The organism is Novosphingobium sp. (assembly GCF_965228995.1).
GTDB lineage: Bacteria > Pseudomonadota > Alphaproteobacteria > Sphingomonadales > Sphingomonadaceae > Novosphingobium.
The window spans coordinates 57,672-171,263 of the sequence record NZ_OZ245852.1 but is presented as its reverse complement, the minus strand read 5'-3'; the positions used below and the strand labels follow the sequence as shown (position 1 = coordinate 171,263).

Annotated in this window: 99 protein-coding genes, 1 tRNA gene and 1 riboswitch (2 of these 101 running past the window's edge); of the genes, 55 read left to right on the top strand and 45 right to left on the bottom strand. The window is 65.8% G+C overall.

Annotation, left to right across the window (positions count from 1 at the left end; all coding sequences use genetic code 11):
• The 3 genes from petA to lgt form a co-directional block, all read right to left on the bottom strand.
• Positions 1 to 397, bottom strand: the 5' portion of a protein-coding gene (gene petA / locus ACO056_RS00760) for a ubiquinol-cytochrome c reductase iron-sulfur subunit (protein WP_421850360.1). Its footprint begins 167 nt before the window's first position; only the first 397 of its 564 coding nucleotides appear in the window; its start codon is at positions 395 to 397; its stop codon lies beyond the left edge, outside the window.
• A 299-nt stretch (positions 398 to 696) separates the two neighbouring features.
• On the bottom strand, positions 697 to 1,791 hold the full coding sequence (locus tag ACO056_RS00755; protein WP_421850357.1) for a class I SAM-dependent methyltransferase: 1,095 nt from the start codon (positions 1,789 to 1,791) through the stop codon (positions 697 to 699).
• Between the two features lie 23 nt (positions 1,792 to 1,814).
• Entirely contained in the window at positions 1,815 to 2,732 is a 918-nt protein-coding gene (gene lgt, locus ACO056_RS00750; RefSeq protein WP_421850354.1) for a prolipoprotein diacylglyceryl transferase, read from the bottom strand.
• A 215-nt stretch (positions 2,733 to 2,947) separates the two neighbouring features.
• Here lgt and ACO056_RS00745 point away from each other — a divergent pair, with 215 nt between their 5' ends.
• From ACO056_RS00745 to ACO056_RS00735, 3 genes are read left to right on the top strand one after another with little or no spacing between them, the layout of a single operon-like run.
• Entirely contained in the window at positions 2,948 to 4,663 is a 1,716-nt protein-coding gene (locus tag ACO056_RS00745) for a class I adenylate-forming enzyme family protein (RefSeq protein WP_421850351.1), read from the top strand.
• Between the two features lie 16 nt (positions 4,664 to 4,679).
• A complete protein-coding gene (locus ACO056_RS00740) occupies positions 4,680 to 7,427 on the top strand; it encodes a [protein-PII] uridylyltransferase (RefSeq protein WP_421850348.1) in 2,748 nt (915 codons plus the stop codon).
• Positions 7,424 to 7,984 carry a YqgE/AlgH family protein gene (locus tag ACO056_RS00735; protein ID WP_421850346.1) on the top strand — a complete coding sequence of 187 codons (561 nt, stop codon included), beginning with the start codon at positions 7,424 to 7,426 and terminating at the stop codon, positions 7,982 to 7,984. Before ACO056_RS00740 ends, ACO056_RS00735 begins: the two co-directional genes overlap by 4 nt.
• Positions 7,985 to 8,057: 73 nt before the next feature.
• Here the strand turns inward: ACO056_RS00735 and gltX are convergent, their stop codons facing one another.
• The 3 genes from gltX to ACO056_RS00720 form a co-directional block, all read right to left on the bottom strand.
• Positions 8,058 to 9,383, bottom strand: coding sequence for a glutamate--tRNA ligase (gene gltX / locus ACO056_RS00730; RefSeq protein WP_421850343.1), 1,326 nt, complete (start codon positions 9,381 to 9,383; stop codon positions 8,058 to 8,060).
• A 52-nt stretch (positions 9,384 to 9,435) separates the two neighbouring features.
• Positions 9,436 to 9,858 (bottom strand): hypothetical protein, encoded by a 423-nt coding sequence (locus ACO056_RS00725; RefSeq protein ID WP_421850340.1) that lies wholly within the window; start codon positions 9,856 to 9,858, stop codon positions 9,436 to 9,438.
• A gap of 82 nt (positions 9,859 to 9,940) precedes the next feature.
• Positions 9,941 to 11,608: an NAD+ synthase gene (locus tag ACO056_RS00720; protein WP_421850337.1), complete on the bottom strand. Its 1,668-nt coding sequence runs from the start codon at positions 11,606 to 11,608 to the stop codon at positions 9,941 to 9,943.
• 139 nt (positions 11,609 to 11,747) lie between these two features.
• Between ACO056_RS00720 and ACO056_RS00715 the strand changes: the two genes are divergently transcribed.
• Positions 11,748 to 12,683: a ribose-phosphate pyrophosphokinase gene (locus tag ACO056_RS00715; protein ID WP_421850334.1), complete on the top strand. Its 936-nt coding sequence runs from the start codon at positions 11,748 to 11,750 to the stop codon at positions 12,681 to 12,683.
• A 54-nt stretch (positions 12,684 to 12,737) separates the two neighbouring features.
• Here the strand turns inward: ACO056_RS00715 and ACO056_RS00710 are convergent, their stop codons facing one another.
• On the bottom strand, positions 12,738 to 13,631 hold the full coding sequence (locus ACO056_RS00710) for a haloalkane dehalogenase (RefSeq protein ID WP_421850331.1): 894 nt from the start codon (positions 13,629 to 13,631) through the stop codon (positions 12,738 to 12,740).
• Positions 13,632 to 13,747: 116 nt separating this feature from the next.
• Here ACO056_RS00710 and ACO056_RS00705 point away from each other — a divergent pair, with 116 nt between their 5' ends.
• Both ACO056_RS00705 and ACO056_RS00700 read left to right on the top strand, forming a co-directional pair.
• A complete protein-coding gene (locus tag ACO056_RS00705) occupies positions 13,748 to 14,902 on the top strand; it encodes a JmjC domain-containing protein (protein WP_421850329.1) in 1,155 nt (384 codons plus the stop codon).
• Positions 14,902 to 15,456: a pseudouridine synthase gene (locus ACO056_RS00700; RefSeq protein WP_421850325.1), complete on the top strand. Its 555-nt coding sequence runs from the start codon at positions 14,902 to 14,904 to the stop codon at positions 15,454 to 15,456. Before ACO056_RS00705 ends, ACO056_RS00700 begins: the two co-directional genes overlap by 1 nt.
• Here the strand turns inward: ACO056_RS00700 and ACO056_RS00695 are convergent.
• Positions 15,440 to 16,384 (bottom strand): helix-turn-helix domain-containing protein, encoded by a 945-nt coding sequence (locus tag ACO056_RS00695; RefSeq protein WP_421850322.1) that lies wholly within the window; start codon positions 16,382 to 16,384, stop codon positions 15,440 to 15,442. The genes ACO056_RS00700 and ACO056_RS00695 overlap by 17 nt on opposite strands.
• A 200-nt stretch (positions 16,385 to 16,584) precedes the next feature.
• Here ACO056_RS00695 and ACO056_RS00690 point away from each other — a divergent pair, with 200 nt between their 5' ends.
• Positions 16,585 to 17,376, top strand: a complete 792-nt coding sequence (locus ACO056_RS00690; protein ID WP_421850319.1) for an inositol monophosphatase family protein — start codon at positions 16,585 to 16,587, stop codon at positions 17,374 to 17,376.
• Positions 17,377 to 17,380: 4 nt separating this feature from the next.
• Positions 17,381 to 17,827, top strand: a complete 447-nt coding sequence (locus tag ACO056_RS00685) for a gamma-glutamylcyclotransferase family protein (RefSeq protein WP_421850316.1) — start codon at positions 17,381 to 17,383, stop codon at positions 17,825 to 17,827.
• A gap of 103 nt (positions 17,828 to 17,930) precedes the next feature.
• Here the strand turns inward: ACO056_RS00685 and bfr are convergent, their stop codons facing one another.
• Both bfr and ACO056_RS00675 read right to left on the bottom strand, forming a co-directional pair.
• The gene (gene bfr, locus ACO056_RS00680; RefSeq protein ID WP_421850313.1) at positions 17,931 to 18,410 is read right to left on the bottom strand and encodes a bacterioferritin; all 480 of its coding nucleotides are present in this window, start codon (positions 18,408 to 18,410) and stop codon (positions 17,931 to 17,933) included.
• 59 nt (positions 18,411 to 18,469) lie between these two features.
• Positions 18,470 to 18,646, bottom strand: coding sequence for a (2Fe-2S)-binding protein (locus ACO056_RS00675; RefSeq protein WP_421850309.1), 177 nt, complete (start codon positions 18,644 to 18,646; stop codon positions 18,470 to 18,472).
• 127 nt (positions 18,647 to 18,773) lie between these two features.
• A riboswitch (SAM-I-IV-variant riboswitch) is annotated at positions 18,774 to 18,888 on the top strand.
• A gap of 43 nt (positions 18,889 to 18,931) precedes the next feature.
• Here ACO056_RS00675 and ACO056_RS00670 point away from each other — a divergent pair.
• The 16 genes from ACO056_RS00670 (at position 18,932) to ACO056_RS00595 (ending at position 36,841) form a co-directional block, all read left to right on the top strand.
• Entirely contained in the window at positions 18,932 to 19,837 is a 906-nt protein-coding gene (locus tag ACO056_RS00670) for a homoserine O-succinyltransferase (RefSeq protein WP_421850307.1), read from the top strand.
• Between the two features lie 153 nt (positions 19,838 to 19,990).
• Positions 19,991 to 20,194: a 50S ribosomal protein L35 gene (rpmI, locus tag ACO056_RS00665; protein ID WP_054122496.1), complete on the top strand. Its 204-nt coding sequence runs from the start codon at positions 19,991 to 19,993 to the stop codon at positions 20,192 to 20,194.
• Between the two features lie 13 nt (positions 20,195 to 20,207).
• Complete coding sequence (gene rplT / locus ACO056_RS00660) at positions 20,208 to 20,567, top strand: 50S ribosomal protein L20 (RefSeq protein ID WP_421839723.1); 360 nt, start codon at positions 20,208 to 20,210, stop codon at positions 20,565 to 20,567.
• A 237-nt stretch (positions 20,568 to 20,804) separates the two neighbouring features.
• Positions 20,805 to 21,635, top strand: a complete 831-nt coding sequence (locus ACO056_RS00655; RefSeq protein ID WP_421850305.1) for a helix-turn-helix domain-containing protein — start codon at positions 20,805 to 20,807, stop codon at positions 21,633 to 21,635.
• A 48-nt stretch (positions 21,636 to 21,683) separates the two neighbouring features.
• Positions 21,684 to 22,772 (top strand): phenylalanine--tRNA ligase subunit alpha, encoded by a 1,089-nt coding sequence (pheS, locus tag ACO056_RS00650; protein ID WP_421850303.1) that lies wholly within the window; start codon positions 21,684 to 21,686, stop codon positions 22,770 to 22,772.
• The gene (gene pheT / locus ACO056_RS00645; protein WP_421850300.1) at positions 22,769 to 25,162 is read left to right on the top strand and encodes a phenylalanine--tRNA ligase subunit beta; all 2,394 of its coding nucleotides are present in this window, start codon (positions 22,769 to 22,771) and stop codon (positions 25,160 to 25,162) included. Before pheS ends, pheT begins: the two co-directional genes overlap by 4 nt.
• Positions 25,163 to 25,185: 23 nt before the next feature.
• Positions 25,186 to 26,067, top strand: coding sequence for an aldose 1-epimerase family protein (locus ACO056_RS00640; protein ID WP_421850298.1), 882 nt, complete (start codon positions 25,186 to 25,188; stop codon positions 26,065 to 26,067).
• A 9-nt stretch (positions 26,068 to 26,076) separates the two neighbouring features.
• Positions 26,077 to 27,606: a peptide chain release factor 3 gene (locus ACO056_RS00635; RefSeq protein ID WP_421850295.1), complete on the top strand. Its 1,530-nt coding sequence runs from the start codon at positions 26,077 to 26,079 to the stop codon at positions 27,604 to 27,606.
• Positions 27,607 to 27,841: 235 nt separating this feature from the next.
• A complete protein-coding gene (locus tag ACO056_RS00630; RefSeq protein WP_421850292.1) occupies positions 27,842 to 28,690 on the top strand; it encodes an NAD-dependent epimerase/dehydratase family protein in 849 nt (282 codons plus the stop codon).
• 63 nt (positions 28,691 to 28,753) lie between these two features.
• On the top strand, positions 28,754 to 29,623 hold the full coding sequence (locus ACO056_RS00625; RefSeq protein ID WP_421850289.1) for an alpha/beta fold hydrolase: 870 nt from the start codon (positions 28,754 to 28,756) through the stop codon (positions 29,621 to 29,623).
• Positions 29,623 to 30,180, top strand: coding sequence for a pyridoxamine 5'-phosphate oxidase family protein (locus tag ACO056_RS00620; protein ID WP_421850287.1), 558 nt, complete (start codon positions 29,623 to 29,625; stop codon positions 30,178 to 30,180). The genes ACO056_RS00625 and ACO056_RS00620 overlap by 1 nt, the downstream gene beginning before the upstream one ends.
• 215 nt (positions 30,181 to 30,395) lie before the next feature.
• Entirely contained in the window at positions 30,396 to 30,734 is a 339-nt protein-coding gene (locus ACO056_RS00615) for a P-II family nitrogen regulator (protein ID WP_072384441.1), read from the top strand.
• Positions 30,735 to 30,805: 71 nt separating this feature from the next.
• Entirely contained in the window at positions 30,806 to 32,221 is a 1,416-nt protein-coding gene (locus ACO056_RS00610; RefSeq protein ID WP_421850284.1) for an ammonium transporter, read from the top strand.
• Positions 32,222 to 32,490: 269 nt separating this feature from the next.
• Positions 32,491 to 34,701, top strand: a complete 2,211-nt coding sequence (locus tag ACO056_RS00605) for a putative bifunctional diguanylate cyclase/phosphodiesterase (protein ID WP_421850281.1) — start codon at positions 32,491 to 32,493, stop codon at positions 34,699 to 34,701.
• Between the two features lie 62 nt (positions 34,702 to 34,763).
• Entirely contained in the window at positions 34,764 to 35,924 is a 1,161-nt protein-coding gene (gene hisC, locus ACO056_RS00600) for a histidinol-phosphate transaminase (protein WP_421850278.1), read from the top strand.
• Positions 35,921 to 36,841, top strand: a complete 921-nt coding sequence (locus ACO056_RS00595) for a prephenate/arogenate dehydrogenase family protein (protein ID WP_421850275.1) — start codon at positions 35,921 to 35,923, stop codon at positions 36,839 to 36,841. The genes hisC and ACO056_RS00595 overlap by 4 nt, the downstream gene beginning before the upstream one ends.
• Before the next feature lie 1,166 nt (positions 36,842 to 38,007).
• On the opposite strand, the gene ACO056_RS00590 is transcribed toward ACO056_RS00595, so the two are convergent.
• Genes ACO056_RS00590 through ftsE form a run of 5 tightly spaced genes read right to left on the bottom strand, consistent with a single transcriptional unit; the run spans position 38,008 to position 42,255 of the window.
• Positions 38,008 to 39,294, bottom strand: coding sequence for an NRAMP family divalent metal transporter (locus ACO056_RS00590; protein WP_421850272.1), 1,287 nt, complete (start codon positions 39,292 to 39,294; stop codon positions 38,008 to 38,010).
• Complete coding sequence (locus ACO056_RS00585) at positions 39,291 to 40,004, bottom strand: lysophospholipid acyltransferase family protein (RefSeq protein WP_421850268.1); 714 nt, start codon at positions 40,002 to 40,004, stop codon at positions 39,291 to 39,293. The genes ACO056_RS00590 and ACO056_RS00585 overlap by 4 nt, the downstream gene beginning before the upstream one ends.
• A gap of 8 nt (positions 40,005 to 40,012) precedes the next feature.
• Positions 40,013 to 40,570: a YdcF family protein gene (locus ACO056_RS00580; RefSeq protein WP_421850265.1), complete on the bottom strand. Its 558-nt coding sequence runs from the start codon at positions 40,568 to 40,570 to the stop codon at positions 40,013 to 40,015.
• 1 nt (position 40,571) lies between these two features.
• Positions 40,572 to 41,498 carry a cell division protein FtsX gene (locus tag ACO056_RS00575; protein WP_421850262.1) on the bottom strand — a complete coding sequence of 309 codons (927 nt, stop codon included), beginning with the start codon at positions 41,496 to 41,498 and terminating at the stop codon, positions 40,572 to 40,574.
• 10 nt (positions 41,499 to 41,508) lie between these two features.
• On the bottom strand, positions 41,509 to 42,255 hold the full coding sequence (ftsE, locus tag ACO056_RS00570) for a cell division ATP-binding protein FtsE (RefSeq protein ID WP_421850259.1): 747 nt from the start codon (positions 42,253 to 42,255) through the stop codon (positions 41,509 to 41,511).
• Between the two features lie 158 nt (positions 42,256 to 42,413).
• On the opposite strand from ftsE, the gene ACO056_RS00565 reads away from it, so the two are divergent.
• Positions 42,414 to 43,205 (top strand): MJ0042-type zinc finger domain-containing protein, encoded by a 792-nt coding sequence (locus ACO056_RS00565; RefSeq protein WP_421850255.1) that lies wholly within the window; start codon positions 42,414 to 42,416, stop codon positions 43,203 to 43,205.
• Between the two features lie 103 nt (positions 43,206 to 43,308).
• Positions 43,309 to 43,395 (top strand) — tRNA-Leu (locus tag ACO056_RS00560).
• Positions 43,396 to 43,558: 163 nt separating this feature from the next.
• Here the strand turns inward: ACO056_RS00560 and ACO056_RS00555 are convergent.
• The 4 genes from ACO056_RS00555 to ACO056_RS00540 form a co-directional block, all read right to left on the bottom strand.
• Positions 43,559 to 46,414, bottom strand: coding sequence for a CHAT domain-containing protein (locus tag ACO056_RS00555; RefSeq protein ID WP_421850253.1), 2,856 nt, complete (start codon positions 46,412 to 46,414; stop codon positions 43,559 to 43,561).
• 120 nt (positions 46,415 to 46,534) lie between these two features.
• On the bottom strand, positions 46,535 to 47,041 hold the full coding sequence (locus tag ACO056_RS00550) for a hypothetical protein (protein ID WP_421850250.1): 507 nt from the start codon (positions 47,039 to 47,041) through the stop codon (positions 46,535 to 46,537).
• Entirely contained in the window at positions 47,038 to 48,375 is a 1,338-nt protein-coding gene (locus ACO056_RS00545; RefSeq protein WP_421850247.1) for a sensor histidine kinase, read from the bottom strand. The genes ACO056_RS00550 and ACO056_RS00545 overlap by 4 nt, the downstream gene beginning before the upstream one ends.
• Positions 48,372 to 49,088 (bottom strand): response regulator transcription factor, encoded by a 717-nt coding sequence (locus ACO056_RS00540; protein ID WP_421850243.1) that lies wholly within the window; start codon positions 49,086 to 49,088, stop codon positions 48,372 to 48,374. The genes ACO056_RS00545 and ACO056_RS00540 overlap by 4 nt, the downstream gene beginning before the upstream one ends.
• A 210-nt stretch (positions 49,089 to 49,298) precedes the next feature.
• On the opposite strand from ACO056_RS00540, the gene ACO056_RS00535 reads away from it, so the two are divergent.
• The 6 genes from ACO056_RS00535 (at position 49,299) to ACO056_RS00510 (ending at position 63,547) form a co-directional block, all read left to right on the top strand.
• Positions 49,299 to 50,624 carry a surface lipoprotein assembly modifier gene (locus tag ACO056_RS00535; protein WP_421850240.1) on the top strand — a complete coding sequence of 442 codons (1,326 nt, stop codon included), beginning with the start codon at positions 49,299 to 49,301 and terminating at the stop codon, positions 50,622 to 50,624.
• Between the two features lie 49 nt (positions 50,625 to 50,673).
• The gene (locus ACO056_RS00530; protein ID WP_421850237.1) at positions 50,674 to 54,075 is read left to right on the top strand and encodes a hypothetical protein; all 3,402 of its coding nucleotides are present in this window, start codon (positions 50,674 to 50,676) and stop codon (positions 54,073 to 54,075) included.
• A gap of 34 nt (positions 54,076 to 54,109) precedes the next feature.
• Complete coding sequence (locus ACO056_RS00525; protein ID WP_421850234.1) at positions 54,110 to 54,868, top strand: DUF6065 family protein; 759 nt, start codon at positions 54,110 to 54,112, stop codon at positions 54,866 to 54,868.
• A 581-nt stretch (positions 54,869 to 55,449) separates the two neighbouring features.
• Entirely contained in the window at positions 55,450 to 57,699 is a 2,250-nt protein-coding gene (locus tag ACO056_RS00520; protein WP_421850232.1) for a CHAT domain-containing protein, read from the top strand.
• Between the two features lie 2 nt (positions 57,700 to 57,701).
• Positions 57,702 to 61,655 carry a filamentous hemagglutinin N-terminal domain-containing protein gene (locus tag ACO056_RS00515; protein ID WP_421850229.1) on the top strand — a complete coding sequence of 1,318 codons (3,954 nt, stop codon included), beginning with the start codon at positions 57,702 to 57,704 and terminating at the stop codon, positions 61,653 to 61,655.
• A complete protein-coding gene (locus ACO056_RS00510; RefSeq protein WP_421850226.1) occupies positions 61,649 to 63,547 on the top strand; it encodes a ShlB/FhaC/HecB family hemolysin secretion/activation protein in 1,899 nt (632 codons plus the stop codon). Before ACO056_RS00515 ends, ACO056_RS00510 begins: the two co-directional genes overlap by 7 nt.
• A 62-nt stretch (positions 63,548 to 63,609) precedes the next feature.
• On the opposite strand, the gene ACO056_RS00505 is transcribed toward ACO056_RS00510, so the two are convergent.
• On the bottom strand, positions 63,610 to 65,379 hold the full coding sequence (locus ACO056_RS00505) for a chloride channel protein (RefSeq protein WP_421850223.1): 1,770 nt from the start codon (positions 65,377 to 65,379) through the stop codon (positions 63,610 to 63,612).
• 75 nt (positions 65,380 to 65,454) lie between these two features.
• On the opposite strand from ACO056_RS00505, the gene ACO056_RS00500 reads away from it, so the two are divergent.
• The gene (locus ACO056_RS00500) at positions 65,455 to 65,868 is read left to right on the top strand and encodes a MarR family winged helix-turn-helix transcriptional regulator (RefSeq protein ID WP_421850220.1); all 414 of its coding nucleotides are present in this window, start codon (positions 65,455 to 65,457) and stop codon (positions 65,866 to 65,868) included.
• A gap of 15 nt (positions 65,869 to 65,883) precedes the next feature.
• On the opposite strand, the gene ACO056_RS00495 is transcribed toward ACO056_RS00500, so the two are convergent.
• The 4 genes from ACO056_RS00495 to ACO056_RS00480 are packed head-to-tail and all read right to left on the bottom strand — an operon-like array spanning position 65,884 to position 70,509.
• Complete coding sequence (locus ACO056_RS00495) at positions 65,884 to 67,335, bottom strand: efflux transporter outer membrane subunit (protein WP_421850217.1); 1,452 nt, start codon at positions 67,333 to 67,335, stop codon at positions 65,884 to 65,886.
• Positions 67,329 to 68,228, bottom strand: coding sequence for an efflux RND transporter periplasmic adaptor subunit (locus tag ACO056_RS00490; protein WP_421850214.1), 900 nt, complete (start codon positions 68,226 to 68,228; stop codon positions 67,329 to 67,331). The genes ACO056_RS00495 and ACO056_RS00490 overlap by 7 nt, the downstream gene beginning before the upstream one ends.
• Before the next feature lie 2 nt (positions 68,229 to 68,230).
• On the bottom strand, positions 68,231 to 68,455 hold the full coding sequence (locus ACO056_RS00485) for a DUF1656 domain-containing protein (protein WP_421850210.1): 225 nt from the start codon (positions 68,453 to 68,455) through the stop codon (positions 68,231 to 68,233).
• Positions 68,452 to 70,509, bottom strand: a complete 2,058-nt coding sequence (locus ACO056_RS00480) for an FUSC family protein (protein ID WP_421850207.1) — start codon at positions 70,507 to 70,509, stop codon at positions 68,452 to 68,454. The genes ACO056_RS00485 and ACO056_RS00480 overlap by 4 nt, the downstream gene beginning before the upstream one ends.
• A gap of 309 nt (positions 70,510 to 70,818) precedes the next feature.
• Between ACO056_RS00480 and ACO056_RS00475 the strand changes: the two genes are divergently transcribed.
• Positions 70,819 to 71,667, top strand: a complete 849-nt coding sequence (locus ACO056_RS00475; RefSeq protein WP_421850204.1) for a LysR family transcriptional regulator — start codon at positions 70,819 to 70,821, stop codon at positions 71,665 to 71,667.
• Between the two features lie 390 nt (positions 71,668 to 72,057).
• Positions 72,058 to 73,068 (top strand): acetamidase/formamidase family protein, encoded by a 1,011-nt coding sequence (locus ACO056_RS00470; protein WP_421850202.1) that lies wholly within the window; start codon positions 72,058 to 72,060, stop codon positions 73,066 to 73,068.
• Here ACO056_RS00470 and ACO056_RS00465 read toward each other — a convergent pair.
• The gene (locus tag ACO056_RS00465) at positions 73,055 to 74,488 is read right to left on the bottom strand and encodes an amidase family protein (RefSeq protein ID WP_421850199.1); all 1,434 of its coding nucleotides are present in this window, start codon (positions 74,486 to 74,488) and stop codon (positions 73,055 to 73,057) included. The two genes, ACO056_RS00470 and ACO056_RS00465, sit on opposite strands and share 14 nt — an antisense overlap.
• A gap of 136 nt (positions 74,489 to 74,624) precedes the next feature.
• Between ACO056_RS00465 and ACO056_RS00460 the strand changes: the two genes are divergently transcribed.
• A complete protein-coding gene (locus ACO056_RS00460; RefSeq protein ID WP_421850195.1) occupies positions 74,625 to 75,653 on the top strand; it encodes an alpha/beta fold hydrolase in 1,029 nt (342 codons plus the stop codon).
• Here the strand turns inward: ACO056_RS00460 and ACO056_RS00455 are convergent.
• On the bottom strand, positions 75,648 to 76,070 hold the full coding sequence (locus ACO056_RS00455; protein ID WP_421850193.1) for a DUF4260 domain-containing protein: 423 nt from the start codon (positions 76,068 to 76,070) through the stop codon (positions 75,648 to 75,650). The genes ACO056_RS00460 and ACO056_RS00455 overlap by 6 nt on opposite strands.
• A gap of 97 nt (positions 76,071 to 76,167) precedes the next feature.
• On the opposite strand from ACO056_RS00455, the gene ACO056_RS00450 reads away from it, so the two are divergent.
• A complete protein-coding gene (locus tag ACO056_RS00450) occupies positions 76,168 to 77,058 on the top strand; it encodes a LysR family transcriptional regulator (RefSeq protein WP_421850190.1) in 891 nt (296 codons plus the stop codon).
• 23 nt (positions 77,059 to 77,081) lie between these two features.
• Here the strand turns inward: ACO056_RS00450 and ACO056_RS00445 are convergent, their stop codons facing one another.
• From ACO056_RS00445 to ACO056_RS00415, 7 genes are all read right to left on the bottom strand, one after another.
• On the bottom strand, positions 77,082 to 78,131 hold the full coding sequence (locus tag ACO056_RS00445) for a glycoside hydrolase family 76 protein (protein WP_421850188.1): 1,050 nt from the start codon (positions 78,129 to 78,131) through the stop codon (positions 77,082 to 77,084).
• A 21-nt stretch (positions 78,132 to 78,152) separates the two neighbouring features.
• On the bottom strand, positions 78,153 to 79,505 hold the full coding sequence (gene eat, locus ACO056_RS00440; RefSeq protein WP_421850185.1) for an ethanolamine permease: 1,353 nt from the start codon (positions 79,503 to 79,505) through the stop codon (positions 78,153 to 78,155).
• Positions 79,502 to 80,254, bottom strand: a complete 753-nt coding sequence (gene eutC, locus ACO056_RS00435; protein WP_421855608.1) for an ethanolamine ammonia-lyase subunit EutC — start codon at positions 80,252 to 80,254, stop codon at positions 79,502 to 79,504. The genes eat and eutC overlap by 4 nt, the downstream gene beginning before the upstream one ends.
• Before the next feature lie 5 nt (positions 80,255 to 80,259).
• The gene (locus tag ACO056_RS00430) at positions 80,260 to 81,651 is read right to left on the bottom strand and encodes an ethanolamine ammonia-lyase subunit EutB (protein WP_421850182.1); all 1,392 of its coding nucleotides are present in this window, start codon (positions 81,649 to 81,651) and stop codon (positions 80,260 to 80,262) included.
• Positions 81,652 to 81,727: 76 nt separating this feature from the next.
• Complete coding sequence (locus ACO056_RS00425; protein ID WP_421850179.1) at positions 81,728 to 82,411, bottom strand: energy transducer TonB; 684 nt, start codon at positions 82,409 to 82,411, stop codon at positions 81,728 to 81,730.
• 197 nt (positions 82,412 to 82,608) lie between these two features.
• On the bottom strand, positions 82,609 to 84,228 hold the full coding sequence (locus ACO056_RS00420; protein WP_421850176.1) for an FAD-dependent oxidoreductase: 1,620 nt from the start codon (positions 84,226 to 84,228) through the stop codon (positions 82,609 to 82,611).
• Positions 84,229 to 84,487: 259 nt separating this feature from the next.
• The gene (locus tag ACO056_RS00415; protein ID WP_421850172.1) at positions 84,488 to 85,048 is read right to left on the bottom strand and encodes a carboxymuconolactone decarboxylase family protein; all 561 of its coding nucleotides are present in this window, start codon (positions 85,046 to 85,048) and stop codon (positions 84,488 to 84,490) included.
• Positions 85,049 to 85,171: 123 nt separating this feature from the next.
• Between ACO056_RS00415 and ACO056_RS00410 the strand changes: the two genes are divergently transcribed.
• Complete coding sequence (locus ACO056_RS00410; protein WP_421850169.1) at positions 85,172 to 86,107, top strand: LysR family transcriptional regulator; 936 nt, start codon at positions 85,172 to 85,174, stop codon at positions 86,105 to 86,107.
• Positions 86,097 to 86,702: a uracil-DNA glycosylase family protein gene (locus ACO056_RS00405; protein WP_421850167.1), complete on the top strand. Its 606-nt coding sequence runs from the start codon at positions 86,097 to 86,099 to the stop codon at positions 86,700 to 86,702. Before ACO056_RS00410 ends, ACO056_RS00405 begins: the two co-directional genes overlap by 11 nt.
• Here the strand turns inward: ACO056_RS00405 and ACO056_RS00400 are convergent.
• The 4 genes from ACO056_RS00400 to ACO056_RS00385 form a co-directional block, all read right to left on the bottom strand.
• Positions 86,699 to 87,439 carry a putative DNA-binding domain-containing protein gene (locus ACO056_RS00400; protein WP_421850163.1) on the bottom strand — a complete coding sequence of 247 codons (741 nt, stop codon included), beginning with the start codon at positions 87,437 to 87,439 and terminating at the stop codon, positions 86,699 to 86,701. The genes ACO056_RS00405 and ACO056_RS00400 overlap by 4 nt on opposite strands.
• Complete coding sequence (locus ACO056_RS00395) at positions 87,436 to 88,269, bottom strand: DUF692 domain-containing protein (protein WP_421850160.1); 834 nt, start codon at positions 88,267 to 88,269, stop codon at positions 87,436 to 87,438. The genes ACO056_RS00400 and ACO056_RS00395 overlap by 4 nt, the downstream gene beginning before the upstream one ends.
• Before the next feature lie 153 nt (positions 88,270 to 88,422).
• A complete protein-coding gene (locus tag ACO056_RS00390; protein ID WP_421850157.1) occupies positions 88,423 to 88,692 on the bottom strand; it encodes a hypothetical protein in 270 nt (89 codons plus the stop codon).
• Between the two features lie 105 nt (positions 88,693 to 88,797).
• Positions 88,798 to 89,925, bottom strand: a complete 1,128-nt coding sequence (locus ACO056_RS00385) for an aminotransferase class I/II-fold pyridoxal phosphate-dependent enzyme (RefSeq protein ID WP_421850154.1) — start codon at positions 89,923 to 89,925, stop codon at positions 88,798 to 88,800.
• A gap of 245 nt (positions 89,926 to 90,170) precedes the next feature.
• On the opposite strand from ACO056_RS00385, the gene ACO056_RS00380 reads away from it, so the two are divergent.
• The 3 genes from ACO056_RS00380 to ACO056_RS00370 all read left to right on the top strand — a co-directional run bounded on the left by ACO056_RS00380 (position 90,171) and on the right by ACO056_RS00370 (position 91,788).
• Positions 90,171 to 90,443, top strand: coding sequence for a DUF2282 domain-containing protein (locus tag ACO056_RS00380; protein ID WP_421850151.1), 273 nt, complete (start codon positions 90,171 to 90,173; stop codon positions 90,441 to 90,443).
• 59 nt (positions 90,444 to 90,502) lie between these two features.
• A complete protein-coding gene (locus tag ACO056_RS00375; RefSeq protein ID WP_421850148.1) occupies positions 90,503 to 90,943 on the top strand; it encodes a DoxX family protein in 441 nt (146 codons plus the stop codon).
• Positions 90,944 to 91,119: 176 nt separating this feature from the next.
• Positions 91,120 to 91,788: an NrsF family protein gene (locus ACO056_RS00370; RefSeq protein ID WP_421850145.1), complete on the top strand. Its 669-nt coding sequence runs from the start codon at positions 91,120 to 91,122 to the stop codon at positions 91,786 to 91,788.
• Positions 91,789 to 91,791: 3 nt separating this feature from the next.
• Here the strand turns inward: ACO056_RS00370 and ACO056_RS00365 are convergent, their stop codons facing one another.
• Positions 91,792 to 92,460 (bottom strand): peroxiredoxin-like family protein, encoded by a 669-nt coding sequence (locus ACO056_RS00365; protein WP_421850142.1) that lies wholly within the window; start codon positions 92,458 to 92,460, stop codon positions 91,792 to 91,794.
• Between the two features lie 69 nt (positions 92,461 to 92,529).
• Positions 92,530 to 93,432 (bottom strand): LysR family transcriptional regulator, encoded by a 903-nt coding sequence (locus tag ACO056_RS00360; protein ID WP_421850139.1) that lies wholly within the window; start codon positions 93,430 to 93,432, stop codon positions 92,530 to 92,532.
• Between the two features lie 226 nt (positions 93,433 to 93,658).
• Here ACO056_RS00360 and ACO056_RS00355 point away from each other — a divergent pair, with 226 nt between their 5' ends.
• The 3 genes from ACO056_RS00355 to ACO056_RS00345 all read left to right on the top strand — a co-directional run bounded on the left by ACO056_RS00355 (position 93,659) and on the right by ACO056_RS00345 (position 96,694).
• The gene (locus tag ACO056_RS00355; protein ID WP_421850136.1) at positions 93,659 to 94,555 is read left to right on the top strand and encodes a LysR substrate-binding domain-containing protein; all 897 of its coding nucleotides are present in this window, start codon (positions 93,659 to 93,661) and stop codon (positions 94,553 to 94,555) included.
• Between the two features lie 62 nt (positions 94,556 to 94,617).
• A complete protein-coding gene (locus tag ACO056_RS00350) occupies positions 94,618 to 95,985 on the top strand; it encodes an NAD(P)/FAD-dependent oxidoreductase (RefSeq protein WP_421850133.1) in 1,368 nt (455 codons plus the stop codon).
• A gap of 112 nt (positions 95,986 to 96,097) precedes the next feature.
• Complete coding sequence (locus tag ACO056_RS00345; protein ID WP_421850130.1) at positions 96,098 to 96,694, top strand: sigma-70 family RNA polymerase sigma factor; 597 nt, start codon at positions 96,098 to 96,100, stop codon at positions 96,692 to 96,694.
• Between the two features lie 84 nt (positions 96,695 to 96,778).
• Here ACO056_RS00345 and ACO056_RS00340 read toward each other — a convergent pair whose 3' ends face one another.
• Positions 96,779 to 97,126 (bottom strand): energy transducer TonB family protein, encoded by a 348-nt coding sequence (locus tag ACO056_RS00340; protein WP_421850128.1) that lies wholly within the window; start codon positions 97,124 to 97,126, stop codon positions 96,779 to 96,781.
• Positions 97,127 to 97,374: 248 nt separating this feature from the next.
• Between ACO056_RS00340 and ACO056_RS00335 the strand changes: the two genes are divergently transcribed.
• Positions 97,375 to 98,049, top strand: a complete 675-nt coding sequence (locus ACO056_RS00335) for a peptidylprolyl isomerase (RefSeq protein ID WP_421850125.1) — start codon at positions 97,375 to 97,377, stop codon at positions 98,047 to 98,049.
• Between the two features lie 6 nt (positions 98,050 to 98,055).
• Here the strand turns inward: ACO056_RS00335 and ACO056_RS00330 are convergent, their stop codons facing one another.
• The 5 genes from ACO056_RS00330 to bioB form a co-directional block, all read right to left on the bottom strand.
• Positions 98,056 to 99,807 carry a hypothetical protein gene (locus ACO056_RS00330; RefSeq protein ID WP_421850122.1) on the bottom strand — a complete coding sequence of 584 codons (1,752 nt, stop codon included), beginning with the start codon at positions 99,805 to 99,807 and terminating at the stop codon, positions 98,056 to 98,058.
• 134 nt (positions 99,808 to 99,941) lie between these two features.
• On the bottom strand, positions 99,942 to 101,195 hold the full coding sequence (locus ACO056_RS00325; RefSeq protein ID WP_421850119.1) for an adenosylmethionine--8-amino-7-oxononanoate transaminase: 1,254 nt from the start codon (positions 101,193 to 101,195) through the stop codon (positions 99,942 to 99,944).
• Positions 101,192 to 101,812 carry a dethiobiotin synthase gene (gene bioD, locus ACO056_RS00320; RefSeq protein WP_421850116.1) on the bottom strand — a complete coding sequence of 207 codons (621 nt, stop codon included), beginning with the start codon at positions 101,810 to 101,812 and terminating at the stop codon, positions 101,192 to 101,194. Before bioD ends, ACO056_RS00325 begins: the two co-directional genes overlap by 4 nt.
• Positions 101,809 to 102,945, bottom strand: coding sequence for an 8-amino-7-oxononanoate synthase (locus ACO056_RS00315; protein ID WP_421850113.1), 1,137 nt, complete (start codon positions 102,943 to 102,945; stop codon positions 101,809 to 101,811). The genes bioD and ACO056_RS00315 overlap by 4 nt, the downstream gene beginning before the upstream one ends.
• A gap of 10 nt (positions 102,946 to 102,955) precedes the next feature.
• Positions 102,956 to 104,047, bottom strand: coding sequence for a biotin synthase BioB (gene bioB, locus ACO056_RS00310; protein WP_421850110.1), 1,092 nt, complete (start codon positions 104,045 to 104,047; stop codon positions 102,956 to 102,958).
• 279 nt (positions 104,048 to 104,326) lie between these two features.
• Between bioB and ACO056_RS00305 the strand changes: the two genes are divergently transcribed.
• From ACO056_RS00305 to fdhD, 9 genes are all read left to right on the top strand, one after another.
• On the top strand, positions 104,327 to 105,610 hold the full coding sequence (locus ACO056_RS00305) for a nucleotide sugar dehydrogenase (protein WP_421855605.1): 1,284 nt from the start codon (positions 104,327 to 104,329) through the stop codon (positions 105,608 to 105,610).
• A gap of 108 nt (positions 105,611 to 105,718) precedes the next feature.
• The gene (locus ACO056_RS00300; RefSeq protein WP_421850107.1) at positions 105,719 to 106,750 is read left to right on the top strand and encodes an NAD-dependent epimerase; all 1,032 of its coding nucleotides are present in this window, start codon (positions 105,719 to 105,721) and stop codon (positions 106,748 to 106,750) included.
• A gap of 52 nt (positions 106,751 to 106,802) precedes the next feature.
• Positions 106,803 to 107,708, top strand: a complete 906-nt coding sequence (locus ACO056_RS00295; RefSeq protein WP_421850104.1) for a LysR family transcriptional regulator — start codon at positions 106,803 to 106,805, stop codon at positions 107,706 to 107,708.
• 70 nt (positions 107,709 to 107,778) lie between these two features.
• Entirely contained in the window at positions 107,779 to 108,201 is a 423-nt protein-coding gene (locus ACO056_RS00290; protein ID WP_421850101.1) for an NAD(P)H-dependent oxidoreductase subunit E, read from the top strand.
• A complete protein-coding gene (locus ACO056_RS00285; RefSeq protein WP_421850099.1) occupies positions 108,198 to 109,739 on the top strand; it encodes an NADH-ubiquinone oxidoreductase-F iron-sulfur binding region domain-containing protein in 1,542 nt (513 codons plus the stop codon). Before ACO056_RS00290 ends, ACO056_RS00285 begins: the two co-directional genes overlap by 4 nt.
• A gap of 130 nt (positions 109,740 to 109,869) precedes the next feature.
• Positions 109,870 to 110,388 (top strand): molybdenum cofactor guanylyltransferase, encoded by a 519-nt coding sequence (locus ACO056_RS00280; RefSeq protein ID WP_421850096.1) that lies wholly within the window; start codon positions 109,870 to 109,872, stop codon positions 110,386 to 110,388.
• Positions 110,378 to 113,251: a formate dehydrogenase subunit alpha gene (gene fdhF, locus ACO056_RS00275; protein WP_421850093.1), complete on the top strand. Its 2,874-nt coding sequence runs from the start codon at positions 110,378 to 110,380 to the stop codon at positions 113,249 to 113,251. Before ACO056_RS00280 ends, fdhF begins: the two co-directional genes overlap by 11 nt.
• Positions 113,248 to 113,472, top strand: a complete 225-nt coding sequence (locus ACO056_RS00270; protein ID WP_421850090.1) for a formate dehydrogenase subunit delta — start codon at positions 113,248 to 113,250, stop codon at positions 113,470 to 113,472. Before fdhF ends, ACO056_RS00270 begins: the two co-directional genes overlap by 4 nt.
• Positions 113,462 to 113,592, top strand: the beginning of a protein-coding gene (gene fdhD / locus ACO056_RS00265; protein WP_421850087.1) for a formate dehydrogenase accessory sulfurtransferase FdhD. The gene runs 667 nt beyond the window's last position; 131 of the gene's 798 nt are visible here — the first part of the coding sequence; it begins with the start codon at positions 113,462 to 113,464; its stop codon lies off the right edge, out of view. The genes ACO056_RS00270 and fdhD overlap by 11 nt, the downstream gene beginning before the upstream one ends.

Below are 113,592 nucleotides of genomic sequence, written 5' to 3'. Positions count from 1 at the left end.
GCGGCACGCAGCCGAGGTGGGTGCAGACGCCCATGGTGATCAGCCAGTTGGTCTTGCCGGCGATGGTACGCTGCTCGAGCGTCTGCGGATCGCGCAGGGTCGTCACATCGACCTTGTCGGCCGCGGCGATTTCCTCGGGCGTCAGATTACGGATGAAGACCGGCTGCTTGCGCCACACTGCCTTGATCGCCTGGCCCGGCGTGATTGCCGAGATGTCGATTTCGGTCGAGCTCTCGGCCAGCACGTCGGCCGAGGGCGCCATTTGCGAAATCAACGGATAGAGCGCGGCGAGTCCGCCAACGCCTGCGAAGCTTACCGCGGCGATATTGATGAAATCACGCCGCCGTACGCCTTCGCCAGTCATGGTCGCTTCAGCGATGCTTGCTTGTTCAGCCATTGCCATTCCCTGCCTGCGCTGTCGCCGCCACAGATCGGGCGCGATAGCGTGTCCTAAAATGTCTCACACCGATCTGGCGGGAAAGTGCCCAAAGGGACGCTAACCATACCACACCGCACCAGCCTCGCTTCCACGCGAGAGTCCGGCCCCCTTGGGCGCGCCTGATAGACGCAAAGCCGCCAGTTTGCCAACAAGCATTTTGTCGTGGGCGCAAGGCGGCTAATCGCATTTTTAACAGAGACTTGAATGATTATTGCAAGTCAATCGCAAGACCGCTCTTGCTGTGGTGTGACGGAGTCTCATCCGGCCACGACCGGGCTGACTCGATCAAGGCCTGCACCATTGGGCCATCCCGGCGCGGCAAGGCCCATCACCTTGAACAATGTACCCATTTCCGCAGGCGCGATCAGGCGCACCGCCGCGGCCTCGATTGCCGCGGCCGCATGGGGCGTTGTCCGCGCAAGGCTGGCGGCCCGTGCGCCGATCCCCAGCGCCGTCAGCCACGCGCCTTGTCCGCTCGTCCCGAGCCAGCGTGCGCCTGCCTGCTCGGCCACCTCGGCCAAGGTGGCAAAATCGACGTGGGCCGTGAGGTCGGCCTCCCCCGGATCGGCAAACGGGTCCACCTTCCGGTGTGCGCGGACCGCTTGCAAGGTGCTGCCAAGCTGCGGCTGGGCATAGCCATAATCGATGAACAGCGCCGCCCCGCCTTGTGCGGCCAGCCGCCCGGCAACTTCCTGCACCACCGTCGCAGCGGCAGGCGATGCCTCGACAATCGCGCCCTCGCCTGCATCGGCAAAGCTTGGCGGCACTGCCGCATCCATCGGCCGGGTGCCTACAACCGGGATGAACGCGCCCGCCGTGCCCAGCCCCACCATGCGTTCGCGCCAGCCGCCTCCGGTTCGCACCAGTTGCCGCACCGGCAGCGCATCGAGGAACTCGTTGGCGACAATCAGCAAGGGCCGGTCGAGCGGCAGACTCGCCAGATCATGATGCCAGACGGCCTGCGGGTGCAAGGCGCGCTGCAAGGTCATCAGCGCGGGGCTGGTCTCGACGAGATGGACTTCGGGAACGAGGCCTGCCTTGCCAGCAGCCCGCAGGGCGTCGCGCGCCAGTGTCCCGCGCCCGGGCCCCAGTTCCACGTAGCACACGCCCTCGGGGCTTCCTGCCCGCTGCCAGATATCCGCCAGCCATAAACCGATCAGTTCGCCGAACATCTGGCTGATCTCGGGGGCAGTGACGAAATCGCCCGCCGCGCCCAGCGGATCGCGCGAGGCATAATAGCGGGCGTTGGCCTCTGCCATGTAGTGGGCGATCGAGATCGGCCCGGTCGCAGCGATCAGCCGCGCGAAGATCGCCGCCAGTCCGCCCGGCACCTTGCGCTCAACGTTCGCCATGACCGCCGATCATTTCGCCAGGGTCAGGATACCACGGTCTGTCCCGCCGGCTGCGCGGTAGGCTGGATCGTGACAGCCAGCGGCGGCCGCACCAGCGCGCGGACCGCGAAGCCGAGGCCGATCGCCATCATCGGCAGGGTCAGCCACTGGCCCATCGAAAGCCCGGTGCGCATCGCGAAATCGAGCAGCTGGGCATCGGGTTCGCGGTAGAATTCCACCGTGAAGCGGGCGAAGGCATAGCCCAGCGTGAACAGCCCCACGAGCATACCGGGGCGCCAGCGCGCGCGGGTTCGCCAGAACAGGACGAACAGGATGAGGCCCAGCACCAGACCTTCGAGCAGCGCCTCGTAAAGCTGGCTCGGATGGCGCGGCAGCGGGCCGGCACCGGGGAAGATCATCACCCAGGGCACCTTCGAATCGGTCACCCGGCCCCACAGCTCGCCATTCACGAAATTGGCGCAGCGCCCGAAAAACAGGCCCGGCGGCACGCAGACGGCGATGTAGTCGCAGGTCCGCACGAAGTTCAGCCCGCCGCGCCACGAAACCCACGCAATCGCCAGCACCGTGCCGACAAGCCCGCCATGGAAGCTCATGCCGCCCTCCCACAGCCGGACCAGCCGTGTGGGATCGGTCAGCAGTTCGGGGGCATAGAAGATCGCATAGCCCAGCCGCCCGCCAAGAATGATCCCGAGCGTGGCGTAGAAAAACAGGTCGTCCGCATGGCGCTGCGCGAGCGGCGCCCCCGGCTGCCGAATCATCCGGCCAAGCTGGAAGTAGCCCAGCATGATCCCCGCCAGATAGGCGAGGCTGTACCATTTGATCGCGAAGAACCCGAGGTCGATCGCGATGGGCGAGAGGCCAAGGCTCTCCCAGTGCAGCGGCTGGTGACCCGCGCCGATAAGGGCTGGGGCTGCAGCTGCGGCGGCCGATAGTGACAGCAAGGGCCAAGCTCCCTAGAGTTTTGGTAACAACGAGGTTTTGTGAGCGAACGGTTTTGTTTTGTGCCGCGGGTAGCGCGGCCTTGCGCGGCCTTCTGGCACAGGGCAAACCCGGGAAGCAAACCGAATAACCGGCCGAATGACAGAATAGCCCCCAAAGCGGCGTGCCATTGCAAGGGCATTGCCGGAATTGGGCGGAGAGGAGCGATTGCACACCCATGTTGACCCAGCTTGATCGGGACCTTGCCCAAGTGATGGACGGGCTGACCGCCCCCGGCGGCATGCTCGCAACCACGCCGTTCCAGGCATTCGGCCGTGAATTGCCGATGATCGCGGCGGCTCCGCCCACGCTGGGCGCCTATTTCACCCAGTTCTGCACGTTCCACGGCGCGCGCGAATTCATCGTCGATGGCGATGTGCGGCTCACCTTCGCTCAGACGCTGGAAGCCGCGCGCATCGCTGCAGGCGGCCTCGTCGCGAGTCACGGCCTGCAGAAGGGCGACCGTGTCGGCATCGCTGCGCGCAATTCGGCCAACTGGATCGTCGCCTACATGGCCGTACTCATGGCGGGCGGCTGCGCGGTGCTGATCAACGGCTGGTGGCAGGGCGAGGAAATGGCCCACGGCATCGACATGGTCGGCTGCCGCATGATCATCGCCGATCGCCAGCGCGCAGAGCGCCTGACCGGCATCACCCACGGCGCGGAGATCATCCCGCTGCTCCACGATTGCCTTCCGTCCGAAGGCCTCGCCGCGCTTACCGCAAACGGCGGCGATGCGAGCACGCCGCTGCACGAAGTCGGCCCGGATGATATTGCCACCATCCTGTTCACGTCTGGCTCCACCGGCGTGTCCAAGGGCGCCTATTCCAACCACCGCGGCGTGGTGCAGGGGACCTACAGCTATCTCGCGCAGAGCGTCATGGTGCTCGGCCTGATGACCGCGCGCGGCGAAGCGCCCCCGGCAGATTCGCAGCCGATCGCGCTCGTCAACGTGCCGCTGTTCCACGTCACCGGCGAAGTGCCGCTGATGCTCCAGTCCTTCGCGCTTGGCCGCAAGCTGGTGCTTATGCCCAAGTGGGATGCCGTCACCGCTATGCAGCTGATCGAGCGCGAGAAGGTCACCTACTTCGTCGGCGTGCCGCTGATGAGCTACGAGATCGCGACGCATCCGGATCACGACAAGTACGATCTCTCCACGTGCGTCACTTTTGCCGCCGGCGGCGCGCCGCGCCCGGTCGAGCATGTCGACCGCATCCGCAAGGCGCTGCCCCACGCCTTCCCGATCCTCGGCTATGGCCTCACCGAAACCAACGGTGTCGGCTGCGGCAACTTCAACGAAAACTACATCGCCAAGCCCGGCAGCACCGGCGCGGCCTCGCGTCCGCTGGTCGATCTTGCGATCCTCGACGATGCCGGAAACCCGCTGCCGCAAGGCGAACTCGGCGAAGTCTCGATCCGCAGCGTCGCCAACTTCCTCGGCTACTGGGACAACCCTGAGGCAACCGCCGCCGCGATCATGCCGGATGGCTATTTCCGTACCGGCGATCTCGGCTATCTCGATACCGAGGGGTATCTCTTCATCGTCGATCGCAAGAAGGAAATCATCATCCGCGGCGGTGAGAATATCGCCTGCATCGAGGTCGAAAACGCGATCTACGCGCACCCCGGCGTCGCCGAAGCGAGCGTGTTCGGCCTGCCGGACGAACTCTACGGCGAAGTCCCGGTCGCGGTCTATCTCGCCAAGGAAGGCTGCACCGTAAGCGAGAAAGACCTGCGCGCTTTCCTCGCCGCGCACATCGCTGCCTTCAAGATTCCCGTCCGCTTCTGGGAGGAGCACGAAGCGCTGCCGCGGCTCGGCACCGAAAAGGTGGACAAACGCACGCTCAAGCAGCGTTACGGGGCGCAATGGCAAGAGACGCGCAAGGTCGGATAGGGTAGAGTAGAGGGGTATGATCACCCCCCGGATTCCCAACCAGCGCGCCATCATCGATCGCCGCGCGCTTGCTGATGCCATCGCCGAGCGCGTCGCTGCGCAGGGTGACAAGGCTCGGCCCGCCATCGTCGAGCTTCTGCGCGAGGCGCTGGTCGCCGGACGTGAGGAGATCGCCCGGCGCCTGCGCGAGAAACCCTCGCACGGCACCGAATGCGCGCAGGGGCAGGCCTTCCTGATCGACCAGCTGGTCCGCGTGATCCACGATCATGTCGTGGGCAATGTCTACCGCGCCAGCAATCGCTCCACCGGCGAACGCATCGCGCTCGTCGCCGTTGGCGGTTACGGGCGCGGAGAGATGGCGCCGCATTCCGACGTCGATATCGCGTTCCTCACCCCCACCAAGCCCACTGCCTGGTGCGAGCAGGTGATCGAGGCGATGCTCTATTTCTTGTGGGATCTCGGGCTCAAGGTCGGCCAGTCCAGCCGCTCGCTTGACGAGATGGTGCGCATGGCCCGCAGCGATCTCACGATCCGCACCGCGCTGCTCGAAGGCCGCTATGTGTGGGGTGACCGCGCTCTCTACGAGGAAGGCTCGCGCCGCTTCTGGGCGGACGTCGTCACCGGCACCGAGCGCCAGTTCGTTGCCGAGAAGCTGGCCGAGCGCAACGAGCGGCACAAGAAGCTTGGCGATAGCCGTTATGTCGTCGAACCGAATGTCAAGGAAGGCAAGGGCGGTCTGCGCGATCTGCACACGCTCTACTGGATCGGCAAATACATCCACAAAGTCCGCGATCCCAGCGAGCTGGTCGGCGTCGGCCTGCTGACGGCAGCGGAATACCGCGCGTTCCGCCGCGCCGAGAACTTCTTCTGGTCGGTGCGCTGCCACCTCCATGCCGTCACCGGCCGCGCCGAGGACCGGCTGACCTTCGATCTTCAGCGCGAAGTGGCGCTGCGCATGAACTTCGCCGACCGCCCGGGCAAAAGCGCGGTCGAACGCTTCATGCAGTATTTCTTCCTGCAGGCGACGCAGGTGGGTTCGCTCACCGGCATGTTCCTCGCCCAGCTCGATGAACAGTTTGCCAAGACCCGCGTCGGCTTTTTTGCCGCGCTGCGCGGCCGCCGCAAACGCAAGATCGGGGCCTTCCCGATCCAGGCCGACAAGCTGGGTGCCGATGGCGATGATTTCTTCCGGGCCGATCCCGTCCGACTGATCGAGATATTCCTCGTCGCGGATCGCGAAGGCCTCGAGATTCATCCCGAAGCGATGCGCCTTGCCCGGCGCGACGCCGGCCTGATCGATGCCGCCGTGCGCCGCGATCCGCGCGCCAACACGATGTTCATGGAACTGCTTACCAGCCGCCACGATCCCGAAACGGCGCTGCGCTGGATGAGCGAGGCCGGGATCTTCGGCCGCTTCGTGCCCGATTTCGGCCGCGTCGTCGCGCAGATGCAGTTCGACATGTACCACCACTACACGGTCGATGAGCACACCATCCGCGCCATCGGCCTGCTCTCTCGCATCGAAAAGGGCGAGGAGACCCAGCAGCACCCGCTGGCGACCGAGGTCATTGCCAAGGTCGCCTCGCGCCGTGTGCTCTATGTCGCCACCTTGCTCCACGATATCGCCAAGGGGCGGCGCGGCGATCACTCGATCCTCGGTGCCGAGATCGCAATGAAGCTCTGCCCGCGCCTCGGCATGTCGCCAGCGGAGACGGAACTTGTCGCCTGGCTGGTGCGTTGGCACCTCCTGATGAGTGCCACTGCCTTCAAGCGCGATCTTGCCGATTACAAGACCATCGCCGATTTTGCCGGGCGCGTGCAGAGCCAGGAGCGGCTGCGGCTGCTGCTGATCCTCACTATCGTCGATATTCGCGCGGTCGGCCCCGGCATCTGGAATTCGTGGAAGCGCCAGCTCCTTGGCGATCTCTTCACCTCGGCCGAGGAAGTGCTCCGCCTCGGCCACAAGCAGTATGGCCGGGCCGAGCGCATCGCCGCCAAGAAGAAGGCCGTGGCCGAACTCCTCAAGGAACGCGATGCCCTGATCGGCACGGTCGGCCGCCAGCTCGGCGATGCCTACTGGATCGCCGAGCCCGAAGACATCATCGCGCTCAATCTCCCGCAGATGGACCTCTCGCTCGACGAGCCCTTGACGGTCGAGGCCCATTGGTACGCCGCGCGGGGCGCCACCCTCGTCACCGTGCTTGCCGCAGACCATCCGGGCCTGTTCTACCGCATCGCCGGCGGCATTCACCTGGCCGGCGGCAACATCATCGATGCGCGCATCCACACTGCGCGCAACGGCCTCGCGGTCGACAATTTCCTCGTGCAGGATCCCCTCTGCCGTCCGCTCAACGAGCCTGCGCAGATCGCCCGGCTCAAGACCGCGATTGCGGATGCCCTTGCCAACCGGGTCAAGCTCCTGCCTCAGCTCGCCGCCCGCCCTTCGGCTCGTCCTCGGGCCGAGGCGTTCGAGGTCGAACCGATCGTCATCTTCGACAACAAGGCCTCCAACCGCTTCACCGTGATCGAGGTCGGTGCGCGCGACCGTCCGGCGCTGCTCAGCCAGCTGGCGCGGGCACTTTTCGAAGCCCGGCTGGTCGTTCACTCCGCCCACATCGCAACTTACGGTGAGCGCGCGGTCGATACCTTCTACGTCACCGACCTGCTTGGCGAAAAGGTCGAGGCTGACAGCCGCATGCGCGCCATCGAAAAGCGCCTCATCGAAGCGGCGGAGGACCGGCGCGTCAAAGCTGCAGCGGCATGACCAAGGCGGAATACCTCGCCGGCCGCATCCTTCTTGCCATGCCTGGCATGGGGGATAAGCGGTTTGAGCGCGCGGTGATCGCGATGTGCGTCCACGATGAGCACGGCGCGCTCGGCATCGGCATCGGCAGCGTGCGCGAGGGTGTGACATTGCACAGCCTCCTCACCGACATCGGCATCGATCCGGGCGTCGCACCCGATGGCCCGGTGCTCAACGGCGGCCCCGTTGAAACCTCGCGCGGATTCGTGCTTCACAGCAATGATTGGGGCGGCAGCGGCTCGGTGGAGGTGCAGCCGCTCTGCGCGCTGTCCGCCTCGATGGACGTGCTGCGCGCGATTGCCGAGGGGCGCGGCCCGTCCCGTTGGCTGGTCGCGCTCGGCTATGCGGGTTGGGGCGCGGGGCAGCTCGAAGGCGAGATGCGCCAGCACGGCTGGTATGCCGCGCAAGGCCGCAGCGAGATCCTGTTCGAAACCCCGGTCAACGCCCGCTGGCCTGCCACCTGGCGCGCCGAAGGCATCGATCCCTCGCACCTCGTCAGCCAGACCGGCCGCGCCTAGAGGTCCTCCCCATTTTTGCGCAGCACAAATGGGGAGGTGGCAGCGCGAAGCGCTGACGGAGGGGGTAGATCGCTTAACCCAGCCGCCGCAATGCCTCATCCCGCCCGATCAGCGGCAGCAGCGCCTTCATGTCCGGCCCATGGTCCATGCCCGTCAGCGCCTGCCGCAGCGGCAGGAACAGCGCCTTGCCATTGCGTCCGGTCGCTTCCTTGAGTGCGCCCGTCAGCGCCCCCCAAGGGTCTTCAGCCCAATCGAGCGCCGCCGCAACACCTGCCGCCTGATCCAGAAACGGCCGCGTCTCGGCATCGAACGCCTGCGCCGCAATCGGCCCCGTCACCACACTCCACCAGTCCGCCGCCTCAGCCACAGCGCTCAGATTGGGCCGGATCGCTTCCCACGCTGCCTCGTCCACTCCGGCAGGCAGTCGGTCTGCCACGCGCGCAAAAGGCAGCCGGTGGATCACCGCCGCATTCACCCGCGCCAGTTCCGCATCATCGAACCGCGCCGGTGCGCGCCCGAACCGCGCCAGATCAAAGCTCTCCGCGAGCGCCCCGGCATCGAGCGCCGGATCGACCGGATCGCTCGTCCCCAGCCGCGCCAGCAGCGCGATCAGCGCTTCGGGCTCGATCCCGGCCTCGCGCATTTCAGACACGCCCAGCGATCCCAGCCGCTTGGAAAGCTTGCCCTCCGCACCCGTCAGCAGGGCCTCATGGGCAAAGCGCGGCACCGGCGCATCCAGCGCGGTGAACATCTGCACCTGGGTCGCCGTGTTGGAAACGTGGTCCTCGCCGCGCAGCACGTCGGTGACGCCCATCTCGATGTCGTCGATCACCGAAGGCAGCATGTAGAGCCACGAACCATCCGCCCGGCGCACCACCGGGTCAGACATCTGGCGCGGATCGAAATGCTGCGGTCCGCGGATGCCGTCCATCCATTCGATCGGCGCCTCGTGATCGAGCAGAAAGCGCCAGTGCGGCTGTTCGCCCGCCGCAGCCTTGGCGGCGTGATCGGCTTCGCTCAGCTTCAGTGCGCCGCGGTCATAGATCGGCGGAAGCCCGCGCCCCAGCAGCACCTTGCGCTTGAGCTCCAGTTCCTGCGACGTCTCGTAGCAGCGATAGAGCCGCCCTGCTGCGACCAGCTTATCGAAGGCCGCCTGATAGATCGCAAACCGCCCCGATTGCCGCTCCTCGCGCTCCGGATGCAGCCCCAGCCACGTTAGATCGGCCCGGATGGCTTCGACATATTCCTCACGGCTGCGCGCCTGATCGGTGTCGTCTATCCGCAGCAGGAACCGCCCGCCGCTCTTCTTCGCCAGCAGCCAGTTGTGCAGCGCCGTGCGGATATTGCCGACGTGGAGCGTGCCCGTGGGGGAAGGCGCAAAGCGGGTGATAACGGTCATGCGCCTGCCTATAGCGGCGTGCCTCGCCCGGGCAAGTTCATCCTGGGCTAACTCAGCCCATCAGCACGACGGCATGGGTGCAGGCCTCCCACAAGCGCTCATGCGCGGCGGCAGGCACAAAACCATCGATCGCGTGCCCGAATTCGGCGCGGCTGCGCTGCTGTCCTGCTTCGACCATGCATGCCAGCGTTGCTTCGTCTGGGGAAAGGCGCTGGCAGCACGCCCGCCCCACCCCGAAGGGCTCCGGCCAGTGCCGGGTAACCGCGCGGACCAGTTCGTGCACCGCAAACGCGGCCTCGCAGTGCCGCAGCCGCAAGGCGAGGACAGGCAGAGGATCAAGGCCATCTCGCGCGGCGCGTGCACAAAGCCGGATCGCGAGGATGACCTCCTGCGCAAGCTCCGATCTATCGCCAAGCGCCGGAGTCCGGGCGAGCCGGGCGATCGTTGCGGCAAGGTTTCCGGCAGGCACGGTCATAAGGCTGATCCCGACTAATTGCGAACGATTCGCAGATTAGCCGGTCTCCATGCATAATCAATGAGAATCGTTCGCAATAAGATCAGCCCGTGCGGAACCCATGCGTGATCGGATAACGCCGGTCCCGCCCGAAGTTGCGCATGCCCAGCTTGACCCCCGGCGGCGCCTGGCGGCGCTTGTATTCCGCCACATTCAGCAGCCGCTCGATACGCGAAACGGTCGCATGATCGAACCCTTCGGCGACGAGTTGGTCGACGCTCTTCTCGTGCTCCACCAGCCCGAGCAGGATGCCGTCGAGCACGGCATAATCGGGCAGCGAATCCGAATCCTTCTGGTCCGGCCGCAGTTCGGCGCTGGGCGGCTTGGTGATGATCCGCTCCGGCATCACCATGCCCTCCGGCCCCAGCCCGATCTTCGGCCGCGCGCTGTTGCGCCACCGCGAGATTGCGAAGACGGTCGTCTTGTAGGCATCCTTCAGCGGGTTGTAGCCGCCGTTCATGTCGCCATAGATCGTGGCGTAGCCGACGCTCATCTCGCTCTTGTTGCCGGTGGTCACCAGCATCGGGCCGAATTTGTTCGAAAGCGCCATCAGCGTGGTGCCGCGGATGCGAGACTGGAGGTTTTCCTCGGTAAGATCGGGCGAGCGTCCCTCGAACACCGGCGTCAGCATGTCCGCGAAGGCATCGACCGCCGGTACAATCGGGATCGTATCGAGCCGCACGCCCAGCATCTTCGCGCAGCCTTCCGCGTCCTCAAGGCTTTCGGCGCTGGTGTAGGCGCTCGGCATCATCACGCACCACACGCGCTCTGGCCCCAGCGCATCGACCGCAATCGCCGCGCAGATCGCCGAATCGATTCCGCCCGATAGCCCCAGCACCACGCCGGGAAAGCGGTTCGTGTTCACATAATCGCGCAGCGCCAGCACCATTGCGCAGTAGATGTCCTCGGGGTGCTCGGCGAGTTCGCAGATCACGCCCGGCTGGCAGCGCCAGCGGTGTCCTGCTCCCGAGGGCACCTTCTGCCATACGGTATCGACGATGGCCTCTTCCCAGTCCGGCATCTGCACCCACAGCGCGCCTTCGGGGCCGACGACGAAACTCGCACCGTCGAACACCACTTCGTCCTGCCCGCCAACGCGGTTGAGATAGGCGAGCGGAATGCCGGTATCGATTGCGCGGCGCTTGGCGACACCGTCGATGCGCAATTCGTCCTTGTCGATCTCGTAGGGGCTGCCGTTGATGCAGAGGAAAATGTCCGCGCCCTGCTGCGCAAGGTGCCGGCACACATCGGGCTGCCAGATATCCTCGCAGATCGGCAGGCCCAGCATCATGCCCTTGAACGGCACCGGCTCGGGCAGTGGACCCGGCAGGAAATAGCGCTTTTCGTCGAACGTGCCGTAGTTGGGCAGCTCCACCTTGAAGCGCACCGCCGCCACTTTGCCCTGATCGAGCAGCGCCACACCATTGTGCAGCGCGCCGTCGCGCACGAAGACCGAGCCGACCAGCATTGCCGGTCCGCCGTCCGCCGTTGCCGCCGCCAGCGCTTCCAGCGCAATGGCCGCCCGCTCGATCAGCGCGGGCTTCAGGATCAGGTCTTCCGGCGGATAGCCGATCAGCTGCATCTCGGGATAAACGATGAGATCGCTCCCCTCGGCCCGTTCCCTGACAGCGAGCATCGCCGCCGCATTGGCCACGAGATCGCCGACCTTCTGGTTGAGCTGGGCAAGCGTGATGATGAGTGTGTCGACCATGACACCGACCCTAGGCGGCATTGCCGGGCGAGTTCAAGAATAACCCTTGGTGCAAAACCGCAGGAGCGAACGTTGCAATGCTGTCATCTTGGGCTAAGGGCCAACCCATCAACCAGTGTTGAGGGACTCGGGGAAGCCCATGAAGATCATGTCCGGCAACGGCAATCTGCCACTGGCCCGCGCCATTGCCGCCTATCTCGAACTGCCGCTGACCGAAGCCTCGGTCCGCCGTTTCGCCGACGAGGAAGTCTTCGTCGAGATTCACGAGAACGTGCGCGGCGAAGATGTGTTCATCGTCCAGTCGACCGGTTATCCGGCGAACGACAACCTGATGGAACTGCTGATCTGCATCGATGCGCTGCGCCGCGCCTCGGCCAAGCGGATCACTGCGGTCATCCCCTATTTCGGCTACGCCCGGCAGGACCGCAAGCCCGGCCCGCGCACGCCGATTTCGGCCAAGCTCGTCGCAAACCTGATCACCACGGCCGGTGCCGACCGCGTTCTGGCGGTCGATCTCCACGCCGGTCAGATTCAGGGCTTCTTCGATATCCCGACCGACAACCTCTTCGCCGCGCCCGTCATGGCCGCCGATATCCAGACGCGCTACGGCGGGCAGGATCTCATGGTCGTCTCGCCCGACGTCGGCGGCGTGGTGCGCGCCCGCGCGCTTGCCAAGCGGCTCGACAACGCCCCGCTCGCGATCGTCGACAAACGGCGTGACCGACCGGGCCAGAGCGAGGTGATGAACATCATCGGCGATGTCTCGGGCCGCATGTGCATCCTGATCGACGATATCATCGATTCGGGCGGCACGCTGTGCAACGCGGCGCAGGCGCTGCTCGATGGCGGCGCCTCGGGCGTTGCCGCCTATATCAGCCACGGCGTGCTTTCGGGCGGCGCGGTGGCGCGGGTCAACAACTCGGCGCTCAAGGAACTCGTGATCACCGACACGATCCTGCCGACCGAGGCGACTCAGGCCTCCGATCGTATCCGCGTGCTTACCATTGCGCCCTTGATCGGCGAGGCCGTTCGGCGCATTGCGGACGAAAGTTCGGTTTCCAGCCTGTTCGATTGATCTTCAAGAGGTTCCGGCCCTCTCCCTGACGGGGGAGGGGGTCGGGGCACTGGATCAAAGCCCGAAGGCCTGCAGCGCAGCCTTGGCGATCACATCGCCGCGCTCCTGCACGAAATGCCCGCCATCGGCGATTTCCAGCGGCGGCGGGCAGCCGTGAATTGTGGCGCGCACGTTTGCCATGATATCCGGCCCAAGCACCGGGTCCATCATCCCCACCGCCATGAACGTCGGCCCTCTCCATTCGTCCTGCCACCACGCAGCGGCGCGTTTGGCTTCGGCAACGCCTTCCATGTCCGGGCTGGTCATCACCAGTTCGGGAAACCGCCGCACACCAGCCTTGTAGGTCGCATCAGGGTAGGGCGCGCCATAAGCGGCGGCCTCCGCGTCGCTCAGGCCCACTTGTGCGCGTTTGAACAGGCCGGGAATATCGAGATCGGGCTGGCTGCGGTTGAAGGCGCGCCATGCATCAAAGCCCGGCCCGGCCGAGCGCCCGGTCGGGATCGCGGTGTTCATCACCAGCAGCCGCTCGAACCGCTCCGGCATTGCGGGCGGAATGGTCAGCCCAAGAATGCCGCCCCAATCCTGGCAGACCAGCGTGATGTGCCGCAGGTCCAACTCCTCGATGAACGCCATCAGCATGCCGCGGTGGAAGTGGAAGGTATAGACCGCGTCGTCCACCGGCTTGTCCGATCGGCCAAAGCCGAGGAGATCGGGCGCGACCACGCGGTAGCCGGCTTCGGCGAACACCGGGATCATCTTGCGGTAGAGGTACGACCAGCTCGGCTGGCCGTGCAGGCACAGGAATGTCGTCGCCGCATCTCGGGGCCCCTCGTCCACGTAGTGCACCCGCAAGCCCGTATATCCGGGCAGAGTGTCGACATAGTGGGGCGTGAAAGCATAGCCGGGCAGATCGGCAAAACGGCTGTCATCGGTGCGCCGGGCTTGCATCGCCTCTCCTCTCATCTGTTCCGTCGGTCGATTGGACCAAGCCTACCTTGCCCCATGGCCCGTTGACCAGACGCCATATTTTGACAGGCGCTGCGCGCAGGCCCATTCCCGGCTCCATGCAATTTGCCGATTTCGACTCCGCCGCTTTCCTGCAGGATACCTGGCAAAAACGTCCGCTGCTGATCCGCAATCCGTGGGCAGCCTGGGCCAATCCGCTTGAGCCTGATGAGCTCGCCGGCCTCGCCTGCGAGGAGGCCGGTATCGAATCGCGCCTCATCACACGGCGGCCCGAAGGCTTCGTGCTGGAAAGCGGCCCGTTCCCCGAAGCGCGCTTTGCCCAGCCGGAATCCGCGCCGTGGACTTTGCTTGTGCAGGCCGTCGATCACCACGTGCCAGAAGTCGCCGCCCTGATCGCGCCGTTCCGCTTTGTGCCCGATTGGCGGATCGACGATGTCATGGTCAGCTACGCCACTGCTGGCGGCGGCGTGGGCCCGCATTTCGATCAGTATGATGTGTTTCTCGTGCAGGGGCTCGGCAAGCGTCGCTGGCGCGTCGGGCCGCGCTGCGATGCAGGCACCGAACTCCTGCCACACGAAGACTTGCAACTCCTCCGCGATTTCGAGGCCACGGGAGACTGGGTGCTCGAGCCTGGCGACATTCTCTACGTGCCGCCCGGTTTCGCGCATGATGGCGTGGCAGTTGGCGATGATTGCATGACCTACTCGATCGGTTTCCGCGCGCCCTCGCGCGCCGATCTCGTCGAAGGCTGGACCGCGCATCTGGCCGCTGCGATGGCCGAGGACGATCGCTATTCCGACCCAGACCTCCCGATTCAGCCCAATCCCGGCGAGATCACGCCCGAGGCGCTGGCCCGCCTTCGCGCCCTCGTTGTGGATGCCGTCGCCGATGGCGCAGCCTTCGCCCGCTGGTTCGGCGCCTTTAACAGCCTGCCAAAATATGCCGACGCCGATTGGCGGCCCGAAACGCCGATAGGTCTCGACGCGGTGCAGGCCTGCCTTGCTGACGGCCGTGAAATCAGCCGGAATCCGGCCAGCCGCTTCGCCTTCATCCGGCAGGGTGAGCGCGCTGTTTGCCTGTTCGTCGATGGACAAAGCTTTGATTGCACGGGTGATGCGGCAGCGCTTGCCGAACAGATCTGTGCGGGCGGCACTCTGAGCGTTGAACCTCGGCTGGCAGGTTCCGTTCCGGTCGCATCGCTGCTGGCGGCACTGGTCGATCTGGGCAGCCTTGCTTTCGAGGAAGCCGAGTGATGGCGTTGCTGCTCTTCAACAAGCCGTTCGGCGTAATCTGCCAATTCAGCGAGGAGCCCAACGGACCGCCCCGGCCCACGCTCGCTGCCTATGTTAACCGGCCGGGCGTTTATCCAGCAGGCCGCCTCGATCATGATAGCGAGGGGTTGCTACTATTGACCGATGATGGCCGCCTCCAGTCGCGCATCACCGATCCGCGCTTCAAGATGCCCAAGACCTATCTGGTGCAAGTCGAAGGCGAGCCTGACGAAACTGCGCTCGAACCGCTCCGTCGCGGCGTGCAACTCAAGGATGGGCCAACCCTTCCGGCCGAGGTGCGCCGGATCGATCCCCCCGCACTCTGGCCGCGCGATCCGCCGGTGCGCTTCCGCAAGAGCGTGCCTGATTGCTGGCTGGAGCTTACAATCCGCGAAGGCCGCAACCGTCAGGTGCGCCGCATGACTGCAGCCGCCGGATTTCCCACCTTGCGGCTGGTGCGCTGGCGGGTCGGCGAATGGTCGCTCGAGGGAATCGCGCCCGGCGAATGGCGCGAGGACGCTACTGCCAGGGCTTGATATCGCCCGGCGCGATCCGCGCGATCATCTCCAGCCGCCGCGCCTGCCGTGTCTCCAGCGAAAGCGTCATTAGCGGCTGCGGCGAATCGACGAACTGGCGCGGGCTCATCCCGAACAGCGCGGTGAACTCGCGGATCAGGTGACTCTGATCGTAGTAGCGCAGTGCCAGCGCTTCGGCCTCATCGTGATCGGCCACGCCGCGCAAGTGGCTTGCCATGTCGAGTGCGCGGGCGCGGCGCAGCACTTGCTTGGGCGGCATGCCGAAATCGCGCCGGACCAAACGTTCAAATTTGCGCTGCGGTGTGCCGCATTGATCGGCAAGCCGCGCCACGGTGATCTGCGGGTTCGTGAAGGCTGCCGCTTCGACTGACGCCGTGACCGGATCCGGCTCGGCCGCGCCGGTGCGCCGGATCAGGCGGCGCATCGCCCCCTCCATGGCGGTGCACCAATCTTCCGGAGAGCCATTCTCGTGAAACAGGCTCAGCCATTCCTCCTGGCACATTCCCATCAATTCCAGCGGGGCCAGCTTGTCGCACATCGTGTCGAGCTTCAGCCCGCCCAGAGCATGGCAGGCGCCGGCGCGGAACGAGAGGCCGACACTGGTGAAGCTGCCCGTGACGGTGATCGGCATGCGCTGGGTTTGCGGGCCGAAGTAAAGCGCGGCGCGGCTCATTTCGCGTCGTCCATCCAGGGTCTCCGCAACCCAGTTTCCGCGCAGCTGGATGCGCAGCATCGCCGCATCGCTGAAGATGCCGCACGAAAGCGAATAGTCCGCCGGCACATCGACGATCGTCACGTAGAGCCGGGCAATCCACGGCGCGAGGTCGGTGGACGGCGCGCGGCTGTAGGAGATCGGCTGGCCATCACGCGTCGCCGCCGCGCCCGAGGCGATCGCCGGGTCAACGGCAGGTCTGCTCATCCGGTTCATCGAAGCCCCCTGAAACCCTCACAAGGCAGACCAAGCCCGCCCGGTGAAGGGTCTAGCCACACCCTCGTCCCCAAAGTGTGCGCAATATCACTAAGGATAAACACAATAGTGTCCCTTCGCCAAGGCGAACGTCCCCCCAGGGCAAGGCCGCTCATCGCTTCCCCTTGACCGTAGCCCCGGACGAGGCCCATGGCTGAGTGATGAAGGACACCGATCTCGATCGCGACATCGCCCTCGCCCTGCGCCTTGCCGATGCCGCCGGGGCTGCCATCCGCCCATTCTTTCGCAGTGGTCTTTCGGCCGATCGCAAGGCCGATGCTTCGCCGGTCACGCTGGCGGATCGGGCTGCGGAGGAAGCCATGCGGGCCATCCTCGCGGCCGAAGTTCCGGAGGATACCGTGATCGGCGAGGAAATGGGATCCACCCCGGGCACGTCCGGGCGCAGCTGGGTGCTTGATCCGATTGATGGCACCACCGGTTTTCTTGCCGGCCGCCCGCTGTTCGGGACCCTGATCGCGCTGGTGGTCGAAGGTTTTCCCGTCATCGGTGTGATCGACCAGCCGATTTCCGGCGAACGCTGGGTTGGCGCGATCGGGCGGCCGACGACTTTGAACGGCCATGCCGTCCGCACCCGTGCCTGCGCGCTGCTGTCCGATGCCGCGCTTGCCACCACTGGCCCGCATTATTTCGACGATCATGATGGCGCGCACTTCATGGGCCTCGCGGCAAGGACCGATCACAAGCGCATGGTCATGGGCGGCGATTGCTACAACTACGCGATGCTGGCTTCGGGTTTCCTCGACATTGTCTGCGAGGCGGGGCTGAAGCTGCACGACTGGGCCGCACTCGTTCCCGTTGTCGAAGGCGCAGGCGGCCACATGGCAGACTGGAACGGCGAACCGCTCCACGCCGGGTCCGATGGCCATGTCATCGCGGTGGGCGATGCGGCACGGCTTGAGGATGTGGTCGAGGCGCTGGCCTGCCACCATTGATCCGATGCACGCGCCGCGCCGCCTGTTCTTCTACGGCACGCTGACTCACGAGCATTCCAACACGCTGACCGAGACGCTGCTGCCAAGGCTCGGCGGGCGCCCCCGCCGCGGTTGGGTGCGTGGTGCGTTGTTTCTGCGCCGCGATCGCCAAGGGGTCTATCCAGTGTTGATGCCGGGCGCTGGCCGCGTGAAGGGCTGGGTCTATGGCAGCTTGAGGCCGATCCCGCGCGCCGTGCTCGCGGCCTTCGACGCATGGGAATATTGCGATCCGCGCCGTCCGGCACGCGGTGAATATCGCCGCGCCAATCTCGTGGTCCATACGCGCTCCGGCCCCTTGCGCGCGGCGGCCTACCTCCCCAATCGCCGTGCCCCGCTGGGCCTCAGAGCGGTTCCCTCCGGCGATTTCGCCGCGCACGCTGCCGCGCATGGACTTGCCGTCCTCACGGAATAAGCGGTCTTGCCAGCCTCACTGGTGCAAGCCAGCAGGATTACCACCAAATTGAAGGTATCAGGTATGCGCACGACTTTCGGGACGATCACCCTCGCCCTGAATTTCAGGCTTCCGAGGCCTCGCTGTTGAGCTGGATGTAATTGGCGAGGCCCATCCGGGCGATCATCTCGAATTGGGTTTCCAGCACGTCGACATGCTCCTCCTCGTTGGAGAGGATGTCGGCAAACAGATCGCGGCTGACGAAATCGCGCACGCTCTCGCAGTGGGCAATCGCATCCCTCAGCAGCGGGATCGCGTCATGTTCAAGCGCGAGATCGGCCTTGAGCACGTCCTCGACATCCTCGCCGATGCGCAGCCGGCCAATCGCCTGGAAGTTCGGCAGGCCATCGAGGAACAGGATCCTGTCCGCGAGCCGGTCGGCGTGCTTCATCTCGTCGATTGATTCGTGGCGCTCGTATTCGGCGAGCTTCTTGAGGCCCCAGTTGGCGAGCATCCGGTAGTGCAGCCAGTACTGGTTGATGGCGGTCAGCTCGTTGAGCAGCGCCTTGTTGAGGAATTCGATGACCTTGGCATCACCCTTCACGCTGCATCTCCTTGCTGTTCCGCGAGATTAGAGGCCGCAGGTCACGCACGCAAGGCAGCTCACGCAGGGATACAGGCGCGCGCTTCGTTGACGATCAACTCCGCATCTTCAAGGCATTGGCGGCACTGGGGCGCAAAGCCGAGCCTGGCATAGAGCGCTTCGGCATCGCCGCTCTGCTCGCAGGCGACGCGGCGCAGGTCCTTTTCGCGGATGGCATTGCAGATACAGATATACATCGGGAGAGAATCCTCGCGCTGTGTCTCCTAATAATTAATGCGAGGCATTTGCAATAGCAAGTAGGAATTGCGCAAGCACCCGGATGCGGCGCTGCGTTGCTTTTTAACGCGGGCGCCCTTATGTCGGCTGGTGCATCAAGAGTTGGGGATCGACGCTCCGACGCCAACCTGCCGGTTTCCGGGCAAGGTGGCGCCCTCGCCAGCGAGGGGATGTGGCCGGTTCGGCAACCAAACGGAACAAGGCTGCAGGCGTCGTTTTCTCCCGAGATCGAAGGGTTGAGACACGTGCCGATTCGCATTGCCGACAATCTTCCTGCCCGCCGCACACTGGAAGCCGAGGGCGTTATCGTGATGAGCGAGACAGAGGCCGCCCGTCAGGACATCCGCCCTCTGCGTGTCGCGCTGCTCAACCTGATGCCGGACAAGATCACCACCGAAACGCAGATCGCCCGGCTGCTCGGCGCAACACCGCTGCAGATCGAGCTCGAACTCGTGCGGATTTCGGACCACGTCAGCAAGAACACCTCGGCGGGCCACATCACCTCGTTTTATCGCCCCTGGGAGGATGTCCGCGCCGAGAAGTTCGATGGCCTGATCATCACCGGCGCTCCGGTCGAGCAGATCGGGTTCGAGGACGTGACCTACTGGGACGAGATGCGCCGCATCCTCGACTGGTCGCTGCATAACGTTCACCGCACGCTGACGCTGTGCTGGGGCGCCATGGCGGCCTTGCATCACTTCCACGGCGTGCCGAAACACCCGCTGGCCGAGAAGGCGACCGGCGTGTTCAGCCATGTCAACCGCGCCCCGGCGCATCCGCTCATGCGTGGGCTGCCTGATCGGTTCGATGTCCCGGTCTCGCGCTGGAGTGAACTGCGCGCCGCGGATATTCCTGCCGGGAGCGGGCTGGCCGTTCTGGCAGACAGCCCGGAAACCGGCCTGTGCCTGATCGACGATCCGGCCCACAACACGGTCCACATGCTCAATCACCTCGAATACGACACCTTCACGCTCGCGGGCGAATATGCGCGGGATGAGGGGCGCAGCCTGCCGCTCAACTACTTCCCCGGCAACGATCCCGCCGCCGCGCCATCCAATACCTGGCGCGGCCACGGCCATCTGCTGTTTGGCAACTGGATCAACGAATCGTATCAAACCACTCCATTCGACCGCGAGAAGATTGGCCGCTGACTGTGGTCTGCGGGTACGTGAACGCGCAATCGCTTGCCTTTTGCGCCCCGCACCACTAAGCGCGCCCACTTCATCGGGTACGGATTCGATGACTCGCCTGGCCATGCAGGGCTGCCACGGCAAGTCGGACGTACCCTTACCAAGGAGACGAAAATGCCCAAGCTCAAGACCAAGAGCGGTGTGAAGAAGCGCTTCAAGATCACCGCATCCGGCAAGGTCAAGCACGGCGTGGCCGGCAAGCGCCACCGCCTGATCAGCCACAACGCCAAGTACATCCGCCAGAACCGCGGCATGGACGTGATTTCCGACGCTGATGCGAAGGTGATCAAAAAGTGGGCGCCCTACGGGCTGAACTGAGGAGCGAAGACCCATGAGCCGCATCAAACGGGGTGTTACCACCCGCGCCAAGCACAAGCGCATTCTCGAACAAGCCAAGGGCTATCGGGGCCGCCGCAAGAACACCATCCGCGTCGCGCGGCAGGCCGTCGAAAAGGCCGGCCAGTATGCGTACCGCGATCGCAAGGTGAAGAAGCGGGAGTTCCGCGGTCTGTGGATCCAGCGCATCAACGCTGCTGTCCGCGCCGAAGGGCTGACCTACTCGCAGTTCATCCACGGAACCAAGCTGGCCGGGATCGAACTCGACCGCAAGGCCATGGCCGATCTGGCGATGAACGAAGGCGGCGTGTTCACCGCGATCATCGCGCAGGCCAAGCAGGCGCTGGCGAACTGATTCGGGATTAACCCTCCGACGTTCCAATTTGGCGCGCTCGGAGCCTTCCGGATTACGAGAAATGCCTGAATTGCAAGAGGGCGCCGGTCAGATGACCGGTGCCCTTTTTGCCATTTTGGACGGTTCCCGTTAGTCTCACTAAGCGTTATGATCATTCCAATAGGGAACATAACGGGGGACGCAGCAGTGAACGGTCAATGTACCGTCAGGGTACGATTCTATCAGCCGCCTCCGGCTATGCGTCCCTACTTCACGACTTTCTACATTACCGAGATCGATGCCGGTACGGACGGCCGAGTGGTTGATCACCTCCACCCTGAATGGGCCAATCTGCGTATCGTCAGCGGCGTGCTGCCGGTTTCGGAATTGCTGCGGGAAGCGCCGGTCGGCAATCTTGCCGGGATCGTCACCGGCCCCACCAGCACTGCATTGCGCTTTACGGCGGGTACCTCGCGCATATGGGGCATTGGCTTGCTGCCGTTCGGTTGGGCCAAGTTTGTTGGCGCACCGGCGCGCGGCTTTGCCGATCGTCTCTGCGATCCAACCCGTGATCCGGCCTTCGCGCCGCTGCGTCCACTGGTCGATTCGCTGTTCGGACCGGTCGCCGATGAAGCTGCCGAACTCGATCGGATCACCCGGCATTTCGAAAGCCTTGCTGCGCGCGAAGTGCCGGAAGAAGCCCGCATCCGCGCGACCCATCAGGCGCTGGTCGATCCCGAAGTCGCCACCGTGTCCGCCATGGCCGAGCATGTTGGTCTTCCCACCCACACGCTGGAGCGCGTCTGCCGCCGCCACTTCGGCTTTCCGCCCAGCCTGTTGCTGCGCCGCCAGCGCTTCATGCGCAGCCTTTCGCAGTACATGCTCGATCCGTCGCTCACGTGGATCGGTGCCATCGATTCGCACTATCACGATCAGGCCCAGTTCGTGCGCGAGTTCCACCGGTTCATGGGAATGAGCCCGCGTGCCTATGCCGCGCTGCCCCATCCCGTGCTGGCCGGTGTCATGCGCGCCCGCATGGCAGCAGCCGGTGCGCCGGTGCAGGCCTTGCACGATCCCTCGCGGGTTTGAGAACGCGAACCTTGGATTCCGTGCCGTTTGGCGCTAGCGGCGGGGCCGATGGAACAGCTTGAACCTACACTCGCCGCGATTGCCGCCGCGGACACGATCGAAGCCGTTGAGGCACTGCGCGTTGCCGCGCTGGGCAAGCAGGGCTGGGTCTCGGCCCTGCTCAAGTCTCTCGGCGGCATGAGCCCCGAGGACCGCACCAGCACCGGCCCGCGCATCCACGCCGCGCGTGAGGCAGTGACCGCCGCGCTCGCCGAGCGGCGCGCCGCGCTGGAAGGCGCTGCGCTCGAGGCAAAGCTCGCCGCCGAAACTGCCGATCTCTCGCTCCCCGCGCCCGCCGCCCCGCGCGGCAGCGTCCACCCGGTCAGCCAGGTCATGGACGAGCTGGCCGAAATCTTCGCCGACATGGGTTTTGCCGTGGCCACCGGCCCGGAGATCGAGGACGACTGGCACAACTTCACCGCGCTCAACATGCCTGAAACCCACCCGGCGCGGGCGATGCACGATACCTTCTATTTCCCTGACAAGGATGCGGACGGCCGCTCGATGCTGCTGCGCACGCACACCTCGCCGGTGCAGATCCGCTCAATGCTGAGCCAGGGCGCCCCCTTGCGCGTGATCGCCCCGGGCCGCGTCTACCGCTCGGACAGCGATGCCACGCACACGCCGATGTTCCACCAGATCGAAGGCCTCGTCATCGACAAGGGCATCCACCTCGGCCACCTCAAGTGGACGCTGGAAACCTTCCTCAAGGCCTTCTTCGAGCGCGACGATATCGTCTTGCGCCTGCGCCCGAGCTACTTTCCTTTCACTGAGCCGTCGGTCGAAGTCGATGTCGGTTACACGCTTGTCAGCGGCAAGCGCGTGGTCGGTGGCAGCGGCGATGCGGCGAACGGCGGCTGGATGGAAGTGCTGGGCTCCGGCATGGTCAATCGCAAGGTGATCGAATTCGGCGGGCTTGACCCCGATGAATGGCAGGGCTTCGCCTTCGGCACCGGCGTCGATCGGCTCGCCATGCTGAAGTATGGCATGGACGACCTGCGCGCCTTCTTCGATGGCGATGTGCGCTGGCTGGCACACTACGGCTTCGGCGCACTCGATGTGCCCACCCTTTCCGGCGGCGTGGGAGTGCGCGCATGAAGTTCGCCCTCTCCTGGCTTCAGGCCCTGCTCGATACGAAGGCCGACGCGCGCACGATCGCCGAGAAGCTCACCTCGCTCGGGCTCGAAATCGAAGGCGTCGAGGATGCCTCGGCTGCGCTCACCAACTTCCGCGTCGCCCGCGTGCTGACGGCGGAAAAGCACCCGCAGGCAGACAAGCTGCAGGTCCTTGTCGTCGATCTGGGAGACGGCAACCCGCTCCAGGTGGTCTGCGGCGCACCCAATGCGCGTGCGGGCCTCGTCGGTGTGCTGGGCCTTCCGGGTGCAGTGGTTCCGGCCAACGGCATGGAGCTGCGCAAGTCCGCCATCCGCGGCGTCGAATCCAACGGCATGATGTGCTCCACGCGTGAACTCGGCCTTGGCGAGGAGCATGACGGCATCATCGAGCTGCCCGCCGATGCGCCGATCGGCACCAGCTTTGCCGATTACCTGGGCTCGGACCCGGTGTTCGATGTCGCGATCACGCCCAACCGGCCGGACTGCATGGGCGTCTACGGCATCGCGCGCGATCTCGCGGCAGCCGGCCTTGGCGTGTTGCGCCCCATCGACACCGCGCCGGTCGTCGGCAGCTTCCCCTGTCCGGTCGAGGTGCGCACCGACGATCCCGAAGGCTGCCCTGCCTTCTACGGCCGCGTCATCCGCGGCGTGACCAACGGCCCCAGCCCGCAATGGCTGCAGGACCGCCTCAAGAGCGCGGGCCAGCGCCCGATCTCGGCGCTGGTCGATATCACCAACTACGTCATGCTCGGCTATGGCCGCCCGGCGCATGCCTATGACCTTGCCAAGCTCACTGGCGCGGTCGTCGCCCGCCGCGCGCGGGAAGGCGAGACCTGCCTTGCGCTCAACGGCAAGGAATATGCGCTCCAGCCGTGGATGACCGTGATCGCCGATGAAAGCGGCGTCCACGATATCGCCGGCATCATGGGCGGCGAGCATTCGGGCTGTTCGGAAACCACCACCGACGTGCTCCTCGAAGTCGCCTATTTCACGCCCGCCAACATCGCCCGCACTGGCCAGGCGCTCGCGCTCACGTCCGACGCGCGCGGTCGTTTCGAGCGCGGGGTCGATCCTGCATTCCTCGATACCGGCATGGACCTCCTCACCAGCCTGATCCTCGAAATCTGCGGCGGAGAGCCGAGCGAGATCATCCGTGCGGGTCAGCCCCCGCTCGCGCGCAAGAGCTTCGCCTACAATCCGGCGCTCGCCGGCAATCTCGGCGGGATCGATGTGGCGGGCAGCGAGCAGAAGCGCATCCTCGCCGCACTTGGCTTCGACGTCTCCAATGAATGGCTCGTCACGGTGCCCACGTGGCGGCCCGACGTCGACGGCGCGCCCGACATCGTCGAGGAAGTGATCCGCGTCCACGGCCTCGATGCCGTGCCCTCCACCCCGCTGCCGCGTGCGGACGGCGTTGCCAAGCCCACCGCCACGCCCGCGCAGATGCAGGAGCGCCGCATCCGCCGCGCCGCTGCCGCGCGGGGGCTCAACGAGGCCGTCACCTGGTCGTTCCTCCCCACGGCTGAAGCCGAACACTTCGCCGATGGAAACAGCGGGCTGTGGACCCTCGCCAATCCGATCTCCGAAGACCTCAAGACCATGCGCCCCTCGCTGCTGCCGGGCCTGCTTGCGGCGGCGCGGCGCAATCTTGATCGCGGCGCGACTTCGGTCCGCCTGTTCGAGATCGGCCGCCGCTATCTGCGCGGGGAAGGCGGCGCGAGCGACGAGCAGCCCAGCCTCGCCATCGTGCTTGCGGGCGAAGCCGCCCCGCGCGGTTGGGCAACTGGCAAGGCCAAGCCCTTCGACGCCTTCGATGCCAAGGCCGAGGCGCTTGCGCTCCTCGCCGAAGCCGGTGCGCCGGTCGATAACTTGCAGGTCATGGGCGAAGCAGGGAGCCAGTTCCACCCCGGCCAATCCGCCACCCTGCGGCTCGGGCCTAAAACGGTGCTCGCGCGGTTCGGCCTGCTGCACCCCTCGACCGCCAAGGCCTTCGATCTCTCCGGCCCGGTCGCGGTGGTGGAACTGTTCCTCGGGTCGATCCCCGCGCGCAAGGGACCCGGCAGCTTCGCCCGCCCCCACTTCGCGCCGCCTGCGCTGCAAGCCGTCACGCGCGATTACGCGTTCCTCGTGCCCGCTCTCCTGCCAGCGGGAGACCTGCTGCGCGCCGTGCGCGGGGCTGACAAGGCCAACGTGGTCGCCGCCCGGGTGTTCGATGATTTCCGAGGGCAGGGCGTGCCGGAAGGGCACAAGTCGCTGGCCGTCGAAGTCACGCTACAGCCGGTCGAGAAGAGCTACGACGAAGCCGCGCTGAAGGCGATTACCGACAAGATCGTGGCAGCCGGCGCCAAACTCGGCGGCGTGCTGCGCGCCTGAACCGCCAGCCACGCCGGGGACCGATGACAGACCTGATTACGATCGCCAGCGAGGGCCTAACCGCGCGCATCAATCCGTTCGGGGCGGAGCTCTCTTCGCTGACCGACGCTGCGGGCCGCGAGTACATGACCGATGCGGACCCCGCCTTCTGGACGGGCCGCGCGCCGCTGCTGTTCCCCATCGTCGGCGCGCTCGCCGATGATACGCTGCGAGTGAATGGACAGGCGTACCGGATGCCCAAGCATGGCTTTGCTCGTCGCAGCGCTTTCACGGTCATCGAGCATGCTTCCGACAGAGCAGTGTTCCGCCTGCAGGACAGTGCCGAAACGCGGGCAAGCTACCCCTTCGCTTTCACGCTCGACATGGCCTTCACGCTGAGCGGTATGACGCTGGAAATGGTCGCAACTGTCTACAACACTGGCGCTGCGGCGCTGCCCTTCAGCTTTGGCTACCACCCCGCGTTCGCTTGGCCGCTCCCCGGCGGCGCCGACAAGGCCGCGCACCGCGTGGTGTTCGAAGCGGACGAACCGCAGGATATTCGCCAGCTGGAGATGGCGACCGGCCTGATCCGTCTGGATGGCGCGCCAACGCCGGTGCAGGGCCGCGAACTCGCACTCGATCCGGAACTGTTCCGCCACGACGCCTTGATCTGGACAGAACTTGCAAGCCGCCGCCTCTCCTACGGTGCGGAGGGCGGAGCATGGCTCGATGTCGCCTTCCCGGATAGCCCCATGCTCGGCATCTGGCAGGTGCCCGGTGCGCGCTACATCTGCATCGAACCCTGGCAGGGTCATTCCGATCCGGTGGGGTTCGCCGGTGATTTCAGCGAGAAACCGGGCGTTGTAACGCTTCCCGCGGGTGCAAGCAGGAGCTTCCGCATGGACGTCGCCGTCCGCCCCGTATAGTGGCGCCCAATGAGTTCCAATCGCCGCACCTTTGCCATCATCTCTCACCCCGACGCGGGCAAGACGACACTGACCGAAAAGCTGCTCCTCCAGGGCGGCGCGATCCACCTTGCGGGTGAGGTCAAGGCGCGCGGGCAGGCCCGCCGCGCCCGGTCGGACTGGATGAAGATCGAACAGCAGCGCGGCATCTCTGTCACCTCTTCGGTGATGACCTTCCAGAAGGACGGCGTCGTCTTCAACCTGCTCGATACCCCGGGCCACGAGGACTTCTCCGAAGACACCTACCGCACGCTTACGGCCGTCGATTCCGCGATCATGGTGATCGACGCGGCCAAGGGCATCGAGCCGCAGACGCGCAAGCTGTTCGAGGTTTGCCGCCTGCGCTCGGTGCCGATCATCACCTTCGTCAACAAGGTGGACCGCGAGGGCCGCCCGGTGTTCGAGACGCTCGATGAAGTGGCCGATGCGCTCGCGCTCGATGTCTGCCCGATGTCGTGGCCGATCGGCATGGGCGGCGTGTTCGAAGGCGTCCTCGATTTCGCGACGAACACCATCGCCCGCCCCGAAGGCGACAGCCGGGAATTTCTAGGCAAGCGCGATCCGCTTGTCGATGGCGCGATCCCGGCCGACATAGCCGAGGAAATCGAGCTCGCGCAGATGGGCTACCCCGAGTTCGATCTCACCGCCTACCGCAACGGCGATCTGACGCCGGTCTACTTCGGCTCCGCGCTCAAGAACTTCGGCGTCGCCGAAATGATCGACGCCATTGCCCGCTACGCCCCGCCGCCGCGCCCGCAGCCGAGCGAAAACGGCACTATCGAGCTTGATCACCCCGAAGTGACCGGCTTCGTGTTCAAGGTTCAGGCCAACATGGACCCGATGCACCGCGACCGCATCGCGTTCATGCGCATGGTCTCGGGCACCTTCAAGCGCGGCATGAAGCTGACGCCTTCAGGTCTCGGCAAGCCGATTGCCGTTCATTCGCCGATCCTGTTCTTCGCGCAGGACCGCGAGATTGCCGATACTGCCGAAGCGGGTGACATCATCGGCATTCCCAACCATGGCACGCTGCGGGTGGGCGATACGCTTTCGGAAAAGAACACGGTCCGTTTCACCGGGCTGCCCAACTTCGCGCCGGAAATCCTGCGCCGGGTCCAGCTCAAGGACCCGACCAAGACCAAGCAGTTGCGCAAGGCGCTCGACGACTTGTCCGAGGAAGGCGTAATCCAGGTGTTCTACCCGGAGATCGGCGCGCAATCGATCGTCGGCGTGGTCGGCCAGCTCCAGCTCGACGTGCTGATCTCGCGGCTTGAAGCCGAATACAAGGTGGAAGCGGTGCTCGAACCCTCCCCCTTCGATACCGCGCGCTGGCTCAAGGGAAGCGAGGCCGCGCTGCGCACCTTCGCCGATTTCAACCTGTCCAACCTCGCCAAGGACCGCGACGGCGATCCGGTATTCATGGCGCGCTCGGCCTGGGATGTCGGGTACCAGCAGGAACGCAATCCGGAGCTGACCTTCAGCGCCACCAAGGAACGGTAAGGGCCAGCGGGAAGGTGTTTCACCTTCTCCCGTCACCCTGAACTTGTTTCAGGGTCCATCGTGCCGCAAACGCTGTTGTCGGCTTTCAAACACAGCAGCCCGCCATGTCGCCTTTCAAAATCAGACCAGCGCGCATGGTGAGAAATGGACCCTGAAACAAGTTCAGGGTGACGCCGTGCCAGAGGCAATCATGGCTTTCTGGCTCGTCGGGTTCGACGATTGGGGAGAAGTCTGAATGCGCATCGCAGTCACGGGCAGCAGCGGCAAGTTGGGCAAGGTCGCCGTGGCGACGCTGCGTGCGGCTGGCCACCGCGTCACCGGTTTCGATATCGTCAGTTCGGTCTACGGCGATGATACCGTCCGGCTCGATTGCGCGGATTTCGGCGCGGTGATGGGGGCGCTTTCGGGTGTCGACACTGCGGCGCGGCGCTTCGATGCGGTGCTCCACCTCGCCGGCATTCCCAAGCCCGGCGCGACGACCGATGAAGCCGCTTTCCGCATCAACGTGATGGGCACCTACAACGTGTTCTCCACTGCCGCCCGCCTCGGCATTGGCCGCGTCGTCTGGGCATCGAGCGAGACGATCCTTGGCCTCCCCTTCGCCGAGCCGCCGCACTTCGCCCCCATCGACGAGACGCACCCGCTGCTCCCCAACTGGTCCTACGCGCTGGGCAAGCGGCTGGGTGAGACCATGGCGGAAGAGTTCGCTCGCTGGCACGCGGGGCTGGCCATCGTTTCGCTGCGCTTCTCCAACGTCTATGTGGCCGAGGACTACGCCGCACTGCCGCAGATCCAGGCCGATCCCGCCAGCCGCAAGTGGAACCTGTGGAGCTATATCGACGTGGCTGACGCAGCCGAGGCCTGCCGCTGCGCGCTGGAAGCTGCAACCACGGGGCACGAAGCGATGATCATTGCGGCGCCCGACAACCTGATCGGCCGATCCTCGCGCGAACTCATGGCTGAGCACTTCCCCGAAGTCCCTCTGGCGGAAGGCCTTTCGGGCGAGGCGTCGCTGCTTTCGTCAGCGCGCGCGGGCGAGGTGATCGGCTTCGTTCCCCGGGTTTCCTGGCGCCAGCACGTCTAGCCACGTCTAGCTCTCGATAAAACCGGACTTGCGGGCTGTTCGCACCTGCGGCAGAGACGGGCGATGACACTGCTCGGACCCACCTCCAACACCTTCATCTCGCAGCGCCTGCGCCTTCACTATGTCGATTGGGGCAATGCGGAGAAGCCGCCGCTCCTGCTGATCCACGGCGGGCGCGATCATTGCCGCAGCTGGGACTGGACCGCCGAAGCCCTGCGCGATGATTGGCACGTCATCGCACTCGATCACCGCGGGCATGGTGACAGCGAGTGGGCGTCTGACGGCAATTACCGCACGATGGACATGGTCTACGACGTGGCGCAGCTCGTCCACCAGCTTGATCTTGCGCCCGTCACCATCGTTTCGCACTCGTGGGGCGCCAACGTCTCTTTGCGCTACGCCGGGCTGTTTCCGGAAGACGTTGCCAAGCTCGTCGCGATCGAGGGCATCTTCCCGACGCCGGACTGGGAACTGCGCATGAAGGACGTGCCCTTCGCGCGGCGCGTGCGCGATTACATCGCCGAAAAGCGCAAGGCCGCCGGCCGCCTGCCGCGCCGCTACGCGACGCTGGAAGACGCCTATGCGCGCATGAAGTCGGAAAACCCCTACCTGACCGACGCGCAGGCCCGCCACCTCACGATCCACGGGATCAACCGCAACGAGGACGGGACGTTCACGTGGAAGTTCGACCCGTACGTCCACATCGATCACCCCTACGACATCTCGACCGAGCGCAAGCACGAGCTGTGGGAGGCGATCACCTGCCCGACGCTGCTGCTCAACGGGGCGGATTCCTGGGCCGGCAATCCCGAGCGTGACGGGCGCATCAAGCACTTCCGCGACGGCAAGGTGATCGAGTTCGAGAACGCCGGCCACTGGCTCCACCACGATCAGTTCGACCGCTTCATTGCCACTTTGCGCGAATTTCTCTGATGGCCGAATTCACCGACCGGATCCTGCCCCGGCACGAGGCGATGATGGGCGCGCAGAGCGTGTTCTTTATCGCCACGGCAGCGGCGGATGCGCGCATCAACCTCTCGCCCAAGGGCTATGACTGCTTCCGCGTGCTCGGGCCCAACCGCGTCGCCTACCTTGATCTCGCAGGCTCCGGCAACGAAACGCACGCACATCTCGTCGCCGATGGCCGGATCACGGTGATGATGTGCAATTTCGGCCAGCCCCCGCTGATCCTGCGCCTCTATGGCAAGGGCCGCCCGGTGCTGCCGAAGGACCCTGAGTGGGAGGAACTCGCCGCGCATTTTACCATCCTGCCCGGGACCCGCCAGATCTTCGACATCGCGGTCGAAAGCGTGCAGACCAGCTGCGGCTGGGGCGTGCCCGTCATGACGCTCGAGCAGGAGCGGGGGGCCCTCGTCAAGTATCACGCGCAGGCCGACGAAACGGCATGGATGACCAAGACCTCTGGCCGTAATCGCAGCATCGACGGCCTCCCCACCACGCCAACGGACCGCTTCTTCCGCGGCGAATGAGTGCCGAAAATCGCGGCAGGCAGGCGCGTCGAGGGCTGCCCATTTTTTAGGCAATCTCGGGAATCTGCCCAAGATTCGAGCGTGCTGGATACGTAGTTTTCCGCAGTCGCGAAAAGAATCCCCCTGATTCCAGCGCCCCGCGCATTTGGCACGGTGCTTGCGAAGCCCACTCAGCCGGCGGGTCGCCCGGCGAGAAGGCCGCAAAGGGGGCATGAATGAAATTCATCATCGCCATCATCAAGCCGTTCAAGCTCGACGAAGTGCGCGAAGCGCTCTCCGGGCTGGGCGTTGCCGGGATGACGGTGTCGGAAGTGAAGGGTTTCGGCCGACAGAAAGGCCAGACCGAGATCTACCGCGGCGCCGAATACACCACCAACATGCTGCCCAAGGTGAAGATCGAAATCGCAGCGAGCGATGATCTTACACCGCGGATCATCGAGGTGATCCAGCAGACTGCCAGCACCGAGGCGATCGGCGACGGCAAGATCTTCGTGCTCGATCTTGCATCCGCCACCCGCATCCGCACCGGCGAAACCGGGGATACAGCCCTGTGAGCGCCGAACACGCGAGTGCCGCGGTCACAAGCGCGGTGGAGACCGCCACTTCTGACATGAGGGGAACTTCGATGATCCGTAAGATGATCGGCGGGGTCGTGGGTGCGGGCTTGACGCTCGGTGCCGCGTCCACTGCCTTTGCCCAGGCGGCCATGATCAAGGCGCCAACGGTGGCGCAGCAGGCCGGTATGGTCAACAAGGGCGATACGACCTGGATGCTCGTCTCGTCCGTGCTCGTCCTGATGATGAGCATCCCGGGCCTGGCCCTGTTCTACGGCGGTCTCGTCCGCACCAAGAACATGCTTTCGGTGCTCATGCAGGTGTTCATGATCGTTTCGATCGCGGGCCTGCTTTGGGCAACCTATGGTTACTCGCTCGCTTTCACCGGCGGCTCGCCCTTCATCGGCGGCTTCAGCAAGGTGCTGATGGCCGGCGTGACCAGCGGGACCTTCTCGGCGACGTTCTCCAACAACGTCTACATCCCGGAACTCAGCTACTTCGTGTTCCAGATGACCTTCGCCATGATCACTCCGGCGCTGTTCATCGGCTCGTTCGCTGAGCGCATCAAGTTCACGCCGCTCATGGTCTTCGTGGTGCTGTGGTCGACTGTCGTCTACTACCCCATCGCGCACATGGTCTGGTACTGGGCTGGCCCGGACTTTCTGGCCGATGCTCCGACCGATGCCGGGTTCCTCTATGCCAAGGGCGCGCTCGATTTCGCCGGCGGCACCGTCGTTCACATCAACGCCGGTATCGCAGGCCTCGTCGGCTGCCTCCTGCTCGGCAAGCGTCTGGGCTATGGCAAGGAAGCCACGCCGCCTCACTCGCTGACCATGACCATGATCGGCGCCTCGCTGCTGTGGGTGGGCTGGTTCGGCTTCAACGCGGGTTCGAACCTTGAATCGAACGGCGTCGCTGCGGTGGCCTTTGTCAACACCATGCTCGCCACTTGCGCTGCTGCGGTCAGCTGGGCGGTTGTCGAGCAGGTCGTTCACGGCAAGCCTTCGATGCTCGGTGCCGCCTCGGGTGCCGTCGCCGGCCTCGTCGCGATCACTCCGGCTTCGGGCTATGGCGCGCCGATGACCTCGATCGTCCTTGGTCTGATCGTCTCGCCGCTGTGCTTCTTCTTCGTCAGCACGGTGAAGAACCGGTTCAAGTACGACGATACGCTCGACGTCTTCGGTGTCCACTGCATCGGCGGTATCACCGGTGCCCTTGCCACGGGCATCGTTGCATCGCCGGCACTCGGCGGGCAGGGCGTGATCGACTACACCAAGTTCCCCTCGGTTGCCGCGCCCGCCTACGACATCGCGGCACAGCTCGTGATCCAGCTCGAAGCCGTGCTGATCACGCTGGTCTGGTCGGGTGTCGGCACTGCGGTGATCTGGTTCATCCTCGACAAGACCCTCGGCATGCGGATCAGCGAAGAAGGCGAGCGTGAAGGTCTCGACATCGCTGACCATGGTGAGCGCGCATACAACTACTGATCGGCATGTGCCGATTGGCACCTACCGATTGACCAACTTGGCGGGGCCAGGGGGCGAGATCCTCTCCCTCTAGCCCACCGGGGCCCCGCCAGACGATGTTCCTCCTGCGAACAGACTAAGGCCGGAAGCGCAAATGTGCTTCCGGCCCTTTTTTATTTCTTTGCAGCAACATCACTCGGCCCGGCGCTCCGGAGGCGCGTTAACCTTCCCACAAGGCACTTGCGTTACATACCTAACGAGAAGTGATCGACTGATTAGGGGACGCCAAGGTGGTGCTGCGCAAGGCACGCGGAGTATTCGGGATCGGGGCAAGCGACGCTCCGCCATCCCGCACATCCGAAAGCGAAGCAGCTGCCCTGTGTCATACCTTCGAAGATCTCGGTCTCGGGTTCTTCTGGTCCACCGATGTCGATGGCCGCGTCACCTACCTCTCACCGGGGGCCCACGCCTTGCTGGTCGAACAGGGCAGCGCGATGGGCCAGAGCTTCCTCGAGCTGTTCCTCAAAGGGAGCAACGAGAGCGAAGGGGAGCGCACGCTGCCGTTCGTCTTCGCGCGCAAGGGGCGCTTCGAAAAGCTTACCGTGCGCAGCGAGCGGGCCGACGGCGAAACGCTGTGGTGGTCGATCTCCGGCGAACCGATCATCCACCGCGGCGAGTTCGGCGGCTTTCGCGGTCACTGCGAGGATATCACCGGCGAGCGTCGCTCCGCCGAGGAAAGCTCGCACATGGCGATGCATGATGCGCTGACCGGCCTGCTCAATCGGCGCCGCATGTCGCAGCTGCTCGAACGCACGCTCACCCAGAGTTCGCAGCAGCGCTCCCCTTGCGCGATCATGCTGATCGACCTCGACCGCTTCAAGCAAGTCAACGACACGCTCGGCCACGCTGCCGGCGATGCCCTGCTCAAGCAGGTTGCCGCGCGGCTCGTCCGCGTGGTGGGCGACAAGGAGAAGGTCAGCCGCCTCGGCGGTGACGAGTTCCAGGTGATCATGCCCGGGATCGAGGATCGCGGCGTGCTTGGCGATATCGCCACCAGCATCATCACCAGCATTTCGCAGCCCTATACGATCGATGGCAGCCGCTGCCTGATCGGTGCATCCGTCGGCGTCGCCGTCTCGCCCTTCGATGGCGACGATAGCGACAGCCTCGTGCGCAATGCGGATCTTGCGCTCTATGCCGCAAAGGGTAGCGGGCGCGGACGGTTCCGCTTCTTCAGCGCCGACCTGCTGAAGGCTGCCGCCGATCGCCGTCTGCTCGAGGAAGATCTGCACGACGCACTCCAGAAGAACGAACTGGAGATCCATTATCAGCCGGTCGTGCGCGCGGTGGACAACCATGTCGTCGGCGTCGAAGCGCTGGTGCGCTGGAACCATCCCGATCATGGCCCGGTGAGCCCGGCACGGTTCATCCCGATTGCCGAGGAATCGAACCTTATCAAGGGTATCGGCGAGTGGGTCTTGCGCTGTGCCTGTACCGAAGCCGCCGCCTGGCCCGGCGGTTTGCGGGTCGCGGTCAATGTCTCGCCGGTGCAGTTCGCCGATGATGGCTTCCCCGCGCTCGTCGCCAGTGCGCTTGCCAATTCCGGTCTCGATGCCGAACGGCTCGAACTCGAAATCACCGAAAGCGTCTTCCTGCAGGAAGGCGGTGCCACCAACGAGCGGTTCAAGGCGCTCAAGGGTCTCGGCGTCCGGCTGGCGCTCGATGATTTTGGCACCGGCTATTCCTCGCTCGGCTATCTGAAGACCGCGCCATTCGACAAGATCAAGATCGATCAGTCCTTCGTGCGCGGTGCCACCGAAGTCGGCTCGCGCAACCGCGCAATCATCGCCGCGATCGTCGCGCTGGCGGAAGCGCTGGAGATGGACACCACGGCCGAGGGTGTCGAAAGCTTCGATCAGTTCGATCTGATGAAAAGCCTCAATGTCACGCTCGTGCAGGGCTACATCTACAGCCACCCGATCCCCAACGAGCTGTTCGTCCAGAAGCTTAATGAGGGCAACTGGATCATCGAACCTTCGGGCCCGGCGTTCCAGCGCCATGATCGGCAGGCAATGTTCCGCCGCATCGGCGTGATCCACGATAACCACTATTATCCCGTCGTGCTGCGCAATCTCTCGGTCTCGGGCGCGTTGATCGAAGGCCTTGTCGATGTGCCGGTCGGCACTGAATTCGTGATCGATCTTGGCGAAGGTCAACTTGCGGTCGCCCGCGTGCGCCGTTCGCGCAAGCGCCAGCAGGGGCTGGAGTTCGAGCAGGCGCTGGTCCCGGATGGCAACGGCGGCCTGTGCACCCGCCACCGCGCTTCGCCCTACCAGCTGGCTGCTGCCGGTCTGCCGCAAAGCCCGCGCGGTGAAGCCGGGCAGCCGGTCGGCCCGCACCTCATCGGCGGCGGCGGCGAAGACGGCAAGGCCTCGATGCCTGCCTTTGCCATGGCCAGCGACTGGAAGGGCGCCGCAATGCGCGCCGCCGAAGCGGCCTGAGGCCCGCCTTCCCGCGCGAGACGGTTCCCTTGGCGCGGCAAGCCCGCTAAGGCGCGCCGGTCATGTCCGAGAGCACCGCCCAGCCCGCCCCCCAAACCGCCGCCAAGCTCACTGGCACCCGCCCCGTGCCCAAGCCGTGGATCGCGGCGATTCATCCCTATGTGCCCGGCAAGTCGACCGGAGCCGACGGGCAAGTGCTGATCAAGCTTTCCGCCAACGAGAACCCGCTCGGCACCAGCCCGCTCGCGCTCGCCGCCCGCCTCGGCAACGGCGAAGGCGCGGGCGATCCGGCGCGCTATCCCGATCCTGATAGCCACGCGCTGCGCGGTGCGCTTGGCAAGCTCCACGGGATCGATCCGGCACGGATCGTGATGGGCACCGGCTCCGACGAATTGCTCCACCTTGCGGCCCAGGCTTTTGCGGGACCGGGCGATGAAGTGCTCTACCAGCGCTACGGTTTCTCGGTTTACGAGATTGCCGCCCGCCGCTGCGGCGCCGATCCGGTCGAGGCGCCTGATCGTGATTATGCGGCGGACGTCGATGTCCTGCTCGGCTGCGTCACGCCGCGAACGCGTGTTGTGTTCCTCGCCAATCCCAACAATCCGACCGGCAGCTACCTGCCGCGCGCCGAGCTTGCCCGCCTCCACGCCGGGCTGCCGGCCGATGTGCTGCTGGTGGTCGATCAGGCCTATGCCGAGTATGTTCCGGCTGATGCCGATGACGGTGCTTTCGCGCTCGCCGCGACGACCGAAAACGTACTGATCACGCGCACCTTTTCCAAGATCTACGGCCTTGCCGGCGAACGCGTGGGCTGGGCGACCGGCGCGCCGCATCTGATCGATATGCTGGGCCGCATCCGCGGGCCGTTCAACCTCACCGTCACCGCGCAGGCGGCCGCGCTTGCCGCGCTTGGCGATCAGGCCTTCGTCACCGCCTCGCGCGATCACAACCTTGCCGAGCGCACCCGCTTCGTCGCTGCGCTGGCGGCGCTTGGCAACCACGGGCTGCGCCCGCTGCCGAGCGAGGCGAACTTCGTGCTGATCGAGTTCACTGGCGCGCTCACTGCGGAAGCTGCCTACAAGGGCTTGATGGACCACGGCTTCATCACCCGCTGGCTGCCCGGGCAGGGCCTGCCGCAATGCCTGCGCATCACCATCGGCACGGCCGCGGAAATGGACCGCGTCGCCGCCGTTCTGCGCCAGCTCGCCGAAGCGCCGCGATGAGCGCGCCCGCGCCCTTCACGCGGATTGCGGTCATCGGGCTTGGTCTGCTGGGCGGGTCAGTCACCCGCGCCGTTCATGCGCACTTGCCGGATGCGATCACCTCCGGCTTCGATGCCGACCCTGCGGTGCGCGCGCGCGCTCGGGAGATCGGCCTCGCCAATTTCGTACCCGAGACAGTGGCCGAAGCCGTGACCGGGGCCGATCTGGTCGTGCTGTGCGTTCCTGTCGGCGCCATGGCGGCAGCCGGGGCGAGCATCGCCGCGCACCTTGCGCCGGGCGTAATCGTCACCGATGTCGGCTCAAGCAAGGCGAGCGTCGCGCGCGCTCTGGCCGAAGCACTGCCCGGCGTCACCGTCATCCCCGCGCACCCCGTGGCCGGTACCGAGCAGAGCGGCCCCGATGCGGGCTTCGCCGGGCTGTTCCGCAACCGCTGGTGCATCGTTACGCCGCCTGCCGCCGCAGTCGCAGGCGAAGTCGCACGGGTCACTGCGTTCTGGGAAGCACTCGGCGCCCGCGTCGAGGTTATGGATGCCGAGCATCATGACCGCGTGCTCGCCGTCACCAGCCACTTGCCGCACCTCATCGCCTATACCATCGTCGGCACCGCCTCGGATCTCGAGGAAGTGACGCAGAGCGAGGTCATCAAGTATTCCGCCGGTGGCTTCCGCGATTTCACCCGCATCGCCGCTTCCGATCCGACGATGTGGCGCGACGTGTTCCTCAGCAACCGCGATGCCGTGCTCGAAATGCTCCAGCGCTTCAGCGAGGACCTGACCGAACTGCAGAAGGCGATCCGCAAGGGCGATGGCGACGTGCTGTTCGATACCTTCACCCGCACCAGGGCGATCCGCCGCTCGATCATCGAGATGGGCCAAGACGATGCCCGGCCCGACTTCGGCCGCAGCCACGACGATTGACGCTTCGGCGGCAATTGAGGGTTACATAGGGTTACACTGTGCAACCCTCGAAAAATCTATCAAAAATATGATTTTAAACATAAATTATGGAAATGGCGACAAGTGGACGCGCTTGCGCGCATTGCCTCTGTTGGGTCTGGACGATGTGATAGAACGCAAAGCACCTTGGCGGCCCCGGAGCCCGGTCGTGACACAGACCGACCCTGTAGGAAAATCCAGTCTCCGATGACTTACCGTTGATCTGTCTCCCGTCACCCCGTGCCTGAGACGGGGTTCGGCTTTTCTTCTGGCGTGGCGCCGGAAAAGACGAGCCAAGGACCGGATCTAGTCCGGGCCGACGATTCCACCTGTTGTCATCACAGTCTAGTGCCCAAAATCTGACGTTTGGTGCCCATCAGGCCAGTGGCAGCTTGCGCCCCATTTATCGCCGTTCAGACTGGCGAAGACGTTTCCCGATTGCGAACGTTCGTGCATCAGGTAAGTTCGACGCGGCCCTGACGCTGTCGGAGCGGGCGCAGTGAGCGATCGTAGCGTTTGGCGGGTTCGAGTCCCGCTCATGGGTCCCCTTTCGCCAACATTGCGGTCACTAGGTGACTTAGGCATAAGCTAAGGCGATGCGAGCCGTATTCTTTCTTTGTCTCATAGCTTTCGCGGCTTGTGTCTGTGGTTGCGATCAGACCCCAAAGATAGACAGCATTGAAGTAAGGGTGTCAGGCTGGACCAGCTTGGACATTACTGTCGATAGCTATGGTCACGGTAAGTATTGGGTACATGATTTGCAATCTGATCGGAGTGGGTATTTTTCTATTACGCCGGAACAATTTAGGCGGTTTTTTCATCGTATTGAGCCTTTTAGGCAGCTAGCAGTGCCCTTCACGGATAAGAGCGCACGTGAGTTTATGGATCGGCGATGTCCGAAAGGTACGCCTTTCACCACTGATGCTGGAGCCGTTTGGCTTCATTGGGTGGGAACCCGCGCGAACCAGCACTACCTGGCAGACTTAGGGTGTGATGCCGACAGGAACGCAGTTCGAAACAAGGAATTGCTAAGTATCGTCAACAGCCTGCCTATCCCACGGTAATGGTAGTGCCGCAACGTCCGCTCCCCACCATTGCCGTCATTCAAGAGCCGATCAAACAGGGTGCCAAATGTCAGACATTGACCACTAGCTCAGCAGGAACATCGCCGAGACGAAGACCATCACTGCCGTTGCCGCCCAGCCGCCGATCTTGAGCAGCGGCGGCAGCGTTAGCCGGCCCATGACCTTGGGATTGCTCGCTGCCAGCATGGTCATGATCATCAGCGGCGGCGCCAGCAGGCCGTTGATCACCGCGGTCCAGTAGAGCGCCAGCATCGGATCGATCCCGATCAGGTTGAGCGCCATCCCGCCCAGCACCGCCACCACGATTGCGCCGTAGAACGCCTTGGCTTCGTGCGGCTTGCGGTCCAGCCCCTCGGCCCAGCCGAAGGTTTCCGAAAGTGCGTAAGCCGCCGATCCCGCCAACACTGGCACCGCCAGCAGCCCGATCCCGATGATCCCCACCGCGAACAGCAGGAAGCTGAGATCGCCTGCGATCGGACGCAGCGCGCTCGCCGCCGCGTCGGCCGAGGCGACCTGGTTGATCCCGTGAGCATGGAGCGTTGCTGCCGTGGCGATCACGATGAACAGCGCGGTCACGCTCGTCACCCCCATGCCCACCACGGTATCGGTGCGCATCCGGGCAAGGCCGGGGCCCGCCGCGCGCGGGAATACGCCTAGCGGGTGCGTGTGCAGCCGGTGCTGCTCTTCCACTTCCTGCCCCGCCTGCCAGAAGAACAGGTAAGGGCTGATCGTGGTCCCCAACGTGGCAATCACGGCCATGGCCGTCTGCCGGTCGAAGCTGAGCTGAGGCACCAGCACCCCGCGCAGCACTTCGCGCAGCGATAGCTGCGCCACGAAGGGCACAAGGATATAGGCCAGCAGCGAAAGCGCGGACCATTTGAGGATCCGGGTATAGCGCGCGTAGCTCACGAAGACTTCAAGCAGCACTGAAGCTGCGCCGAACAGCACGACATAGAGCATCGCCGGCCCCGGCAGCAGCAGGTTCAGCGCCGCCGCCATCGCGCCAAGGTCGGAGCCCAGGTTGATCGTGTTCGCCACGAGCAGCAGCATGACGGAAAACCATAGCACCGGGCGCGGATAGTGCCGCTTCAGGTTGTGCGCGATGCCGTGCCCGGTCACTGCGCCGATCCGCGCGCAGATCAGCTGCGTCGCCACCAGCAGCGGATAGCTGAACACCATGATCCACGCGAGGTTGAAGCCAAATTGCGCGCCGACCTGGCTGTAAGTGCCGATCCCGCTCGGATCGTCGTCCGCTGCCCCGGTGATCAGCCCGGGGCCGAGCACTTCGCCCCAGCTGCGTGCGTCGGCCTCGGTGTGGCGCTCTTCAACGCGGGTGTCTTCAACGCTCACGGGTTGAGCGCATTGATGGCGGCATGGATGCGCGCCTCGATGTCCTCGCGCGGCAGGCCGGGCGGGATTTCCGCGCCGAAGCGGTAGCGGATCGTCCCGGAGCACTTCCACAGGCGGTGATAAAGCGGCCCGCTATCGACCGCCACCGGCACGACCGGCAGCCCGAGCATCTTGTAAAGCCCGGCAAATCCCGCCTGCAATGCGGGACGAGTGCCATGCGGCACGCGGGTGCCTTCGGGGAAGATGATCAGTGGCCGCCCGTCCGCCGTCCAGCGCCGCGCTTCGGCGAGCATGGTCCTTAGCGCGCTTGCGCCGCGCGCGCGGTCCACCGCGATCAGGCCGTAGCGCATGCCGATCGCGCCCCACAGCGGGATGCGCAGCAATTGCTCTTTCGCGAAGACGACGGGGAGGGGATGCATATGGGGCAGGTCGATCGCCTCGAAGAAGGATTCGTGCTTGATCGCATAGAGGACGCCCGAACGCGGCGTGAAATTCCCGGTTTCGACCGTAATGCCGAGCAGCACGCGGGCGCAGGTCCGGTGCCAGGTCGACCATGTCCGCACCACGTCCTTGTAGCGGTCGCGGCCCAGCGGCATTGCCACCAGCGCCGCGATCACCAGTAGCACGCTGCCGCCGTAGAACGCGAAGTAGAAAGCCAGGCTGCGCAGGATATCGCGCAGGTGCGGTCCGGCATTGCTTTGGCTCGCCATGCCGTGCCCTACCACCCGGCCAGCCAGGCCAGCACGCGGACGATGAGCTTGTTGTATTCGATGAACAGTGTTTTCATGCTCGGCCGTGAAGGCACGGCGTCGGGCAGGATTTCCACGCCGCGCGGTGCCGCCATGGCGAGATCGAACTCGGCGCGGCGCATATGCCAGTCAGTCGTGACGAGGCGGACCGAGGTGATGTGCTCTGCCGCGATCCACCGCGCCGCCTCCAGCGCGTTGGAGCGGGTGTCGACCGATTCGAACCCCAGTGTCACGCAGCAGGCCAGCAATTGCGGCGAAACCTTGTACTCTGCGGCAAACTCGCCCGGCTTCACTTCGCTGGCGACGCCTGCGATCAGCACTTTGCGCGCCTGCCCCGCCCGCAGCACGTCAATCGCGCGCGGGATACGCCCGCCCGCGCCGGTCAGCGCGATCACGCCATCGGTTTTCTGGGCACCGGCGGGGCGCGGCAGGGCCAGGGCAAACCACAGGAACCCCAGCACCCACGCCAGCAGGATCGCGGCGCCGATCCGCCGAATGAGGCCAGACGATTTTCGCGTGCGCGCCATGTCAGAGCATCCGCCTCAAGGCCGCAAGGACCGTGATGCGCGCGGTAAGCACCGCCAGCGCGATGCCGGCAACTGGAATGGCAGCGATCACGATCCAGTCCTGCCAATGCAGCACCGCGCCCGCAACCATGCCCGAACCGAGCCCGGCGAACTGGCGCGAGAGCGCGGCGATGGTGACCACGCCGAACAGCAGGCCCACCAGCCCGCCCGCTGCCGCATCGAAGGCCATCGAGCGCTGGAACACGCGCGCGATCTGCTTGTCGGTGCCGCCCAGCATGTGCACGATCTCGATCGTCTCGCGGTGATTGCCCAGCGCATTGCGCGATGCGAGCAGTACCGCCGCGATGGTCGCAAGCGCAAGCAGCGCAATGAGGCCGCCCGCGAGCCATTGCAGTGTGCCGATCGCGGCGAATACCGGTGCCAGCCACCCCGCCTGCGCATCGACCCGCGCCGAGGCTGCAACGGGCACGATCATCGCGCGCAAATGCGCCACCTGGTCCGCCGTTGCCGGTCCCTTCAGTCGCACATCGATCAGGGCCGGGATCGGCAGGGCCTCGACATCGTCGCCCGGCCGCGTGCCCAGCCATGGCTCGACAAGGGTGTTGAGTTCTTCCTGCGCCACCTGCCTTACTGTGGCGACTTCGGGCGCCTTCGCAAGCACGGAGACCACGGCCGCGGCCTGGTGCAGACGCTCGGCCGGGGCAGCGGTCACGATTTGCACGGTGACGCCGCCTTCGAGATCGGCGCTGGCGGTTTCAGCTGCATTGCGCAGGGCAAGGCCGCTGGCGGCGGCGATCACGGTCATGGCGATCATGATCGCGATGACCCAAGGCATCGGGCCTGAAAGCTGCGCTTCGGGCAGCAGGCGCGGATCGCTTGCCGCGCCGCTTCCGCGCAACCGCTGGAGCAGGGACGAGATCGAGCTCATCGTGATCGGCTCAAAGCGGCGTGGGCACGTCGGCGCCCGCCATCGATGGCCGCCGCGGCGGATAGCGCAACGCGCCCGTCGGATCGCTCAGCCGTCCCTTGTCGAGCCGCATGATCAGCGATTCCGGCACTTTGCGGATGAGGTGGACATCGTGCGTCGCCACCACCACCGTGGTCCCCAGCCGATTGAGGCTTTCGAACAGGCGCAGCAACTTCAGCGCCATCTCGGGATCGACGTTGCCGGTCGGCTCGTCGGCCACCAGCATGTCTGGCCGCGCGATCACCGCACGGGCAATCGCCACGCGCTGCTGCTCCCCGCCGGAGAGCGTTGCAGGCCGGGCATGCTGCCGGTCGCCAAGCCCCACCCAATCGAGCATCTCGCCCACCGGCCGGGCGATGTCTTTCTCGCTCACCCCAGCGACCCGCAGCGGCAGAGCCACGTTGTCAAAGGCGGAGAGATGATCGACGAGGCGGAAATCCTGAAACACCACACCGATGCGGCGGCGGAATCCGGGCAGGCGTTCGCGCGGCAGGGTGATCGCATCGGTGCCGAAGAGGCGGATCAGCCCGCGCGAGGGGCGCTGCGCCAGATAGAGCAGCTTGAGCAGGCTGGTCTTGCCCGCGCCGCTTGCGCCGGTCAGGAAATAGAAGCACCCCGGGTAAAGCGTGAACGAGACGTCGGCCAGGATTTCCTTGTCCGTTCCGTAGCGCAGCCCGACATTGTCGAACTGGACGATTTCGGCGTCAGGCTGGCTCATGTCAGGCGTTGCGGTCCCGGAAGTGGATGGCACGCACGGGGGCCGCGCGCTACGTCGGGCGGCTATACGGCGCAATCGATGTGGAAAAAAGGGCAGGTGAGCACTTCTCCCCGCTTGCACCTATTGTTTCCCTGTATCCGCCCTGCTTAACCCGCCGTATGATTATTGCGTGCCCCGCCTGCTCGACCCGCTACGTCGTCCCTGACAGCGCGATCGGTGTGGAAGGGCGGACCGTGCGCTGCGCCAAGTGCCGGCACAGCTGGTTTCAGCAAGGCCCCGAACTCGCCCCCCGCGAAGAACCCGCCCCGGTCAGGGCCGCCGCGACAGCAACGGCCCCTGCGCCCGCTGCGGGTTCCGTGGCCGAACCGGATGCGGAAATCGCTGTCCCCGCCCCCGCGGCAGAGCCGGTTCCCGAACCGCCCGTGGTCCCGCGGCCGGTCGTCCGCCCCGCTGCCCGCGCGGCGGATGACAGCTTCGACGAGACCGTATCGAGTTTCGATCACGAACCGCCGTTCCGGCCCCGCCGCAACATGGCAAAGATCTGGACGATCGCCGGGGTGAGCTTTGCCGTGCTCGTCGCGGTGCTCATCGCGCTGGCCTCGTGGCTCGGCCTGCCGCGCTGGCTGCCCGCTGCCCACGCCACGTTCGGCGCGGGCAACCCCGATCTCGTGCTTGCGTTCCCGTCCGAACGGCAGGATCGCCGCACGCTTCCCAACGGCACCGAGTATTTCGGCGCCAGCGGCACGGTTACCAATGTCGGCAAGCAGCCGCAGGAAGTCCCGCCGATCCTGATCGTGCTGCGCGATGCCAAGGACAAGGTGGTCTACACCTGGGATGTCACCCCCCCGCGCGATATGCTGAAGCCGGGTGAGAGCGTGACGATCAACGAAGCGGTGACCGATGTCCCCAAAAGCGCCAAGGTCGCGGAGATCGGCTGGAAGCCCGAATAAAAAATCCCCGCTTGGTTGTTGCGCGGCGCGGGGTGCTTTGCTAGGGGCGCGCCTCTACCCCGACGGGGCAGCCTTTTTTGAAGGCAAAACCCCGTTACGATGTGCGGTCGTGGCGGAACTGGTAGACGCGCAACGTTGAGGTCGTTGTGGGCGAAAGCCCGTGGAAGTTCGAGTCTTCTCGACCGCACCAAACAGTCTGACAATCGAAATGGATTTTGCCTGCGGGCACCCGCTCTGCGCGAAGTGGCGCAGTTCTGCAGGATTCGCGCGCAGCATCGGCCGCCTCGATGACGTCCGCCGCATCGCTGCCCGCGAGCCATTTACGCTCGACCTGATCGGCCCTGCGCGCGCGGTCAGCGTTCAAGCAGATTGAAGCTGGCCCAGACCGCAGGGTTGGCCGATCCCGGGATCACAGCATTTCGCATCAGCGCGAGCTCTGCCATGCGCAGGGCGCGGGGTTTGCTCATGCGGCGGGCGTTTGCCGTGATCGCCACGGTCAGCTGCGCGGCGACATCGTCGCGCAGTGGCCACATCGATACTAGCACCGATCGGCTGCCCGCCTGAAAGAACGCGCGGGCAAGGCCCGAGTAGGTCGGCACTGCCGCATCGGTGGCACCCGCGCTGTCGCAGGCGGAGAGTATCACCCAATCGGCATCGAGCCGCAGACCCGCTATCTCGGCGGCGGTGAGCAAGCCGTCATCGCCCTCGGTCGCGACCGCGGGCGGGGTCATGACAAGCGCCGGCTCGGCATTCGTGCCGCCGCCGATGATGCCGTGGGTTGCAAAGGCAAGCACATCCGTGTGTGAAAGATCGGCCGCCCGGACCCGCGTTTCTGTAGCGTCTGCACCGAGCAGCAGGAGCGACGAGCGCGGTGCCAGCGCCTGCGCCATGGCGCGTAGTTCGCGGTCGGTGCCCGGCAGCGAGGGCAGGGCGCGCAGGCTTGCGACGCTGATTGTGCCTTCCAGCAGCAATCCGCGCAGCCGTCCGCTGCTGCTTGGCGGGCCGAGTTGCGGCGCGCCGACCCCGGCGAATCGGATGGCCTTGCCGATCTGCGAAGGCCTCTGCGCATCCACCGCAGAGCTCTGCAAGGCGGCCACGACCGAGAAACTGTGATCGCGCACGAGCCACGGCGCGCGGGCGAGTTCATTTGCGCCGAGCGCGGGATGCGCCGGCTGGCGCGTCAGCAGCACGCCGAGCGGGAGCCCGGCCAGCGGCCCGCCGCCAAGCAGCTGCAGATCGGCATGCGGCGCGATGGCGGCGGCGACACGCGGCGGGAACACCGCCTGATGCAACGCAAAGGCCGCATCGGCGGGAAACTGTGCGCCGGGCACCGCGCTCTGCAGCGCGGTGCGCATCCGCGTGATCGCGGCGGCGAAGGCCGGGCCGCGCATTCCGGCCTGCTCCCATACCAGCCCCTTTGCGGTGAGTGCCATCGACAGCACGCCGTCATCGAGCGGCAGCGGCAGCAACAGCACGCTGCCGGGCGCCAGCCGCGCTTGCGCCTCGGCGAGCGCAACCGGGCGCGGGCGGCTGAGTTCGCCAAATTGCGGAAAGCGGCGATCCACCTCGGCGCGCGCGGCAGTGATCGCGGTGTCCGCCTCGGCCAGTTCGTGATCGAGCCGAGCGACTTCGCCCGCCGATTTGCCCAGTGCAAACGAACGCTCGCGGTCCAGTCTGCGGCGCGCGTCGATCCGCTGGTCAAGGCCGCGCACAGCGGCTTCGACACGCGGATCGCCCGACGCGGCCCGCGCCGCAACCGCGCTGTTGGTCACAGCGAGTGAAGAAAGATTGGCAAGTTGCGCAGCACGAAAGGCGCGATCCGGATGGCCAGTGAGGAGTGCGATCAGTGCGAAGCGGCTGAACCCGGTGGTGTAGATCGGCGCGATTTCGGCGAGATCGTCTTGCGCTTGCCCCGAGCCGAGCAAATCTGCTTCGAGCACCGTGGCGGTGGGTTCGGTGGAGGCATAGGCTTCATCCAGCCGCCCGAGCCGCGCCAGCGCCAGCCCGCGGATCATGACCAGCGCGACGACGTGCAGGTTGGTCCGCGGCAATTCGCCGAATGTCGCGAGGCCCGCATCGGCGAGCGCAACGGCCCGCGCATTGTCGCCCTGGATCAAGGCCCCACGCGCCTGTTCGCGCATCAGGCCGCCCCTAACCAGATCGTAGCCCTTGTGCTCGGCGAGCACCTGCGCCGCCGAGGCCAGTCGGCGCTCCGCCGCTGCCTCGTCGCCGTGCGAGCGGGCCAGATTGGCAGCTTCGACCCAGTATCTCGCCGGTTCGACCGGAGAACTGGTCGACTTGGCCTTCACTCGCGAATCCGCGGCTTCGTCGAGCAGGGCTTCGGCACCGGGCGCGTTACCTTGTGCTGCCAGCGCGCCGGCCAGAATGCTCATCGCCATGGAGGTGTCGATATGCTGCTTGCCGCGAAATTTCAGGTCGATCTCGATGGCCTGCCGAGCGATCGCCTCCGCTTCCGCGTACCGGCCCGCAGTGATCAGCGCCGATGCCAGATTGGAGAGCGTAAGGCCAATGCCGCGCTGGCCGGGATCGAGCGTATCCTGCGCGACCTTTGCCGCGACACGCGCAGCTTCCAGAAATTCCGCGTTGCGCCCGGCCACGCCGAGCAAGTGCGCATAGGTTTCGTAATTGGCGGCCCAGGCGACCTTGCTTGCAGGGTCAGGCTTCATCCGTTTGAGCCCGGCGCGCATCTGCTCGATCGCATAGGCCAGCCTGCCCTGCTCGCCCGCATTGTAGGCGATGCTGCAAAGCGTTGTGCCGACTTCGTTGCTATCGGGCCCGAACAGGTTTCGCTGCAACGCGAGCACGTGTTCGAACCGCTTTTCAGCCCCGTCGAGATCGCCGGACGCGCTGACGGATAGCGCGGCGTTCAACATGAGCTCGAGCGCCAGCGGCTTTCCGCCTTGGCCCGCCCTGGTCAGGATTTCGACCCCTTCGTCGATCGCCGCCAGCGCCTCCCTGTCGCGGAAGGCATGGCCCAGCGCGAGGCCATAGAGCATCTTCATGCGCGCCAGCTCATCCGGATCTGTATCGCCGTTGGCCTTGAGTTCGTCCATCAGCGCAAGGTCGTGCTGCATCTCGACTTTGGGGTCGGATTCGATCGTCCCGTCATACCGAGCGATGATCCGGTCGTGCAGCGACAGGGGGTGCGCGGCGGCGGTTTGCGCAAGCGCGGCTTGCGGAAGGCTCAATCCCAGGACCGCTGCCGATGCCAGAAACCCGAAACGATACCCCACGCTACCCGTCCCCCAATCAGGCCCCCGACGATGACCGCATGGCGGACGTGCAACAATCGCCTGTGCGGGACCGCATTATTGCAGCACCAGAAATGTCCGGCCGCGCTGGCCGCTGCGGTTGCGCACGACGATGCGAAATCGCGCAGTCCACAGCGGCATCCAGCTGCAATCGCGGCCAGTTGTTGTGCATTGCGACTGGCCGGTCTCGTCTTCGATGGTGAGGGCGAAGTGATCGCCGCCCGGCTCCGAGATCGCCACATGCGCGCGCTGGCCGGCAAGGAAGGTCTGCTCGAAATGCGCCTCTTCCCCGCCGCCCAGCTCGATCAGACGGTAGGCCGGCCCGAGCGCACGGTTGCGATAGACCGCATCGCCGCGCCGCGACCAGACTGTCTGGAGATCACGCGTACCTTCGAGCGGCTGCGCACCCGTCGCGGCGAGAACGGCAGCCGCCGCATGCTGCGCCGCATGCGACTGCGAACCCTGCTGCAGCGCCGAGGCGACCCGGTCTACCGCATCCTCTTCGGCATTGCCGAGGCACAGCGCGGCCAGCACCAATACTGTGCGCGTCCACCGGGCGCTCATGCCAGGTCCTTTGCAGCGATGATGAAGCGTGCGCCGGGCTTTGCGTCCTCGATCCGCGCAGTCATGCCATTGCGCGTCGCGAGCGAACTGACGAGCGCGAGGCCCAAACCATGCCCGGCGCTGCTCCCACTGCTGCGGCGAAAGCGCTGAAATACTGTCTCGCGGTCCGCCTCATCTATCCCCGGTCCATCATCCTCGACGACCATGACCGGACCGGACGAGATTGCAACGCGAATCCGTGATCCTTCAGGCAGATGGCGCAAAGCGTTGTCGAGCAGGTTGACCAGAATCCGTGAGACCTGCATCGGCTCGCCGCACATCGAGACGCCAGGCGCGATCCGTGCGGTGAGGTGCATGCCTGCCTCTTCGGCGCTCGCTTCGTACAGCTCGACCACGCCGGCCGCGAGTTCGGACAGATCGAACCGGGTCAGCCCGCCCGCGCCGCTGGCGGATTCGGCAAGCGCGATATCGAGCAGTGCATCGAACAGCGAGACCACCGAATGGATATCGCTCCGCGCCGCCTGCAGCAGTGGTTCGACAACCGCATCGCGATTGGCATCGAGTGCCTCGCGCAAATGCGTATCGAGATGGCCGAGCGGCGTGCGCAATTCGTGCGCGATGTTGTCGCTGATCTCGCGCTGCGCGTCGATCAGCGAGACGACGCGCGCGAGGTGGTGATCGGCGTGGCGGGCGAGGGTCGCGATCTCATCCTGTCCGCGCATATCGCCGACCCGCGCGCCGGTGTCACCGCCAGAGAAGCGGGCGAAGGTGGCGTTGATCCGCTCGATGCGCCGCGTCAGCCCGCGCGCCAGCAGCAGGCCGATAAGCAGCGCGGCCGCCGCGATGGTTGCCTCGGAAATCACGAACAGCCGCAGCAGGTAGGCGCCGAATGCCTCGACCCCGCCCAGCGAGCGCCCGACCGCCAGCACCCGCTCGCCGCGCAGCACGGTCGCGCGGACCAGGACTGCCTGACCGCCGACCGAAAGCTGCGCGCTGCCTGAGCTGCGCGCAAACGGCAGCGGCATGGCGGGCAGGTTGCCCGCAAGCCGGCGCCCGGCGCTGTCTGTCAGCAGATAGAAGCTGGAGGGGCTCGTCTCGAAGTCGGTTCGGTCCTGGATGCGCCGGGCGAGTTGGGCCTGGCCACCTTCGGCATCGACATCCACCAGCCCGGCGATATCGGTGTCGATTGTGTGGAGCAGTTCCGCACGCGCGGCCTGATCGACCGCCATGAAGACCAACCCGGAAATGCCGCTGGTCGCCAGCACGATAACGGCCGCGGTGAGCAGCGCCTGGCGGATGGCGATTGCGCTGGTGAGGGGGAGGAGGCGGCTCATCCGGGTTCGGCACTGCGCGCCGGACCGAGCCGATAGCCCTGTCCGCGCACAGTCTCGAGGCAGGAATCGGCGAAGCCCGCCTCCAGCTTGCGGCGCAGGCGTACCAGATTGACATCGATGACGTTGGTCTGCGGATCGAAGTTCAGATTCCAGACATGGCGTAGCAGCATCGCGCGGGTCACGGTCTCGCCAGCGTTTTCCATGAGATAGCGCAGCAGATCGAATTCCTTGGGGCTCAGCTTCAGATGCCGCCCTGCGCGGTGCGCGGTGCGCGCTTCGATGTGCAGCGCGATATCATCGTGGACCAGTACCGACTGGCGCGGCTGGCCCAGCGCACGGCGGCAAAGTGCGCGCAAACGGGCGATCAGTTCGGCGGGCTCGAACGGTTTGGCGAGATAGTCGTCCGCCCCCTGATCGAGCCCCTCGATCCGGTCGTCAGGTCGCCCAAGTGCGGAGAGGATGAGTACGGGTTTGTCGATCCCGGCAGCACGCAGGCGGGCGATGGCCTCGATCCCGCCAATCCCGGGCAGCATCCGATCAACGATGATTGCATCGATCGCCGCTTCGCCGCCGCGCTGCACCCCGGCCTCGCCAGTGGCGACATGCTCGACCGTCATCGCGGCGGCTTCGAGCAGACCGGTGACCGCAACAGCTGTGCGCAGATCGTCTTCGATCAGCAGGACGTGCAAGGTCCGGGAGGGCTCTTCGCGCATAGTCTTGCAATCCCACGGCAGTCGTCTGCCCACGGCTAACTGAGACGGCAAGCGGGCACCCTCGTCAACCGGAAGAGCAGCTCTGAAGGCCGCAATCACCGCAGATTACAGCATTTGTAACGCGACGGTGGCGGGTCGCCCGGTTAGCCCACGTGCAGAAATCGGCGCGCCAGGCGCAGAGGCCACGGCGCCGGACGAGGGCAAGCATCCATGCACACCAAACCATCCGGCTGCCTGTTGGCGATCCTCTTGCTTGGCGCGGCCACGCCCGCTCTGGCGCAGGCCGAAGCGCCAGAGCGCACTGTCGTGGCCGAAGCGATGGCGCAATTGCACGCCAACCAGCCGGCCGCCGCCTATGCCCTCCTTCGCCCGCACCTGGATGCCATGGCGGCAGACAGCGACTATGATTATGCACTGGGCCTCGCCGCAATCGACACCGGCCATGTGACCGAGGCCATCCTCGCGTTTCAGCGCGTGCTGGCGCTCCGGCCTGATCAGGCGCAGGCGCGCGCAGAATTGGCGCGCGCATACGCGCTCAGCGGCGATATCGAGACCGCGCGGCGCGAATTCAGCACGGTATCGGGCGATCCGACGATCCCCGATCCGGTGCGCCAGCGCTTCTCGGGCCTCGTGGAGCGCCTTGATCGCACGCTGCAACCCGGATCGAATCTCACCGGATTTGTCGAGGCGGGCGGAGGCTTTGATAGCAACGTCAATGCCGCCACCAGCGCAGGCCAGCTGGTGATCCCGGTGTTCTCGTTCCTCGGGCCGGCCACGCTTTCGGCTGATGCACGTTCGCGCGGCAGCGCTTTCGGCTCGGTCGGCGGCGGGATCAGCGAGGACTATGGGTTTGACCGGCAATCGCACCTGTTCGCCAGCGTTCTTGGCACCTCGCGCTTCAACACCTCGTTTTCCAACCTGAACCAGACACAGGGCACTGCGACGATCGGCTATGCCTATACCGCCGCCAACCGCGATGTCGTGTCGATCTCGGCGCAAACGCAGCAGTTCCTCCTCGGCAGCCGCCGCTACCGATCGGCCTATGGCGCGATCCTCCAGTACAGCCACAGACTGCAAGGCAGCGCGGTGATTTCGGGCGAGCTCGAGGCGTTCGACATCACCTACCCGACCGACCGTTTGCGCAATGCCCACCGCTTCGGCGGGGGGCTCAGCTATGTGAACAAGAGCTTCTATCTGGGCGTGCAAGGCGGCCACGAGCAGACCCGCAATGCGAAATCCGACAATCTCTCGAACACGTATGTTGGCGCGCGCGCCGCATTCGAGCAGGCTCTTGCGCCAAAACTCAGCCTGTTCGGCTCGGCGGCGTTCGAACGGCGGCGCTACGATGCGGCCGATCCGCTGTTCCTGACACGGCGGCACGACAGCCAGTTCGACGCGGCGCTCGGGCTCCATCTCAGGGTTGCCGCGCACGTCACGCTCAATCCGCAGGTGGGATACACCCGCAACGTCAGCAATGTCGCGATCGACGACTACCGCCGCTTCAATGCGTCGGTGACCGCCCGACTCGAATTCTGAAACCGGACTTTTCGAAAGCGGCGCGTGGCGCCGTCTCTGGAGAAATGCAATGATTGCAGGCCTTTCCGCGAGCTCGCGCACCCGCATCCTGTTGCTCGCCAGCGTTGCGCTGGCGATTACCAGCTCGCCGCCGGCCTTTGCTGCGCCGCACGTGATGTTTGCGGTGAACCTGCCCGACGCGCCGCAGAGCAGCGTGGCGCTCATCCCCGGCGAAAGCTTCCGCGGCACCGGAACGACCGTCCAGATCGAGACCGAAACGGGGGCGACCATTTCGCTCGTCGGTGATGTCGCCTTCACGGTCGCAGATGACGGCACGCTGCAAGTCGCGCGCGGATCGGTGACGATCGACGGTGCGGTCACGATAACACTGGGCGCGACCCGCGTGGTGACAAACGGCAGCAAGGCGGCGAGCACTTTCAATGTCGATGGAAGCGGCGCGCTCAACGGCCGGGTGGTCGGCGGCTCGGCCGAGATCGCGGCAACGGGCGGCACGGCCACCTACCGGGCGGGGCAAGCCTTCCTCGTGAGCAGTGGTGCCGCGCCGCGCCTGATCTTCGCGGCGGGCAGCCAGGCCGTGCCGGGCGACGGTCTGACCGTGGTCGGCTTCAATGGCGGACGGGGCGCGGGGCGGACGCCCGCAAACGGCTTGCGGCAGGCCCCCGCCGTGCCGGGACTCCCGAGCGGCACCGCAAGGGCTCTCGCCGGCGAGCTGGCCCTGGCCGGAGCCAACGGCGCGCTGTTCGGACCCGCCTTCCGCCGGCAACTCGCCGCTTATGCTTCGGGGACGCCGACACCCACACCGACGCCAACTCCGACACCCACGCCAACTCCGACACCCACACCCACACCCACACCAACTCCGACACCCACACCAACTCCGACACCCACACCAACTCCGACACCCACTCCGACGCCTACGCCGACGCCTACGCCGACGCCTACGCCGACGCCTACGCCTACGCCGACGCCGACACCGACGCCCACACCAACCCCAACCCCAACCCCAACCCCCACACCGATCGGCCCAACCCCGCTAACCACCGCGCCGGCCAATTCCGGTGCGGGCGCGCTGGCCGCAGTGGGCACGTTCTACACTGGCGCCTGGGCCGAACCCGCCAAAGGCTCGGGTCACACCAGCGGCGGATTGCAGGTGGTCAACACCGCCTACAAGCCCGAACTCGACGCCAATGGCGGCGTCGGTTCGCTGCATTACGGCGGCACGAAAGAGTCGCAGGGCACGCTCAAGAACCTCGAGGTCTACAGCAATGGCGGCGTCTCCATCGGCCGCTGGGCGGACGGCACAGGCACGGGCGGCCTCTATGGCGGCGATATAACGGCCACCCCCGATCAGGGGCTGCACTATGCCTTTGGTTCGATCGTCGATGTGCTGCCGCTGACCGGCGGCAAGGCGGTCTACAGCCTCGCGTCAGCCACCAGGCCGACTTTCGCCGATGGATCGACCGCGCCGGGCAAGCTCAACAGCGCATCGCTCGCCGTATCTTTTGGCGCTGTGCCCGGGATTGGTTTCGAAGCCTCGATCACCATGCCCGAATCCGGCGGCGACCAGACCTACACCTTTGCTACCATCGGCGGCGTCGCCCACCCCGAACAGAACACCCAGTTCACCACGATCGACGGCTTCGGCAGCTTCTCGACCCTGTTCCACGCCGACGGCACGTACAAGCTCTGCGGCGTTTCGGGCACCGGCACGACCGGCTGCAACGGCACGATCAAGGGCGGTTTCTCGAAGGACCTGACCGGGGCGGCGCTCGTCTATGACGTGTCCCAACAGCTGGAGGGTGCGATTGCGTTCTATCTCTCGGGCGCAACCGATCTTTCGACGTCGGTGCCCGCAGGCAAACCTGCAGGCTCATCGGCGGCAAGCGGGCTGACCAGCGGCCGCAACGGCTTGGCCTTCATCGCAATGTCGTCCGATAACGGCGTCAATCTCTCCGGGTCGACCTTCGCGATCACGCAGACCTACGATGCGACCGGCGCGCTCAGTTCGGTAGACGATGAACCCGGCGTAGGCGCGGCCTATTCGCGCGGCACGGCGGTCACGGTCGATCAGCAGTCCGGCGCGGGCTGGGAAATCGGCCGCTGGGCAAGCGGCACGGTCACCGGCCGCTCGCCGACATACAGCGGCATGGGAACGGCGCTTTACGGCGCGAACACGGGCTTCCACTATGCCTCCTACACCGCACCATCGGGGACGCTGCCGCAGGGCCTCATTTCCTATGAGCTGCTGGGCGCAACGCATCCGACGTTCGACAATGGCCGGGCGACGACGTCTTCCGAGTTTACCGGCTCGCTGGCGATCTCGGTGGGCAGCAGCACGCTGTATGGCCTTGAGGGCAAGATCACCACGGTCGACAGCCAAGGCACCGATGTGTTCAATTTCACGACCAGTGGCGGCGTGGCGGCGCCTTCGGTGCAAGTGATCGGCACGACCGCGCTTGTCGGCGGCGGGCTGCCCGTCATCGCGACCGGCCACGATTGCCAGGCGGGATCGATCTGCCTGTTCAACTTTTCGGTCGGTAGCGGCGGGGTGAACGGCGCGTTCGAGGCGGTGACCTATTACATCACCGACGGCGCCGGCGCGCACAGGGACAAGAGCCTCTATCCCAATCTCGAAGGCGTGGCTCTGTTCGGCCAGACCGGCGTCACCCCGCCGCCGACACCCACGCCGACCCCCACGCCAACGCCTACGCCGACCCCCACACCGACACCAACCACGACCAGCACGAAGCAATGGTTCGCGACCTATGGTGGCTACGGCGCGGGCAGCGCGAGTAGCCCGATCACCACAATCGTGGCCACAGCCGATGGCCAGCTTGCCAGCTTCCTGCAAAGCCCGAACCAGACCGGCACACCCACTGCACGCGGGACCAACGCCAATCATGAATTCGGCGGGGTGGAAGGCGTGATTGGCTGGGATCGCTGGTCCGGAGGCACAACCGACGGGGCCTCGGGCTCCTCCGGCGGGGTCACCACTTCGGCCAATGGCGGCGGCGGCATGATCTGGGGATCCCCCGCGACCGCCATTCCCACCACCGGCAGCGCCACTTACAAGCTGCTTGGCGCCACTGCGGTGACAGCCAAGAACGGTTCGCTCACGCCAGGCAGCATCAAGACCGCGAGCCTCGGGGTCAATTTCGCCACGACCAGAGTAGGCATGGAAGCCACGCTGGCCCTCGACGGCCACGATTATGCGCTGGCCTCTACAGGCGGCACTGCCGCACCGGGGATGGCCTTCGATACGCTTGGCGCGTTCCTCGGCTCGGGCGCGGTGACCGGCAACGGCTGCGCGGGAAGCGCTTGCGCCGTGCAGATCACCGGGTTCCTGGCCGGTAACGGCGCAAGCCACGCGGGCGCGGCGTTCACTTTCAACACGCCGGGGACAGGCGGCACCAAAGTCAGCGGCGTGATTGCCTTCACCAAGGGGCCATGACGGTGCGGAGGCCAAAGGGCTGGGGAGGGGGCGCGTGGAGCTGATCGCCTATGTCTTTCCCGGGTGGGAGCCGCAGCTGCGCCCTGCCTCGTCCCGCCGCGACTGGATGGACGCCTCGCCGGAGCAGTTCGCTTATCGCTGCCTGCCGCTCAAGATGGCCAATGCCCATGGCTGGGAAGTGCTTTCGCCGTGCGGCTTTACGGCAATCTGGAACGGCGGCATGCGGCCAGAGGATGTGGTGATCCGGTGCGATGCCGGCACGCGCCCGGATCAAGCACCCGTCGCCCTGTTCGGTCAGGCCACGCTGACCTTCCATATCCCGGCGATCTTCCGCACGCCGCCCGGCTGGAACCTTTGGCTGTCCGGCTCTCCCAACGCGGCCAAGGACGGCATTGCGCCGCTTGGCGGGCTGATCGAGACCGATTGGTCGCCCTACAGCTTCACGATGAACTGGCGCTTCACCCGAGCGAAGCACTCGGTGCGTTTCGAGGCTGGCGAGCCGATCGCTTTCTTGATGCCGATTGCGCGGGACACCGTCGATGGCTTCAGCGCGCGAATTGCCCCGGTCGAGACCGAACCGGGCTTGCGAGAAGCCTACCTCGCCTGGAGCGCCTCGCGCGATGCGTTCCACGAGCGCATGGCGGCAGAGCCGCTTTCTGCGCCGGCGGACAAATGGCAGAAGCTATACTATCGCGGGCTTGATCCCAGCGGCGCGGAGGCTTGCCCGGATCACCGAACCAGGGTCAGGGCTTGCCCGTTCAGTGCCGCCCCGGCGCCAATCGCAAAAGCTTGAGGCCGTGCATGAAGAGGGGGGAGGCCCTCGTGGTGCCCGCATTGACTCAGCCCACTACGCGGTCCTGCGCGATCCATGAGTTTACGGCCTCGATGGACCCAGGCGCCGTTCGTAGCATCATCCAGGGCTGGGCCGCGGCAAGACGGCGCCGAGGAACTATCGCCGTGCCAATAGTTATTCCGATATTCGCACCGCGTCGTGCTTGAATGCGGAGTTGTGCATTATTCGAGGTATAGATGACAGCTTGGCCAGCGCTTTAAAGAGCCGGTTTCAGGAGACAGGTCTCACTGTCTGCCTATGCATAATGTTAGCGCGGAATTTGATTCGCCATGCTGGATTTTTGCGATATTCAATAGTTGGGGCTGGATTGGGGGGAACGTCGGTTGGGGAGCTGCATTGCGACCAGAGTATCGTGCCTACTCAATGCTATGCTACTTTCCGGCGCGTCGCTGTTCTGCTCCTGCGAGGCCGCGAGGGCTGCTCCACCGGCAGCCGATCTCGTTGAGCGCTGTGATGAGGCGTCTCGTGCGGAGGAGCCGCCCCGGTCTTTAGTTGATGCTACAGCCAATGCGGAGAGCGCATTGCTTGTTGGTGCGGCCAAGGAGGCCGAAGCGATGATCGCGCGAGAAGCGGATCAGGTTTCGGCGGCTGACCGCGCGATAGCCATACTTCAGGCAGCAATTGGGCGCAGCACATCGCATTTGCCTGCCGCCACCGCGGCGATGTTCTGCGCAGCTGCAGGTGAGGCCTATCGCCTTGGCAGGGGCGGCAGCCCTTATCAGGCGCGCTTGCTGCTCTCCGATGGATACCGCCTTGCCGTCGCTTCGCAAAGAGAAGACCTTGGCGCCCTTGCGGCCTATCGGCTTGGCATTCTGAACCTCGGAGGATATGCCACCGGTGCGCGCGGATTGCGCCGGGCAGCCTTGCGCAGCCCAGTCCCCCCCGCAGATGGCGGCGAGGAGCAGGGCACCGGATGCCTCCTGATGGACCGGCGCGGGACAACGGCCCCCGGCGCCGCTTTTGTCTCGGTGAGCGCCCTCAACTGCGCGATCAGCGGCGCGCGCGCTTCGGGTGCCTTTGAGACCGAGGCGAAGGCGAGTGTCCGGCTCGCACGTTACTGGCTTGATCACGCCCGCCGCACGCCCTCCGAACTGGCCTCGTCCCGCCAGAATGCCGCTCGGATTGCACTTGCCGCACTTGATGATGCCGGCCGCGTTCCTGATCGCAGCGTGCGCGTCGATCTCATTGAGCGGCTCGCAGAAGCAGTAATCACATCGGGTGCAGCAACGCGTGATCTGCGCCTTGATATCGCGGCAAGGCAGTTAAGCGAAGGCGCTGACAATTCCGTCCAGCGCGCGCCGGCCGCCGCGCTCAAGGCGCGCCTCGCCCTCCGCGATGGAGATGGCGAAGCCGCGCGCCGGTTGCTGCGCCAGGCCATCTTCCTCGAAAGTGGCGGCAGTCTCCCGCTCCGCCTGCCGGACTGGTATCTGCTGCTGGCGGAGGCAGACCCCGATCATCGCAGCGAGCATCTCACTGCTGCCTTCCGCGCGCTCAACAGCATTCGCTCGCTGTTGCCCCGTTTCGATGCGACGACGGCGGAGTCCAATTTCACCCTGCGCGTCCAGCCAGTGTATGAAGCGCTGCTTGCTGACCGGCTTTCGGGCGATGGCAGCAACGCTGACGATCCGGTACGCATCGGCGAGGCACAGGCGCTGGTCGAGGAATACCGGCAGGCTGAACTGCAAAGCGTGTTTGGCAGTGAGTGCGTCGCCGGTCGGCCGCCGATCCGCCCGTCCGAACTGCGCCCGCACGAGGTGTTGCTCTATCCGGTGCTGCTGCCTGACCGCGTGCTGCTGATCTATGCCGAAGGCGGAGCGGGCCCGGCCGGCGAGGCGCCGCGATACCACCTGCTCCCGGCGAACCGCAGCGTCGGCCGGGCCGACGTGATCGGGCTGGTCAACAAGATGGCCGATTCGGTCAGCTACGGCAGCGACAACAGCTGGCGCGCCCCTGCCCGCCAGCTTTACGATATCCTGATCGCCCCGGTCGCGGATCGGCTTGGGGCGGGAAGCACCCTCGTCGTCATTCCCGATGGCCCGCTCAGCACCCTTCCCTTTGCGGCGTTGCTCGACGCCAAGGGCAAGTTCCTCATCGAGCAGACCAATCTGGGGATCGTTCCCTCGCTTGCCTATTCGCAGCCCGGCAGCAGCCTCCACGGCGCAAAAAGCGGCGTAGTGGCTGCCTCGCTCGAAAAGGAAGTGGTGCTGCCGGTGGGCAGGTTCCCCGCGCTGGTCGGCACCAGCGAAGAAGCGCGCTTTGCCGTAGCCGGACACAGGAACGGTGCGTTCATCGAGAACTTCCGCCGCGCCGATCTCGAACACGCGCTCGCCACGCGGCAGACCGATGTGCTTCACCTCGCCACCCATGCCAGCTTCAATGGCCGGTCAGACCGCTCCTACATCGTCGCGGATGGTGAGCAGATCCCGATCACGGACCTGCGCGGCCTGATCGCGCGCAACCAGACGCGGGGCGAGCAGCTCGACCTTCTGGTTCTCAGTGCTTGTGAGACAGCGGTCGGAGACGATCAATCCAACCTTGGCCTCGCCGGCGCCGCAGTCCAATCCGGTGCGCGCAGCGTGCTCGCCTCGCTTTGGCAGGTAAACGACGTCGGCACCGCACAGCTTATGAAGGGCTTCTACACAGGCCTCTCCGCTGGGAAGAGCAAGTCGGCCGCGCTGCGCGAGGCGCAGCTGGCGCTGATCCGGCAGGGTGATGAACTGGCCGATCCTAGCGTGTGGGCGGCCTTCATCCTGCTGGGCGGGTGGCGATGAGAATGCGGCTGCTCCTGCTGGCGCTCGCCGCGCTTGCCGCCAGCCCGGCGTGGGCACAGCAAACCGCCATCGTGCCAGACACCGCAGGCAGCGCGCTCGCTGCCGGCACCACCGTCACCAGCGCGAACCACGTCAGCACCATTGACGGCGGGACTCTTGCCGGCACCAACCTGTTCCACAGTTTCACCACGTTCAACCTCGCTTCGGGCGACACCGCGCGCTGGACCACCACGCTGACCGACCCGGCCAGGGTCACCAATGTGATCAACCGGGTGACCGGTGGCACAGTATCGCAGATCAATGGCACGGTGGATTCTACCGGCCTGCCCAATGCGGCATTTTTCTTCATCAACCCCGCCGGGATCGTCTTTGGCAAGGAAGCTTCGGTCAACGTGCCCGGCGCAGCCTGGTTCTCGACCGGCAAGCAACTGCGCTTTGCCGATGGCGCGATGCTTTCCGCCACCACCGCCACCGGCTCGACCTTCTCGGTCGCTGCGCCGCAGAGCTTCGGATTTCTGGGGCAGGAAGGCGATATTGCGCTGCAGGGCACCACGGCGCTGCTGGCGAGCCCCAAGAGCGCGGTGGGGCTGGTGGGGGCAAATTTGCGGATCGAGGGAGCCAGGATTTCGGCGAGCCGCATGACCCTGGTCGCCCCTGGGGAGCAGGCCGCTGACATCGCGCTGGAAGGCGCGGGGGATGGCGGAGTGCTCAGCGGTGAGATCACCTTGGCAGGTTCCAACCTTGCCAGTGCTGGAGGAAGCCAAGGCGCGGCCATCCTGCGCGGCGGCGGCATCGCGCTGGACAACACTGTGATCGCTACCACCGGCGGCGCCATGATTTCGATCGACGCGGCCAACCTTGATGTCCGCGGTGGATCGGTGATCATTGCATCTGACATGGGCTCGTCCAACGCAGGAAACATTGCGATCAGTGCCGGTGATCTCGCGCTATCGGACAAGTCGATCGTGCGATCCGTCACCAATGGCGGCGCAAACGCCGGCGAGGTTACGGTCCAGGCGGCAACGCTGCAGATGCACGGGGATTCGGAGATTTCCTCCCTGACCTTCAGTTCAGGCAACGCCGGAATGGTCCGCATCGAGGTCGGGAGCGCCGATCTGGATGGTTTCGCCCACATCAACTCGGATTCCTCCGCAGAGCTGGCCTGCGCTGATCTGTCCTGTGTCGCGACCGGTGATGCCGGGGATATCAGCGTCAAGGCGAACGCGCTTCGGATGCGAGACAATTCCAGCATCGAAACAGGCACGCTGGGCGCTGGCCACGCTGGCAAGCTGGGAATTGATGTCATCGAGGTAGAACTGTTCGACGATGCATCGATCTCATCAAACTCCTACCTCCCGCCGTTTTGTAACGTTTCTTCGTGCGCGGCGACTGGCGATGCGGGGGCCGTCAACATCACGGCGAGTGCGCTGCGGATGTACGATTACGCCGGTGTTCAATCAGAGACTTATGGGGCTGGCCACGCGGGTACGCTGACAATCAATGCCCAAGAAGTCGAACTTGCTGGTTCAGCCTACATAACATCAGATTCCACCGGTCCCGTGTCGTGCAACGACCGATCGTGTGCAGCGAGCGGCGATGCAGGGGATGTCAGCATCACGGCGGACACGCTGGGGATGCGCGATTATACCGCCCTTACCTCTGACACCAAGGGTTCGGGCCGCGCGGGCACGCTCACAATCAACGTCCACACCGCAGACCTTTCTGGTTCAGCCTACATATCATCAGATTCCACCGGTCCCGAGTCCTGCAACGACCGATCGTGTGCAGCGAGCGGCGATGCCGGGGAAGTCAGCATCACGGCGAACACACTCAGGATGCGCGAGAATGCGTCCGTCTCATCGGACACGTTTGGTTCGGGCCACGCGGGCACGCTCACAATCAACGCCGACACCGCTGCCCTGTCCGGTTCTGCTTCCATCTCATCGAGCTCGACCAGCACGGATTCCTGCCTTGACCCTTCCTGCAAGGCCACCGGCGACGCGGGAGATCTCCGCATTACCGCGGGTACGCTCATCCTGCGCGATGCTTCAAGTCTGGCATCGGATACCAACGGCGTCGGCTCAGCCGGCAAGCTGATAGTGAGCGCAAAGTCCATCGATATGGCTGGTTCGGCAGGCATGACCTCGAATTCGAAAGGTTCCTGCTCGGATCAGTCTTGTGCGGCGACCGGGGATGCAGGTGACATCACAATAACAACAGATAGTTTCACCATGCGCGAGAACGCTGGCGTATCCTCGTACACTTTCGGCTCCGGCAAAGCGGGCAAACTGAGCATCACAGGCAAGACGATCGGGCTATCGGGGGCGGCCTTCATCTCAACGTCTTCTACCGGCCCGAGTTCCTGCGCCGATATGTCTTGTCTGGGGAGCGGCAATGCAGGGGACATCAGCATCCAGTCGGACACACTGACTCTGCGCGATGACTCCAGCGTGACGTCCAACACCTTAAGTTCAGGTCACGCCGGTTCGATAGTGATCAAGGCGCAAACCGCCATTATGGCCGGCTCAGCGACCATCAGTTCTGACGCGACAAGGTGTGCCTTGTGTGACGGCCTGTCTTCCGGGCCGGCCGGAGATGCCGGGGACATCACAATCCTGGCGAACGACCTGCGGATGAGCGACGATGCGGGGATATCTTCAGATACCCTTGGTGACGGGCACGCCGGTTCGATCACGATAAAGGCCCAAACCACCCTTCTCTCCGGCTTTGCCTACGTGTCTTCCGATTCAACCGGGGCAGACAGCTGTATTGAGGCATCCTGCTTTGCGAGGGGCGACGCTGGAACTATTTCCATCGAAAGTAATCGTCTGACGATGACGGATACCCCGTCAATTTCCTCGGCTACGCTCGGTCCGGGCCGTGCAGGCGATATCCGGATTTCCGCGCAAATGGCCGAGATACTCGGCGGAGACATATTCACGAGTTCCTTTGCCTGTGGCGATGGAACCTGCCTCGCCACGGGCAGCGCGGGTACGGTAACCTTCAAAGCGGGAACCATGGTGATCGACCACGGTGCGACCATTTCGTCAGAAACAGGCTTCACGGGATCGGCAGGCGACATTTCGATTCAAGCAGACACCTTGCGCCTTCTTGATGGCAAGATCAGCTCGCAAACAAGCGGCTGCGGCAATGGAACCTGCATCGGCGGAACATCCGGCCAGATTACTATCAGCGCAAATGCTCTGGCACTGTCCGGTCCATCGCAAATCACCACGTCGTCGGCCAGCCAAGCGGTTGCGGGCAGTATCATCATCGGCGCGCCCGACATCAGCATCACAGGGCCTGCCAGCATCAGCAGTTCGAATACCGGAACAGAGCTGGCGGAGCAGCCGATGCTGGCGTCACCCGCCAACAGCGTCCCGTTCGGCGCGGGCTCGGTTGCGCTCACCACAACATACCTCTCGGTCGCGGATGGCGGTTCCGTAACCACAAATTCAGCCTCCGGCCCGGCCGGCAGCATCATTGTCACGATACCCCAGGCCAGAGGCATCCTGCAGCTTGTCGGCGCGCATGATCCCGGCGTCATCACCACCTCCTCCGGTCCGGGCACCGGCGGCGTCATCACCATATCGGACCCGCTGGCCATTATCTCCAACGGCGGCTCGATCCTCGCCAAGGGGCAGGCGGGCGGAGCGGATGTGCGCATTGCGTCGGAATACTTCATTCAGTCGGCAGACCGGCCGAACGTGATCTCGGTCGATGGCTCGATCCGGCTGCAGAGCAATATCTACGATGTCAGCGCCGGGACAGCGCCGCCCAGCCTGGATTTTCTCGATGCCTCCCGTGTGCTGCTTGGCCAGTGCGCCTCGGCGCGGGCCACTGGCGAGACCAGCCGGATCAGCTGGCGTAACACCGGGCCCTATGCGTTCCTGCCCGTCCGGGGGGCGGCACTGGCGTTCCTTGCGAGCGGCATGCTGGAAGGACCAGCATGCTGAGCAGGTTTTGCGCGCTGTTCCCACTCGCCTTGATAGCGCCGCTGCCCGCGCTGGCACAGGCGCCGCAGACCGCCGGGGCACCGGTCGACCGTGTCGGACCGGAGGCCCCCACCCTCGCGCAGCCGGCCTATCCCGAACCGCCCGCTGCCCCGCTTCTTGCGCCTCCGCCAGCCGCCCCTTCGCCTGTCGCACCCGATGGCAGCATGCTGCTCACCTCTATTGCCATCAGCGCCGATCCTGCAGCGCGCCCGGCCATGCCCGCGTCCGACTGGCAGCCTAACGCCGACGGCGCGAGCGGCATCATGCTGGAGCACGCGAAAGGGGCACCTCTCGATGCTGCATGGATCAAGGCGCAGTTCGCCGCCAACCACCTCATCGGCACGGATGCCGGGTTCGACCGCATCACTGCACTCGTCCAGCTGATCAATCTCGCTTTCGTCAACAACGGCTATCCCAATACCGGGGTGTTGATCGAGGGGCGCAGCGAGAACGGGATACTTGAGCTCCGGCTTGTCAGCGGCCGCCTCATCGCGGCGCCTGGCAGTGATAATCTGGTCATGGTCTCGTTCCGCGGCGGCAATGCCCGGGGGCTCGATGCGGACTATGTCCGCCACCGGCTCCCCTCTGCGCTGGCCGATCCGCTCAATATCCGCCAGATCGAGCGCGATTTCCGCCTGCTCTCCGACGATCCGGCGATCCGCACGGTGAACGCAAGCCTGCTGCCCGGCGCGCGGCCGGGCGAGGCTTCGCTCGCGCTCGATGTGGTTCCCCAGCCGCAAGTCGATGTGTTCACGACCTATGCCAACAACCGTTCGCCTAGCGTCGGCGCGCGCCGACTAGCCGTTGGCGCCAGCATTCGCTCGTGGCACCAGGCAGGCGATCTTCTGAGTGTGCAATATGGCACGACCCAGGGGCTTACGGACTTCAGCGGGAGCTATTCCGCGCCGCTGTTCTCCCCGCGCTGGATGCTGGCGGTAAGAGGCGGGTTCAATAACGCCTCGGTAGTGGATCGGCCGCTGGTACCGCTCGATATCCGCTCAAAGGAGTATTACTTCGAAGGCGGCCTTTCGCGCACGCTCCTCGCGCGGCCACTGATGCCGGGATCGGGCGCGGGGCGCTGGCAGCCGGCGGTCAGCGCCGTGCTCGGCGCGTTGCTTGTGCACCGGCAAGTCAATAGCTCGCTCCTTGGAACACCGTTCTCGTTCAGCCCCGGATCGCGCGATGGCCGCACCGAATACGATGCCGCCCGGCTGACGTTCGACTACACCCGCCGCTCGGTGAACACGGTGTTCGCTGCCTCGTTCACGGCGTCGCACGGGCTCGGCGGCACTCGCTCGGTGCCGGCAGGTGCGGTCACGCCAAGCCCGTTCTTTACCGCGATGCAGCTTCAGCTCAACTATGCGCGGCGCATCAGTCCCAAGCTGCTTGAGCTCAGGTTGCGCTTTGCCGGTCAGGTGGCAAGCGGGTTGCTCTATTCGCCAGAGCGCTTCTCAATCGGTGGCAGCGATACCGTACGCGGCTACCGCGAAAGCCTGCTCCTTGCCGATGAAGCAGGCGTAGGCTCGATCGAGTTGGCCCAGCCCTTCGACCTTGCCCGCAGACGCGGCGGCGCCAGCGCGTTCCGCTGGGGTGCCTTCACAATCTCGGCCTTTGCCGATGGAGCTCTGGCACGCAACCGGGTGGCCCCGCAGCCCCTTCCGAAGGCCATTGCAAGCGTCGGCGGGCGGCTCGCCTGGACGCCGGCCGATTGGCTTTCAGGCAGCGTTACCTTCGGGCAGGCGCTGAGGCAGGTGGTCGTCGCGGGAAGCACAGACCTGCAGGATCGCGGCTTCAGTTTCCAACTGACGGTGCATCCAATCGGCCTCGCCCACGCGATCGGCGGGGCCTTTTAGGGCCCAAAGCGCGTGGTCCATTGCTTTTGCCGCGGCCGTCTATGGAGCGGCCCAGCTGCTCTCTATCGCGGGGCCGCCGCGAAGCGCGAGCGGTCCGTCTCTGCCTGTCTGCTCGAGGCCCGGGCTTTGAGCAGATCCTGCCTCGAGACCAGACCGATGACGCGGTGACTGAGGTGATCCACGATCGGTATCCGTCCTATCCCGGTTTCAATGATCAAGTCTGCCACAACACCTGAGGGCGTATCTGAATAGGCAACCGGCTGCGCGGCATCGGATATCACCTCTGCCAGCGAGATTTCTGCGGCGCTGTGATCCACCTGCCAGCGCAATGCATCGGCACGGGAAACGAGCCCGATCAAGCGGTGGTCGACATCCACAACGGGATAGCTGCGGTACTTGGCTCCGGAAGTGAAGAAGGCCAGCGCCTGTTTGGTGGTCAAGGTGCCGGGCAGAGTTTCGGGGGCCGGTGTCATGATCTGCCCGGCCTGCAGCAATTCAAGCGGATCGACCGTATATTCCTGCAGCAGATGCCGACCCCGGCGCGCGACCTTTTCGGTCAGGATCGAACGCCGCATCAGCAGCACACTGACAGCATAGGCTGATGCTGCAGCGGTCAGAGTGTAGGGGATTGCCGCAAGCTGGCCGGTGAGTTCGGCAGCGAATAGCGCACCGGTGAGCGGCGCCCGCATCGCTCCGCTCATGATGCCGGCCATGCCGATCATCGCCCACACGCCGGGCTCACCCGGCAGGAACTGGCCGACCAGAAACCCTGCAGCGCCCCCGAGGATCAGCAGCGGCGCGAGAACCCCTCCCGAGGTACCTGACCCGAGCGCGATCAGCCAGACAGCCGCTTTCACGATCAACAGCACGGCCACTGCTCGTATGGCCGGAGCGCCGCCCAGCAAGACCTCGATGCTGGCATAGCCCGCGCCCAGCACATGCGGATCGACCATGCCGCCCAGCCCGACAGCCAGCGCACCGATGGCTGGCCACCACATCCAGTGCAGCGGCAATTTGTGAAACAGGTCCTCGACCCGGTAGAGCGAGGTGGAAAGCAGCATTGCTTCGAGCCCGGTCATAAGGCCGATCGCGAATGCGGCGGCTAGACTCGCCGGACCGCCAGCCAGCGTGGCTGTCATCGGAAACATCGGACCAGCGCCGATGAGCAGCGGGCGACAGGCATAGGATACCAGCACCGCAACCACTACCGGCACGAAACTGCGTGGCTTCCATTCGAACAGCAGGACTTCAAGGGCAAGGAGGATGGCCGCAAGCGGGGTGCCGAAGATGGCGGTCATGCCCGCAGCAGCACCCGCGACGAGCAGGGTCTTTCGTTCAGCTGCGCTCAGTTGGAAGCACTGCGCGAACAGAGAACCGATGGCACCGCCTGTCATGATGATCGGTCCCTCGGCGCCGAACGGGCCGCCACTCCCGATAGAGATCGCAGACGAGAGCGGCTTGAGCAGTGCGACCTTCAGTGACAGGCGACTCTCCCCGAACAGGATCGTCTCGATCGCCTCGGGAATGCCGTGGCCGCGGATCTTGTCAGAGCCGAACCGCGCCATCAGGCCGACGATAAGGCTGCCGATCACCGGTATGGCGATGATCCAGACCCCTACCGAGGCATCGGTGATCACGGCGGCGGTTGCGGAAAGTCTGCCGAACCAGAACACGTTGGTGGCAATGGCGATCAGCTTGATCAGCACCCATGCACCCATTGCGCCGCCCGCTCCGACGAAGATCGCCATTGCCGCGAGCAGCATCATGCGCAAATCGGCACTGTGGTCGCCAAGTGGGTGGCTGGCGGCGGTACGGACTGGCATGTGGGACATCGGTGGGTAGCGCTCCTGCTGCTGCCCGGCGCCAGATATATCGCATTACGATATAATTCAACGGTGGAGATAGATATGCCCGAAAGGCCTGCGCCATTGGACGATGCCGATTATGTTGCGCTGGCCAGTTTCCGCCACGCGCTCCGCAGTTTTCTGGCCTTCAGTGAAGCGCGCGCGCAGGAGGTGGGCTTGACCCCGCAGCAGCATCAGGCGCTGCTGGCGATCCGGGCGGCCGATCCCGGCCGGGCCACGGTGGGCTACGTGGCGGAGCGGTTGATCCTCAAGCCGCACAGCGCAACCGGATTGATCGACCGCCTCGAAGCGCTTGGGCTCGTCACGCGCGAAACCGGCGCAGGGGATCGCCGCCGTGCGCTGCTGCGGCTAACCGGAAAGGCCTATCGCCTGCTTGAGGACCTTTCCGCCGTCCACCGCGACGAGATCCAGCGGCTGCGGCCCGTTCTGGTGGAGATCCTGGGCAGTCTCGCGTGACGGGCAGCCGCGGCCTCAGTGCGAGGAATGTTGCGCTTCCCTCGACAAGCTGGCCCAGCCTCCGCCTAGCGAAAGGAACAAGGTGATCTGATCGTCATTGGTCGCGGCGCGCCCTTCGGCGGCGGCGAGTTCGGCGGAGACCATATCCCGCTCTGCCTCGATCATGGGGAGCGCCGCGATCTTGCCGCCCCGCCGCAATTGCGCGGCTGTGCTCGCTACCCGCATGGCCTCGTCGCGCGCGCGGTCCAGATCGGCCTGCTGCTCAAGCCCGGCCGAATAGGAATTGAGCGCAGTCTCCACCTCGCGCAGCGCCTTGATCACAGCGCCATCGAATGCCGCCAGATCGGCTCGGCTCTGGTCTTCTGCGGCATCGATCCGCGCCCGCGCCGCGTGCCGGTTGACCGTCCAGCTGAGCAGGGGGCCAAGCCCGTAGCGGTTGGTGAGCGGCGAGAGCGCATCCGCCGCCGCACCGGTGGAACCGATCGAGGCGCCCAGCCTGATGTCGGGATAAAGCGCGGCGGTCTCGACGCCGATGCGCGCGGTGGAGGCCGCAAGCCTGCGCTCTGCCATGCGAATATCGGGCCTGCGCCGCAGCAGCGCCTGCCCATCGCCAACCGGGATGGCCTGCGCCAGAGTGATCGGGCGGCGGCACGCAAGCAGCGAAGTATCGGCCTGTTCGGGGGTGCGTCCTTGCAGCACCGCGATTCTGAACAGCGCTTTCTGCCGCCGCGCGGCGAGCCGAGGCAGGCGGGACCTGACCGCCTCGAGCAGACCTTGCCGTCGGTCGATCTCATAAGATGCCGCCCGGCCGTTCTTCACGAGGATGCGTGTGAGTGCGAGGCTTTCCCCCTGCAGGGCAACTGACCGCTCCAGAATATCAAACTGAAAGCCGGCGTTGCAGACATCGGCATAGGCGCGCGCGGTTTCTGCGGCGACGTTGATCCTGACCAGATCGCGCGCTGCTACTGCGGCTTCGGTATCGGCGGTAGCCGCCTCGATCCCGCGCTTGAGCCCGCCGAACAGGTCGAGATCGTAGCTGAACGCAAGGCCCGCATTGTAGATCTGGCGCCGCGGTGGCTGGACGTGCTGCAGCTCCGCTTCTGCCGAGCGCTGGGCATAGCTGGTTTCCGCGTTGAGGCTGCCCTGCCACTCGCGGTCGGCCGCGCGTGCACCGAGCAGCGCGAGGCTGCGCTCCAGATTGGCATCTGCCACCCGCAGGTCGGTATTGGCTTCGAGCGCGCGGGTGATGAGCCCGTCCAGCACGGGATCGTTGAAGAGCTGCCACCAGCGATCGGGGAGCGGTTCGGCTTTGGTGACAGCTGCGCCCGAACGAAACGCGCCATGCGCTTCAGGCGCATTGACCACGGCTTTCTCGGGGACGTGATAATTCGGCCCCACGGCCGCGCAACCTGCCAGCAACAGCGCTGGCAGCAGCGAAAGGCCCCGAATGGCAATGGGTCTCACCATGGCAGGCTGCGATGAATTTCGCGCCCGTCGTTGCGCGGGTGGACGATGACCGTGGCAGTCTGCCCCGGGATCATGCGGACGCTGGCGGGGATCTTGTCCACTGCGATGCGCACGGGAATGCGCTGGGCGAGCCGGACCCAGGTGAACGAGGGATTGACGTTGGCGAGCTGGCCATCGCCGCCCGCCCTTTCCCGATCCTCGACCCCGCCTGCGATGCTTTCCACGTGTCCGGTGATCTCGTCGCGCACGCCCATCAGGTAGATGCTGGCAGGATCGCCGATGCGGATGGCGGGCAGTTTGGTTTCCTCGAAGTAGCCTTCGACCCGCATCGACTGGTTATAGACCAGCGCAAGCGCGGACTTGCCTGCGGTCAGGTAGACGCCGGGTTGGAGAGACAGGTTGGAGACCGTTCCGCCGACCGGTGCGCGCACTGCCGTGCGGCCAAGGTTGAACCGCGCAAGATCCCGCGCCGCGACAGCTTGCCGGATTCCGGCGGCAAGCTCCTCGACCTTGGCGCTGCCCTGCTCGATCTGTTCGGCTGCGATCACTTCGGGCATTGACCGGTTGCGCCGGTCTTCCCGGATCGCCTGCGCAAGCGCGCTCTGCTGGTTGGCGAGGGTAGCTTCGGCCTGCTGCAGCGCCAGCTGATAGCGCGGACGATCAATCACGAAGAGCACGTCGCCCTTGTTCACGACCTGATTGTCGCCGACCCGCACCTCGGTCACAAGGCCGCTGACATCGGCCGCCACGGGCACGAGATCGGCGCGGACCTTGCCGTCGCGCGTGATCGGCGCGACCTGATAGCGCAGCCACAGCGCATAGATGCCGGCGAGGATGCCGAGGAGGACGGCGAGGGTCACGAGCGTGCGAAGCAGGTTCTGACGGATGGGCATTATCAGGGAGCCAGCAAAGAGGTGAGGAACGTGTCGGCGAAAGCTCCGAGCCCCCACCAGATGAGAACGAACAGCAGGAGATCGAGCAGGCCCGGGTGCCACAGCAGCTGCTCCACAGGCAGGCGCTGCAACGGCACGCGCAGGAGGTAGACGGCCACGGCCGCTGTCACCGCCCAGACCAGGGCAGAGGGCATGTAGACGCCGAGGACGTGGACCTCCTCAATCATGCGGCCACAGCCCCTTGTGGCCATTCGGCGGCTGGAAACAGATTGCAGCGCATCGCCACAAGCGCGTGCAGCGCGGCCCCCCGGTGTTCTTCGGCGGGCAGGGTCAGGAGGTCGCCAATCGCGTGGTCAATGTGCTGGCGCAGAGCATCGGGGGCAGGGACCAGCACCCCTTTCCACCAGCGCTGCGCGTAAAGGGCCTTCAGGTCTGCCAGAACGGTGCCAAGATGATGACGGACGTCGTACGGGACGTGTGTCAGCGCGCGGCGCAGGGGGATGACGTTGCGCCCGATCCTGAGGTCGACAAGACCGTCTGCGGCATGAAGATCGCTGGCGGAGTGGGCAATGGCCATGCGCGCGGCGACCTGACCGAGGCGATCAGTGGCCGCTGCAGTCCATCGGTCGGCGCGAAACGGACGGCGAATGTCGGCCAGTTCGGCGATGTCCGCCCAGTTGGCGCGCACGATGCGCCGCGCCGCCCACAGCACATTGGCCGAACGGAACAGCCGCGTCACCGTGAGCGTTGCCACGATCCCGCCGACCTGTGCGAGCCCTGTGTTGATGAAGTTCGCGAAATCGGCCTGGAAGCGGGCAAGAAAGCCCATGGCTACGATGAAGCAGGAAAACATCGGCAGCGCCTCGGGAGAGCGCCTGGGGTCGGCCTGGATATATCCCATCCATATCAGCGCCGGCGCCAGTGTGATGACAAGCATTTCATAGCCGTCCACACGCGGCAGGATCACGAACAGATAGAGCGCGGCGAGCGGGAAGGTCTTGAGCGTCGCGATGAGATAGCGGCCGATCACCGGTGCGGGATCGTCCTGCGCGGCGAACGAGCAGGTGATCAGCGCCGCAAAGGCCGCAGTTGCCGACCCGTTCGGCCAGGCCAGCAGGATCCACACCGCGCAGTAGAGCATGATGGCAACCGCGGTCGCGAGGCCCGCCAGCGCTGCGACGCCATGATCGCGTGCCAGCATGAAGGGAGCGGCGTCATGCAAGTCGTCAAAGGCACCGCCGGGCTCGCCGATATGGTCGGCAAGGTGCTGGCTAGCGGCAAGGGCCTCCAGAAATTCGGCGATGCGCAGGCAGGCGCTTGCCCTCAGCAGGCCATTCCAGTCATTTGCTTCCTCTGCCTGTCCGGCCAGTTGCCGCGCCTGTGCCGCCAGTGCGGTGCCGCGTGACGGGCCGTCCTCGCCGCGCTGCAGCCACACGGTGATATCATCGAGCAGCATCGCAAGTTCGGGCGAAATGCCCGCACCGGTGCGCAGAAGATCGAGACGGTTCGCGGCGGCGGAGGCCAGCGGGATGATGCTGGCCAGCTTTTGCTGCAGCGCCATCACGCGCCGCCTTGTGGCGGGCGCCCAGCGCTGGTCGAAGGGCAGGTGGATGGCGAGCATGCCCAGTTCGGTCACATCCGCCGCCAGGGCCCGGCGGTGTTCATTCTCGAGCCGCGTGTGCTGGCTCGAGATCGCCTCGGCGGTCCAGCGGCGTCCATGCGACAGAAACGAGCGCGCCCGCGCGCGGATGACCGGCGTGGCGCTCCACGGCTGAAGAAGCGCGTGGACCGCGGTGACGCACAGGATGGCCACCACCATTTCCAGCACTCGCGCGATCGTGGTGTCGAAGATGTTGGCGGGATCGTCGAGATAGGGAAAGCTGATCACCGCCGCGCTGAAGGCCGCCATCTGGAACAGGAAGGCGCGCGGCGTCCGGTCCAGCACCGCAAGGTAGATGCACAGGCCCGTCCACGCGGCGAGGCACAGCACCAGCAGTTCGGGCGTGTTCTGCAGGTTGGGGACCAGCAGCAGCGTCATGAAGGCGCCGGTCAGGATGCCGCCAAGGCGGTAAAGCACCTTGGGCCGGAATGCGCCCGCCATCGGCTGCGCGGTGACGTAGACTGTCAGCAGCGCCCACCATGGCCGGGGGAAACTGGCGGTGAAGGCAATGGCCAACGTGATCGCGGCCGCAAGAAAGCTGCTCAGCGAGAACAGCAACTTTTGCGGATCCACCCGCAGCTCGGGCAGTTGCAATCGTAGAGGCGCCGTGAGCGTGACCATCCATTCCCGCATTCGAGAAGGGGGCAGCTGTGCTCGTCGCCAAGCGATCCGAACGCCCCCGGTTGACGCGGGCGCCTACCGGCGATTGACCGCTGGCCATAGGTCAAAATATTGCTGTTATAGATCAATAAATTTGAAGTTAGTGCAGGACGTCTGCGGCAGGCCCTTGAAAAGCCCTTGTTTGTGGAGATAACGGGCAGCGAGAGTCCGCTTTTTCACCGCTGCTTCCATTGCCGGGCTATCCTTTTCTGCCAATCAGACAGAAATCCGGCGCATCACAACCATGTTTGAAATGAGAAATCTTGCGTCATGGATATCGCTATCGCGCGCACTTTCCTTGAAGTCGTCAAGACCGGCAGCTTCGTTCGCGCAGCGGAAAACCTGAACCTGACACAGACGGCCGTCAGCGCCCGCATTCGCGTTCTGGAAGAGCAACTCGACCGGCAGGTGTTCGTTCGCAACAAGTCGGGCGCACGGTTGACGGCAGCCGGGGAGCAGTTCCAGCGCTTTGCTACCACGCTCGTTCAGGTCTGGGCGAGGGCTCAACTGGCGGTTGGTCTGCCGCCGGGCCGCGAAACGGTTGTGACCATCGGTGTAGAGCTCAGCCTGTGGAACCCCTTGCTGCGGCACTGGCTGATCTGGATGCGCCGGGAATGTCCTGAAATTGCAGTAAGCACACGGATCGATACATCGGAGCGTCTGATCGAGCAGGTGCAGGACGGATCGCTCGACGTTGCCGTGATATACGGTGCGTCGAGCCGGCCCGGTCTGGTCGTCGAGCTCCTGTTCGAAGAGAAACTGGTTCTGGCCCGCAGCACCACGACAAGTGGACCTCCTGGCCCCAACAGCCATGTCCAGATAGATTGGGGCGAAGATTTCGCCGCGAGCTATCACGCGGCCTTTCCCGACAGGCCGAACGCGGTTGTTTCGATCAGCTACGGTCCGCTCGCGCTGGAATATATCCTGACCGTTGGCGGCAGTGGCTATTTTCGCAAGGGCTTCATCCGCTCCTATCTGGAGGATGGACGTCTTGCGCTGGTGCCGGGTGGTCCGGAATTCTCCTATTCAGCCTACGTCGTCCATTCCGCCAAGGCAGATCCAGGCGTCATGGACCGGATCCGTGCAGGCCTGCGCGTGGCGGCCGAGATTGCGACCTGAAACGTTGACTGACGGCGCGTGACCATAAGCACTGGCGACTATGCGAAACAAGGCTTTGGCGCGGGCGCGAATGGCACGCTCGGATTGGTATCGGTAAGGATCGTCGGTCAGGTCGGCCGGGCGGGTTTGGTACAGGAACGCACATCCGTTTTGCCCATCCCCATCGTTACCGATAGCTGTGGCGACGCGGCAGCCTGGACCCAAGTTGCCAGCGCATCGACGAAGGTGTGGCGGCGCTGATTCCCTCAATGGACTGACGCGCGAGGCCGCAATCGTTGAGGTGCTCGTCGATGGATTATGGCCTACTCACATTCGAGAATCAGTCCGCGCACTGACGCGGATGACGATCGATGGTTATTTGCGCCTGGAACAGAGATGAGGGAGTGCCTGATGCGTTTGATCGTGCTCGCCGCGTTGGCCTTTGCTGCCCCGGCAGCTGCAAAGACTTATGAACTTCCGGCCACACCCCAGACGGTCGCTTGGGGTCATTACGATGCCGCTGACAAGCCGGTGCTGACCATCCAATCCGGCGATACGGTGGTCATCCACACTTTGCTCACCAGCAGCCCCACCCGGCTTGAGAAGGCGGGCGTGGCCCCGCAGGATGTCGAGCCGGCGCTGCGTGCGGTGTTCGACGGCGTGCCGGCGGCGGCGCGCGGGCCCGGCGGCCATATCCTGACCGGCCCGATCGCCATCGAAGGTGCGGAGCCGGGCGATACGCTGGAAGTGCGCATCCGCAAGATCGATCTGCCGATCCCCTATTCGTACAACGCCTTCGGGGTCGGCACCGGCTTCCTGACCGATGATTTCCCCTATTCGCGCATCCGCATCATCCCGCTCGACCGGCAGCGGATGACTGCGCAATTTGCGCCCGGCATCGAAGTGCCGCTGCATCCGTTCTTCGGTAGCATTGGAGTGGCACCGCCGCCGGGCTTTGGCCGCTACGATTCAGCGCCGCCCAACATCAATGGCGGCAACATGGACGACAAGGCGCTGGTGGCCGGCACAACGCTGTTCCTGCCCGTCCATGCGCCCGGCGCGCTGTTTCAGGTGGGCGATGGACATGCCGCGCAAGGCAACGGCGAGGTCGATATCACCGCGCTCGAAACCTCGCTGACGGGGACGTTCGAGTTCATCCTGCACAAGGGCCTGAAAGCACCCTATCCGCGCGCCGAAACCCCCGATGCCTTTATCGCGATGGGCTTTGACGACGATCTGAGCAACGCCACGCGCAAGGCCTTGCGCAACATGCTCGACTTTCTGGTCACGGAAAAAGGCCTGTCGCGTGATGACGCCTATATGCTGATGAGCGTGGCGGGGGACGTGGAAGTGACTGAACTGGTTGATCGCAACAAAGGGGTCCACGTCGTCCTCAGGAAATCGCTGTTCACCCCGCACTGATCGCAGGAGGCGGCGGCAGGCGCCCGATCAGAGCCTCGACGGCAAGCCCGATACCCAGCAGCTTGCGATCGCTGCCCGCGGGACCATCGAGTTCGATGGCAACCGGCAGGCCGCCAGCCAGCGCGGCAGGCAGCACAAGGCCCGGAAGGCCAGCGGTGCTGCCCGGTGCGATGTTGCGTGAGATCGCGGCTTCGAACGGCACCTCGCTGCCAGCAATACGCACTGTGCTGCCTTCGCCGATCAGGGTTGCCTGGATTCTGGTCGCGGGGAGCAGCATGGCATCGACCCGGTTTTCGGCGAACCACTTTGCAAACAGGGCCTTGAGCGCGGGCAGATGGACGGTGATCGCGGCCGCGTAGAGCTCTTCCGGAATGGCTCTCGGCGCACCCGGCACGGCAAAGGCCTCGAGCAGGGCCTTCACATCGGGGCTCACTTCGGCGTGCAATGCTTCATAGGTGATGCTCGCCCCGGATGCGGCCAGCCAGCGCCTGAGCGAGGGCACCACATCGTGGATCTGCACCGTCAAGGTAATCGCCTCGATAAGTTCCGCCAGCCCCGGCAAATCGACCCTGACAATCGCCACCCCGGCGCGTTCCAGTTGTCCGATCACGCCATCGACCGCTTCGGCCACCGCCGGATCGAGGTCCGCGAAATAGTAGCCGGGTGCCACGCCGAGCCGCAGCCCGGCAAGCGATGGGACCACCACTGGCGAGGCCTCGCCGGTCATCACGTCATCGAACAGCACCAGATCGGATACCTGCCGGGCAACTGGTCCGACCTGATCGAACTCGCTGGTGATCGGCGCGCAGCCTTCGTTGGGGTAGCGGCCGGTCGTGGGCCGGAATCCGGCGATCCCGCATAGCGCCGCCGGGACCCGGATCGATCCTTCGGTGTCCTCGGCCAAGGCGAGCGGCGCCATACCGGCCGCAACCGCTGCCGCGCTGCCGCCGCTGCTGCCGCCGGGTATCCGCATGCGGTCCCAGGGATTGCGCACCGGGCCATAGGCCATGTTGCTGCTGGTCCAGCCCAGCGACAACTCGTGCAGATTGGTCTTGCCCAGCACGATTGCCCCGGCCGCGCGCAGGCGGGCGACGACCGGAGCATCGGTGGCCGGGTGGAAGCGGCGCAGCGCAGACGTTCCGGCGGTGGTCGGCAAGTCGGCGGTATTGATGCTGTCCTTGATCGGCACCAGCAGGCCGTGGAGCGGGCCGAGCACCTCGCCAGCTGCGCGGCGTCGATCAGCGGCACGGGCCTCGGCGCGCACCGCTTCTGGATCGAGCGTGATGAACGCGTTCAGGTCCGCCCCAGCCGCGCAGCGCGCCAGCACGGCTTCGGCATAGGCCAGCGCGGTCACGCGGCCCTCGCGCATTGCGCTTGCAGCATCGGCGGCTGAAAGCGCGATCATTTCGTCAGGTGTCACGAAAGCCATCTCCCGGTTTTGGGAGTGGTTGTAGTGTTGCTGCAGCCGGGATGAAAGGCCGTGGCCATCAGCCCGGGAGGGCAGGGTTGTAGCGACCCGACCCGCGTGGCACGACGTGGCCGGAAGGAGATGGCGAATGGCGGACTATGAAATCTTCGAGGCCGGCGACGTCACGCTTCAATCGGGTATCGTGCTGCCGGCGGTGCGCGTCGCTTATGTCGCGCATGGCACACTGAATTCCGCGCGCGACAACGCGATTGTCTATCCGACCCACTACTCCGGTACGCACACCAGCAACGCCTGGGCCATCGGACCGGGCATGGCGCTCGATCCGGCGACGTATTTCATCATCGTGCCCAACATGCTGGGCAATGGCCTCTCATCCTCGCCCAGCAACACGCCGGCGCCGCACGATGGTCCGCGGTTTCCGCTGGTGACGGTGCGTGACAACGTTCTGCTCCAGCATCGGTTGATCACCGAAGTGTTCGGGATCACCTCGCTCAAGCTTGTGACCGGCTTTTCGATGGGCGCACTGCAGGCATTCCAATGGGGCGCGCTGTTCCCTGACATGGTCGAGCGGATCGCGCCGTTCTGCGGTTCGGCGCGGGTATCGCGGCACAACTGGTTGTTCCTCGAAGGGTGCAAGTCGGCGCTGATGGCCGATGCGGCCTTTGCGGGCGGAAACTACAGCGCGCCGCCCGTCACCGGTATCACCGCTTTCGCGCGGGTCTACGCCGGGTGGGCCTGGTCGCAGACCTTTTTCCGCCAGAATCTCGATCGCGACCTGCTCGGCCTGCCCTCGATGGAGGCGTTTCTTTCGCTGGCCTGGGAGCCTTCCTTCCAGGCGATCGACGCCAACGATCTGCTGGCGATGCTGGCCACCTGGCAGGCCGCCGACATCAGCCATGATCAGCGCTTTGATGGCGACTTCGCGAAGGCGCTGGCGGCGATCACTGCCAGAGCCGTGGTGATGCCCTGCCGCAGCGACCTCTACTTCCCGCCCGAAGACAGCGAGATCGAGGTCGCGCACATGCCCAATGCCGAACTCAACGTGATCCCGTCGGTCTGGGGGCATATGGCAGGCGGCGGGCGGAACCCTGAAGATGCGGCATTTATCAACGCGGCGCTGGCGCGGTTGCTCGCTGACCAGGCCGTAAACTCATAAACCGCGCCAGCCAAGGTGCGTCGCGCCGAAGGCCGTTTCGTACTTTAGCCCATAGCCCATCAAGCGATCGAAGCCGATATGCGCGGCCCAGATTGCCGCGATCGGAAGCAGGTGCAGGTTGGCGAGAGCAAGCGTTGCCAGCGCCAGCAGGGCCGGCAATCCATAAGTGTGCCCCGCGTTGTAGAGCCACGCGCCCAGGCGGCGGTTTGCAAGATAGCCCAGCATCGAAAGGTCCGGCAGCAGGAACAGGTAGGCGAACTGCCACCAGCTGCCGCCCATCCGGTGAAAGGCGATCGTGGCGAGCGCCAATGCAACTGCGCCTTCCAGCCTGAGCAGCCCCGCAACCATGCCGCGCGCGGCCCCGAGCCCGGCCGGTGCTGCTGCCTGTTCGTTCACGTCGTTGGCGGCGAGTTCCACGTTGCATCTCCTTGGCTTGTGTCCATGCCTCCCGAAATGCCCGTCGCTGCTGCTGTTTGTAATTGTCTAAACAAGTCCAATTGCTGTACGAAAATATATGAGCAACGCCATTCCGGATTGGGAACTGTGCCGCACCTTCCTTGCCATCCTGCGGCAGGGCTCGCTCTCGGCAGCTGGACGGCGGCTGGGCCTGACGCATCCGACGGTCCGGCGTCATCTGGAAGAGCTCGAAGGCGGGCTGGGCGCACCGCTGTTCGTGCGTTCGCCATCCGGGCTGGTTCCGACCGAAGTTGCGCTGGCCCTGCGCGAACCGGCAGAGGCGATGGAAGCCGCCTATGAGCAGTTCATCCGCATGGGCTCCGGCGCCGGAAACGCCATGGCCGGCACGGTGCGCATAACCGCAAGCGAAGTGATGGGCGCAGAAGTGCTGCCGCCGATCCTCGCCGGGCTGCGCAAGGACTATCCGGGACTGCAGTTTGAACTCGCGCTCAGTGATGATGTGGCGGACCTCCTGCGCCGCGATGCCGATCTTGCCGTGCGCATGGTGCGCCCGAGCCAGGTCGATCTCCTCGCCCGCAAGGTGGGTGAGGTGCCGCTCGGTCTCTACGCGCATCGCACCTGGCTCGAAGCACACGGTGCGCCGCCAGCGCTCGATGCGCTGCTGCGGTCAGGCCAGTTGATCGGCTATGATCGGTCGCGGGTGCTGCTCGATGCCTTCGCCGCGCAGCAGTTCAGGCTTTCGCCCAGGGATTTCGGGCTCCGTTCCGATAGCGGGCTCGCCCAGCTCGCGGCCATGCGCGCCGGGCTGGGTGTGGCGGTCTGCCAGTGCCCGCTGGCGGTCCGGGATCCCGCGCTGGTGCGCCTGTTCCCTGAAGTTGATGTCCCGCTCGAAATCTGGCTGGTGAGCCATCCCAGCTTGCGCAGCAGCCAGCGTGTCCGGACCTGCATCGAAGTCCTCGCCCGTGAACTCGCGGCCTACGCGGCGTGAGGTTTGCGGCGCGGACGGCGCCGTCAGGATCCGGCAGCGAGGTACAGTGCGACGGCGGAGGCCTGCGCCGCCGCACCCACTTGCCCCGATCCCCCGCTCCACAGCCCGTCGACCGGCTGGCTGCCCCCGGCGCTCAGCGCCCAGACCGCTTCGCCATTGCGCGCAAGCCATGCGCGGATTTCAGCGCGTTCGGGGCCATCGGGCAAAGCTTCGACGAGATGGCCGAGGTGGTAGACGAAAACGCCCTTGAACATCGGCCCGTCGCTGCCCAGCGCATCGGTCGGCTCGGTCAGCAGGCCCTGCGCTGTCACCAGCGTGCGGGTGGCGGCCAGCGCCGTGCGCAAGGCAGCGTCCCGGTATTGCGGATCGCCGGTCATGGTTGTGAGATCGGTCAGCCCGCCCAGCAGCACGCCCTGGTTGTAGGTGTAGCGCGGCGCGCCATTGTTGCGGCACTGCGCGCCCGTTTCACTGATGGCCAGTCCGTCGTTCACCAGCCCGTCCGGCCCGATGATGCCCGATGCCGCGAACCAGCTCCAGGTGCGAAGCGCCCAATCGCGGTACGTCTGCTGCCCGGTCGCAAGGTAGAGCCGCGTGGAGGCGGTGAGCAGCAATTCGTTGGTGATCGCGTTCTTGTAAGTGTGCTGCGGATCCCACCACAGGCCGCCGCCGCAGCGGTCGTCCCAGTGCTCTGAGACGATGCGGCTGTAGTTCGTCGCTGCCCAGGCCAGCAGTTCGGGATCGTGGTCCGCCTGCCAGGCATCGACGCTGGCAATTACCGCCCAGAGATCATCATCGTTGAGATAGCGCCCCGCGCGGTTGCGCACGGCGGCCGCGATCTTGCCCGACCAGCGGCGATCGCCGGTGCGGCGCTGGTAGTCCATGAGCACGTCGGTAATGGGGAAGCGCTGCCAGTTCTCGCTCGCCTTCCAGCCGTCCGCCGTGCCCCAGGTACGCTCGAGCAGGTCCGCGGCGGTCGCCGCGCGGGTCTGCCAGTCCGGCGCCTGCGCACGGGCGGAAACTGCGCTGAACAGGACCAGCAGCGCCGCCGCGCATGCCAGGGTCCGCCGTGCCATCGCTGCCCTGCGCATCAGGCTTCAGTCCGCATCCCGGCGGCGCAGCAGCAGCGAGCCCGCGACCAGCACCACCATCAGCCCGGCGAAGATCGCCGCCAGTTCGCGGTTGTTCCATGCCATGGTCACCAGCGCGAGGCTCGCCATGACGAGCGCGAAAGCGGGGGCGAGGGGATAGAGTGGGGCGCGGAACGGGCGCGCAAGGTCCGGCTCGCTCCGCCGCAAGCGAAACAGTGCCGCCATCGAGACAACATACATCAGCAGCGCGCCAAATGCTGAAAGCGTAACCACGCTGGCGGTCAGCGATTGGCCCGCGATGCTTACGAAGGCATCGCTGTAGATCGCGGCGATGCCCACCACGCCGCCCGCCAGTGTCGCCACATGCGGCGTGTTGAAGCGGGGATGCAGCCGCGCGAAAACTGCGGGCAGATAACCTGCCCGCCCCAGCGCGAAGATCTGGCGCGCATAGCCCATGATGATCCCATGGAACGAGGCGACGAGGCCGAACAGCCCCAGCCACACCAGCATGTGCAGCCACCCGCTCGATGCTCCCACTGCGCGCTTCATGGCCTGCGGCAGCGGATCGTTGAGACTGGAAAGCTCCGCCCAACTGCCCGATCCTCCGGCAAACAGCATGACCCCGAAGGCCAGAACCGTCAGCGTGAGGATGCCCGAGATATAGGCCATCGGGATCGTCCGGCGCGGCTCCTTGACCTCTTCCGCGGCCATGGCGACGCCCTCGATGGCGAGGAAGAACCAGATCGCGAAGGGCAGCGCGGCAAAGATCCCGCCTACCGCCGCCATGCTGAAATGATCCTGTCCGGCCCAGCCTCCGCTCAGAAAGTTTGACCAGCGGAAGGCGGGTAGCACCACGCCCATGAACACGAGGAGCTCGCCGACTGCCAGCAGGGTCACCACCACTTCGAAGCTCGCCGCAATCTGCACGCCCACGATATTGAGCGCCATGAACACGGCGTAGGCACCCAGCGCAGCGTGCTTGGGCTCTAGCCCCGGGAATTGCACGTGGAGATAGGCACCGATTGCGAGCGAGATCGCCGGCGGCGCGAACAGGAACTCGACCAGCGTGGCAAAACCCGCCACCGCGCCGCCCAGCGGCCCGAACGCGCGCAGGCCATAAGCAAACGGCCCGCCTGCATGCGGGATCGCGGTCGTCAGCTCGGTGAACGAGAAGATGAAAGCGATGTACATCGCCGCCACCGCCACGGTGGTGACAAGGAAGCCCAGCGTCCCCGCACTCGCCCAGCCGTAGCTCCAGCCGAAATACTCGCCCGAAATGACGAGCCCCACGGCAATCGCCCAGAGGTGGAACGCTCCAAGGCTCTTCTGCAGCTGCGGGCCACCGGTCGGCGTGGTCATGCGGGGCCTTGTCCTTCGAAGGGAAGCGTCGGGGTCTGGTCGTCCTTGAGCGATACGCCGGAAAGCGCGCGGCGCAGCGCCTCGCGCAGCAGCCAGCCGAGCGTGCGTGCGGCCTCCTGCGGCGAAAGCCCGCCTGCGCCGTGGATATTGGAAATGCAGTTGCGTGCCGCGTCAGTGCGGCCGGTCTGCGGCGCGTAAGTCATGTAGATGCCGAGGCTGTCATGCACGCTAAGGCCAGGCCGCTCGCCGATGATCATCACCGAGACCCTTGCGCCCAGCGCCTCGCCCACCGGATCGCCAAGCGCCACCCGCGCCGCGCGCGCGATCACCACCGGGCCGATGGTGAGGCCGCCCAGTTCCTCCACACAGGCTCGCACCAACCGCGCCGCACCTGCCTGCACGCCGGTTGCCGAAAGCCCGTCGCCAATCACGAAGACCACGTCGCAGCGGCCGCCTGCCTCGGCCAGCATTGCGGCCGAGCGCACCGATAGCTGGCGGCCCAGATCCGGCCGCCGCAGATAAGTCGCCCGGTCCGGCGCATCGCTCTCGACGTGGAGTACCGGCAGCGGTTCCAGCTCGGCCGCAAGCGCGGCGCTATCCAGCGCGGCGTGGACGGCATCGCGCGCGCGAGCATGGGCGAGCTGGAAATCCAGCACTTCGCCCAGCGGCAAGGCATGCCCCACGCGGCCGAGCGCGATCCGCGCCGGGGTGGTCCGCCGCAGCTTTGCCCAGAGCTCGCCCGGCACCACTTCGCTCAAGAAAGGTTCTCCGCCAGCTGGCGCACGAACGGCGATGCGCCATCCGCCAGCGCCCGCAGCGTGCCATCGGGCGCGGCGATCCCCACTTCGGCCAGCCACGCCTCGAACTCGGGCGCGGGGCGAACGCCCATCACGCTGCGCAGATAAAGCGCGTCGTGGTTGGACAGGCTCTGGTAGGAAAGCATCACATCGTCGCTGCCCGGCACGCAGATCAGGAAGCTGCATCCCGCCACTGTCAGCAAGGTCATCAGGCTGTCCATGTCGTCCTGATCGGCCTCGGCATGGTTGGTGTAGCAGACGTCGCAGCCCATCGGCAGGCCAAGCAGCTTGCCGCAAAAGTGATCCTCCAGCCCGGCGCGGATGATCTGCTTGCCGTCATAGAGGTATTCGGGCCCGATGAAGCCGACGACCGTATTGACGAGCAGCGGATTGAACGCGCGGGCAACGGCATAGGCGCGCGCCTCCATCGTCTGCTGATCGACACCGTGGTGCGCTTCCGCCGAAAGCGCCGAGCCCTGTCCGGTCTCGAAATACATCACATTGCTGCCGACCGTGCCGCGCCCCAGCGCCAGCGCCGCCGCATGGGCCTCGCGCAATACGGCGAGGTCGATGCCGAAGCCCGCGTTGGCCGCCTCGCTCCCCGCGACTGATTGGAACACCAGATCAACCGGCGCGCCGCGCTCGATGATCGCCAATGCGTTGGTCACATGAGTCAGCACGCAAGTCTGGGTCGGGATCGCATAGGCCCCTCGCAGCTCATCGAGCATGCGGATCAGCGTCGTGGCGGCGGGCACACTGTCGGTCGCGGGGTTTACCCCGATCACCGCGTCACCCACGCCGTGGAGCAGACCATCGAGCACGGCGGCGGCGATCCCGCGCGGATCGTCCGCCGGGTGGTTGGGCTGGAGCCGGGTGGAAAGCCGTCCGGGCAGGCCGATGGTGGAGCGAAAAGCCGTCACCACGCGGATCTTCCTCGCCACCGCGATCAGATCTTGGTTGCGCATCAGCTTGGAAACGGCAGCGGCCATTTCCGGCGTCACCCCGCGCGCGACCGCCGTAAGCGCGGCTTCGTCCGCCGCCTCGCTCAGCAGCCAGTCACGAAATCCGCCGACCGTGAGGTGCGCGATGGCTGCGAAAGCGGCGGCATCGTGGCTGTCGATGATCAGCCGGGTGACTTCGTCGCTTTCGTAGGGGACCAGTGCTTCGCTCAGGAACGTGGTGAGCGGCAGATCCGCCAGCACCCACCGCGCTGCCACTCGCCGCGTGGCGCTGGACGCCGCAAGGCCGGCCAGCTCATCCCCCGATCGCGCCGGGCTGGCGGCGGCGAGAACGGCCTTGAGATCGGCAAAGCCGTGCCGTTCGCCGCCAAGATCACAGGTAAACGGCAAGATCGCAGGCCCTCCATGCCCAAGCGAGGATGGTAAGCCGCGATCTTGCTGCATTGCAACGGAAGTTTGGGGCAAGTTACTCCGGAATGCGCCAGCGGATTACGCCGCTGAAGCTGCCAGCGACCAGATCGCCGTGCGTATCGCGCGCAGGGGTAAAGCTGGCGCGCTCGCTGACTTTCGCGCAGGTCGCCGCATCGAGATCGGCCGAGCCACTCGAGCGGGTGATCCGGCAATCGCGCACGCGCCCGTCAGGCCCGATGGTCAGTTCGAATGCGGCAGCACCCTGCTGGCCGCGGCGCAGTGCACCGGCCGGGTAGTCCGCATCGGATACCCACTTGCCCGGCGCGCCCAGCGGTTTCGCCGCGCGCGGGGTAAAGCTGGGGCTGGGCGATGGGGGCGGCAGTGGTGGCAGCAGGTCACCGCCAAGCCCGCCACCAGTGGGCAGCGTCGGCAGCGTTGTCGGGCCCAGATCGATCTTGCTATCGATCATCGGATCGCGGGGATCGGGCACAACCGGTTTGGCGTCCCTTGTGCGCGGATGCGCGGATGGCGATGGCACTGGTTCCGGTATGATCTTTGGCCTTGGCGGCACAAAGTTCCAGGCCGGCAGGTGCTGCTTCTCGATGATCCGGATCACGCCGCCGGCAAAGCCCGTGAAGATGGCCAGCGCCATCACGCCATGAACCGTGATCACGGCGCCCAGCGCCATGATCCGACGCCGGTTGGCGCCCTGGTCATTGAGGGGGGTAACATAAGCCATCGCATGCTCTCCTCGGCTGTGCCGGACAGCCCGGGTTGCGGGGCGAGAGCATCGGGAACGAAACGAACAATCCCGATGCAAGCAACACGGGCCGAACGACGTTTTATGGTATAACATTACCACGCCGCCGGGGGCTGTGCGAGAAGAATCTCAACCGATCTGGTGGAGTTTTAAGTTTCTTGGTGCAACTGATCGGCCTAGCCGCCGTTCACGTAATCCCACACTTTCGAGATCACCACCGATCCTTCGCCCACGGCTGAAGCCACGCGTTTGACCGAGCCGGAGCGGACATCGCCCACTGCGAAGATGCCGGGATGGGAGGTCGCATAAGGCGAAGCGGCGCCCACCGCCGGTCCCGTCTTCACGAAGCCCTTGTCGTCAAGCTCGACAAGGCCCGAAAGCCACTCGGTATTGGGCGCGGCGCCGACCATGATGAACAGCGCGCGGGTCGGGATATCGTGCGTCTCGCCGGTCTTCGTGTCGCGCAAGGTCACGCCTTCGAGATGCGCGCCGCCATGCAGCGCCACGACTTCGGAATTGTAGGCAATTGCGATGCCGGGATCGGCCTCCAGCCGCTCCGAAAGATAGCTCGACATCGAAAGCGCCAGAGAGGGCCCGCGCACCACGACATGCGCGCAGTGGGCGGATCGGCTGAGGTACATCGCTGCCTGCCCGGCGGAATTGCCGCCGCCGATGATCACCGCCTGCGTCCCTCGGCAGTACCGCGCTTCGATCTCGGTCGCTGCATAATAGATGCCCGCGCCCTCGAACTCGGCAAGGCGCGGGATCGGCAGGCGGCGGTATTGCACGCCCGCCGCCACGATGACCGTTTTGCCGCGCACGCGCTGGCCGTTGTCGAAGGTGGCGCAGAACATGCCGTCGTCCAGCTGCTCCAGCGCGGTTACCCGGCGCGGCAGAGCAAAGCGCGTGCCGAACTTCATCGCTTGCACTTCGCCGCGCCACACGAGGTCGCCGCCCGAAATGCCGGTCGGGAAGCCCATGTAGTTCTCGATCCGGCTGGAGGTGCCCGCCTGCCCGCCGATGGCCAGATCCTCGATCACCAGCGCGCACAGCCCTTCGGCGCCGGCATAGACCCCGGCCGCCACACCCGCCGGTCCGCCGCCGACGATCAGCACGTCGAAAGCCTCGTCGTATTGCAGCTCGCGGTTGAGGCCGAGGAGATGCGCGATCTTGTCCGGCGTCGGGTCGGTCACCACGGTATCACGCCCGAAGATGACCGCCGGGCTTGTCGCGGTGATCGAGCAGGCCTGCGCCGCTGCGGCGGCTTCCGGGCTGCCCAGCTTGAGCGAGCCATAGGGAATCCGGTTGCGGCTGGCGAACTGGGCGACGCGGCGGATGGCCGCATCTTCTTCCTCGCCGATCAGCTGCAACGAACTGTCGCGCTCGTCGAGCTGGCGGCGGCGGCGCGCGGCGAACACCGTAATCACGATGTCCGACATCTCGGGGATCTGCGCCATGAGCTCGAGCATCGCCTCGCGCGGCACTTCGATCACCCGCGTGTCCTGCGCCGCACGCATCGCCAGCGAGACGGTACCGCCGCTCAGGAACGCGATCTCGCCCATGAACTGCGTCGGCCCCAGCGAGGAAGCGAGATGTCGCTGCTCGGTATAGGGATTGACGACCTCGACCTCGCCTTCCTCGACATACGTGAACTTGTCGGCAGGATCTCCGGGCCGGGCGAGGAACGTACCGGCGGGATAATGCACCACAGTGCCTGCCGCCCGCAGCGCGTCTACATGGCTGTCGTGAAGCGGAGTGCGCTGCATCGCGCGAAGATCGGCGCCAATCGTTTCCATGAAAGGTCGGTTCCTGCTGTGCGCCGGGCGGCGATGGACGCGCGGAGTCGCGCGGTCCCAGCATACCGTAACGCCGCACCGCAGCGCTACAGCCGGATGGTTACGCGAGCGCCGGAAAAGATGCGACGACGTTCACGACGAGCACCGATGCGGAGACGGCAGCGCCGATAACACGGGACTTGAGCGACATGGGGGGACGGTCCTTGAAAGGAGGGGGCGGGCGCCCGCCGGGAGGGGAAAGCAGGCGCCCGCGAGGGGATCAGGCCGCGACAGCAGAGCTGCGCGCGGTGACCACCGGGAAGTCGATCTCGGTCGCGAAGGCCGAGTTGACGTAGTTGGTCCAGGTGTTGAGCGCGACGTGCTGGACGATCTCGAGCGCCTGGGCATCGCTGTAGCCGGCGGCGCGCAGCGCCTCGACTTCGGCAGCGCTGACATGGCCGCGGGTCTTCACCAGCTGGACCGCGAAGCGCACCGCGGCATCGGCCTTGGGATCGTTCGAGGCGCCGTTGCGGTTGGCGGTGATCTCGGCGTCATCGAGCTTGGAGAGGTTCTTGCCGAGGTAGGTGTGCGCCGAAAGGCAATAGTCGCAGCCATTGAGCTCGGCGACGGCGAGGGCAATCCGCTCGCGGGTGGCGGCGGGCACCTTGCCCTTGGCGAGCGCGCCGTTCATCGCGAGATAGCCTTCGAGCGCGGCCGGGCTGGTGGAAACGAGGCGGTGGAGATTGGGCACGGTGCCGATCGCCTTGTTCACTGCTTCAAGCAGCGGCTGGGAAGCTTCGGGGGCATCGGCAATGGTGGCGGGGGTGGGGATGCGCGACATTTCGGTGGTGTCCTTTCCTTGGGAGCAGGCCGGTTTCGGCCGGTGAGCCCCAAGTAGGTCCTTTCGCCGGGTGGCAGTATCCGCTACCTTGGCAACTCTCCCTTCCATAAAGCGGAAAGCCCGATGGACCGGTTCGAAGCGATGCGCACCTTGCTGGCAGCCGTCGATGGTGGCAGCCTCTCTGCCGCCTCGCGCGCGCTCAACACGCCGCTCCCCACGGTGAGCCGCCGCGTTTCGGATCTCGAGGCGCATCTCGGCGCGCAGCTGGTCGTGCGCACCAGCCGCAAGCTGATCCTGACCGAGGCGGGTGAGGCCTATGTGGGGTCAGCGCGGCGGCTGCTCGAGGATCTGTCCGATGCCGAACGCGCGGCCAGCGGAGAATACCGGGTGCCGCGCGGCGAACTCCTCGTCACTGCGCCGATCATGCTCGGCAAGCTCCATGTCGCGCCGATCGTCCACGCGTTCCTGGCCGCCTATCCCGATGTCTCTGTGCGGCTGGTTCTGTCTGATTCCAACATCGATCTCGTCGAATCGCACGTCGATGTCGCGGTGCGCGTCGGCCAATTGCCCGACAGCGAACTCGTGGCGCGGCAGGTCGGGCATATCCATTGGGTGCTTGTCGCCAGCCCCGATTACCTTGCCCGCCGCGGCGAACCCGCGCAGCCCGAAGACCTCACCAGCCACGATTGCATCGCGTTCGAGGGCCTCCAGACCCGCCGCGTCTGGCGGATCGGCGCGGGAGCTACGGCGCGTTCCGTCACGATCAGCCCGCGCTATTCGGTCAACACCGGCGATGCCGTCGTCGAAGCGGCCTCCGCCGGGCTCGGCATCGCGCGGGTCATGTCCTATCAGGCGGCAACTTGCGTCGGGGCGTGCCAGCTTGCGCCGGTCCTCGCCGATCAGGGCTTCGAACAGCTGCCCGTGCATCTCGTCCATCGCCGCCAGCGCAGCCAGCCGCTCAAGCTGCGCGCCTTCCTCGATTTCGTTGCCCCGCGCCTCAAGCTGGCGATCGAAGCCTGCGCCAACCGGTTCGCTGCGGTTCCCTGCGATGACGGATGAGCCGCTGGCCGCACTCCTTGGCCGGATCCGCGCCTGCACGGTCTGCGCGCAGCATTTGCCGCTCGGGCCCAGGCCGATCGTGCAGGCTGGCGCAGCCGCGAAAATCCTGATCATCGGCCAGGCTCCGGGCACTGCGGTCCATGCCTCGGGCGTTCCGTGGGACGATCCGAGTGGGGACCGCCTGCGCGAATGGACCGGGCTCGACCGCAAGACGTTCTATGATCCGGAGAAGGTCGCGCAGATGCCTATGGGCTTCTGCTATCCCGGCAAGGTTCCCGCCAAGGACTCCGGCAGCGGCGGCGATGCCCCGCCGCGCCGCGAATGCGCGCCGCTATGGCACGCACCGCTGCGCGCTGAGCTCGGCGCAGTCAGGCTCACCCTGCTGGTCGGCCAATATGCGCAGGCCGCCTATGCGCCGGGCCCGAAGGTCACGCTCACCGAACGCGTCCGCGCGGCAGGAACAGGCCCGGCCAGTCTCTTCGCCCTGCCGCATCCCAGCTGGCGCAGCACGATCTGGATGCGCCGCAATCCGTGGTTCGAGGCAGATGTGCTGCCGATGCTGCGCGCGCAAGTGCGCGAAGCCCTGAGCGGCTAGCCCACTGCGGCAATCATGCCCTCGGCCAGCCAGCGGCCGAGCAGCGTTCCTGCCGTGGTAACCGCCGCGTCGTCGCCGAGCGTGGCTGCCAGCCGTTCGCACACGGCTGCAAAGCCTTTGCCCGCGGCAGACCAGGCCAGCACATCGCGCTCATGCGCCTCGGCGCGGCGGAAGACGGGTTCGAGCCCCTGCCGCCAGACCAGCAGCGCCGCGCCCGGCCCGGCCATCTCTGCAGCCGGCGGCGCTTGCGCGGTGGCAAGCGCCTGCCAGATCGCATCGGCATTGGTGGTGATCGGCAGCACGAGCAACGAGGGCACCGTGCGGATCACGGCGGTTTCCCAATCGGCCACCGCCAGCGCCGCGGGCTGCAGCGCTTCGGCATCGGCGCCGACAAAGACCTGCCCCACGGTCCAGTCGATCAGCGCGATCTCGGCCACTTCGGGATCATCGGGCCACAGCGTCGCGATAAAATCGGTGAAGTCTTCGCCATAGGCATCGAGCGTCCAGCTCGAGGGTGGACGCGCATCGATATAGCGCGCAGCGGCGGTCTCGAACGCTTCGTCGCCAAGCCACAGCACAAGGCGCTGGAATGTCTCGGCCAGGCTGGAAACGAGCGCGGTGCGGTAGTTGTTCTGGTAGACGGCCGTGCCCGGCCCGCCGCCCAGCGCTGCCGCCGCGCTGTCCTCGCCCGTCACCAGCCAATCGCGGAAATCGCGCTGCAACGTGAGCAGGCTCATGCCGCAATCCTCTCGGCCGCCGTATCCGCACTGATCGCGCGGGCCACGTCGAGTTCGGCGCAAAGCTCTTCCAGTTCGGGAATGTTATCATCCCGCTCGATCATCGTCGGGACGGGGCCGGCGAGCGCCATCGCGGCGCGGTAGAGCGCCCAGACTTCCTCCGGCACCGGCTGGTCATGCGTATCGATCAGCAGGTGTTCGCCCTGCACATGCCCGGCAAGGTGGATCTGCCCGACCGCGTCCATCGGCACGCCCGCCAGATAGTCCGCCGCGGCAAACCCGTGGTTCACCGCGCTGACGTGGATATTGTTGACATCGAGCAGCAGGCCGCAGCCGGTGCGCCGGGTCATTTCGCCAAGGAATTCCCATTCGGTCATCGCGCCGGGAAAGACGATATAGCTCGAAGGGTTCTCGAACAGCATGCGGCGGCCAAGCGCTTCCTGCGCGTGATCGATGTTGCGGCAGACGACCGCCAGCGCTTCTTCGGTATAGGGCAGCGGCAGCAGATCGTGCGAATTGAAGCCGTCGATCCGGGTCCAGCACAAGTGGTCGGAAACCACCGCGGGCTCCATCATGTCGACAAGGCGGCGAAGCTCTGTGAGATAGTCGTCCCTCAGGCCGTCGGCCGAGCCGATCGACAGGGACACGCCGTGCAGCGCAAGGCCGTAGTTGCTGCGCGCCTTCAACAGCGTATCGAGCGGCTTGCCGCCCGGGATCATGAAGTTTTCCGAGATGACCTCGATGAAATCAACTGGCGCAGTGCCGTCGATATAGGACCGGTAGTGCGGCCGGCGCATGCCAAGGCCAAAGCCGGCGAGAGTTTCGGTCATCGGGGTTTCCCGCGCAAGAAAAAGGCCGGGGCTCCATGGGGCGCCGGAGAGGGGGCGGCGCCACTGGAGGGCAGGGACAAGGAGCCCCGGACAGGTGGGGCCGGTTTCAGCCGGGAGGGTTGCCCGCTGAGCCGGCAGAGCTTTACCCGGGCCTTACTTGGGCTCGGTCAGGCTGCCGCCCTGCGCAGCGCAGGCGTCCTTGGACAGAGCCTTGAAGCCCTGGCCCTTGCATTCGTTCTGGCCCTTGCAGCTGTGGTTGCCCGCGGCGCAGTCCGAAGTGCCCTTGCAGGTGTTCACGCCGTAGCAGTGCACGACTTCGGCAGCCTTCGCCTTGGCGATGGCAGGTGCGGGGGCAGCGGCCATGGCGGCAGCGATGAGGGCGGCGTTGGCAGCGAGGGCAAAGCCAGTTCTGAGGGTGGTCATGGGTCGTCTCCGAATGTTGCGCCGTGATGGCAGCGGATTATTCGCCATGGGTCGCCGCCCGGTTACACGGCAGGCATTTTTTTGTGCGCCGGAAAGTTCGTTCGCTCAAGCCCGGTTGCGCATCAACCAGTCGCGAAACACCGCCAGTCCCTCCGGCAGATTGCTGCGGCCAAAGCCGATGCGGAAATGATCCTGCGGCACCGGGCCCAGCTCGGAGCGATAAATGCTCGAGGGCAGCAGGAGCACGCCGGTTTCCTCGACCAGCCGCTCGGTAAAGCGCTCCGCGCCATCCTCACCCTTGTAGCGGATGAAGGCCACGCAGCTGCCATCGGGCCTGCGCCAATCGAACAAGCCGGGGAAATCGGCAAAGAAGCTGTCGAGCAGAGCGAGGTTGCGGTGCGCAATATCGCGGTTGCGCCCGACAATCGCCACGCGCGCCTTGAGCGCGATCTCGGCCAGGAGCTCCGACGGCGCCGAATTGCAGATCGAGAGGTAGTGCTTGTAGCGCTCGCAGCTTTCCAGAAACGCGCGGTCCTGGCAGGCCAGCCAGCCGATGCGCAGACCGGGCAGGCCATAGCTCTTCGACATCACGTTGAGCGAGACGCCGCGTTCATAGACATCGGCCACTTGCGGCACGCGGGCATCATCGCGGTGCTCGATCAGACGGTATACCTCATCGCTGAACAGCCAGATCCCGCGCTCCCGGCACAGCTCGATCAGCGCAGCGAATGTCTCCTGCGAAGGGATCGCCCCGGTCGGGTTGTTGGGAAAGTTGATCGAGATGACCTTGGTGTTCGGGCGCAGCGCCGCGCGCACGGCATCGAGATCAAGCGCCCAGCCCGCGTCTGCCGCCAACGCGACCCCGGTCACCGTGCAGATCGAAAGCGGGATCGTCTCGGCCGCCTGATAGTTGGGCGTGATGACGATGCAGTGGTCCTCGGGTCCCAGCAGCACGCGCATCGCAACATAGATGCCTTCCTCCGCGCCGGCGAAGCACAGCAGCTGGTCCGTGCCGATCGCATCGTAGGTCTGCGCGATCTCGTGCAGCAGCGGCTCCGCACCGAAGGTCTTGGTGTAGCCCAGGTGCAAGTTGTCGAACCGCTCGCGGTCCGCCGGCGAAGCATGCGCGAGCAGCTGCGAAACGGTCATGCTCTGCGCGTCGGATGCGGTGAGATGATACTTCGCCGCAAATTCCCATTTCGAGAAGTACACCTCCAGCGCAAAGTTCCGCACGTTCCGATTGTCCTTTCACCACGGTGACTTGTTTCGCCCTCTCCCTAGGATTTGTCCCGCGCCCGGTCCACCCGCGCCGAAAAAATGCTGCGGCCTGTAACCGCTGCCCGGCACATGGCGAACTGGTCAACGTGGCCGGCGCGAACATTTCCGGACACGGGGGCAAGGGCGCCGCAGACCGCGCGCCGGCCCCTTTATTCCCGCATTCAATCCCTCTGGTTCAACCGTTCGAAAAGGAATTTGTCATGAAGATTGCTGCAACCGCTTTTGCCGCCTCGATCGCTCTCGGCCTTGTTGCCGGCGCTGCCCACGCGGCCGATACCAAGCCCGCCATGGAAAAGTGCTACGGCGTCGCCAAGGCCGGCAAGAACGAATGCGCCGCGGGTCCGGGCACGAGCTGCGCCGGAACCTCGAAGGTCGATTATCAGGGCAACGCGTGGATGCTGGTCAAGGCTGGCACCTGCACCTCGATCAAGACGCCCAAGGGCAATGGTTCGCTGACCGCGAAAGCGCACTGATTGCTGCCGGGCGCTCCGGCCATCCGGAGCGCCCGCCGGTTCAAACGAGGTATCCCCGCATGACCGCTCTCGTATCCATTTATAACCGGCTGGCCGAACTTGCCGGGCGATTGCTGCCCGAAACCGTGCTGCTGCTGGTGGCGCGGCTCGGCATCGCGGCGGTGTTCTTCCAGTCGGGCCGGACCAAGGTCGAAGGGTGGCTGACGATCACCGACAGCACCTACTACCTGTTCGACACCGATTACAAACTGCCGTTCGTGCCGCCGTATCTGGCCGCCCACATGGCGACCTATTCGGAGCACCTGTTCCCGATCCTGCTGGTACTCGGCCTCGGCACGCGCTTTGCTGCGCTCGGGCTGCTCGGCATGACCACGGTAATCGAGGTCTTCGTCTATCCGGATGCCTGGCCGACACATCTCAGTTGGGCGGCCATTCTCCTGCCGCTTATCGCCAAAGGCGGTGGAGCACTCTCGCTCGACCGTCTGCTGCGCCGGGGCTAAACCCGCGCCGCCTGCTCCGCGCAGCGACCGGCCCGCTATCCTCTTGGCATGCGGGCCGGTCTTGCGGGGGGCGAGCAAAGATGCCACGTGGCCCGAACCCGGCCAGCCGCTTATTGCGGTCCAGCCGGTCGCGGCCGTCTCTTTCCCAGGCGCGGCGGTGCAGAGAAGGACCTGTCATGCCCTCAGATCGGGACGATCCGACAATCGACCAGACGATCGCGGCGCTGGTCGGTGATCTCACGCCAGTTGCGCCCCTGCGCGTGTGGCGCGGAGTCGCGGCGGGGCTTTTCCTCACCGCGCTGGCCGTCCTTGCGGTGTGGTTGGTGCTTGGCTTGCGCGCCGATGTGCTTGCCCTCCATCCCGCACCCATTGTGATCGCACGGGGCGCAATCCTGCTTGCCGGCGGATTTGCCATGTTGGTGGCGGCCTTGCGCGCCGGTGTTCCGGGCCGCGCTGATGGCGGCGCGATGCTTGCCGGCACGGTGCTCCTCGGCCTGCTGCCGATCAGCCTCATGGGCCTGCTGCTCAACAGCATTGTGGCGGGCAAGCGCATGCCGTTCGAAGAAGCGGCTCCTTTTGAAATTGCCCGCTGCTTCGCCGTCGCGCTGGTGTCGGCGCTGCTGGTGGGTGCGGGCCTGGTGCTGTGGCTGCGCCGCGCGGCCCCGACTGATCTCGCCCGCTCGGGCTGGCTGACCGGCTGGGCCGCCGCAGCCCTCGGCACCTTTGCCTACAGCCTGTTCTGCCCCTCGGGCACGATGGCCTTTGCGGCGGTGGTCTATCCTGCGGCGATGCTGCTGGCGGCCACCGCGATCCGTTTCGCCGTGCCGCCGCTTCTGCGCTGGTAAGGCTCAGCCTTCGCGCAGCGCGGCCAGCACGTCGGCCGGTTCCGCCCGTTCGCGGAAATCGACGTTGGCATAGGCAAACCGGATGCGCCCGGCCTGATCGATCGCAAAAGTTGCCGGAACCGGCAGGAACCCGCTCGGCGATCCATAGAGCTCGTGGAAATCGACGCCCACCTTGCGGTAGAAATCGAGCAGCGGATCGCCCGCAAAAAACGCGAGGCCGAGCGACAGCGCAACGCCGTGATCGACATCGCACAGCACTTCGGCGACGTCTGCGTGCGGGGATGCCCCAAGCAGCGCACCGATCGCCCGCGCGCCGCCGCCCGTCTCGCCGGTGATCTCGACAAAGCGCACCCCGGCCTCGGCCAGTTCGGGCAGCATGCCGGTCCAGGCCGAAACTTCATGCACGCAATAGGGGCACCAGCGGCCCCGGCTAAAGTTGACGATGACTGGCCCCTGATCGAGCAGGTCGCCCAACCGGCGATAGCTGCCCTGCGCGGTTGGCAGCGAGAAATCCGGGAACATCTCGCCCACCTTCGGCGCAGACGCACCGACGCCCGCCGCGCGCAGCGCGATCACAACCTCGTCGAAAAACGGGCCGAGATCCGGGTTGCGGCGCCGGATTTGCGCCAGCTGCGGCGCCAGCGGGGCGGGAGGAGAAGGTGGCCGGTCCATCCTGATCTCATAGAACCTATTGCCGCGCCGGGGAAATGTCCCGCGATGCATCGAGTCCATGCGCGGCTGCTATGTCTCGGCTGCTGCCCCGGAACCGCTCGCGAGCGCCCAGTCCTGCGCCCGCGCGGCCCGGAGGAAGGCTTCCGCCGCCACCGACCGGCGCCTTCCGGCCACCGAGGCCAGCACGAACCGCGCCTCGATCGATCCGAAGGGCAGCTCGGTTGCTGCCAGCGGCGGCGCGGCCAGGCTGCGCGGCGTCCATCCGCAGCCAAGCCCGGCCTGCACCATCTGCCGCAGCTGCGCCGCGCCTTGCGCCTGATGCCGCACCTCGATCGCCGCGCCGACTTGCGTGGCGATCCGCGCGAGCGTGGCGCAGCCGTCACCGGCAAGATCGATCCAGGTTTCCTCTTCCAGCACCGCCGGGGAGGCGGGCGGCGCGATCGCAAACGGATGATCGGCGCGGGTGACCACGCACCAGGCATCCGCGAACAACGGCCAGCAATCGAGCCGCTCAGGCGCTTCATCGGGCATTTCGGCGATGATCAGATCGAGCGAGCCGGCCATGGCAAGTTCGATCAGCTCCCGCGACGAACCGCTCGCCAGCGCCAGTTCCAGCCCGCTCAGGCTCTTGCCCAGCTCGCAAAGCACGAGCTCCAGCGTGGCATGCTCCACTGTCCGCGCCACGCCGAGCGCGAGCGGGGCAATCTCCGCCCGGCCCATCCCGCGCGCCATCTGCTTTGCCGTCTGCGCCGCCTCGAAGCTGCGCTCGAGGTGCGGCAGCATCGCCTTACCCAGATCGGTCAGATGGGTGCGTGCCCGCTCGCGCCGGAACAGCGGCGCGCCAAACTCGTCTTCCAGCTTCTGGATCGCCTTGGTCAGCGAAGGCTGCGACACGTTGCACTCGATTGCAGCGCGCGTGAAGTTCAGCAGGCGTGCTGCGGCCAGGAAGTACCGGACCTGATGCATTTCCATGGCTCTATCGCCCTGTGCCCGCGACCGGCTTCCTGATCGGCTGGCACCGACACGGTGCCGCAAAACCGGCAGGAGCAGCGGAAGAACCCCCAGACAATGGGCGTCAACTGCGCTTGCTGCAAGCAGTGCCGGTCACATATGATTTATCCATGAAACGCATCAAACTGTGCTCATGCGGGCCGGAATGGTGCTTTACCAGCATCGACCGTTCGTGCAGGTAGGGAGCGTGAATGATCTCACTGGCTGGATGCGCACCTTCATCACTGTCGCGGATGCGGCCAGTTTCAGCCGCGCCGCCGCGCGTCTCGAATTGCCGCAGTCGACCGTCTCGCGCCAGGTCGGCGCCTTGGAGCGCCACCTCGGCGCGGCGCTGCTGAAGCGCACGACCCGCTCGATCGCGCTGACCAGCGAGGGATTGGCTTATTATGAGGCCGCGCTCCGGGCTCTCGCCGCGATTGACGAGGCCGAAGCAGCAGTGGGCCTGCACGGCGCGCTGGGCGGGCAAGTGCGGCTGACCGCCCCGCTCACGCTCGCACAGTCGCGCGTGATCGCCATGCTTGCCAATTTCCAGCGCGTGCAGCCGCGCATCGAGATTGATCTCAGAGTGTCGGACCACGCTCTCAACCTCGTTTCCGACAACCTCGATTTCGCGATCCGGGTCGGCGCGATTGGCGATAGCCGTTCGATTGCGCGCCGCATCGGGGTCGCCCGCCGGGTCATGGTCGCGGCTCCGGCCTACCTCGAGGAATATGGCTCGCCGCACCGGCCTGCCGATCTCGCCGCGCACAATTGCCTGAGCTATTCGCTGCTCGCATCGGGCAACAAATGGGCACTCGGCAGCGAGCCGCCGGTCGAAGTCAGCGGCACCTTCCGCGCCGATAGTCCGGACGCCCTGCGCGCGGCGGCGCTTGCCGGGATCGGGATCGCCGTAAACGCTCGCTGGCTGTTCGAGGACGATCTCGCCAGCGGCCGCCTGATCGAAGTGCTGCCCGATCATCCCCCCGCAGACATGCCGATCCACCTCGTCATGCCCGCCGGGCGCTACATCGCCGCCCGCGTGCGCGCGCTGGCCGATCACCTCATCGCCGCCTTTGCGGCCGATCCCCTGCTGCGCTCGCCCTGAAGCGTTGTAACGATCCGCGCGTTCCCCGCGAACCACTTGCCAGGTAATGCGGGAGCAAGGCGATGGCCGGAAAAGCAGATGAAGTGGCCGAAAGCGGGCCAGCCAGGCGCCCCCATGTCGTGATCGTGGGCGGTGGTTTCGGCGGCTTGGCGGCGGCCAAGGCGCTGGCCGGTGCGCCGGTCGAGGTGACCCTGATCGACAAGCGCAACCACCACTTGTTCCAGCCGCTGCTCTATCAGGTCGCAACCGCCGGCTTATCGCCCGCAGACATCGCCGGCTCGATCCGTGCGATCCTTGCGCGGCAGCCCAACGTGCGCGTGCTGCTCGACCGGGTCTATGGCGTCGATCAGGAGCGCCGCCGCGTCATTCTCGGCGACGGCGAACCACTCGCCTACGACTGGCTGATCATTGCGACCGGCGCGACGCACAGCTACTTCGGCCGCGAGGACTGGGCACCCTTCGCGCCGGGCGTGAAGACCATCGACGATGCAACCGCGATCCGCCGCCGCGTCCTCCTCGCGCTCGAACGCGCCGAAACCGAAACCGACGAAGCAAGGCGCAAGGCGCTGCTCACGTTCGTGGTGATCGGCGGCGGCCCGACCGGGGTCGAGATGGCGGGCGCGATTGCCGAACTCGCGCGGCAGTCGGTGAGCATGGATTTCCGCCACATCACTCCGCATTGCTCGCGCATCGTGCTGCTGCAGCGCGGGGATCGGCTGCTGCCCTCCTTCCCGCCCACGCTTTCGGCCAAGGCGCGCAAGGGGATCGAGGAACTGGGCGTCGAAGTCCGGCTCGAGGCTGACGTAACCGATATCGATGCCGAGGGCGTGACGGTCGATGGTGACCGGATCCGGGCGACCACAACCATCTGGGCGGCAGGCGTGATGGCCAGCCGCGCGGCGGAATGGCTCGGCTGCAAGGGTGACCGTGCGGGCCGCGTACCGGTCGGCGCGGATCTCCATCCGGCGGGCGATCCGGCCATTTTCGTGATCGGGGATACGGCTGCCTGCACCGATGCCACCGGACGCGCGCTGCCGGGCGTCGCGCCGGTCGCCAAGCAGCAGGGCGAATACGCCGCGCGCGCAATTCGCGCGGCGTTGCAAGGCCGCAGTGCGGCGCCGTTCCGCTACCGCGACTGGGGCAACATGGCGACCATCGGGCGGAGCCGCGCGATCGCGGATTTTGGCCGTTTGCGCGTGACTGGCCTGCCCGCGTGGCTCCTTTGGTGCGTGGCCCACATCTGGTTCCTGACCGGGCACCGCAATCGCCTTTCGGTTGGCATCAGCTGGCTGTGGAGCTACCTGACCTACCAGCGCGGCGCCCGCCTGATCACCGGTGATGTGGCGCCAGACCTGCCCGCAACGCGCGAACTGGCCCCCGCACTGGGGCGAAAACGCCCCGGCGCGCCTGAATTTATTCTTTTGAAATAACGACTTGAATGCACTCATTCCCGGCATGCATCGATAATATAACCATCTGGTGCGTGGCCCACTTGCGGTGCCTCGGGCACTGATGGTGCATCGAGAGGCAAAGGAGGAAAGCATGGCAAGCCAACTGGAGACCGTCCGGCGCGCCGCAATCGGCTCGCGCAAGAGCGTCGGCTACGATTGGGAGGGTGCCATGGCTGCCAGCCTTGCCGGCGATGCGGCAGCCTACCGCCGGCTGCTCGAAGAGGCGGGCCGCTGGCTTCGCCGCTATTTCGCCCGCCGCCTTTCGCCTGAAATGGTCGATGATGCGGTGCAGGAAGCGCTTACCGCGCTCCATCTCAAGCGGGCCACATTCGAACCGGGCCGTCCGTTTCTGCCCTGGCTGGCGGCGATTGCCCGCTTCAAGGGCGTCGATTGTCTGCGCAGTGCGGGGCGCAACCGCACCGAGGAACTCGACGAAGGCCTCCACGGCGTTCCCAGCCACGAAAGCGCTTCGCTCAGCGGCATCGTGATGGCCGGGCTGTTCGAACGCCTGCGCCGACCGCAGGCCGATGCCATCCGTCTGGTCAAGCTGCAGGGCTTCTCCGTCCGCGAGGCCGCCACGATGACCGGGCAGTCCGAAGCCCTGATCAAGGTCAACATCCATCGCGGTCTTGCCGCGCTCAAGGCCTTCTTCGGCGAGGGCGAAATGGCGCCAGAGCTGATCGGCTGACCGCAAAAAAGAAGGGACGGATTGCTCCGTCCCTTCCTCGGCCGAGGGCCCTCTGGCTCCGGTCGTCAACTGGTCTGGCAGCGCTTACAGCAGCTTCCAGGTGATCGGCACGGTCACCGTGGTCGCCCCGCCCGGCGGCGGCGGCACCGAACCGGTGCGGCTCGGCAGGGCCAGGGCCTCGCGGTCGAGCGTGGTCGAGCCCGAAGCGGTAACCAGTTCCGCGCGTTCCACCACGCCCGAAGCGGCAACATAGATCTTCACCTTGGCCGTGCCTTCCTCGCCGCGCGCCTGCGCGGCCCTGGGGTAGGTCTGCTTGGCCGCGATGGTGCGGGTAACCTGGCGGATCCAGTCGGCGGACTGGGCATGGGCGGGGCCGGCAATGCAGGCGGCGGCAAAGAGCCCGAGGGCCAGGGTCTTGGCAGTCTTGAACATCGTTGGTCCTTCCGTTTAGCGTCTGGCCGTTCGGCGTCCGGCCGTTTGGCGTCTGGAACAAGTGGCCCGCCAGCCGGGCATGGCTGGCGGACCGTGGCGTTGTGGGGTGGCCCCATCTGGCGGAAAGCCCGTTAGATTCGCGCCAAGCCGCGTTACGAGCGGCACCGGAGGGCGCGTTCATGCCATTTCCGCCTGTCCGGCGCGGCAAACCTTGCTTCGCGGCGCGCCTTGAAGGTTAATGCGATCCCATGATGAACCGCCGATTCGTCCTCACCGCGCTTCCGCTTGCCTCGCTGCTGGTTGCCGCAGCGCCGCGAAAGCGCGCAGGCGCCGCTCCGCCCCCGCCGCCGCCCCCTCCACTCGCGCCCGTGGAACGCGTCGCGCTCTCGACCGAACTCGGCACGATCGAACTCGCGCTTGATGGCGCGCACGCCCCCATCAGCACCGCGAACTTCCTCCGCTATGTCGATTCGCGCCGGTTTGATGGGATCAGCTTCTATCGCGCCATGCATCTGGCCTGGGGCGATCAGCCCAATGGCCTGCTCCAGGGCGGCCTGCGCGATCCGCGCCGCCTGTTCCCGCCCATCGCGCACGAGCCGACCAGCCAGACCGGCCTCAGCCATGTGGCAGGCGCGATCTCGATGGCGCGCAATGCGCCGGGCACGGCGACGGCGGATTTCTCGATCATGCTGTCGGACCTCACCAGCCTCGATGCGAACCCCGCGTCGGCCGATCCGGAGGCGCAGGCGGGCTATGCCGTGTTCGGCAAAGTCACCGCAGGCATGGATGTGGTGCGCAAGATCTGGGATTCGCCGATCTCGCAGACGCTGGGCGAAGGCTCGATGCGCGGGCAGATGCTGGAAGCGCCGGTCAAGATCCTCACCGCGCGCCGCCTGCCGCCGCCGCCAACGCCGCTCGCCTGATCACGCTCAGTCAGGGCAGGCGACCGGCTCGCCCGCACCGCGCCGGAACAGCACCAGCCGCAGATTGAACGAATCGCTGCCCGCCGTCTGGTTGGGCCCGGCGACCAGTTCCAGCCCTTCGCCCGGAGCCAGTGCGGCGCTGATCGGCGGCAGTTGCAACTGGCCGGTCAGCACCCCGCGCCACAGCACCCGGCTCCCGGCCGTGATGGTCAGGTCCACGCCATCACCGCCCGCGGCCTTGGCAAAACAGCCGCCTACGTCGAACGCTTCGGCTGCCGTTGCAACGTGCCGCCACACTGCGCGCATCGGCGCGGCCGCGGTGCCGCCCGGCGCGGCGGACGTGGCATTGATCCGCAGCGGGCGATACCAGCGGTCGCCGAAGTAGCTGGTGAACTGATCGTCGAACAGCTGCAGCCGGTAGCTCGTATCGGCCTTGAGCCGCACGCCGTAGCGCCATTGCGGCGTGCCCCAGCCCATCAGCGTATCGGCGATCCAGGTGGATGCGCCAACGCGGATCGCGGTGGTGCCGGTGATCACCAGCGGCCGCTCGCTCACTTGCGCGGTGGGCGCGGGCGCACCGCTCGCGTCGCTCACCGTGCCGCCATCCACCTTCAGCGAACGCGGCGCGCCCCAGATCACGGTGGCATCCGCACCGAAGCGATAGGCAAACAGCAGCGGATCGCCAAGATCGAGCCGCTGCGGCCGCCCTCGCGCCAGCAGTTGCTGCATCAGCCCGAACGCGCGCGCCTGTGCCTTGGGCGTATTGCCTGCAAAGAGCCCCATGTTCGGGAACCAGCGCTGGTCGATCAGCGCGTACCAGCTTGCCTGCGCCGCGCCTGCAGCCGCCAGCATGGTCGCCTCCTTGATCAGCTCGCCCGCCGCCTTCGGCTGGTCGCGGGTGTCGATGCTGAACTCGCTTGCCCAGATCGGCACGCGCCGGCCCGCCGTATCCATCGCGGCGTTCAGCTGCGCTATTTCCACATCGAGCCCCTCGGCGCGCGAGCGGTAGGGATGCACCGCGATCCCGTCCACTTCGCCCAGCATTCCCGCCGCAAACAGCGTCTTCAAAAACCCGGTGCCGATCATGTTGGTCGATCCACCAAGGATCGCCGCGCGCCCGCCGATCCGCGCGCGCACCGCTTTCAGCGTGGTGACATAGGCGGCGGCCGGGTTCACCCCGGCGGGATAGACCATCGCGCCTGAGCCGTTGATCTCGTTACCCACCTCGATCGCGGCAAGGCAGGGGCCAAACCGGCTGGCCAGCGCGGCGAGATAGCTCGCAAAGGCGGCATTGCCCGTCGCGCTCGAAACCCACCCGCCGCCGTCATAAAGCGGGTTCGCCGGGATCGCCGTCAGCAGCAGGCGCTGTCCGGCGCTGCAGGCCGCCCCCAGCGCCTGCGCCGCGGGGCTGTCCAGAGTGTAGCTGCCGCGCACTTTCTCGGCCTCGGCCCAGGGGAGCGCATCGCGCAGCATCGGCGCGCCCACCTGTTTTGCCAGCGCCAGCGATGAGGCGGGCCAGCCCTGGCTGAAATGCGTCTGCACCCCCAGCACCATCGGCGGCAACTGCGCGGCTTGCGCACTCTTCACCGTGGTTCCCGCCGCCTGCGCCGTGCCGATCGGCGAAGTGATTTCCGCCGTCCGCCTGAGCTGCACCGGCCCGCAGGATGCAAGCAGCGCCAGCAGCACGGCAATCCGCAAGGCGGGGCGCACTTGGCTCTGCGCACGGTGGATGGGATCGATCAAAGCACGGCGAACCATGGCACGCTCTCCAGCGGGGGGACGCGTCAAGGATGTGCCGGAGGCGCCTTAACGCGCTCCCAGCGGATTCGCTTAAGCAGCCATTTTTCTGTGTTGCGCTAGTCTCGCCGAACGCTCGGGGTTTTCCCTTAGCGCTAGGTCCTGACGGTGCGGACGGCCATTTCGATCACATCGCCGATCTTGGTGAGATCCGTCTCGTCGATGCAATAGGGCGGCATGATATAGATCGTGTTGCCCAGCGGGCGCAGCAGGACATCGGCCTCGCGGAACAGGCCGAGCAGGCGCGGTGCGAGCGATGACATATAGCCGCCGTCACGCACCTCCAGATCGAGCGCGGCAATCGTTCCGCAGCGGCGCACCGCCGCCACGCCGGGCAGTAGCGCCAGCCTGTCTAGCAATGTCTGTTGGCGCGCACCGAGGTCGGCAAGGCGGTCCATAACGGGCTCGGACTGCCAGATCGCGATATTCGCCACCGCCGCCGCGCAGGCGATGGGATTGGCGGTGTAGCTCGAGGAATGGAAGAACATCTTCGCCCGGTCGGTCGACCAGTGCGCCATGAAGATCGCCTCGCGCGCCATGGTCACCGCGAGCGGCATTGAGCCGCCGGTGATCCCCTTGGCGAGGCAGAGGATATCGGGCACCACGCCCGCCTGGTCGCAGGCGAGCAGGGTGCCGGTGCGGCCCCACCCGGTCATCACTTCGTCAGCGATCAGCAGCACCTCGTGGCGGCGGCAGATCTCGGCCATCGCGGCGAGCAGGGCCGGCGGGTACATCAGCATGCCGCCCGCGCCGAGGATCAGCGGCTCGACAATGAACGCCGCCGGGCCTTCGCGGCATGCCGCCTCCAGCGCCTCCAGCGTGTTGCTGCCATCGCCGACCGGAAAGGGGATGGTGCCGACATCGAACAGCAGCGGTTCGTAGGGCGCGTTAAACACCCCGCGCTCGCCGACCGACATCGCGCCGATCGTATCGCCGTGATAGCTGTGTTCGAGCACGAGGATGCGCCCGCGCGGCCTTCCGGTGTGGGCCCAATACCCCAGCGCCATCTTCAGCGCGACTTCGACCGCGGTCGATCCGCTGTCCGAGAAGAACACCCGCGTCAGTTCCTCGGGCATCAGCGCGATAAGCCCTGCCGCGACGCGCTCGGCAGGCGCATGCGTCCAGCCGGCAAAGATCAGCTGGTCGAGCGCTCCGGCCTGCTCGCGGATCGCTGCGACAATGCGCGGATGGCAGTGGCCATGCGTTGTCACCCACCACGAGGAAATCGCGTCGATCACCCGCCGACCGTCGGCCGTGTAAAGCGCCGCGCCCTCGGCGTGTGTCACCAGCGGAACACGCTCGCCCAGTCCGTGCTGGGTGAACGGGTGCCAGACTGCCGAGCCGCTCACGTGAAGTCTTCGAGGGTGAAACCCCGTGCAAACGCTTCGCCCAGAGTCTCAGGCGCCAGCGAGGGCAGAAGGGGCAGACGCCCAAGCCGCCGCACATGGCCCATGCCGCAGATGGTCGCTTCGTTGTCCTCGTTCGCCTCGCCCACGAACGCCACGCCGTGGATCGGCACGCGCCGCGCGCGCAGCGCCTCGATTGTCAGCAGGCTGTGGTTGATCGTGCCGAGCGAGGTGCGCGCAACAATGATCGTCAGCAGCCCCCACTGCGCGAAGATATCGGCATACGTCAGATCGCGCGTCAGCGGCACGAGCGCGCCGCCTGCGCCTTCCACCACCAGTGGCCGTGCCTCGGGCAGGATCAGCCGATCGGGGTCGATGGTCACGCTGTCCAGCTCTGCCGCGCGGTGGGGCGAGAGCGGTTCGGTCAGGCGATAGGCTTCGGGAAGGATCTGCGCCGCAGGCAGCCCGGCAAGCGCCGCCACGCTGTCCTTGTCCGCCCCGTCAGCGAGGCCGGATTGCACCGGCTTCCAGTAATGCGCATCCAGCGCCCCGGCGAGGGCCGCAGAAAACACCGTCTTGCCAATGCCGGTATCGGTTCCGGTCACAACAAATGCACTCATGCCAGTGCCTCTGCCAAGGCTCCCGCCAGTGCGTCAATATCTTCCGGCGTGATGTTTTGTGTCAGCGAGATCCGCAGCCGGCTTGTCCCCGGCGGAACAGTCGGCGGGCGGATGCCGCGAATGTCGAAGCCGGCGGCCTGGAGGCGCGCGGCAACCGCCATGGTGCGCACTTCATCGCCAAGGACCAGCGGCATGATCTGCGTACCGGTCACCTCCGCGCCCCACGGCGCCAGCGCGGCCTCGGCCTGGGCCACGCGTGCCATCAGTCCGGCCCGCCGCTCGGGCTCATCCGCCAGCATGCGCAAGGCCTCGCGCACCGCAGCTGCCATAAGCGGCGATGGCGCGGTCGAGAAGATGAACGGGCGCGCCCGGTTGACCAGGAAATCGCGCATCACCGCCGGCCCGCAGACCAGCGCGCCCTCGCACCCCAGCGCCTTGCCGCAGGTGCGCAGCACCACCGTGTCCGCGCGCCCGTCGAGTGCGGCGGCAAGGCCGCGTCCGTCCGGGCCGAACACGCCGGTGGCGTGCGCTTCGTCGATCAGCATGATCGCCTCGTGCTGCTCTGCGAGCCGGGCGAGTTCCGCCAGCGGCGCCCGGTCGCCGTCCATCGAATAGAGGCTTTCGAAAGCCAGCCACACCCGGCCCTTGCCGCCCGCCCTGCGCCATCCCGCAATCGCTTCTGCGAAGCAGTTCACATCGTTGTGCCGGGCCTCGGCCGCGCTGGCCCGCGTCAGCGCGAGGCCCTCGTGCATCGAGGCGTGGATCAGCGCATCGTGGACCACAAGGTCGCCGCGCTGCGGCAGGCTCGCCAGCATGGCGACATTGGCGGCATAGCCCGACGAGAGAAACAGTGCGCTTTCTGCGCCAAAGAACTCCGCCGCTTCCGCCTCGAGCGCCTCATGCTCGGGATCGTTGCCGCGTAGCAGGCGCGATCCGCCCGAACCGATCGGCACGCCCCGCGCGATGGCTTGCTCCACAGCGCGGGCCAGCCGCGGCGCGCGCGCCATGGCGAGGTAGTCGTTCGAGGAAAAGTCCCGTCCGTGCCGCCCGATCAGGCTGCGACCGCGACCGCGCGCCGCGAGGCTTTCGAGATCCGCGCGCTGCGCTTCCCACGCATCGATTGCCGCGATCATCTTGCCCCGCCTATTGCCCGCAGGCCGAAGCCCTGTCCGCGCACTTCTTGTCGGCGCGCATGGGCTCTTCCGCCTCCATCGGCTTCAGGCCGAGCCGCGCAAACAGCGCCGCATCGGCATCGTCACCGGCATTGGCCGCGGTCAGCAGGCGGTCGCCGGTGAAGATCGAGTTGGCACCCGCCAGGAAGCACAGCGCCTGCGTGGCTTCCGACATCGATTCGCGCCCCGCCGAAAGCCGCACCATCGAACGCGGCATGGTGATCCGCGCCGCCGCCACCGTGCGCACGAATTCGATATCGTCGATCTTGGCGAGCGGGGTATCGGCCAGCATGTCGCCCAGCACTGTGCCCTTGATCGGCACCAGCGCATTTACCGGCACGCTTTCGGGATGGCGCTCCAGCGTCGCCAGCGCATGGATGAAGCCCACCCGGTCGCCGCGCGTTTCGCCCATGCCGACGATCCCGCCCGAGCAGACATTGATCCCCGCCCTGCGGACCTGTGCCAGCGTGTCGATCCGCTCGTCAAAGCTGCGCGTGGTGATGATCTCGCCATAGCGTTCGGGCGAGGTGTCGATGTTGTGGTTGTAGTAATCGAGCCCCGCCTCAGCGAGCTGTGCTGCTTGCGCCTCGCTCAGCATGCCGAGCGTCATGCAGGTTTCCATGCCCATCGCGCGCACGCCCTGCACCATCGCGATGATCGCGGGCATGTCGCGGTCCTTGGGGTTGCGCCAGGCCGCGCCCATGCAGAAGCGCTTCGATCCGGCATCGCGCGCCTGCGCAGCGGATTGGAGCACCGCCTGCACTTCCATCAGCTTGGTCGCCTCGACCCCGCTGTCCGCCTTGACCGATTGCGAGCAATAGCCGCAATCTTCCGGGCAGCCGCCGGTCTTGATCGAAAGCAGCGTGCACAGCTGGACTTCATCCGGCCGGTGATGGCGCCGATGCACTTCGGCGGCGCGAAACAGCAACTCGGTGAACGGCAGGTCGAACAATGCGGCGATCTCAGCCCGGCTCCAGTCGGTGCGGACGTCATCCCGGGAAAGTCCTTCGGTGCTGTTCGCAACTTGGGCGTCGCGTGCAGGGATGGTCGCAGCGTGGGTCATCAGGCACTCCGTAGGCTTTGTCGGCAATGAGAATCAGATAGTTGTCCCTAGCCGAACTGCGCGGCCCTGCCTTCCCCGAAATGCTTCGGCTCGTTTCACGAACGGAAACCGTGGCGTCCCTGCCGCATCGGAGCCTTGTCTGCTCTGCCGCGGTTAAGTCCGTATTCGCAAATATCCGATATGGGAGTGCTGGCGCGGTTAGCAGCGCGCCGAAACGGTTCCGGGTGAGCGGACAGGCCCCAGCCCGGATGGCCAAGCGCATGAGGCAGGTTTTTGAAGATGAAGCATTTCGGCAAAATCGGCATCGTAGGACTTGGCTACGTCGGCCTGCCGCTCGCTGTCTCGTTCGCCCGCAAGCATGAGGTGATCGGTTTCGACGTGAGCGAGACGCGCGTCTCCACGCTGCGTGCCGGGCATGACTACACCAACGAAATCTCGCCCGAAGAGCTCGAGGCCTCCACGCTGACCATCACGTCATCGGTCGAGGACCTCGGCGGCTGCAATATCATCATCGTGACTTTGCCGACCCCGGTCGACGAAAGCTGCCGCCCCGATTTCTCGAACATCACGGCTTCCTGCGCCAGGATCGGCAGCATCATTGCCCCGGGCACGATCATCGTCTTCGAAAGCACCGTCTATCCCGGCGCCACCGAGGAAGTCTGCGCGCCCATCATCGAAGCGGCCTCCGGTCTCAAGAGCGGTGTCGGCTTCAAGCTCGGCTACAGCCCTGAACGCATCAATCCCGGTGACAAGGCGCATCCGCTGGAAGCCATCGTCAAGGTCGTCGCCGGGCAGGACGATGAAGCGCTCGATACGCTGGCCGAACTCTATGGTTCGATCATCCACGCCGGCATCCACCGCGCGTCCTCGATCAAGGTCGCGGAGGCCGCGAAAGTCATCGAGAACACCCAGCGCGATATCAACATCGCGCTGATGAACGAGATTTCGAAGATCTGCGATCTTGTCGGCATCCGCACCAAGGAAGTGCTGGCCGCGGCTGGCACCAAGTGGAACTTCCTCAAGTTCTACCCCGGCCTTGTCGGCGGGCACTGCATCGGCGTCGATCCCTACTACCTCACCGCCAAGGCGGAGCAGCTGGGCTATCATCCCGAAGTGATCCTTTCCGGCCGCCGCATCAACGATAGCATGGGCAGCTATATCGCCCAGCGCGCGGTAAAGATGCTGGCGGTTGCAGGCCGCGCCCTGAAGGACGCCCGCGTCGGCATTCTCGGGCTGACGTTCAAGGAAAACGTGCCGGACATCCGCAATTCGAAAGTCGAGGATATCTACCGCGAACTGTGCGAATTCGGGATCACGCCGCTGGTTCATGATCCGATGGCCAACCACGATGCAACGCGCCACGAACTCGCGATCGACCTTGCGCCGATCGAGGCCTTCTCGGAAGTCGATCTGCTGATCTACGCGGTGTCTCACGATCACTACGCGGCGATGGGGATCGATGCGATCCAGGCCATGATCGCCCCGGGCGGCATCCTCATCGACGTGAAGTCGGCCGTCGCGCCGCAAAGCCTGCGCGAGGACATCCGCTACTGGAGCCTCTAGGCGCGAAAAGGCCAAATCGCGCGACTTGCGGCTGTAACTGAGTCAGACTACGGCGAGCCGCGAGACGAATGTCAGCAATCGCTGAGACTTAAGGCGCCGGAGAAACAGATGGCAATCCTCGTGACCGGCAATGCCGGCTTCATCGGCTTTCACACTGCCAAGACCCTGCTCGAGCGCGGGGATGATGTTGTCGGGCTCGATGTCGTCAACGATTACTATGATCCCGCGATCAAGGAAGCGCGCCTTGCCATTCTGGACGAGACCGCGCGCCGCACCAATGCGAAGTATACCTTCGTGCGCGGCAATCTCGCGGACCGTGCGGTGGTCGATCAGGCCTTTGCCGAGAACGACATCCGCCGGGTAATCAACCTCGCAGCCCAGGCCGGGGTGCGCTACTCGCTCGAAAACCCGCACGCCTACGTTGAAAGCAACATCGTCGGCTTCACCAATATCCTCGAAGCCTGCCGCCACGGCGGGGTCGAGCATCTGGTCTATGCCTCGACCAGCAGCGTCTACGGCGCCAACCAGACCATGCCGTTCAGCGAGCATGTCGGCGTCGATCACCCGCTGCAGTTCTATGCCGCCACGAAGAAGGCGAACGAGCTGATGGCACACAGCTACAGCCATCTCTACCGCCTGCCGACCACCGGCCTGCGCTTCTTCACCGTCTATGGGCCGTGGGGCCGGCCGGACATGGCGCTGTTCCTGTTCGCCAAGAACATCATCGCGGGCAAGCCCATCGATGTGTTCAACTACGGCAACCACACGCGCGATTTCACCTTCGTCACCGATATCGTCGAGGGCGTGATCCGCGCCTGTGACAGTCCGGCCCAGCCGAACCCGGATTGGGATGCGTTCCGCCCCGATCCCGCCACGAGCAACGCGCCCTACCGGATCTACAACATCGGCAACAACAGCCCGGTCAAGCTCACCGAATATATCGAGGCGCTCGAAGAAGCGCTCGGCAAGAAGGCCATCCGCAACCTCCTGCCGCTGCAGGCGGGCGACGTGCCGGATACGTTCGCCGATGTCTCCGATCTCGAACGCGATCTGGGCTACAAGCCTGCCACCACTGTAAAGGACGGAGTTGCTGCCTTCGTGAAGTGGTATCAGGAATACATGGCCAAGCCTGCGGACTGACGTTTCCTGCAATTTGTGATAGGCCTTTCCTCTCACAAGGGATGGCCGTCCGATGCAGCTGCGCCATTTGCGCTATTTCGTCACGCTCGCGCGTGAGCAACATTTCGCCAAGGCGGCGGCCATCTGCGGCATATCGCAGCCTACACTTTCGGCCGGCCTTGTCGCGCTGGAAGACGAGTTTGGCCGCCGCCTGGTCGAGCGCGACCGCCGCTTCATCGGCCTGACCCCCTACGGACAAGCGATGCTGCCCTGGGCCGAGCAGATCCTTGGCGCGGTAAGCGGCATGGCGAGCGCGGTGGCGGCCACCGCCGCGCCGCTGCGAGGGGAGTTCGGGCTCGCCGCAATCCCCGCCGCACTCCCGCTCATCGGCCTTCTGGGTGAGGCGCTGCTGGCGCAGAACCCGGGAATCACGCTCTCGGTCCGTTCAGCCACCTCGCGCGCGATCGAGCATGGGCTCCATGCCTTCGAAGTCGATGCCGGGATCACCTACCTCGATCACGAACCACCCGCGAATGTCCTTGTCGTTCCGCTCTATGCGGAGCGCTACGTGTTCCTCGCGGCCCGCGGCAGCGGGTTCGATCAGCATGATGCGATCACCTGGACCGAGGCCTGCGCGCAGAACCTCTGCCTGCTCCACCAGGGCATGCAATATCGCCGCATCCTCGATGAACGTCTCGCCGTGCGCGGCCTTGCCGTCAGCCCGCGCGCCACGGCGGATAGCCATTTCGCCTTGTTCGCCCTGGTCCACTCGGGCGCCTTCGCCACGATCGTGCCCGATGGCTATGCGCGGCTGATGGCGGGCGTCGAATGGGCGCGCTTCCTGCCCTTTGACGAGCCGGAGGATGCCCGCCGGGTAGGGCTCGTCGTGGTCAATCGTGATCCGCTCGGACCCATGGCGCGCGCCGCGCTCGCGGCCGCCCGCGCGCTCGAACCGGCGGGGCTCCAAGCGCCCATTTGATAGGAAAATCCTATCAACCATCAGGCAATTCAATTTGACCTGAGCCGCTGAATTCCCATGGCATTGGCGCATGACAGACCACGACGAGCTCGATGCCATCCTTGCAGGCCACGCCGGCCGCGAGGGCGCGCTGCTGCCGATCCTGCACGATGTGCAGGCCGCGTTCGGCCATGTTTCGGAAGACGCGGTGCGCCGCATCGCCCACGCGCTGAACCTCACCCGCGCGGAAGTTCACGGCGTCGTCAGCTTCTACCACGATTTCCGCGATGAGCCGGAGGCCCGTCCCGTGCTCAAGCTTTGCCGCGCCGAAAGCTGCCAGGCGCGCGGTGTCGAAGCCATGGTCGCCGCGCTGCCCGATAACCCCCGCGTCGCGGTCGAAACGGTCTACTGCCTCGGCCTGTGCAGCGTCGGCCCTGCCGCCATGATCGGCCACGAAGTCCACGGCCGGCTCGATGCCGCCCGCCTCGGCGCGCTGGTGGAGAGCCTGGCATGATCACGGTCCGTATCTCTGACGATGCCGCCGCGCTTGCTTGCGGGGCCAATGCCGTCGCCGCCGCCTTCGCCGCCGCAGGCTGCAGGGTGGAGCGCGTCTCCAGCTGGGGCATGCACTGGCTCGAACCGCTCGCCGAGATCGAGGGGCAGGGCTTCGGCCCTCTCTCACCCGAGGACGTCGCCGCCGTCCTCGCGGGCACCAGCGACAAGGCCATCGGCGTGGTCGCCGAGCACCCCTTCATCGCCCGCCAGCAGCGCTTCACCTTCGCCCGCGCCGGCAAGACGCGGCCCCTCAGCCTCGAAGACTATGCCGCGACCGGCGGCTGGGCCGGCCTCAAGCGTGCGCGCGAACTCGGCCCCGAGCCCACCGTCGCCGAAGTCACCCAGTCCGGCCTGCGCGGCCGCGGCGGTGCGGGTTTCCCGGCGGGCATCAAGTGGACCACCGTCGCCAAGGCGGCTGGCCCCATCAAGTATATCGTCTGCAACGCCGACGAGGGCGACAGCGCCACCTTCGCTGATCGCATGGTGATGGAAGGCGATCCCTTCATGCTGATCGAGGGTATGGCGATTGCCGGCCACGCCGTCGGCGCAGGCAAGGGCTATATCTACGTCCGCAGCGAATACCCGCACGCCATTGCCAAGCTGCAGGCGGCCATCGCGCTCGCCGTCCCACACGTCGCCCCGTTCGAAGTCGAGGTCCGCGTCGGCGCGGGCGCCTATGTCTGCGGCGAGGAAACCTCGCTGCTCAACAGCCTCGAAGGCAAGCGCGGCGAAGTGCGCGCCAAGCCGCCGCTCCCGGCGCTTGAAGGCCTGTTCGGCAAGCCCACCGTGGTCAACAACGTGCTGACCCTGGCCGCCGTGCCGTGGATCCTCGCCCATGGCGGCGCTGCCTATGCCGAAGTCGGCTTCGGCCGTTCGCGCGGCACGATGCCGATCCAGCTGGCGGGCAACGTCAAGCACGGCGGTCTCTTCGAAGTCGGCTTCGGCGTTACGCTCGGCGAACTGGTGAACGAGATCGGCGGCGGCACCGCTTCGGGCCGCCCGGTCCGCGCGGTGCAGGTTGGCGGGCCGCTCGGCGCCTATCACCCGCCTGCCGATTTCCACCTGCCGTTCGATTACGAAGCCTTCGCTGCTGCCGATGGCCTCATCGGCCACGCCGGTCTCACCGTGTTCGACGAGACGGCGGACATGAGCGCGCAGGCCCGCTTCGCCATGAGCTTCTGCGCCGCCGAATCGTGCGGCAAGTGCACCCCTTGCCGCATCGGCAGCACCCGCGGCGTCGAACTGATCGACCGCATCCGCGTCCGCTCCGGCCGTCAGGCGGACAAGGTCGAAACGCTTCCCCAGATGCACAACGCCCGCAAGGCCCCGCGCACGCTGGCGGAAGACGTCACCCTGCTCGAAGACTTGTGCGAGACGATGAAGTTCGGCTCCCTCTGCGCGCTGGGCGGCTTCACGCCATACCCGGTGCTCTCCGCGCTGAAGCATTGGCCGGAAGACTTCGGCATGTCCGCGCCCGAGCAGGAAGCGGCGGAATGAGCAGCTGTCGCGCCAGCATCCTTCGACAAGCTCAGGATGAGCGGGTCCTGGGTTGGGGCTCTTCCCCAATGCACCAAACTCCGCTCGCCCTGAGCTTGTCGAAGGGCCACAGAACTACGGTGGGGAAATCATGATCCTCGGCGCAGTCCTTGCCGGCGGCCAGTCCTCGCGCTTCGGCAGCGACAAGGCACTCGCCGCGCTGGGCGGTCAAACCCTGCTGGCGCGGGCCGTCGCGTCGCTCGAAGCACAATGCGACGGCGTGATCGTGGTCGGTCGCGGTGACATCGCTGATCGCCCGCGCGCCGGCATGGGCCCCCTCGGCGGCATCAACGCTGCGCTCCATCACGCCGCAAGCCATGGCTACAGCGATGTGCTCACGTGCGGCGTCGATTGCGGCGGCCTGGCGCCGCAGACAAGCGCCGATCTCGCGCCAGCGCCCGCCTATGTTGCGGACCAGCCCGTCATCGGCCTCTGGCCCGCCTCGGCCGGCCCCATGCTCGATGCCTTTCTTGCCGCCGATGCCAGGCACTCGATGCGCGCCTTTGCCGCCATGATCGGTGCGCGGCCCGTCACGCTTTCGGCCAGCCCCGCCAATATCAACACGCGCGAAGATCTTGTCGCCGCGCAGGAGCATCTCGATGGACAGTGAACGCGAAACCTATCGCCCCCAGCCCGATTTCGGCACGCCGGAAGTCCGGGGCGCAGCGACGGTCACGCTGAATATCGACGGGCGCGAAGTCTCCGTCGCCCCCGGCACCACGGTCATGCGCGCCGCCGCCGTCTCGGGCGGCTCGATCCCCAAGCTTTGCGCGACCGACAGCGTCAAGCAGTTCGGCTCATGCCGCCTCTGCCTCGTCGAGATCGACGGGATGCGCGGGACCCCCGCCAGCTGCACCACGCTCGTTTCGGAAGGCATGAAGGTCCACACCCAGACCAAACGCCTCGAAAAGCTGCGGCGCGGGGTGATGGAGCTCTACATCTCCGATCACCCGCTCGATTGCCTCACCTGCAGCGCCAACAATGATTGCGAGTTGCAGGATCAGGCCGCCGCCGTGGGCCTGCGCGATGTGCGCTATGGCTATGAAGGCGCGAACAACCTCGCCCAGCCGATGGACGTGTCGAACCCCTACTTCGATTTCGACCCCTCGAAGTGCATCATGTGCTCGCGCTGCGTGCGCGCCTGCGATGAAGTGCAGGGCACTCTCGCGCTCACCATCGAAGGCCGGGGCTTTGACAGCAAGGTCAGCGCGGGCCTTTCGTCCGACACCTTCCTCTCCTCCGAATGCGTTTCGTGCGGCGCTTGCGTCCAGGCCTGCCCCACCGCCACCTTGCAGGAAAAGGCGGTCAAGGAAATCGGCAAGCCCGAACGCGCCGTCGTCACCACTTGCGCCTATTGCGGCGTCGGCTGCACGTTCCGCGCCGAAACGCGCGGTGAGGAAGTCGTGCGCATGGTGCCGTGGAAGGACGGCAAGGCCAATCGCGGCCACTCCTGCGTCAAGGGCCGCTTCGCCTGGGGCTATGCGCAGCATCAGGAGCGCGTGCTCTCGCCCATGATCCGCTCTTCGATCGACGAGCCGTGGCAGGAAGTCGGCTGGGACGAGGCCATCGCCCACACCGCCAGCGAACTGAAGCGCATCTCGGCCAAGTACGGCCGCAATGCGCTGGGCGGCATCACCTCCAGCCGCTGCACCAACGAGGAAACCTTCCTCGTCCAGAAGCTGGTCCGCGCCGGGTTCGGCACCAACAACGTCGATACGTGCGCGCGCGTCTGCCACTCGCCCACCGGCTATGGCCTCAAGACCACCTTCGGCACCTCGGCGGGCACGCAGGACTTCGATTCGGTCGAGGATAGCGACGTCATCTTCGTGATCGGCGCCAACCCGACCGACGGCCACCCCGTCTTCGCCAGCCGCATGAAGCGCCGCTTGCGGCAGGGCGCCAAGCTCATCGTGATCGATCCGCGCCGCACCGATCTTGTCCGCAGCCCCCACATCAGCGCCGATTATCACCTGCCGCTGCGCCCGGGCACCAATGTCGCGGTGCTTACTGCGCTCGCCCACGTGATCGTCACCGAAGGCCTCGCCGATGAAGCCTTCATCCGCGAACGCTGCGATTGGGAGGAATACCGCCACTGGGCCGATTTCGTCTCCCTGGATCGCAACAGCCCCGAATTCCTCGAGCCCGTGACCGGCGTCCCAGCCGCAGACCTGCGCGGCGCGGCTCGCCTGTTCGCCACCGGCGGCAACGGGGCGATCTATTATGGCCTCGGCGTGACCGAGCACAGCCAGGGTTCGTCCACCGTCATGGCCATCGCCAACCTCGCGATGGCCACCGGCAACATCGGCCGCCGCGGTGTCGGCGTGAACCCGCTGCGCGGGCAGAACAACGTGCAGGGCGCCTGCGACATGGGCAGCTTCCCGCATGAGCTCTCCGGCTACCGCCACGTTTCCGATGCCGCGACTCGCCAGCTGTTCGAGGCGGAATGGGGCGTGCCCATCGATCCCGAGCCGGGCCTGCGCATCACCAACATGCTCGATGCCGCGACCGACGGCCTGTTCAAGGCAATCTACATCCAGGGCGAGGACATCCTCCAGTCCGACCCTGATACCAAGCATGTGGCGGCAGGCCTCGCCGCGATGGAATGCGTGATCGTGCAGGACCTCTTCCTCAACGAGACCGCGAACTACGCGCATGTCTTCCTGCCGGGCTCCACGTTCCTTGAAAAGAACGGCACCTTCACCAATGCCGAACGCCGCATCCAGCCGGTGCGCAAGGTGATGGAGCCGAAGAATGGCTATGAGGACTGGGAGATCACCCAGCTGATGGCGCAGGCGATGGGCCTCGATTGGGCCTACACCCACCCGCGCGAGATCATGGACGAGATCGCTCGCCTCACGCCCACGTTCGCGGGCGTCAGCTTCGCACGGCTCGATGCCGAAGGCTCGCTGCAGTGGCCGGTCAACGATGCCGCGCCCGATGGCAGCCCGATCATGCACATCGATGGCTTCGTGCGCGGCAAGGGCAAGTTTGTGGTGACGGATTATGTCCCGACCGACGAGCGCACCGGCCCGCGCTTCCCGCTGCTCCTCACCACGGGCCGCATCCTCAGCCAATACAACGTCGGCGCGCAGACCCGCCGCACCGCCAATGTCGTGTGGCATCCGGAGGACCTGCTCGAAATCCACCCGACCGACGCGGAAAACCGCGGCATCAAGTCGGGCGATTGGGTGCGCCTCGCCAGCCGCTCGGGCGAGACGACGCTGCGCGCCACCGTCACCGATCGGGTCGCGCCGGGGGTGGTCTACACCACCTTCCACCACCCCGCGACACAGGCCAACGTCGTCACCACCGACTATTCGGACTGGGCGACCAATTGCCCCGAATACAAGGTGACCGCAGTGCAGATCACCCCCTCCAACGGCCCGACCGAGTGGCAGGAAGAGTATGAAGCTCAGGCCGCGCATTCGCGCCGCATCCAGGGGCATGAAGGCGCAATGGAGCCGGCGGAATGAGCGGACATACCACCGAGAAGCTGATCTACATGGCCAACCAGATCGCGCGCAACGTCACGCACGAGCCGGACCCGGCGGCCATGATCGCCGAACATATCGAGGCGTTCTGGTCGCCGCGGATGAAGGCCGATGTCTTTGCCGTGCTCGGCAAGGCCGAGGGCGCCCTGCTCGATCCGGCAGCACGCGCGGCGCTGGAACAGCTTGCGTCGCATGCTGCCTGAACCGGCGAACCCGGCTGCGGTACCGCGCAGCTTTGCCGAGCACTTCGCCGATGGCCGCCCGCCCGCCCCGCGCGAGCGGCTGCTGGCGATCGAAGCGCCCATCGCGGTCGAGATCAACGG

What these genes read in the sequence shown, in the direction of transcription:
- ACO056_RS00755 (WP_421850357.1), bottom strand. Translation starts at nt 1,791, where the DNA reads ATGGCGAACGTTGAGCGCAAGGTGCCGGGCGGACTGGCGGCGATCTTC.
- ACO056_RS00745 (WP_421850351.1), top strand. Translation starts at nt 2,948, where the DNA reads ATGTTGACCCAGCTTGATCGGGACCTTGCCCAAGTGATGGACGGGCTG.
- ACO056_RS00740 (WP_421850348.1), top strand. Translation starts at nt 4,680, where the DNA reads ATGATCACCCCCCGGATTCCCAACCAGCGCGCCATCATCGATCGCCGC.
- ACO056_RS00735 (WP_421850346.1), top strand. Translation starts at nt 7,424, where the DNA reads ATGACCAAGGCGGAATACCTCGCCGGCCGCATCCTTCTTGCCATGCCT.
- gltX (WP_421850343.1), bottom strand. Translation starts at nt 9,383, where the DNA reads ATGACCGTTATCACCCGCTTTGCGCCTTCCCCCACGGGCACGCTCCAC.
- ACO056_RS00725 (WP_421850340.1), bottom strand. Translation starts at nt 9,858, where the DNA reads ATGACCGTGCCTGCCGGAAACCTTGCCGCAACGATCGCCCGGCTCGCC.
- ACO056_RS00720 (WP_421850337.1), bottom strand. Translation starts at nt 11,608, where the DNA reads ATGGTCGACACACTCATCATCACGCTTGCCCAGCTCAACCAGAAGGTC.
- ACO056_RS00715 (WP_421850334.1), top strand. Translation starts at nt 11,748, where the DNA reads ATGAAGATCATGTCCGGCAACGGCAATCTGCCACTGGCCCGCGCCATT.
- ACO056_RS00710 (WP_421850331.1), bottom strand. Translation starts at nt 13,631, where the DNA reads ATGCAAGCCCGGCGCACCGATGACAGCCGTTTTGCCGATCTGCCCGGC.
- ACO056_RS00705 (WP_421850329.1), top strand. Translation starts at nt 13,748, where the DNA reads ATGCAATTTGCCGATTTCGACTCCGCCGCTTTCCTGCAGGATACCTGG.
- ACO056_RS00700 (WP_421850325.1), top strand. Translation starts at nt 14,902, where the DNA reads ATGGCGTTGCTGCTCTTCAACAAGCCGTTCGGCGTAATCTGCCAATTC.
- ACO056_RS00695 (WP_421850322.1), bottom strand. Translation starts at nt 16,384, where the DNA reads ATGAACCGGATGAGCAGACCTGCCGTTGACCCGGCGATCGCCTCGGGC.
- ACO056_RS00690 (WP_421850319.1), top strand. Translation starts at nt 16,585, where the DNA reads ATGAAGGACACCGATCTCGATCGCGACATCGCCCTCGCCCTGCGCCTT.
- ACO056_RS00685 (WP_421850316.1), top strand. Translation starts at nt 17,381, where the DNA reads ATGCACGCGCCGCGCCGCCTGTTCTTCTACGGCACGCTGACTCACGAG.
- ACO056_RS00675 (WP_421850309.1), bottom strand. Translation starts at nt 18,646, where the DNA reads ATGTATATCTGTATCTGCAATGCCATCCGCGAAAAGGACCTGCGCCGC.
- rpmI (WP_054122496.1), top strand. Translation starts at nt 19,991, where the DNA reads ATGCCCAAGCTCAAGACCAAGAGCGGTGTGAAGAAGCGCTTCAAGATC.
- rplT (WP_421839723.1), top strand. Translation starts at nt 20,208, where the DNA reads ATGAGCCGCATCAAACGGGGTGTTACCACCCGCGCCAAGCACAAGCGC.
- ACO056_RS00655 (WP_421850305.1), top strand. Translation starts at nt 20,805, where the DNA reads ATGCGTCCCTACTTCACGACTTTCTACATTACCGAGATCGATGCCGGT.
- pheS (WP_421850303.1), top strand. Translation starts at nt 21,684, where the DNA reads ATGGAACAGCTTGAACCTACACTCGCCGCGATTGCCGCCGCGGACACG.
- pheT (WP_421850300.1), top strand. Translation starts at nt 22,769, where the DNA reads ATGAAGTTCGCCCTCTCCTGGCTTCAGGCCCTGCTCGATACGAAGGCC.
- ACO056_RS00640 (WP_421850298.1), top strand. Translation starts at nt 25,186, where the DNA reads ATGACAGACCTGATTACGATCGCCAGCGAGGGCCTAACCGCGCGCATC.
- ACO056_RS00635 (WP_421850295.1), top strand. Translation starts at nt 26,077, where the DNA reads ATGAGTTCCAATCGCCGCACCTTTGCCATCATCTCTCACCCCGACGCG.
- ACO056_RS00630 (WP_421850292.1), top strand. Translation starts at nt 27,842, where the DNA reads ATGCGCATCGCAGTCACGGGCAGCAGCGGCAAGTTGGGCAAGGTCGCC.
- ACO056_RS00625 (WP_421850289.1), top strand. Translation starts at nt 28,754, where the DNA reads ATGACACTGCTCGGACCCACCTCCAACACCTTCATCTCGCAGCGCCTG.
- ACO056_RS00620 (WP_421850287.1), top strand. Translation starts at nt 29,623, where the DNA reads ATGGCCGAATTCACCGACCGGATCCTGCCCCGGCACGAGGCGATGATG.
- ACO056_RS00615 (WP_072384441.1), top strand. Translation starts at nt 30,396, where the DNA reads ATGAAATTCATCATCGCCATCATCAAGCCGTTCAAGCTCGACGAAGTG.
- ACO056_RS00610 (WP_421850284.1), top strand. Translation starts at nt 30,806, where the DNA reads ATGATCCGTAAGATGATCGGCGGGGTCGTGGGTGCGGGCTTGACGCTC.
- hisC (WP_421850278.1), top strand. Translation starts at nt 34,764, where the DNA reads ATGTCCGAGAGCACCGCCCAGCCCGCCCCCCAAACCGCCGCCAAGCTC.
- ACO056_RS00595 (WP_421850275.1), top strand. Translation starts at nt 35,921, where the DNA reads ATGAGCGCGCCCGCGCCCTTCACGCGGATTGCGGTCATCGGGCTTGGT.
- ACO056_RS00585 (WP_421850268.1), bottom strand. Translation starts at nt 40,004, where the DNA reads ATGGCGAGCCAAAGCAATGCCGGACCGCACCTGCGCGATATCCTGCGC.
- ACO056_RS00580 (WP_421850265.1), bottom strand. Translation starts at nt 40,570, where the DNA reads ATGGCGCGCACGCGAAAATCGTCTGGCCTCATTCGGCGGATCGGCGCC.
- ACO056_RS00575 (WP_421850262.1), bottom strand. Translation starts at nt 41,498, where the DNA reads ATGAGCTCGATCTCGTCCCTGCTCCAGCGGTTGCGCGGAAGCGGCGCG.
- ftsE (WP_421850259.1), bottom strand. Translation starts at nt 42,255, where the DNA reads ATGAGCCAGCCTGACGCCGAAATCGTCCAGTTCGACAATGTCGGGCTG.
- ACO056_RS00565 (WP_421850255.1), top strand. Translation starts at nt 42,414, where the DNA reads ATGATTATTGCGTGCCCCGCCTGCTCGACCCGCTACGTCGTCCCTGAC.
- ACO056_RS00550 (WP_421850250.1), bottom strand. Translation starts at nt 47,041, where the DNA reads ATGAGCGCCCGGTGGACGCGCACAGTATTGGTGCTGGCCGCGCTGTGC.
- ACO056_RS00545 (WP_421850247.1), bottom strand. Translation starts at nt 48,375, where the DNA reads ATGAGCCGCCTCCTCCCCCTCACCAGCGCAATCGCCATCCGCCAGGCG.
- ACO056_RS00540 (WP_421850243.1), bottom strand. Translation starts at nt 49,088, where the DNA reads ATGCGCGAAGAGCCCTCCCGGACCTTGCACGTCCTGCTGATCGAAGAC.
- ACO056_RS00535 (WP_421850240.1), top strand. Translation starts at nt 49,299, where the DNA reads ATGCACACCAAACCATCCGGCTGCCTGTTGGCGATCCTCTTGCTTGGC.
- ACO056_RS00530 (WP_421850237.1), top strand. Translation starts at nt 50,674, where the DNA reads ATGATTGCAGGCCTTTCCGCGAGCTCGCGCACCCGCATCCTGTTGCTC.
- ACO056_RS00515 (WP_421850229.1), top strand. Translation starts at nt 57,702, where the DNA reads ATGCGGCTGCTCCTGCTGGCGCTCGCCGCGCTTGCCGCCAGCCCGGCG.
- ACO056_RS00510 (WP_421850226.1), top strand. Translation starts at nt 61,649, where the DNA reads ATGCTGAGCAGGTTTTGCGCGCTGTTCCCACTCGCCTTGATAGCGCCG.
- ACO056_RS00505 (WP_421850223.1), bottom strand. Translation starts at nt 65,379, where the DNA reads ATGTCCCACATGCCAGTCCGTACCGCCGCCAGCCACCCACTTGGCGAC.
- ACO056_RS00500 (WP_421850220.1), top strand. Translation starts at nt 65,455, where the DNA reads ATGCCCGAAAGGCCTGCGCCATTGGACGATGCCGATTATGTTGCGCTG.
- ACO056_RS00495 (WP_421850217.1), bottom strand. Translation starts at nt 67,335, where the DNA reads ATGGTGAGACCCATTGCCATTCGGGGCCTTTCGCTGCTGCCAGCGCTG.
- ACO056_RS00490 (WP_421850214.1), bottom strand. Translation starts at nt 68,228, where the DNA reads ATGCCCATCCGTCAGAACCTGCTTCGCACGCTCGTGACCCTCGCCGTC.
- ACO056_RS00485 (WP_421850210.1), bottom strand. Translation starts at nt 68,455, where the DNA reads ATGATTGAGGAGGTCCACGTCCTCGGCGTCTACATGCCCTCTGCCCTG.
- ACO056_RS00480 (WP_421850207.1), bottom strand. Translation starts at nt 70,509, where the DNA reads ATGGTCACGCTCACGGCGCCTCTACGATTGCAACTGCCCGAGCTGCGG.
- ACO056_RS00475 (WP_421850204.1), top strand. Translation starts at nt 70,819, where the DNA reads ATGGATATCGCTATCGCGCGCACTTTCCTTGAAGTCGTCAAGACCGGC.
- ACO056_RS00470 (WP_421850202.1), top strand. Translation starts at nt 72,058, where the DNA reads ATGCGTTTGATCGTGCTCGCCGCGTTGGCCTTTGCTGCCCCGGCAGCT.
- ACO056_RS00460 (WP_421850195.1), top strand. Translation starts at nt 74,625, where the DNA reads ATGGCGGACTATGAAATCTTCGAGGCCGGCGACGTCACGCTTCAATCG.
- ACO056_RS00450 (WP_421850190.1), top strand. Translation starts at nt 76,168, where the DNA reads ATGAGCAACGCCATTCCGGATTGGGAACTGTGCCGCACCTTCCTTGCC.
- ACO056_RS00445 (WP_421850188.1), bottom strand. Translation starts at nt 78,131, where the DNA reads ATGGCACGGCGGACCCTGGCATGCGCGGCGGCGCTGCTGGTCCTGTTC.
- eat (WP_421850185.1), bottom strand. Translation starts at nt 79,505, where the DNA reads ATGACCACGCCGACCGGTGGCCCGCAGCTGCAGAAGAGCCTTGGAGCG.
- ACO056_RS00425 (WP_421850179.1), bottom strand. Translation starts at nt 82,411, where the DNA reads ATGGCTTATGTTACCCCCCTCAATGACCAGGGCGCCAACCGGCGTCGG.
- ACO056_RS00420 (WP_421850176.1), bottom strand. Translation starts at nt 84,228, where the DNA reads ATGGAAACGATTGGCGCCGATCTTCGCGCGATGCAGCGCACTCCGCTT.
- ACO056_RS00415 (WP_421850172.1), bottom strand. Translation starts at nt 85,048, where the DNA reads ATGTCGCGCATCCCCACCCCCGCCACCATTGCCGATGCCCCCGAAGCT.
- ACO056_RS00410 (WP_421850169.1), top strand. Translation starts at nt 85,172, where the DNA reads ATGGACCGGTTCGAAGCGATGCGCACCTTGCTGGCAGCCGTCGATGGT.
- ACO056_RS00405 (WP_421850167.1), top strand. Translation starts at nt 86,097, where the DNA reads ATGACGGATGAGCCGCTGGCCGCACTCCTTGGCCGGATCCGCGCCTGC.
- ACO056_RS00400 (WP_421850163.1), bottom strand. Translation starts at nt 87,439, where the DNA reads ATGAGCCTGCTCACGTTGCAGCGCGATTTCCGCGATTGGCTGGTGACG.
- ACO056_RS00395 (WP_421850160.1), bottom strand. Translation starts at nt 88,269, where the DNA reads ATGACCGAAACTCTCGCCGGCTTTGGCCTTGGCATGCGCCGGCCGCAC.
- ACO056_RS00390 (WP_421850157.1), bottom strand. Translation starts at nt 88,692, where the DNA reads ATGACCACCCTCAGAACTGGCTTTGCCCTCGCTGCCAACGCCGCCCTC.
- ACO056_RS00380 (WP_421850151.1), top strand. Translation starts at nt 90,171, where the DNA reads ATGAAGATTGCTGCAACCGCTTTTGCCGCCTCGATCGCTCTCGGCCTT.
- ACO056_RS00375 (WP_421850148.1), top strand. Translation starts at nt 90,503, where the DNA reads ATGACCGCTCTCGTATCCATTTATAACCGGCTGGCCGAACTTGCCGGG.
- ACO056_RS00370 (WP_421850145.1), top strand. Translation starts at nt 91,120, where the DNA reads ATGCCCTCAGATCGGGACGATCCGACAATCGACCAGACGATCGCGGCG.
- ACO056_RS00365 (WP_421850142.1), bottom strand. Translation starts at nt 92,460, where the DNA reads ATGGACCGGCCACCTTCTCCTCCCGCCCCGCTGGCGCCGCAGCTGGCG.
- ACO056_RS00360 (WP_421850139.1), bottom strand. Translation starts at nt 93,432, where the DNA reads ATGGAAATGCATCAGGTCCGGTACTTCCTGGCCGCAGCACGCCTGCTG.
- ACO056_RS00350 (WP_421850133.1), top strand. Translation starts at nt 94,618, where the DNA reads ATGGCCGGAAAAGCAGATGAAGTGGCCGAAAGCGGGCCAGCCAGGCGC.
- ACO056_RS00345 (WP_421850130.1), top strand. Translation starts at nt 96,098, where the DNA reads ATGGCAAGCCAACTGGAGACCGTCCGGCGCGCCGCAATCGGCTCGCGC.
- ACO056_RS00340 (WP_421850128.1), bottom strand. Translation starts at nt 97,126, where the DNA reads ATGTTCAAGACTGCCAAGACCCTGGCCCTCGGGCTCTTTGCCGCCGCC.
- ACO056_RS00335 (WP_421850125.1), top strand. Translation starts at nt 97,375, where the DNA reads ATGATGAACCGCCGATTCGTCCTCACCGCGCTTCCGCTTGCCTCGCTG.
- ACO056_RS00330 (WP_421850122.1), bottom strand. Translation starts at nt 99,807, where the DNA reads ATGGTTCGCCGTGCTTTGATCGATCCCATCCACCGTGCGCAGAGCCAA.
- bioD (WP_421850116.1), bottom strand. Translation starts at nt 101,812, where the DNA reads ATGAGTGCATTTGTTGTGACCGGAACCGATACCGGCATTGGCAAGACG.
- ACO056_RS00315 (WP_421850113.1), bottom strand. Translation starts at nt 102,945, where the DNA reads ATGATCGCGGCAATCGATGCGTGGGAAGCGCAGCGCGCGGATCTCGAA.
- bioB (WP_421850110.1), bottom strand. Translation starts at nt 104,047, where the DNA reads ATGACCCACGCTGCGACCATCCCTGCACGCGACGCCCAAGTTGCGAAC.
- ACO056_RS00305 (WP_421855605.1), top strand. Translation starts at nt 104,327, where the DNA reads ATGAAGCATTTCGGCAAAATCGGCATCGTAGGACTTGGCTACGTCGGC.
- ACO056_RS00300 (WP_421850107.1), top strand. Translation starts at nt 105,719, where the DNA reads ATGGCAATCCTCGTGACCGGCAATGCCGGCTTCATCGGCTTTCACACT.
- ACO056_RS00295 (WP_421850104.1), top strand. Translation starts at nt 106,803, where the DNA reads ATGCAGCTGCGCCATTTGCGCTATTTCGTCACGCTCGCGCGTGAGCAA.
- ACO056_RS00290 (WP_421850101.1), top strand. Translation starts at nt 107,779, where the DNA reads ATGACAGACCACGACGAGCTCGATGCCATCCTTGCAGGCCACGCCGGC.
- ACO056_RS00285 (WP_421850099.1), top strand. Translation starts at nt 108,198, where the DNA reads ATGATCACGGTCCGTATCTCTGACGATGCCGCCGCGCTTGCTTGCGGG.
- ACO056_RS00280 (WP_421850096.1), top strand. Translation starts at nt 109,870, where the DNA reads ATGATCCTCGGCGCAGTCCTTGCCGGCGGCCAGTCCTCGCGCTTCGGC.
- fdhF (WP_421850093.1), top strand. Translation starts at nt 110,378, where the DNA reads ATGGACAGTGAACGCGAAACCTATCGCCCCCAGCCCGATTTCGGCACG.
- ACO056_RS00270 (WP_421850090.1), top strand. Translation starts at nt 113,248, where the DNA reads ATGAGCGGACATACCACCGAGAAGCTGATCTACATGGCCAACCAGATC.